The 115,343-nt window shown below is 63.5% G+C and carries 104 protein-coding genes (2 of these 104 running past the window's edge); 55 read left to right on the top strand and 49 right to left on the bottom strand.

What is annotated here, in order from left to right:
• Positions 1-476 carry the 5' portion of a maleate cis-trans isomerase family protein gene (locus BKG76_RS13480; RefSeq protein WP_070938084.1) on the bottom strand. It extends 274 nt beyond the left edge of the window, so the window shows 476 of its 750 coding nt (coding positions 1-476); it begins with the start codon at positions 474-476; its stop codon lies beyond the left edge, outside the window.
• Positions 476-1,231, bottom strand: a complete 756-nt coding sequence (locus BKG76_RS13475) for a maleate cis-trans isomerase family protein (protein WP_070938083.1) — start codon at positions 1,229-1,231, stop codon at positions 476-478. Before BKG76_RS13475 ends, BKG76_RS13480 begins: the two co-directional genes overlap by 1 nt.
• Positions 1,232-1,417: 186 nt before the next feature.
• Here BKG76_RS13475 and BKG76_RS13470 point away from each other — a divergent pair, with 186 nt between their 5' ends.
• On the top strand, positions 1,418-2,362 hold the full coding sequence (locus BKG76_RS13470) for a D-2-hydroxyacid dehydrogenase (RefSeq protein WP_070938082.1): 945 nt from the start codon (positions 1,418-1,420) through the stop codon (positions 2,360-2,362).
• Positions 2,355-3,746 (top strand): amidase, encoded by a 1,392-nt coding sequence (locus BKG76_RS13465; RefSeq protein ID WP_070938081.1) that lies wholly within the window; start codon positions 2,355-2,357, stop codon positions 3,744-3,746. Before BKG76_RS13470 ends, BKG76_RS13465 begins: the two co-directional genes overlap by 8 nt.
• On the opposite strand, the gene BKG76_RS13460 is transcribed toward BKG76_RS13465, so the two are convergent.
• Positions 3,743-4,237 (bottom strand): DUF3830 family protein, encoded by a 495-nt coding sequence (locus BKG76_RS13460; RefSeq protein WP_070938080.1) that lies wholly within the window; start codon positions 4,235-4,237, stop codon positions 3,743-3,745. The two genes, BKG76_RS13465 and BKG76_RS13460, sit on opposite strands and share 4 nt — an antisense overlap.
• Positions 4,237-5,514, bottom strand: coding sequence for an aspartate aminotransferase family protein (locus BKG76_RS13455; protein ID WP_070938079.1), 1,278 nt, complete (start codon positions 5,512-5,514; stop codon positions 4,237-4,239). Before BKG76_RS13455 ends, BKG76_RS13460 begins: the two co-directional genes overlap by 1 nt.
• Positions 5,515-5,624: 110 nt before the next feature.
• Here BKG76_RS13455 and BKG76_RS13450 point away from each other — a divergent pair, with 110 nt between their 5' ends.
• The 6 genes from BKG76_RS13450 to BKG76_RS13425 all read left to right on the top strand — a co-directional run bounded on the left by BKG76_RS13450 (position 5,625) and on the right by BKG76_RS13425 (position 11,997).
• Positions 5,625-7,040 (top strand): NAD-dependent succinate-semialdehyde dehydrogenase, encoded by a 1,416-nt coding sequence (locus BKG76_RS13450; protein WP_070939206.1) that lies wholly within the window; start codon positions 5,625-5,627, stop codon positions 7,038-7,040.
• Positions 7,037-8,089, top strand: a complete 1,053-nt coding sequence (locus BKG76_RS13445; RefSeq protein WP_070938078.1) for an isocitrate/isopropylmalate dehydrogenase family protein — start codon at positions 7,037-7,039, stop codon at positions 8,087-8,089. The genes BKG76_RS13450 and BKG76_RS13445 overlap by 4 nt, the downstream gene beginning before the upstream one ends.
• 110 nt (positions 8,090-8,199) lie before the next feature.
• On the top strand, positions 8,200-8,472 hold the full coding sequence (locus BKG76_RS13440) for a hypothetical protein (protein ID WP_070938077.1): 273 nt from the start codon (positions 8,200-8,202) through the stop codon (positions 8,470-8,472).
• The gene (locus BKG76_RS13435) at positions 8,469-9,278 is read left to right on the top strand and encodes a hypothetical protein (protein ID WP_070938076.1); all 810 of its coding nucleotides are present in this window, start codon (positions 8,469-8,471) and stop codon (positions 9,276-9,278) included. The genes BKG76_RS13440 and BKG76_RS13435 overlap by 4 nt, the downstream gene beginning before the upstream one ends.
• Before the next feature lie 45 nt (positions 9,279-9,323).
• Positions 9,324-11,249: a fumarate reductase/succinate dehydrogenase flavoprotein subunit gene (locus BKG76_RS13430; protein ID WP_070938075.1), complete on the top strand. Its 1,926-nt coding sequence runs from the start codon at positions 9,324-9,326 to the stop codon at positions 11,247-11,249.
• Between the two features lies 1 nt (position 11,250).
• A complete protein-coding gene (locus tag BKG76_RS13425) occupies positions 11,251-11,997 on the top strand; it encodes a succinate dehydrogenase/fumarate reductase iron-sulfur subunit (RefSeq protein WP_070938074.1) in 747 nt (248 codons plus the stop codon).
• On the opposite strand, the gene BKG76_RS13420 is transcribed toward BKG76_RS13425, so the two are convergent.
• Both BKG76_RS13420 and BKG76_RS13415 read right to left on the bottom strand, forming a co-directional pair.
• Complete coding sequence (locus BKG76_RS13420) at positions 11,994-12,761, bottom strand: hypothetical protein (RefSeq protein WP_131815817.1); 768 nt, start codon at positions 12,759-12,761, stop codon at positions 11,994-11,996. The genes BKG76_RS13425 and BKG76_RS13420 overlap by 4 nt on opposite strands.
• A gap of 287 nt (positions 12,762-13,048) precedes the next feature.
• Positions 13,049-14,176 carry a hypothetical protein gene (locus tag BKG76_RS13415; RefSeq protein ID WP_131815816.1) on the bottom strand — a complete coding sequence of 376 codons (1,128 nt, stop codon included), beginning with the start codon at positions 14,174-14,176 and terminating at the stop codon, positions 13,049-13,051.
• Between the two features lie 138 nt (positions 14,177-14,314).
• Between BKG76_RS13415 and BKG76_RS13410 the strand changes: the two genes are divergently transcribed.
• From BKG76_RS13410 to BKG76_RS13395, 5 genes are all read left to right on the top strand, one after another.
• Positions 14,315-14,923 (top strand): SRPBCC family protein, encoded by a 609-nt coding sequence (locus BKG76_RS13410; RefSeq protein WP_070938071.1) that lies wholly within the window; start codon positions 14,315-14,317, stop codon positions 14,921-14,923.
• Positions 14,924-14,997: 74 nt separating this feature from the next.
• Complete coding sequence (locus BKG76_RS24870; RefSeq protein ID WP_109420726.1) at positions 14,998-15,153, top strand: hypothetical protein; 156 nt, start codon at positions 14,998-15,000, stop codon at positions 15,151-15,153.
• Between the two features lie 81 nt (positions 15,154-15,234).
• A complete protein-coding gene (locus BKG76_RS13405; RefSeq protein ID WP_070938070.1) occupies positions 15,235-15,567 on the top strand; it encodes an ArsR/SmtB family transcription factor in 333 nt (110 codons plus the stop codon).
• Entirely contained in the window at positions 15,564-16,070 is a 507-nt protein-coding gene (locus tag BKG76_RS13400) for an SRPBCC family protein (protein ID WP_070938069.1), read from the top strand. Before BKG76_RS13405 ends, BKG76_RS13400 begins: the two co-directional genes overlap by 4 nt.
• 11 nt (positions 16,071-16,081) lie before the next feature.
• Entirely contained in the window at positions 16,082-16,684 is a 603-nt protein-coding gene (locus BKG76_RS13395) for a flavodoxin family protein (RefSeq protein WP_109420725.1), read from the top strand.
• Here the strand turns inward: BKG76_RS13395 and BKG76_RS13390 are convergent.
• Complete coding sequence (locus BKG76_RS13390) at positions 16,681-17,148, bottom strand: winged helix-turn-helix transcriptional regulator (RefSeq protein ID WP_070939204.1); 468 nt, start codon at positions 17,146-17,148, stop codon at positions 16,681-16,683. The two genes, BKG76_RS13395 and BKG76_RS13390, sit on opposite strands and share 4 nt — an antisense overlap.
• Positions 17,149-17,237: 89 nt before the next feature.
• Here BKG76_RS13390 and BKG76_RS13385 point away from each other — a divergent pair, with 89 nt between their 5' ends.
• Together BKG76_RS13385 and BKG76_RS13380 are read left to right on the top strand one after the other, a co-directional pair.
• Entirely contained in the window at positions 17,238-17,933 is a 696-nt protein-coding gene (locus BKG76_RS13385) for an SDR family oxidoreductase (RefSeq protein WP_070938068.1), read from the top strand.
• 33 nt (positions 17,934-17,966) lie between these two features.
• Positions 17,967-18,401 (top strand): tautomerase family protein, encoded by a 435-nt coding sequence (locus BKG76_RS13380; RefSeq protein WP_070938067.1) that lies wholly within the window; start codon positions 17,967-17,969, stop codon positions 18,399-18,401.
• Here the strand turns inward: BKG76_RS13380 and BKG76_RS13375 are convergent.
• On the bottom strand, positions 18,398-18,886 hold the full coding sequence (locus BKG76_RS13375) for a flavin reductase family protein (protein ID WP_070938066.1): 489 nt from the start codon (positions 18,884-18,886) through the stop codon (positions 18,398-18,400). The two genes, BKG76_RS13380 and BKG76_RS13375, sit on opposite strands and share 4 nt — an antisense overlap.
• A 28-nt stretch (positions 18,887-18,914) precedes the next feature.
• On the opposite strand from BKG76_RS13375, the gene BKG76_RS13370 reads away from it, so the two are divergent.
• A complete protein-coding gene (locus tag BKG76_RS13370) occupies positions 18,915-19,712 on the top strand; it encodes a crotonase/enoyl-CoA hydratase family protein (protein ID WP_070938065.1) in 798 nt (265 codons plus the stop codon).
• 76 nt (positions 19,713-19,788) lie between these two features.
• Here BKG76_RS13370 and BKG76_RS13365 read toward each other — a convergent pair whose 3' ends face one another.
• A complete protein-coding gene (locus tag BKG76_RS13365; protein ID WP_070938064.1) occupies positions 19,789-20,100 on the bottom strand; it encodes a hypothetical protein in 312 nt (103 codons plus the stop codon).
• Positions 20,101-20,187: 87 nt separating this feature from the next.
• Positions 20,188-21,153, bottom strand: coding sequence for an isopenicillin N synthase family dioxygenase (locus BKG76_RS13360; protein WP_083338113.1), 966 nt, complete (start codon positions 21,151-21,153; stop codon positions 20,188-20,190).
• Positions 21,154-21,261: 108 nt separating this feature from the next.
• Between BKG76_RS13360 and BKG76_RS13355 the strand changes: the two genes are divergently transcribed.
• On the top strand, positions 21,262-23,040 hold the full coding sequence (locus BKG76_RS13355; protein WP_070938062.1) for a serine/threonine protein kinase: 1,779 nt from the start codon (positions 21,262-21,264) through the stop codon (positions 23,038-23,040).
• Here the strand turns inward: BKG76_RS13355 and BKG76_RS13350 are convergent.
• A complete protein-coding gene (locus BKG76_RS13350) occupies positions 23,037-23,609 on the bottom strand; it encodes a DinB family protein (RefSeq protein ID WP_070938061.1) in 573 nt (190 codons plus the stop codon). The genes BKG76_RS13355 and BKG76_RS13350 overlap by 4 nt on opposite strands.
• A gap of 250 nt (positions 23,610-23,859) precedes the next feature.
• Between BKG76_RS13350 and BKG76_RS13345 the strand changes: the two genes are divergently transcribed.
• Positions 23,860-25,695: an acyl-CoA dehydrogenase gene (locus BKG76_RS13345; RefSeq protein WP_070938060.1), complete on the top strand. Its 1,836-nt coding sequence runs from the start codon at positions 23,860-23,862 to the stop codon at positions 25,693-25,695.
• A 96-nt stretch (positions 25,696-25,791) separates the two neighbouring features.
• Positions 25,792-26,745, top strand: a complete 954-nt coding sequence (locus tag BKG76_RS13340; protein ID WP_070938059.1) for an alpha/beta fold hydrolase — start codon at positions 25,792-25,794, stop codon at positions 26,743-26,745.
• On the opposite strand, the gene BKG76_RS13335 is transcribed toward BKG76_RS13340, so the two are convergent.
• Positions 26,670-27,200 carry an AAA family ATPase gene (locus BKG76_RS13335; protein ID WP_109420724.1) on the bottom strand — a complete coding sequence of 177 codons (531 nt, stop codon included), beginning with the start codon at positions 27,198-27,200 and terminating at the stop codon, positions 26,670-26,672. The two genes, BKG76_RS13340 and BKG76_RS13335, sit on opposite strands and share 76 nt — an antisense overlap.
• 67 nt (positions 27,201-27,267) lie before the next feature.
• Between BKG76_RS13335 and BKG76_RS13330 the strand changes: the two genes are divergently transcribed.
• Positions 27,268-28,761: a molybdopterin-dependent oxidoreductase gene (locus BKG76_RS13330; protein ID WP_070939203.1), complete on the top strand. Its 1,494-nt coding sequence runs from the start codon at positions 27,268-27,270 to the stop codon at positions 28,759-28,761.
• Here the strand turns inward: BKG76_RS13330 and BKG76_RS13325 are convergent, their stop codons facing one another.
• Both BKG76_RS13325 and BKG76_RS13320 read right to left on the bottom strand, forming a co-directional pair.
• Positions 28,762-29,892, bottom strand: a complete 1,131-nt coding sequence (locus BKG76_RS13325; RefSeq protein ID WP_070938058.1) for an NDMA-dependent alcohol dehydrogenase — start codon at positions 29,890-29,892, stop codon at positions 28,762-28,764.
• On the bottom strand, positions 29,889-30,917 hold the full coding sequence (locus BKG76_RS13320; RefSeq protein ID WP_236737571.1) for an oxygenase MpaB family protein: 1,029 nt from the start codon (positions 30,915-30,917) through the stop codon (positions 29,889-29,891). Before BKG76_RS13320 ends, BKG76_RS13325 begins: the two co-directional genes overlap by 4 nt.
• Before the next feature lie 78 nt (positions 30,918-30,995).
• On the opposite strand from BKG76_RS13320, the gene BKG76_RS13315 reads away from it, so the two are divergent.
• A complete protein-coding gene (locus tag BKG76_RS13315) occupies positions 30,996-31,640 on the top strand; it encodes a TetR/AcrR family transcriptional regulator (RefSeq protein WP_083338032.1) in 645 nt (214 codons plus the stop codon).
• Positions 31,641-31,843: 203 nt separating this feature from the next.
• On the opposite strand, the gene BKG76_RS13310 is transcribed toward BKG76_RS13315, so the two are convergent.
• Positions 31,844-33,175 carry an acetyl-CoA C-acetyltransferase gene (locus BKG76_RS13310; RefSeq protein ID WP_070938056.1) on the bottom strand — a complete coding sequence of 444 codons (1,332 nt, stop codon included), beginning with the start codon at positions 33,173-33,175 and terminating at the stop codon, positions 31,844-31,846.
• 122 nt (positions 33,176-33,297) lie between these two features.
• Here BKG76_RS13310 and BKG76_RS13305 point away from each other — a divergent pair, with 122 nt between their 5' ends.
• The 5 genes from BKG76_RS13305 (at position 33,298) to BKG76_RS13285 (ending at position 39,306) form a co-directional block, all read left to right on the top strand.
• The gene (locus BKG76_RS13305) at positions 33,298-34,656 is read left to right on the top strand and encodes a 3-oxoacyl-ACP reductase (protein ID WP_070938055.1); all 1,359 of its coding nucleotides are present in this window, start codon (positions 33,298-33,300) and stop codon (positions 34,654-34,656) included.
• A gap of 1 nt (position 34,657) precedes the next feature.
• Positions 34,658-35,500 carry a MaoC/PaaZ C-terminal domain-containing protein gene (locus BKG76_RS13300; protein WP_070938054.1) on the top strand — a complete coding sequence of 281 codons (843 nt, stop codon included), beginning with the start codon at positions 34,658-34,660 and terminating at the stop codon, positions 35,498-35,500.
• 250 nt (positions 35,501-35,750) lie between these two features.
• Complete coding sequence (locus tag BKG76_RS13295; RefSeq protein ID WP_070938053.1) at positions 35,751-36,317, top strand: TIGR03086 family metal-binding protein; 567 nt, start codon at positions 35,751-35,753, stop codon at positions 36,315-36,317.
• A gap of 97 nt (positions 36,318-36,414) precedes the next feature.
• Positions 36,415-37,533, top strand: a complete 1,119-nt coding sequence (locus tag BKG76_RS13290) for a sulfate ABC transporter substrate-binding protein (protein ID WP_070938052.1) — start codon at positions 36,415-36,417, stop codon at positions 37,531-37,533.
• The gene (locus BKG76_RS13285; RefSeq protein WP_070938051.1) at positions 37,534-39,306 is read left to right on the top strand and encodes a SulP family inorganic anion transporter; all 1,773 of its coding nucleotides are present in this window, start codon (positions 37,534-37,536) and stop codon (positions 39,304-39,306) included.
• A 4-nt stretch (positions 39,307-39,310) separates the two neighbouring features.
• Here the strand turns inward: BKG76_RS13285 and BKG76_RS13280 are convergent, their stop codons facing one another.
• Positions 39,311-39,928 carry a TetR/AcrR family transcriptional regulator gene (locus BKG76_RS13280; protein ID WP_070938050.1) on the bottom strand — a complete coding sequence of 206 codons (618 nt, stop codon included), beginning with the start codon at positions 39,926-39,928 and terminating at the stop codon, positions 39,311-39,313.
• Between the two features lie 185 nt (positions 39,929-40,113).
• On the opposite strand from BKG76_RS13280, the gene BKG76_RS13275 reads away from it, so the two are divergent.
• Positions 40,114-41,001 carry a TerC family protein gene (locus BKG76_RS13275; RefSeq protein ID WP_070939201.1) on the top strand — a complete coding sequence of 296 codons (888 nt, stop codon included), beginning with the start codon at positions 40,114-40,116 and terminating at the stop codon, positions 40,999-41,001.
• Here BKG76_RS13275 and BKG76_RS13270 read toward each other — a convergent pair.
• Both BKG76_RS13270 and BKG76_RS13265 read right to left on the bottom strand, forming a co-directional pair.
• Positions 40,998-42,293: a cytochrome P450 gene (locus BKG76_RS13270; protein ID WP_070938049.1), complete on the bottom strand. Its 1,296-nt coding sequence runs from the start codon at positions 42,291-42,293 to the stop codon at positions 40,998-41,000. The two genes, BKG76_RS13275 and BKG76_RS13270, sit on opposite strands and share 4 nt — an antisense overlap.
• Complete coding sequence (locus BKG76_RS13265; protein WP_070938048.1) at positions 42,290-43,180, bottom strand: metal-dependent hydrolase; 891 nt, start codon at positions 43,178-43,180, stop codon at positions 42,290-42,292. The genes BKG76_RS13270 and BKG76_RS13265 overlap by 4 nt, the downstream gene beginning before the upstream one ends.
• Positions 43,181-43,260: 80 nt before the next feature.
• Between BKG76_RS13265 and BKG76_RS13260 the strand changes: the two genes are divergently transcribed.
• Positions 43,261-44,001, top strand: a complete 741-nt coding sequence (locus BKG76_RS13260; protein ID WP_070938047.1) for a MerR family transcriptional regulator — start codon at positions 43,261-43,263, stop codon at positions 43,999-44,001.
• A 2-nt stretch (positions 44,002-44,003) separates the two neighbouring features.
• On the opposite strand, the gene BKG76_RS13255 is transcribed toward BKG76_RS13260, so the two are convergent.
• The 3 genes from BKG76_RS13255 to BKG76_RS13245 all read right to left on the bottom strand — a co-directional run bounded on the left by BKG76_RS13255 (position 44,004) and on the right by BKG76_RS13245 (position 46,685).
• The gene (locus BKG76_RS13255; protein ID WP_070938046.1) at positions 44,004-44,366 is read right to left on the bottom strand and encodes a YciI family protein; all 363 of its coding nucleotides are present in this window, start codon (positions 44,364-44,366) and stop codon (positions 44,004-44,006) included.
• Position 44,367: 1 nt separating this feature from the next.
• Positions 44,368-44,724, bottom strand: coding sequence for a YciI family protein (locus tag BKG76_RS13250; protein ID WP_070938045.1), 357 nt, complete (start codon positions 44,722-44,724; stop codon positions 44,368-44,370).
• A gap of 125 nt (positions 44,725-44,849) precedes the next feature.
• Positions 44,850-46,685 (bottom strand): fatty acyl-AMP ligase, encoded by a 1,836-nt coding sequence (locus tag BKG76_RS13245; protein WP_070938044.1) that lies wholly within the window; start codon positions 46,683-46,685, stop codon positions 44,850-44,852.
• 302 nt (positions 46,686-46,987) lie between these two features.
• On the opposite strand from BKG76_RS13245, the gene BKG76_RS13240 reads away from it, so the two are divergent.
• Together BKG76_RS13240 and BKG76_RS13235 are read left to right on the top strand one after the other, a co-directional pair.
• On the top strand, positions 46,988-48,328 hold the full coding sequence (locus BKG76_RS13240; protein WP_070938043.1) for a cytochrome P450: 1,341 nt from the start codon (positions 46,988-46,990) through the stop codon (positions 48,326-48,328).
• A gap of 59 nt (positions 48,329-48,387) precedes the next feature.
• On the top strand, positions 48,388-49,674 hold the full coding sequence (locus BKG76_RS13235) for a cytochrome P450 (protein ID WP_070939200.1): 1,287 nt from the start codon (positions 48,388-48,390) through the stop codon (positions 49,672-49,674).
• Here the strand turns inward: BKG76_RS13235 and BKG76_RS13230 are convergent.
• On the bottom strand, positions 49,671-50,801 hold the full coding sequence (locus BKG76_RS13230; protein WP_070938042.1) for a glycoside hydrolase family 3 N-terminal domain-containing protein: 1,131 nt from the start codon (positions 50,799-50,801) through the stop codon (positions 49,671-49,673). The genes BKG76_RS13235 and BKG76_RS13230 overlap by 4 nt on opposite strands.
• Before the next feature lie 18 nt (positions 50,802-50,819).
• Entirely contained in the window at positions 50,820-52,046 is a 1,227-nt protein-coding gene (locus tag BKG76_RS13225; RefSeq protein WP_070938041.1) for an RNA polymerase sigma factor, read from the bottom strand.
• Positions 52,047-52,133: 87 nt separating this feature from the next.
• On the opposite strand from BKG76_RS13225, the gene BKG76_RS13220 reads away from it, so the two are divergent.
• Positions 52,134-52,466: a TfoX/Sxy family protein gene (locus BKG76_RS13220; protein WP_070938040.1), complete on the top strand. Its 333-nt coding sequence runs from the start codon at positions 52,134-52,136 to the stop codon at positions 52,464-52,466.
• A gap of 80 nt (positions 52,467-52,546) precedes the next feature.
• Here the strand turns inward: BKG76_RS13220 and BKG76_RS13215 are convergent, their stop codons facing one another.
• Together BKG76_RS13215 and BKG76_RS13210 are read right to left on the bottom strand one after the other, a co-directional pair.
• Complete coding sequence (locus BKG76_RS13215) at positions 52,547-54,223, bottom strand: sulfatase-like hydrolase/transferase (RefSeq protein WP_070938039.1); 1,677 nt, start codon at positions 54,221-54,223, stop codon at positions 52,547-52,549.
• 64 nt (positions 54,224-54,287) lie between these two features.
• Positions 54,288-55,343, bottom strand: coding sequence for an NADase-type glycan-binding domain-containing protein (locus BKG76_RS13210; RefSeq protein WP_070938038.1), 1,056 nt, complete (start codon positions 55,341-55,343; stop codon positions 54,288-54,290).
• A 242-nt stretch (positions 55,344-55,585) separates the two neighbouring features.
• Here BKG76_RS13210 and BKG76_RS13205 point away from each other — a divergent pair, with 242 nt between their 5' ends.
• Both BKG76_RS13205 and BKG76_RS13200 read left to right on the top strand, forming a co-directional pair.
• Complete coding sequence (locus BKG76_RS13205) at positions 55,586-55,759, top strand: DUF2613 domain-containing protein (protein WP_005063958.1); 174 nt, start codon at positions 55,586-55,588, stop codon at positions 55,757-55,759.
• A gap of 43 nt (positions 55,760-55,802) precedes the next feature.
• Positions 55,803-60,035 (top strand): alpha-(1->3)-arabinofuranosyltransferase domain-containing protein, encoded by a 4,233-nt coding sequence (locus BKG76_RS13200; RefSeq protein ID WP_070938037.1) that lies wholly within the window; start codon positions 55,803-55,805, stop codon positions 60,033-60,035.
• On the opposite strand, the gene BKG76_RS24455 is transcribed toward BKG76_RS13200, so the two are convergent.
• Positions 59,918-61,039 carry an acyltransferase family protein gene (locus tag BKG76_RS24455; RefSeq protein WP_232783659.1) on the bottom strand — a complete coding sequence of 374 codons (1,122 nt, stop codon included), beginning with the start codon at positions 61,037-61,039 and terminating at the stop codon, positions 59,918-59,920. The two genes, BKG76_RS13200 and BKG76_RS24455, sit on opposite strands and share 118 nt — an antisense overlap.
• Before the next feature lie 267 nt (positions 61,040-61,306).
• Between BKG76_RS24455 and BKG76_RS13195 the strand changes: the two genes are divergently transcribed.
• Entirely contained in the window at positions 61,307-62,488 is a 1,182-nt protein-coding gene (locus BKG76_RS13195) for a DUF3068 domain-containing protein (protein ID WP_070938036.1), read from the top strand.
• A gap of 52 nt (positions 62,489-62,540) precedes the next feature.
• On the top strand, positions 62,541-64,226 hold the full coding sequence (locus BKG76_RS13190; RefSeq protein WP_070939199.1) for a hypothetical protein: 1,686 nt from the start codon (positions 62,541-62,543) through the stop codon (positions 64,224-64,226).
• Here the strand turns inward: BKG76_RS13190 and BKG76_RS13185 are convergent.
• The 4 genes from BKG76_RS13185 to BKG76_RS13170 form a co-directional block, all read right to left on the bottom strand.
• Positions 64,154-65,128, bottom strand: a complete 975-nt coding sequence (locus tag BKG76_RS13185; protein WP_070938035.1) for a hypothetical protein — start codon at positions 65,126-65,128, stop codon at positions 64,154-64,156. The two genes, BKG76_RS13190 and BKG76_RS13185, sit on opposite strands and share 73 nt — an antisense overlap.
• A 67-nt stretch (positions 65,129-65,195) precedes the next feature.
• On the bottom strand, positions 65,196-66,680 hold the full coding sequence (locus BKG76_RS13180) for a flavin-containing monooxygenase (protein WP_070938034.1): 1,485 nt from the start codon (positions 66,678-66,680) through the stop codon (positions 65,196-65,198).
• Complete coding sequence (locus BKG76_RS13175) at positions 66,677-67,600, bottom strand: ferritin-like domain-containing protein (protein ID WP_070938033.1); 924 nt, start codon at positions 67,598-67,600, stop codon at positions 66,677-66,679. The genes BKG76_RS13180 and BKG76_RS13175 overlap by 4 nt, the downstream gene beginning before the upstream one ends.
• 16 nt (positions 67,601-67,616) lie before the next feature.
• On the bottom strand, positions 67,617-68,456 hold the full coding sequence (locus tag BKG76_RS13170; RefSeq protein ID WP_070939198.1) for an SDR family NAD(P)-dependent oxidoreductase: 840 nt from the start codon (positions 68,454-68,456) through the stop codon (positions 67,617-67,619).
• 98 nt (positions 68,457-68,554) lie between these two features.
• Between BKG76_RS13170 and BKG76_RS13165 the strand changes: the two genes are divergently transcribed.
• Entirely contained in the window at positions 68,555-69,187 is a 633-nt protein-coding gene (locus BKG76_RS13165) for a TetR/AcrR family transcriptional regulator (RefSeq protein WP_070938032.1), read from the top strand.
• A gap of 4 nt (positions 69,188-69,191) precedes the next feature.
• On the opposite strand, the gene BKG76_RS13160 is transcribed toward BKG76_RS13165, so the two are convergent.
• Positions 69,192-70,421: a glycosyltransferase family 4 protein gene (locus BKG76_RS13160; RefSeq protein WP_109420722.1), complete on the bottom strand. Its 1,230-nt coding sequence runs from the start codon at positions 70,419-70,421 to the stop codon at positions 69,192-69,194.
• Positions 70,422-70,501: 80 nt separating this feature from the next.
• Between BKG76_RS13160 and BKG76_RS13155 the strand changes: the two genes are divergently transcribed.
• The 6 genes from BKG76_RS13155 (at position 70,502) to mmsB (ending at position 77,492) form a co-directional block, all read left to right on the top strand.
• A complete protein-coding gene (locus tag BKG76_RS13155) occupies positions 70,502-71,281 on the top strand; it encodes a class I SAM-dependent methyltransferase (protein WP_070938030.1) in 780 nt (259 codons plus the stop codon).
• 95 nt (positions 71,282-71,376) lie between these two features.
• On the top strand, positions 71,377-72,525 hold the full coding sequence (locus tag BKG76_RS13150) for a phosphotransferase family protein (RefSeq protein WP_070938029.1): 1,149 nt from the start codon (positions 71,377-71,379) through the stop codon (positions 72,523-72,525).
• Positions 72,522-73,658, top strand: a complete 1,137-nt coding sequence (locus BKG76_RS13145; RefSeq protein ID WP_070938028.1) for a hypothetical protein — start codon at positions 72,522-72,524, stop codon at positions 73,656-73,658. The genes BKG76_RS13150 and BKG76_RS13145 overlap by 4 nt, the downstream gene beginning before the upstream one ends.
• The gene (locus tag BKG76_RS13140) at positions 73,655-75,112 is read left to right on the top strand and encodes an aldehyde dehydrogenase (RefSeq protein ID WP_070938027.1); all 1,458 of its coding nucleotides are present in this window, start codon (positions 73,655-73,657) and stop codon (positions 75,110-75,112) included. The genes BKG76_RS13145 and BKG76_RS13140 overlap by 4 nt, the downstream gene beginning before the upstream one ends.
• Positions 75,113-75,188: 76 nt before the next feature.
• Positions 75,189-76,565 carry an MFS transporter gene (locus BKG76_RS13135; RefSeq protein ID WP_070938026.1) on the top strand — a complete coding sequence of 459 codons (1,377 nt, stop codon included), beginning with the start codon at positions 75,189-75,191 and terminating at the stop codon, positions 76,563-76,565.
• Positions 76,566-76,580: 15 nt separating this feature from the next.
• On the top strand, positions 76,581-77,492 hold the full coding sequence (gene mmsB / locus BKG76_RS13130; RefSeq protein ID WP_070938025.1) for a 3-hydroxyisobutyrate dehydrogenase: 912 nt from the start codon (positions 76,581-76,583) through the stop codon (positions 77,490-77,492).
• Here mmsB and BKG76_RS13125 read toward each other — a convergent pair.
• Positions 77,480-78,448, bottom strand: coding sequence for a cytochrome c oxidase assembly protein (locus tag BKG76_RS13125; protein WP_070938024.1), 969 nt, complete (start codon positions 78,446-78,448; stop codon positions 77,480-77,482). The genes mmsB and BKG76_RS13125 overlap by 13 nt on opposite strands.
• A 153-nt stretch (positions 78,449-78,601) precedes the next feature.
• On the opposite strand from BKG76_RS13125, the gene BKG76_RS13120 reads away from it, so the two are divergent.
• Positions 78,602-78,826: a hypothetical protein gene (locus tag BKG76_RS13120; RefSeq protein WP_070938023.1), complete on the top strand. Its 225-nt coding sequence runs from the start codon at positions 78,602-78,604 to the stop codon at positions 78,824-78,826.
• A 52-nt stretch (positions 78,827-78,878) separates the two neighbouring features.
• Here BKG76_RS13120 and BKG76_RS13115 read toward each other — a convergent pair whose 3' ends face one another.
• Positions 78,879-79,712, bottom strand: a complete 834-nt coding sequence (locus BKG76_RS13115; protein WP_070938022.1) for an LLM class F420-dependent oxidoreductase — start codon at positions 79,710-79,712, stop codon at positions 78,879-78,881.
• Positions 79,713-79,792: 80 nt separating this feature from the next.
• Here BKG76_RS13115 and BKG76_RS24450 point away from each other — a divergent pair, with 80 nt between their 5' ends.
• Positions 79,793-80,155, top strand: coding sequence for a hypothetical protein (locus tag BKG76_RS24450; RefSeq protein ID WP_083338031.1), 363 nt, complete (start codon positions 79,793-79,795; stop codon positions 80,153-80,155).
• 29 nt (positions 80,156-80,184) lie between these two features.
• Here BKG76_RS24450 and BKG76_RS13110 read toward each other — a convergent pair whose 3' ends face one another.
• Positions 80,185-80,838, bottom strand: coding sequence for a response regulator transcription factor (locus BKG76_RS13110; protein ID WP_070938021.1), 654 nt, complete (start codon positions 80,836-80,838; stop codon positions 80,185-80,187).
• A gap of 157 nt (positions 80,839-80,995) precedes the next feature.
• On the opposite strand from BKG76_RS13110, the gene BKG76_RS13105 reads away from it, so the two are divergent.
• Complete coding sequence (locus tag BKG76_RS13105) at positions 80,996-82,489, top strand: ATP-binding protein (protein ID WP_070938020.1); 1,494 nt, start codon at positions 80,996-80,998, stop codon at positions 82,487-82,489.
• Positions 82,490-82,511: 22 nt separating this feature from the next.
• Here BKG76_RS13105 and BKG76_RS13100 read toward each other — a convergent pair whose 3' ends face one another.
• On the bottom strand, positions 82,512-82,904 hold the full coding sequence (locus BKG76_RS13100; protein WP_407937659.1) for a WhiB family transcriptional regulator: 393 nt from the start codon (positions 82,902-82,904) through the stop codon (positions 82,512-82,514).
• A 461-nt stretch (positions 82,905-83,365) separates the two neighbouring features.
• On the opposite strand from BKG76_RS13100, the gene BKG76_RS13095 reads away from it, so the two are divergent.
• Positions 83,366-84,754 (top strand): MFS transporter, encoded by a 1,389-nt coding sequence (locus tag BKG76_RS13095; RefSeq protein ID WP_070938019.1) that lies wholly within the window; start codon positions 83,366-83,368, stop codon positions 84,752-84,754.
• Here BKG76_RS13095 and BKG76_RS13090 read toward each other — a convergent pair.
• Positions 84,751-85,128, bottom strand: coding sequence for a hypothetical protein (locus tag BKG76_RS13090; protein ID WP_070939196.1), 378 nt, complete (start codon positions 85,126-85,128; stop codon positions 84,751-84,753). The genes BKG76_RS13095 and BKG76_RS13090 overlap by 4 nt on opposite strands.
• 708 nt (positions 85,129-85,836) lie before the next feature.
• Between BKG76_RS13090 and BKG76_RS13080 the strand changes: the two genes are divergently transcribed.
• From BKG76_RS13080 to BKG76_RS13055, 6 genes are read left to right on the top strand one after another with little or no spacing between them, the layout of a single operon-like run.
• The gene (locus BKG76_RS13080; RefSeq protein WP_236737570.1) at positions 85,837-86,772 is read left to right on the top strand and encodes a polyprenyl synthetase family protein; all 936 of its coding nucleotides are present in this window, start codon (positions 85,837-85,839) and stop codon (positions 86,770-86,772) included.
• Positions 86,769-88,028 carry a hypothetical protein gene (locus tag BKG76_RS13075; RefSeq protein WP_070938017.1) on the top strand — a complete coding sequence of 420 codons (1,260 nt, stop codon included), beginning with the start codon at positions 86,769-86,771 and terminating at the stop codon, positions 88,026-88,028. Before BKG76_RS13080 ends, BKG76_RS13075 begins: the two co-directional genes overlap by 4 nt.
• Positions 88,029-88,038: 10 nt before the next feature.
• The gene (locus BKG76_RS13070; protein ID WP_070938016.1) at positions 88,039-89,052 is read left to right on the top strand and encodes a fatty acid desaturase; all 1,014 of its coding nucleotides are present in this window, start codon (positions 88,039-88,041) and stop codon (positions 89,050-89,052) included.
• A complete protein-coding gene (locus tag BKG76_RS13065) occupies positions 89,043-89,837 on the top strand; it encodes a methyltransferase family protein (RefSeq protein WP_070938015.1) in 795 nt (264 codons plus the stop codon). The genes BKG76_RS13070 and BKG76_RS13065 overlap by 10 nt, the downstream gene beginning before the upstream one ends.
• Positions 89,834-91,384, top strand: a complete 1,551-nt coding sequence (locus BKG76_RS13060; RefSeq protein ID WP_070938014.1) for a flavin-containing monooxygenase — start codon at positions 89,834-89,836, stop codon at positions 91,382-91,384. The genes BKG76_RS13065 and BKG76_RS13060 overlap by 4 nt, the downstream gene beginning before the upstream one ends.
• Positions 91,385-91,421: 37 nt before the next feature.
• The gene (locus tag BKG76_RS13055; RefSeq protein WP_070938013.1) at positions 91,422-92,921 is read left to right on the top strand and encodes a flavin-containing monooxygenase; all 1,500 of its coding nucleotides are present in this window, start codon (positions 91,422-91,424) and stop codon (positions 92,919-92,921) included.
• Positions 92,922-92,927: 6 nt separating this feature from the next.
• Here the strand turns inward: BKG76_RS13055 and BKG76_RS13050 are convergent, their stop codons facing one another.
• The 6 genes from BKG76_RS13050 to BKG76_RS13025 form a co-directional block, all read right to left on the bottom strand.
• Positions 92,928-94,421 carry a carotenoid oxygenase family protein gene (locus BKG76_RS13050; protein ID WP_070939194.1) on the bottom strand — a complete coding sequence of 498 codons (1,494 nt, stop codon included), beginning with the start codon at positions 94,419-94,421 and terminating at the stop codon, positions 92,928-92,930.
• 16 nt (positions 94,422-94,437) lie between these two features.
• Positions 94,438-97,293, bottom strand: coding sequence for an MMPL/RND family transporter (locus tag BKG76_RS13045; RefSeq protein WP_070939193.1), 2,856 nt, complete (start codon positions 97,291-97,293; stop codon positions 94,438-94,440).
• A gap of 204 nt (positions 97,294-97,497) precedes the next feature.
• A complete protein-coding gene (locus BKG76_RS13040; RefSeq protein ID WP_070939192.1) occupies positions 97,498-99,318 on the bottom strand; it encodes a phosphoenolpyruvate carboxykinase (GTP) in 1,821 nt (606 codons plus the stop codon).
• A 238-nt stretch (positions 99,319-99,556) separates the two neighbouring features.
• A complete protein-coding gene (locus BKG76_RS13035; protein ID WP_070938012.1) occupies positions 99,557-99,907 on the bottom strand; it encodes a DUF6802 family protein in 351 nt (116 codons plus the stop codon).
• Positions 99,904-101,349 (bottom strand): hypothetical protein, encoded by a 1,446-nt coding sequence (locus BKG76_RS13030; RefSeq protein WP_070939191.1) that lies wholly within the window; start codon positions 101,347-101,349, stop codon positions 99,904-99,906. The genes BKG76_RS13035 and BKG76_RS13030 overlap by 4 nt, the downstream gene beginning before the upstream one ends.
• Positions 101,346-102,422 carry an ERA-like protein 1 gene (locus BKG76_RS13025; RefSeq protein ID WP_070938011.1) on the bottom strand — a complete coding sequence of 359 codons (1,077 nt, stop codon included), beginning with the start codon at positions 102,420-102,422 and terminating at the stop codon, positions 101,346-101,348. The genes BKG76_RS13030 and BKG76_RS13025 overlap by 4 nt, the downstream gene beginning before the upstream one ends.
• A gap of 151 nt (positions 102,423-102,573) precedes the next feature.
• Between BKG76_RS13025 and trmB the strand changes: the two genes are divergently transcribed.
• The 3 genes from trmB (at position 102,574) to BKG76_RS13010 (ending at position 107,091) form a co-directional block, all read left to right on the top strand.
• Entirely contained in the window at positions 102,574-103,359 is a 786-nt protein-coding gene (gene trmB, locus BKG76_RS24445) for a tRNA (guanosine(46)-N7)-methyltransferase TrmB (protein WP_109420849.1), read from the top strand.
• 110 nt (positions 103,360-103,469) lie between these two features.
• Entirely contained in the window at positions 103,470-104,048 is a 579-nt protein-coding gene (locus BKG76_RS13015; protein ID WP_165758458.1) for an NYN domain-containing protein, read from the top strand.
• A gap of 37 nt (positions 104,049-104,085) precedes the next feature.
• Positions 104,086-107,091 (top strand): MMPL family transporter, encoded by a 3,006-nt coding sequence (locus BKG76_RS13010; RefSeq protein WP_070938009.1) that lies wholly within the window; start codon positions 104,086-104,088, stop codon positions 107,089-107,091.
• A gap of 23 nt (positions 107,092-107,114) precedes the next feature.
• Here BKG76_RS13010 and BKG76_RS13005 read toward each other — a convergent pair whose 3' ends face one another.
• The 7 genes from BKG76_RS13005 to BKG76_RS12975 form a co-directional block, all read right to left on the bottom strand.
• Positions 107,115-108,941 (bottom strand): DUF2339 domain-containing protein, encoded by a 1,827-nt coding sequence (locus BKG76_RS13005; RefSeq protein ID WP_070938008.1) that lies wholly within the window; start codon positions 108,939-108,941, stop codon positions 107,115-107,117.
• 86 nt (positions 108,942-109,027) lie between these two features.
• Positions 109,028-109,687 (bottom strand): TetR/AcrR family transcriptional regulator, encoded by a 660-nt coding sequence (locus BKG76_RS13000; protein ID WP_070938007.1) that lies wholly within the window; start codon positions 109,685-109,687, stop codon positions 109,028-109,030.
• 25 nt (positions 109,688-109,712) lie between these two features.
• A complete protein-coding gene (locus tag BKG76_RS12995; protein ID WP_070938006.1) occupies positions 109,713-110,963 on the bottom strand; it encodes an MlaD family protein in 1,251 nt (416 codons plus the stop codon).
• Entirely contained in the window at positions 110,960-112,165 is a 1,206-nt protein-coding gene (locus tag BKG76_RS12990; RefSeq protein WP_070938005.1) for an MlaD family protein, read from the bottom strand. Before BKG76_RS12990 ends, BKG76_RS12995 begins: the two co-directional genes overlap by 4 nt.
• Positions 112,165-113,289 carry an MlaD family protein gene (locus BKG76_RS12985; protein WP_070938004.1) on the bottom strand — a complete coding sequence of 375 codons (1,125 nt, stop codon included), beginning with the start codon at positions 113,287-113,289 and terminating at the stop codon, positions 112,165-112,167. The genes BKG76_RS12990 and BKG76_RS12985 overlap by 1 nt, the downstream gene beginning before the upstream one ends.
• Positions 113,289-114,335, bottom strand: a complete 1,047-nt coding sequence (locus BKG76_RS12980) for an MlaD family protein (RefSeq protein ID WP_070938003.1) — start codon at positions 114,333-114,335, stop codon at positions 113,289-113,291. The genes BKG76_RS12985 and BKG76_RS12980 overlap by 1 nt, the downstream gene beginning before the upstream one ends.
• A protein-coding gene (locus tag BKG76_RS12975; protein WP_070938002.1) for an MlaD family protein crosses the window boundary here: on the bottom strand, positions 114,328-115,343 show its 3' portion. 52 nt of this gene lie beyond the right edge of the window; only the last 1,016 of its 1,068 coding nucleotides appear in the window; the start codon falls outside the window, past its right edge; it ends in the stop codon at positions 114,328-114,330. Before BKG76_RS12975 ends, BKG76_RS12980 begins: the two co-directional genes overlap by 8 nt.

The following is a 115,343-nucleotide window of genomic DNA, read 5'->3' as shown; positions in this document are numbered from 1 at the left end:
ATGCCCGCCTCGCCCATCGACACCACCTCGATATCGTGCGCGGCCAGAAATGCGACGAACAACTCGGCGATATCGCGTGGATAGCTCGCAGCCACGGCTACCTTCGAAACACCCAGGGCGGCTGCGGCATTGACAAAAGCGAAGGACGTGCTGGAGGCCGGAGTGCCGCTGCGCTCCGACAGACCCGCGACCTGCTCGGCCGCGCCCCGCGGGCCGTAGACAAAGCTGCCCGAGGTGCAGGCCCATACGACGGCGCCCGGCTCGTGAGGGCGTAGCAACCGAGCCCCCTCGGCGAGCTTCTCGGGGCTACCCAGGTCGAGCAACTCGGGAACCGCGTGCAGATCGGTGCCATAGATGTGCACAACAGGGAAGTTCATATCGAGCTGCCGCGCCACCAGCGGGTAATCCGACTCGGCCGCGTGATCCGGGTAGATGAACCCCACCGTCGGTGTCAGTGGCCGTCCCTCGGACAACATCAGGTACCTCCTCCGAATACGTCGCGGAGCCATCGTCCGGGCCCCATCATGGGAAGACTCATCCGGTCCAGACAGGCCCAGATGGTCAGTTGGTTGGCGGTCAATACCGGCTTGCCCAGCAGCCGTTCCAGCGGATCGATCACGTCGTAGGTGCGCAGATTGGTACAGCTGACGAAGATCGCCTCGGCATCGGCGGTGTCAGCGGCCAGAATCCGTTCGGCAACGGTGCGATAGTTGACCTTCCAGATGCCCCCGCCCAAACCCAAATGGTCGGTGCGCACCACCGTTACTCCCAACTCCCCCAGGAACTTTGCCAGCAGTTCGGTCAGCTCAGCGTCATACGGGGTGATGACGCTGATCCTATTGATGTTCAGCGCGGTCACCGCTTCGGCCAACGCCCCCGAGGTGGTGACGGCGGACTTGGCGCCCGCTGCCATGATGGCCTGGACCAGTTCACGCTCGTGCTCGACACCACGGATGAAACTTCCCGAGGTGCACAGGTAGGCAACAACTTCGGGCTCCACATGCAATACATCGCGAGTGGCCGCTTGCAGGTGGGAGGTGTTCGACACCAGCTCGGCCATGGCCCGGCTCACCGGTACCGGCTCGTACGGCGTCCGTGCCAGGTGCAGTGACACCTCTGCCGGCACCCATCGCCACAGCTCACGTTCCAGCGCGAGATCGAAGGGGGCGATGATGCCGATACCACGCTGGTCAGCCGACTCCGCGAAGTCGGGAAGAGACGAGAAATCCACCGGCAGGACCTAACACTCGCAGCATCGCTCTACGCCTGAGCCAGACCTGGTCATTTCCGACGCTCTTCGCGCAAGCAGCTCATCGCAACTCAGATTGTTGACAATCATACGATATCTTCATACCGTGTCAACGTGAGCGCCCGACGGATTGTCGCGGATGAGCAGCTTGCGCGAAGACAGATAGCCATGGATGACCAGCCTGCGCATAAACCAGTAACAGCCGTGCAGCACGCCCCGAATTCGGTTCCGGATCGTCTCGCACCCGTGGCCGAGGCCGCTGAGCTACGGCTGGTGGAATCCGACCACTTGGCGACGGCGCTCCCCGGCGCCGAGATTCTGTTCGTGTACGACTTCCGTTCGACCGCACTACGCGAAACATGGTCCGCCGCCGACTCACTGCGCTGGGTGCACATCGCCTCGACAGGCGTCGATCCGGTGTTGTTCGATGAGCTCGTCGAAAGCGACGTGGTGCTCACCAATTCACGTGGCCTCTTCGAGCGCCCCATCGCCGAGTACGTGTTGGCACAAATTCTGGCCTTCGCCAAGGATATTCGCCGTTCCACCCGGGCGCAGGCCGCACTGAGCTGGCGCCACTTCGGATCGGAGTCCATCGACGGTGTACCGGTGGCAGTGCTCGGCACCGGACCGATCGGCCAGGCGATCGCCACACTCCTGACCGCCGTGGGAATGCAGGTCACGCTGCTCGGTCGCGCCGAATCCGCCGACTTGCCTTCACATGTGGGCGATGTCGAATACCTGGTGCTGGCCGCACCCCTCACCGCCCAAACACATGCCGTCGTCAACGCCCGCGTCCTCTCGGCGATGCGACCGACCGCCCGGCTGATCAACGTGGGCCGCGGTGAGCTGGTGGGTACCTGGGATCTGGTATCCGCACTGAACCGGGGCACCATCGCCGGAGCCGCACTGGATGTCACCGATCCCGAACCACTGCCGGTGGGACATCCGTTGTGGCGCACGCCGAACACCCACATCACCCCGCACAACAGTGGTGATGTCCACGGTTGGTCCGATCGCCTGCAGGACCAATTCGTCACCAACTTCGAGCGCTATCTCCGGGGCGAAAAACTTCTGAATATCGTCAACAAGAACAGGATGCACGGCAATGCATAAACCGACCGACCCCACCGAGATGACGGCCCTGGAGCTGGTGGCCGCGTACACCTCGGGAGAGCTGTCTCCGGTGGAGGCCACGGCGGCGGTGTTGTCCAAAATTGCCCAAACCGACAGCACCATCAATGCGTACTGCCTTGTCGACGAGGAAGCTGCCCTGGCGGCGGCCACCGAATCCGAGGAACGGTGGCGGGGCCACTACACCCGCGGCCTACTCGACGGTGTGCCGATCTCCATCAAGGACGTCTTTCTCACGCGGCGCTGGCCCACCCTGCGCGGCTCTGGGCTGATCGATCCCGCCGGACCGTGGGATGTGGACAGCCCTGCGGTAGAACGCATCCGGGCCGACGGCATGGTCATGGTCGGCAAGACCACCACTCCCGAGTTCGCCTGGAAGGGCGTCACCGACAGCCATCAGCGCGGGATCACCCACAATCCGGCAGATCCACGCCGCACTGCCGGCGGCTCTTCGGGCGGCAGCGCGGCGGCGGTGGCCGCCGGCATGGCACCGATGTCCATCGGCACCGACGGCGGAGGCAGCGTCCGGATACCCGCCAGCTTCTGCGGTGTGGTGGGCTTCAAGCCCACCCACGGTCGCATCCCGATGTACCCGATCAGCCCGTTCGGTCCGCTCGCTCACGGTGGGCCAATTACCCGAACGGTGGAAGACGCTGCGCTGCTTATGGACATCATCAGCCTGCCCGACCATCGCGACCCCACCTCACTGTCGCCGACCCTCACCACCTACCGCTCACAGGTGTATCGCGACATGACCGGTCTGGATATCGCCTACTCGCCCACACTCGGTTACGTCGATGTCGACCCCGAGGTGGCCGACCTGGTCGAGAACGCGGTGAACGCACTCAACGAAGCGGGCCTGCCGGTGACGCGCGCAGACCCGGGCTTCAGCGACCCGATCGACGAATTCGAAACCCTATGGGCTGCAGGCGCGGCGGCCAGTCTGAATAACTATGGCACCCTTGACGACGTGCGTGCGGATATCGACCCCGGGCTGGCTCAGATGTGGGACACCGGAACCGGCGCCTCGGCCACCGAGTACCTGGCAGCGCGTAACACGTGTGTCCAATTGGGTGTCACCATGGGCGCATTCCATGAGATGCACAATGTGCTGATCACCCCGACGGTGCCGATTCCCGCGTTCCCGCTGGGTGCCGACGTCCCGCCGAACTCCGGAATGCGCTGGTGGGCGCAGTGGACACCATTCACCTACCCGTTCAACATGACTCAGCAACCCGCCTTGTCGATTCCGGTGGGCAAAACCTCGCAGGGGCTACCGGTCGGCATGCAGATCGTGGGCCCGCGGCACAGCGACGACCTGGTGCTGGCGGTGGGCCATTTCGCCGAGCGGGTGCTCGCGGGCTAGGCCCGCGCAAAGGCCAGCTGCTCGCCCTGAACTCCGGTCAGCCACAGATCCTGGCAGGCTGCGGCGATATCGCCCAGCCCCTCTTCGATGGTCGCGAAGACGTTTCCGGGTACCCAGCCGGCATCACCGTTGATCAGCAGGTTGTTCCGGCCGTAGAAGATCGCCAGATCCGTGGCGCCCTGTGCCGAATGTGCTTCCGATCCAGGCTCGTACCCGTAGGCGGGGTTACCGATTTCCCACGGCTCGAAACCGAAGAAGCACACGTCACCGGGTATCGGCGTGATGGTCGGGTTTTCCCGTCCGGGTGCCGGGAGTAGTGGCGGCAGCAGGGTGTACACCTCGTTGCGCGCATACTTGGCGTGATAGGCCTGCCCCACGGCCGGGAGCGAATTCCACACCGTTTCACAGGTTCTCGGGGCCTCGGCGTCCAGCAGTCGGGCACGGCAGGTGACACCCCGCTTGGTCAGCGTGATGGAGATGTAGCGATCCATCACAGCCCCGCCACCACGGTGTTCCAGATGCCGAGTGCATCGGATATCTGGTCGGCCGTGACCACCAGCGGCGGAATCATCCGCACCACATTCATATGCGGACCGCACATGAGCAACAGCAGGCCATCTTCAGCAGCCGCTGCTTGCGCCCGCGCCGCCAGCTGTGGCGCAGGCCGGCCATCCCGGCTGAACTCCACACCGACCATCAATCCGAGTCCACGCACATCGCCATCAATTCCCCTGTCGGCGGCAATCTTTCGTGCGCCGTCGAGAAGTTCCTGACCGCGCGCCCGCGCATTCTCGACAAGCCGCTCCTCATCGATCACATCGAGGGTCGCCAGCGCAGCCGCACACGCCACCGCATTGGCTCCGTAGGTACCGCCCTGCGAACCGGGCCAGGCACGCCCCATCAACTGGGCGGAGGCCGCGATGCCCGAGATGGGGAATCCGCTCGCGATCCCCTTGGCCATCACCAGAATGTCTGGGGTGACACCGAAATGCTGATGGCCGAAATACGCTCCAGTACGTCCGAATCCGGTTTGTACCTCGTCGAGCACCACGAGGATGCCGTGCTCGCGTGCGCGCTCGGCAACGCCGGTGAGGAACTCGGTGTTGGCAGGGATGTACCCGCCCTCGCCGAGTACCGGCTCGATGACCATCGCCGCCACCTGATTGGGTGCCGTCGCTGTCGCGAAGAGGTAGTCCAGCTCTTGCAATGCGAATCGAGTGGCCTCAGCCTCGCTCCAGCCGTACCGGTACGCCGTCGGGAATGGGGCGCTGTAAACACCCGCCATCAGCGGGCCGATACCCGAGGAGAATCGCGGGCCCGACGTGGTCATGGTGGCGGCGGCCAATGTGCGTCCGTGAAATCCGCCCTGGAATACCACGATATTGGGGCGGCCAGTGGCTTGGCGTGCCAGCCGCACGGCGGCCTCGATGGCCTCACTGCCGGAGTTGGCGAAGAACAGTGAATCCAGGTTCGGAGGCAGCACCTCGCCGAGGCGCCGCACCAGATTCTGCAGCGGGCGGTGCATCACGGTGGTGTATTGCCCGTGGATGAGCGTGGCCACCTGCCGCTGCGCGGCCTCGACCACCCGCGGATGGCAGTGACCGGTGCTCACCACGCCGATTCCCGCGGTGAAATCCAGATATTCGCGGTCTCTTTCGTCGTACAGATAGCAACCCTGACCTCGCGCTGCCACCACCGGGGTGGCCTGCTTGAGAATGGGCGATAGCGCGGTTGCGGATGAGCCGCTTGCGCGAAGACCAACAGTCACGGCATCCCTCCATCGATACACTCGGAACTATTGTCGATTGTTGACAATCTCCCTAGCATGGTGGCATGCATCCCGGCACAGTGTCTACCCCCCTGTCGGCCAGCTCTTCGGTGGTCGCCAATGCCCTTACCCACCAGGACGGCCACGGCCCCACGTTCCCCGTCGTGGATCCCGCTACCGAGGAAGTGCTGGCCGACGTCGCCGATATGAATGGCTCCGCAGCACTCACCGCGCTGGACAATGCCGTTGCCGCCCAACAAACCTGGGCCGCCACCACACCACAGCAGCGTTCCGATGTGTTGATGCGCGCCTACACCCTGATGATCCAGCGCACCGAAGACCTGGCCCTGCTCATGACCCTGGAAATGGGCAAGCCACTGACCGAATCGCGCGGCGAAGTCGCCTACGCGGCAGAGTTTTTCCGCTGGTTCGCCGGCGAAGCCGTACGCCTGGACGGCGGCGTGATGCTGGCACCCGACGGCCAGTCACGGTTGATCGTGACGCACCGCCCGGTAGGACCAAGCCTGCTGATCACCCCGTGGAATTTCCCACTGGCCATGGGGACCCGCAAGATCGGCCCCGCATTGGCCGCGGGCTGCACGTGCCTGGTCAAACCGGCCGAGCAGACACCGCTATCGATGCTCGCCCTCCTGGGGATCCTGCGTGAGGCCGGCGTACCCGAGGGGGTGGTCTCGGTCATCACCACCGCCGACCCCGGCGCGACCATGGCGCCGCTGCTCGCCGATCCGCGGGTCCGCAAGCTCTCGTTCACCGGATCCACCGAGGTGGGCCGCTATCTACTCGCGCAGTGTGCCGCAACCGTCAAACGCACCTCGATGGAGCTGGGCGGAAACGCGCCCTTCATCGTCTTTGACGACGCCGACCCGGACGAGGCCGCCGCCGGCGCGCTGATCGCGAAGATGCGCAATATCGGGCAGGCCTGTACCGCCGCCAACCGCATCTACGTGCAGCGTGGCATCGCCGGGCCGTTCACCGAAGCGCTCACCGCGAAGATGTCGGCGTTGCGCATGGGTCGCGGTACCGAGCAGGGCGTGGACGTGGGCCCGCTCATCGACCCCGATGCCGTGTCCAAGGCCGATCGGCTGGTCACTGACGCCCGCAAGCGTGGTGCCACAGTGAGATTGGGTGGCGAGGCGCCCGGTGGCACCGGGTACTTCTATCCGCCGTCGGTATTGATCGATGTGCCCGATGACAGCGACATGATGCGTACGGAGATCTTCGCCCCCGTCGCCGCGATAGCGAGCTTCGAGACCGAGGAAGAAGTGATCGCACGCGCCAATGATTCCGAATTTGGTTTAGTGGCATACCTTTACACCAATGACACCCGCCGCGGATGGCGTGTGTCCGAGGCACTGGAGACCGGTATGGTTGGCCTGAACCGACCCGTCGTGTCCACTCCTGCCGCACCATTCGGGGGTGTGAAACAGTCCGGAATAGGACGCGAAGGGGGATTCGCGGGAATCGAGGAGTTCATGGAGACCAAGTACATCGGCGCGGCCGTATGAGCGGCCGGATGCGAGTAGCCACCATCCCGGGCGACGGCATCGGCGTCGATGTCACCCGGGAAGCGGTCAAGGTGATGGATGCCGCCACCGGCGGCAGAATCGAATGGACCGAATTCGACTACTCCTGTGAGCGATACGCCAAGACCGGAGCGATGATGCCGGCCGACGCTCCGGCGACGTTGGCCTCGTTCGACGCGATTCTGCTTGGCGCCGTGGGATACCCGGGCGTCCCCGATGACGTGTCGTTGTGGGGCCTGCTGATCCCACTGCGGCGCGCGTTCAACCAATACGTGAACCTGCGGCCAGTACGTCTATTGCCCGGAATCGCCTCGCCCCTGGCCGGAGTTTCCGCGGACGCCCTCTCGATGGTCATCGTCCGCGAGAACTCCGAGGGGGAATACTCCACCATCGGTGGCGTACACAATCGCGGCAATCAACACGAATTCGCATTGCAGGAGTCGGTTTTCACCCGTATCGGATGCGAGCGAATCATCCGGTACGCATTCGAACTGGCCGCCTCGGCGGGGTTCCGCGTCTGCTCGGCGACCAAGTCGAACGGCATCATTCATTCAATGCCTTACTGGGACAGCATCTTCAATCAGATAGCAGCCGAGTACCCGCAGATACCGTCCATGTCGATGCACGTCGATGCCCTCGCCGCGCGCATGGTGAGCGACCCCGGAAGCCTGGATGTCATCGTCGCTTCCAACCTCTTTGGCGACATCTTGTCCGATCTGGCGGCAGCGGTCACCGGAGGACTCGGGCTCGCGGCATCCGGAAACATCAATCCGGAACGCACAGCCATCTCCATGTTCGAATCGGTGCACGGCTCGGCCCCCGATATTGCCGGGCAGGGCATCGCGAATCCCGTCGCGCAGATACTCGCCGGCGCAATGCTCCTGGACCATCTCAACGAGTCCGGCACCGCCAACAAGATCCGCCGGGCCGTCGACCAGGTACTGGCAGAAGGTCGCGTACGTACGCCGGATCTCGGCGGTACCGCCACCACCGAACAGCTCGGCACAGCAATCGCGGAATCCGCCCGGTGATCTTGAATTAACCAAAGACATCAGTGACTTGTGTCACTTCCCGTTCGGATGTCCTGGCAAGATGGGTGTCGTAGCCTGTGATCCACGACACCTTCAGCCCAAGGAGTCCGATGTCGACGAAGACGGAGCTCACCGAGCTCAACCAAGCACTTGGCAGCCTGCGCCGCTGTGTCCATTCCCTGGAGTCTCGGTACGGCGACCTGCCGGCCGTACGCCGCATCGTCAATGACGTAGAGCGGCTGGATATCGACGCCGCGGACCTGGACCTCTCGCCGCACGAACACCGCCATGCCAGCAACGAGAAGATTCAGATCCCCGATACCGAGTACGACCGGGAGTTCTGGGGCGATATCGACGACGAAGGAGTTGGTGGCTACAGATGAGTCAAGCCACCGGGGTCTTCTCGCCTTCGCGTGCCCACATTCCGGAGCGCACCTTGCGCACCGACAAATGGTGGCTCGCACCATTACTCACCAACCTCGGCCTGGCGACCTTCGTCATCTACGCCACCGTGCGGGCCTTCTGGGGCAGCGCGTACTGGGTGCCGCAGTACCACTACCTGACGCCGTTCTATTCGCCATGCGTCAGCACCGCCTGCGCGCCCGGGGCCAGCCATTTCGGCCATTGGGTGGGTGAGCTGCCGTGGTTCATCCCCATGGCGTTCATCTCGCTGCCGTTCCTGCTGGCCTTCCGGCTGACCTGCTATTACTACCGCAAGGCGTACTACCGGTCGGTCTGGCAGTCCCCGACAGCGTGCGCGGTCGCCGAACCTCACGCGAAGTACTCCGGTGAGACCAAGTTGCCGCTCATCATGCAGAACATCCACCGGTACTTCTTCTACGCCGCCGCGCTCATCTCCCTCGTCAACACCTACGACGCCATCGTCGCCTTTCATTCCGAGAAGACCGGCGGCTTCGGATTCGGCTTGGGCAACGTGATTCTGGTGACCAACGTCGTCCTGCTGTGGGTGTACACGGTGTCCTGCCACTCTTGCCGGCATGTCACTGGCGGCCGGCTCAAGCACTTCTCCAAACACCCTGTCCGATATTGGGTCTGGACACAGGTCAGCAAGCTCAACACCAGGCACATGTTGTTCGCCTGGATCACGCTGGGCACGCTGATCCTCACCGACCTGTACATCATGCTGGTGTCCAGCGGAACCATCTCGGACCTGAGATTCATTGGTTAGCAGCAAAATTCACATCCATACTCGTAAACAACCTGGGGTTAATTAATGGCTGAACTCGAACGGCACCAATACGACGTGGTCGTGATCGGTGCCGGTGGCGCCGGCCTGCGCGCCGTCATCGAGGCACGCGAACAGGGCTTCAAGGTCGCGGTGATCTGCAAGTCCTTGTTCGGCAAGGCGCACACCGTGATGGCCGAGGGCGGTTGCGCGGCATCGATGGGGAACGCCAACGACAAGGACAGCTGGCAGGTGCATTTCGGCGACACCATGCGCGGCGGCAAGTTCCTGAACAACTGGCGGATGGCAGAGCTGCACGCCAAGGAAGCACCGGATCGGGTCTGGGAGCTGGAAACCTACGGCGCGTTGTTCGACCGGACCAAGGACGGGCGCATCAGCCAGCGCAACTTCGGCGGCCACACCTATCCGCGACTGGCGCACGTCGGCGACCGCACCGGCCTGGAGATCATCCGCACCATGCAGCAGAAGATCGTCTCGCTGCAGCAGGAGGATTTCGCCGAGACCGGTGACTACGAGGCGCGTATCAAGATATTCGCCGAATGCACCATCACCGACCTCCTCTTGGACAGCACCGAAGGCGTCTCCAGAATCGCCGGCGCGTTCGGGTACTGGCGCGAGAGCGGCCGATTCATCCTGTTCGAAGCTCCCGCAGTGGTTTTGGCGACGGGCGGAATCGGCAAGTCATTCAAGGTCTCGTCGAACTCCTGGGAGTACACCGGCGATGGCCACGCGTTGGCGCTGCGCGCCGGCGGAACACTGATCAACATGGAGTTCATCCAGTTTCACCCGACCGGCATGGTCTGGCCGCCCTCGGTCAAGGGCATCCTGGTCACCGAGGGTGTGCGCGGCGATGGCGGCGTGCTGAAGAACTCCGAGGGCAAGCGCTTCATGTTCGACTACATCCCTTCGGTGTTCAAGGGGCAATACGCCGAAACCGAAGAAGAAGCCGATCAGTGGCTCAAGGACAACGACTCGGCACGGCGCACTCCTGACCTGCTGCCCCGCGACGAGGTCGCCCGGGCGATCAATGCCGAGGTCAAGGCCGGCCGCGGCACCCCGCACGGCGGCGTGTACCTGGACATCGCCTCGCGTATTCCCACCGAGGAGATCAAGAAGCGGCTGCCGTCGATGTATCACCAGTTCAAGGAGCTGGCCGAGGTCGACATCACCAAAGACGACATGGAAGTCGGACCGACCTGTCACTACGTGATGGGCGGTATCGAGGTCGATCCCGACAGCGGGGCCGCCACGGTGCCGGGCCTCTTCGCGGCCGGTGAATGTTCCGGCGGCATGCATGGCTCAAACCGGTTGGGCGGCAACTCCCTTTCCGACCTGCTGGTGTTCGGTCGGCGCGCCGGCCTCGGGGCCGCCGAGTACGTCAAGGGCATCACGTCTCGCCCACACATCACCGAGGCCGACGTCGACAGGGCCGCCACCCTGGCATTGGCACCCTTCGGCGATCCGGCAGCCCCAGGTGCGGAGAACCCGTACACCCTGCACACCGACTTGCAGCAGGCGATGAACGACCTGGTCGGCATCATCCGCAAGGAGGAGGAAGTCGAGCAGGCCCTGGTCAAGCTGAACGAACTCAAAGAACGCTTCAAACACGTTGCGGTGGAGGGTCATCGGCAGTTCAACCCGGGCTGGCACCTGGCGATCGATATGCGCAACATGCTGCTGGTGAGCGAATGCGTGGCCAAGGCGGCGCTGCTGCGCACCGAGAGCCGCGGCGGGCACACCCGCGACGACCACCCGAACATGGACGCCACCTGGCGCAAGACGCTGCTGGTGTGCAGCACCACCGGCGGCGATCCGGCCGTTCCCGACGTGCTCGTCACCCCCGAGCCGCAAACTCCCTTGCGCCCAGATCTTTTGGAGCTGTTCGAGATCGGGGAGCTGGAGAAGTACTTCACACCGGAAGAACTGGCAGAACATTCGGGAAGGAAATCCTGACGTGAGCTACGACGCACAACTCCGGGTCTGGCGAGGCGACGATGACGGCGGTGAGCTCGTCGACTACACCGTTCCGGTGAGCGAAGGCGAGGTGGTGCTCGACATCATCCATCGCATCCAGGCCACTCAGGCCTCGGACCTGGCGGTGCGCTGGAACTGCAAGGCCGGCAAGTGCGGCTCCTGCTCGGCCGAGATCAACGGCCGCCCCCGGCTGATGTGCATGACCCGGATGTCGACGTTCGACGAGTCCGAGACCGTCACGGTGACCCCCCTACGAGCCTTCCCGGTGATCCGCGACCTGGTCACCGATGTCTCGTTCAACTACCAAAAGGCCAGGGAAGTCCAGTCATTCACGCCGCCCAAAGGGCTGAAGCCCGGCGAATACCGGATGCAGCAGGAGGATGTGGAGCGGTCGCAGGAGTTCCGCAAGTGCATCGAATGCTTCCTGTGCCAAAACACCTGTCACGCGGTGCGTGACCACGAGGAGAACAAAAAAGCCTTCGCCGGGCCGCGTTATCTGATGCGCGTGGCCGAGCTCGAAATGCACCCGCTCGATGTCGCCGACCGCCGTGAGGCGGCGCAGGAGGAACTCGGCCTTGGCTATTGCAACATCACCAAGTGCTGCACCGAAGTGTGCCCGGAGGGCATCCACATCACCGACAACGCACTGATCCCCATGAAGGAACGCGTCGCCGACCGCAAGTACGATCCGATCGTGTGGTTGGGCAACAAGCTGTTCCGACGCTAGGGTCGCGACACCGGAGCGGCCGTTGAATCCACTCCGTCGGCGATGCGCACGGTGCCGTCCGGGGTATCGACCTGCAGGTGATTCTGGCCCTCAAGTCGGTACTTTCCTGCGGGAACCACACTTGCATTCCAGCCCGGTGCCAACTCAAGACGACTCTCGGCCGGATTCTGGCTCAGTTCCCAACCGCCGTCCGTCTTGCTCCACACCTTGGGCGTTGGGTCGATGGACTGACCACCGCAATCACTGTTTTCGTACTCGGCAAGCAAACGTCCGTCGGCGGCCCAGCCCAGCCAATCAGATTTCGAGCCAATTACAGCCGACTCAGGACGGGACGCCTCGACCGTCTTGCGAGCGATGTCGACCACCACAATCATCGCACGCGCGCAAGTCGGCACGGCGAACTCGTCCACCAGGTATGCAATGGTCTTTCCGTCCGGGCTAATGGTGAATTTTCGGGGTGAAAGCCCCTGCAACATGCCGATATCGGTGAAGGCGCCATCGCGGCTCATCACGTACAAGTTCTCCGGCACCCGGCCTGCGGTCCGCGGATGGTCCAACCGCGTAAATGCGATCGTCTCGCTGTTCGCCGCGACCATCGTCGGAACCCCGGGAACCCACCAGCCCATGGCAGATCCGTCCACCGCAGGAATCGGCATATGGATCATTTGAATGAGCGCCGGTACAGGATTCTCGTCTTCGAGGTTCATACCCATCAGCCGGTCCGGGCCGTTGAGCCACACAATGTGGCTCCCCCAGGCAGGCATCAACGGAGCATCCTGATACGCGTGCGCCAGCTTTCGCGCGCTACCCGTCTGCGTATCAACAATGAGAATCTTGTCGGCCCACGGAACGTACGCAAATCGTCCGTCCGATGTGAAAGCTGTTTTGCCGGAGACATACCCCGGCACTGAACCCAATGTGTCGGTTCCGCGAACGACGAAAAATCCCTGATTGTTCGTGTACGCAAACGTGGGCCGCGTGGTGTCTCGTGTCCGCTCCGGCGTACACGAAGTCAGTAAGGCGGCGATAATCGCCAGCGCGGCTAGTCGTTTCACGCCGCCTCCGGCAGAAGGACGATCGCACCTACATTGTTGGCCACCCTCGTGTACGCCCCACCCCGCTCGATGCACAGGATCCCTCGATCGTCGCGGCTTTCATTGGGGACGATGACAATCGCCTTGTCGCTCGACACGGTGAGCTTCTGTACGAGCTGTCGCTCATCGGCGATTTTCCATCGCCCGTCTTTGAGCTCCCACACGATGGGAGCCGATAGCAGGACACCATGGCGGAGTGACGTCTGATATCGCATACGCAACGTGTCGTTGTCCTGCCACAGCGCAGATGAAAGCTCGGTCGAGGTGACCTCGTCATTCTCGGCGAGACGCGGCGCATAGGTGTTGTGGGCGCCGGTGCGTAAGTCGATCAGACCCAGCACGGACCGGTCCCAGTTGTACCCGTTGCGATCGACGGCTTGGTAGACCAGGGACCTGCCATCCGGGCTGAAGTTAACCGGCCCGCCACCACGGTTGGCGCGTTCTCGCCCCAGTCTTTGCACCGATCCGTCCAATTCAATCAGGTACAGGTACACATGCCACCAGTAGGGACCCAGTGTCTCCGTACGCTGCAGCACCACCCGCCCATTCCGTGCTGCAGCCAGGGTAGGCGGCGTGACATTGTTGGACGCAAACCCGTCTTCTGGCTGCGGTGGCGGCAGGTTAATGACCTGCCGTAGTGCCGGTTTGGGCTCTTCCGTTGACAAATCGATGGACACCAGTCGGTCCGCCCCCTCCCACCACAGAACGCTGCTCCCGCCGCCAGGCAACACCAGGGAGGTGCCGTAGGGACACAAAACTGTCTTGGTTGTGAAGTCCTGCGTATCGATGACGGCGAGTTGACCATCGCCGGCGGTGGCGAAAAGGTATCGGCCATCGTCCGTGAACTGTGGTGCACCCGCCACCCGCACTCGATCACCATAAGTCGGTTGTGGAGCGCGATCGTTAATGCGAGCAACCACCTCCGCGCCCTTGACGAGTCCTAACTCACCCAGCGCGCGATACCCGAAGACAAGTTCATTCATGGACGGCTCACCGTGCGCGTTCGGACCCGATTCCCCCCAGGCCAGAAGCGTGATGGCCGTCGCCATGGCCAAAACAACTCCGGCCGCGGCCCGAAAGCCCATTAACGCTCCTCCCCGTACGGTCCCTGCCGCCTGGCGCGTGAAGCCCCAGGAACCTATTTACCGCGATTATGCCCGCGTACTCATCCCACAAGAATGAACTCGCCCCGTGACTACATGCTCTTTCGTTAGGTTGTGGCGATGGAAACCTGGCTGATCATCGTCATCGTGGTCGCGTGCCTGGCGGCCGCAGGTGCCGTCGCGGGCTTGATCCTGTTGGCGATTCTGGCCGCAGGCGGAATCTCGGCAGCCCGATTCAACCTCACCCCAGTCGCCGCCGATCAACTCCGCGAATATCTGCACTCCGAGGCATCTTTTGCGATTACCGTGCAGCGCGACTTCTCCTATCCGCCCGATCAGGTCTTCAAGGCCCTTCTCGACGAACGGTTCCTGAGCTGGACCCTCTTCACCAAGGGCGTGGACTACGCCGGCACCGCATTGCGCGACGTGGGAACCAAGCGCGCGTTGGTCAACACCTTCTGCGTACTGGCCGAACAGATCGTCGTCAACGAGCCCGGCCGTGTTCTGGGTGTCACCACCACCGCGTGTTCCGTTCCGTTGGTTCTCGATTCGGCCGCGGAGGTCTTTGAGGTGGCAGACAACGGCACCGGCGGCACTCGGCTGACCTGGCACCTCGGCGGCACACCCAAGTGGGTGGGCTGGCTACCGCTGCGTGTCGTCGCGCCCATCCTCCGACCCTTCGTGAAATGGCAGCTCGGCAAGCTCCGCTCGATCATCGGCCACCGCTGAGCTCCAAGTAGTCGGCCGGGACTTTGTGGCACCTCGCCAATGCCCATTGCTCGCGACGCGGGCAGCATCGGGATATGGGTGACACCGTGAGCGTCGCGGATCTTCGTACCGCGATCAAGGAACTCTCGCTACGTGCCGATCTCGCCGAGCGCGAAGGTCGGCCCGATGATGCCAGCGAGCTCCGTGATCGCGTCCGCGGCTACCAAGAAGAACTCGCCAAGCGTCCCTAGGCTGCCCCGCCCCGGGACGTCGTTGCCTCAGACGCCTTATATTCTATTGCGTCTATATAGATGGAATGCAATACTCGATGCATGGACGTCTTCGAAGCGGTCGCCGAGCCAAGCCGACGGATCCTGCTCGATGCGCTGGCGGGCGGCGAATGGACCGCCGGAGATCTCGTCGCAACACTGCCCGGCCTGACACAACCCACCGTCTCGCGCCATCTTCGGGTGCTGCGCGACGTAGGACTGGTCGACGTCAGGCCGGATGCGCAACGCCGGATTTATGCGTTACGCGCGCACGGTCTGGCCGAGATCGACCAATGGATCGATCCGTACCGGCACTTCTGGAATGACCACCTGGACGCGCTGGAACGACACCTGGCCCGCACCCAGACCCGTCACGACATCAAGGACGCCGAATGAACGACCGCCTCGGTCGGCTCACCGTGCACGGTGACCGAGCCACCCTCACCTTCGCACGCCACCTGCCGTATCCCGTGGAGACGGTGTGGTCGGCCATCACCGACCCCGAACAACGCCGCGCGTGGATCGGTCGGACCACCCTGGAGTCCCGCGCAGGTGGGCAATTCGAGATGGTCCCGTCCGGCCCTCCACTGCCGCCGGAAGCAAAACGCGTGACCGGCCGCATCCTGGTCTGGGAGCCGCCACATGTTCTCGAGCACGAGTGGAAGCAGTCGATTGTCGACGACAGCGTGGTGCGGTATGAACTGAGTGCCGACGGCGCCGGAACCCTGCTTCGGTTCACCCACCGCGGCCTGAGCGTGCCGCACGCCAATGGTTTCCGACCCGGTACCCACGCCATTCTCGACCGGCTCATCGCCTACCTTGCCGACCAGCCGATGCCGGAGTGGGGGCAGCGCTACCGGGAAGTCGCTGACCTCATCGCCGCCACGAGCACGGACTGAGGGCAATCATCATGCCCCTCAATGGATTCAGCCCCCGCGTCATCATCGTGTACCACTCCGGTTTCGGACACACGGCGACGTTGGCCCAGTCCGTGGCCGACGGGGCACGCGAGGGCGGCGCGGAGGTGACGCTGATTTCGGCCGCCGACATGACGGACGCCGATTGGGATGCCGTAGACAGCGCGGATGCCCTGGTCTTCGGTAGCGCGGTCTACATGGGCAATGTGGCGGCGGGCTTCCAGTCCTTCGCCGAGAAGACCGGAGCCCGTTGCATGGCCGGCACCTGGCGCGACAAGGTGGCCGCCGGATTCGTGAATTCCGGTGCGAAGTCGGGAGACAAGTTGCACGCGTTGAACTCACTGGCCATCTTCGCCGCTCAGCACCACATGCATTGGGTGAGCCTGGGCCTCACTGCCGGATGGATGAGCGCCGACGGCAGCGAGTACGACCTGAACCGGCTCGGCTTCTGGCTGGGCGCCGGCGCGCAGACCGATGTGGACGCCGACCCCGAGGACACTCACCCGGCCGATCTACGGACCTGCCGCCACCTCGGCCGGCGCGTGGCCACGGTGACGCGACAGCTGGTCGCGGGACGGCTTGCGACGACAATCTAACGACGTGCGCGACGAATCTCGATTCCGTCAGCGGATACCGCCTGGCCGGGCCGCGACGTCACTTCCACCTCGATTTCCCGCCCAGTCTTCTTGTCGATCAACGTCAGTGGCTTGTGCCCGTCCTGCAGATACTCGTCCCCCCATTTGAGCAGCGACAGCAGCACCGGGAGTAGGTCCTTGCCCATCTGGGTCAGCACATACCCGTCGCGCTCCCGCTGACCGGGTTCCCGGTAGGGCACCTTCTCAACGACGCCTGCCGCCTCCAGCTGTTTGAGTGCGCGCGATACCGCCGGCGCGGACACCCCGATGCGCTCGGAGAACTCGTCGAATCGAGTTGAGCCGTAGAAGCATTCGCGGACGATCAGGAAGGCCGTCTTGGTGCCCAGCAGATCCAGGGCCTTCCCGATCGAACACTCTTCGGTCTTCCACCGAGAGCGGTCCTGCAGTAGCCGCTCGAAGTCCATGCTCACCAGGCCATTGTAACTAACGCTTGCGTTATTCAGCTAGCCCGGCTAGCGTTCTGACTAATGCAATCGTTAGTTAGGAGATGGGAATGATCGAAAACAAGGTCGTACTGGTCACCGGTGGTCGCCGTGGACTGGGAGCTGCCATCGTCGATGAGGTGCTGAGCCGCGGCGCGCACAAGGTGTACAGCACCGCCCGCGAATCATTCGAGGACCCGCGCGAGCAGGTGGTCACCAAACAACTCGAAGTCACCTCCGAGGACTCGGTGGCGGCGCTGGCCCGCGAGCTCACAGATGTGGAGATCGTGGTCAACAACGCCGGTGTGCTGCATCCCGATTCGCTGCTCACCGGGGATTTCGACCGCATCGACGCGACATTCCAGACCAACGTGTTCGGCCCACTACGAGTCGTCAGGGCATTCGCGCCCATCCTGAAGACCCACGGCGGCGGCGCGATCGTCAACATCCACTCGGTGCTCTCGTGGCTCGGCGGAGCCGGCGCCTACGGGGCATCGAAGGCAGCCATCTGGTCGGTCACCAACACCCTGCGCCTGGAGCTCGAAGAGCAGAACACCCAGGTACTCGGCGTCCACGCCGGTTTCATCGACACCGACATGGTGTCGGCATTGCCTGTCGCCAAGACGCCGCCCGCGGTGATCGCGGCACGCATCATCGACGCGCTGGAGAAGGGCGACAACGAGGTACTCACCGATGACCTCACCGTCCAGATCAAGTCCCAGCTGGCCGGCCCCGTCGAGAACCTCGCCTACCGCCCCGGCCACTGACGCCCCCCAATACACCGAACCAAGGAGCCCGACATGCCGCTGTGGACGATCTATCACACGCCAAATGTCTTTTCCGACAAGGAGAAATCCGAACTCGCCAAGAGCATCACCGAGGTATACGTCGCCGTGGGGCTTCCCCGGTTCTACGTGGTCACGGTGTTCAAGGAGATTGAACCGGTCGACTTGTATGTGGGTGGTGAACAGGCCGACACCGCCGTGCGGGTCGTGGTCGATCACATTGCCCGCACCCAGCCCGACAAGGCCGCACGCGAGCGCGTCACCCGGCGCCTGGGCAACGTGCTCAGGCCGTATCTGGACAGGCCGGGGCTGCACTGGGAGTTCCACGTCGACGAGACCAGCGAGGATCTCTGGATGATCAATGGGCAGGTACCGCCGCCGATGCACTCGGACGCCGAACGTGAATGGGCGCAGACCAATCGGTCCAGCCCGTACACCGCCGCGGTCTAACCCAGCAGCTTGCGGAACTTACTGCGGTGGAACACGATCGGCGCGACCGATGAATGCACCGTCAGCCCGTGAATGTTCAAGATGACGATCGCGTGATCACCGGCGGGCACCTCGGACTCGATGGACGTCTCAATCCAGGCCGTGGTGCCGCCGATGAACACGGCACCGGTCTCCGTGGTCGAGGTATCCAGCCCGGCGAAGCGGTCACCGGTCTTGGCCGCCAGTGTCCGAGCGGCATCGTCGTGCGATTCCCCCAGCACGCTGATGCCCAGGCGGGGAGCACCCCGCAGATTGGGCCATGTGGTCGAGGAATTCTGTACGCAAAACGCCACCAGTGGTGGATCCAAAGACACCGGAACAAACGTGCTGGCCGCCAATCCGGTTCGCGTCCCACCGATCTCGGCGGCAATCGCCACCACACCGGTCGGAAAGTGCCCGAACGCTTCCCGCAGCGTCGCCGCGTCCAAGCTGGTGTCGCTCGTCATAACTGGATGCCACCTCTAGTCTTACTTCATGACGTCACATGTGACCCTACGCGTCGACGGACAGGTAGCTCGCGTCACCTTGTCTCGGCCCGAGAAGCTCAACGGACTCACCATCGACATGCTGGGCGGGCTGACCGCCGCCGCCCGCCATATTGCCTCGGACAACTCGATCCGGGTGGTGGTGCTGTCCGGTGAGGGGGACACATTTTCCACCGGGCTGGATTTCGCGGCCGCCGGGAAAGATCCCGCACGCGTTGTCGCGAACTTCATTCCGCTCCCCTGGCTGGGTACCAACGGTTTCCAAGAGGCGTGCTGGGCGTGGCGCCGGCTCCGTGTTCCGGTGATCGCCGTCATTCAGGGTCGTTGCTACGGCGGCGGGCTGCAGCTGGCGCTGGCCGCCGACTTCCGGTTCACCACGCCCGACGCCGAGTTCTCCATTCTGGAAGCCAAATGGGGCCTGATCCCCGATATGTCCGGAAGCGTCACGCTGAGTCAATTGATCGGAATCGACACCGCCAAGCGCCTCACCATGACCGGTGAGATGTTCGACGGCTTCTACGCGAAGGAAATCGGGCTTGTCACCCAGGTGAGCGCCGACCCCGAAGCCGACGCGGCCGAACTCATCGATCAGATCCTGTCGCGCTCCCCCGATTCGGTGGCGGCCACCAAGACCCTCTTCGACAAGGCATGGTCGATGGTGCCGCGGCGCGCCTTCGGACTGGAACGTCGCCTTCAGCTGCGACTCATGCGCGGAGCCAACTTCGCCATCGCGCGTAAGGCCGGAATCGAGAAGACCGAACCGCAGTTCCAGGCCCGCAGCATCTAACGCGTGAGCGGCGGGTGCAGACCCGCGCTAAGGCATTGCCTGCGGGTCCCGCCCTCAAGTGATCTTGTTTCGCTCGTCAGGCCGCAGGCACGCAGTCCCGAAGCTCGGGCGCCATGCCGTACGGGCCCCACATCTGCCGTTCCGCGTCTTGGCGCGCTTCACCCTCGTTACTTCCGCGACCAATGACCGTGCCTGCCCATTGCTTCATGCCGAAGCCCATTCCGGGCATGCTCCCCGGGCCAAATCCAGGCGGGCCGAAGTTGTTATCGGCATACACCTGGCATTGGACCGCAACGGGGCCCTCTCCGGGTGCTGCCGACGCTATGGGCGCAGCGAACACCGAAATCGCCAAACCGAACCCCGCCGCCATCGAACAAAATGTCCGCATGGTTCTCCTCCTCAGTATGTGGCATTAGTTTGCCACAGCCTGAGTATTACGCGCACCACCGGTTCGCGGCGCAGATTTGCATGATCGCTAACTGCCGAGGTGACCATGCGCGGCTGCCACATCGGGATGGGCCCGCAATCGGCTCTTCCAGGCGTTCTCGCCGTAAGTCGAGTGAATCGGATCGCCCGGATCGGCACTCACGCCCCTCGCCCGGTCCCGCAGTTCCAGCGGCAGCTCCAGCGCCGGGATGTGCGCGTCCAACCTCGGATTGAAGAAGTACGCGACCGAGATGCGCGGCGTACCCGTCAGCATCACCCGATGACGAGTGGCACGCAGATACCCGCCGCTGGCCCACTCCAGCAGCTCACCGATGTTCACGATGAACGCTCCTGCGCGCCCAGGTGCCTCCAGCCACGTCCCGTCCACCTCGACCTGCAGGCCCCCGACATCCGGCTCGGCCAGCAGCAAGGTCAGCACACCGGAGTCGCGATGCGCACCCACTCCCTGCTCGGTGGTGCCAATGGCCGGATACCGGATGACCTTGATCAGGGTCGCCGGTTCGGCGCCAAATGCCTCGTCGAAGACTCCCCCCGCCGAACCGAGGGCAATAGCCCACTCCCTCAGAAGTTTTCGCCCCACATTCGCCAGGGCCGCATCCCAGCTTTCCAGTGCCGCCCTCAATTCCGGGACCGCCTCCGGCCACTGATTGGGCCCCTGCAACCACATGTAGTCGCGGCCCTGTGCTGTCGTGCTGACGGTGCGTTCCGGCCCGACGTCGATCTGCTCGCGCCAGTCGGTAAGTCCACCGGTCAGCTCGCCGCCCAACCGGGTGAACCCACGAAAATGCGGGCTTCGCACCATCGCGATGGCGTCCTTGTCAGCCTCCGGAAGGGCAAAGAGCTTGCGGGCCGCCGACAGCACCCCATCAATCAGCAGCGGCGAAACACCGTGCCCGGTGAGGTAGAAAAACCCGACTTCGTGGGTGACCTCGCGCAAGGCCGCGCGTAGCTGTATCGGATCGCTGGACAGGTCGACGACGGGAAGCTCACCCACACCACCATGGTCCCTCGCATGCCTTGCGGGGGCCACGGTCTTGACCGCCATGAGGAAATATCCCAAGTACGATGGCCAAACCGTCGGGCGAGAGGGACGCACAGGGGAATGACGTCATCGGAGAGACCCCCACCGGATCCGGGTAGCCAGCAAGCCGGAGACCTGCCATCGGGGACCGTCGTATCCGGATATCAGATCGAGCATGTTCTCGGCCGTGGCGGCATGGGAACCGTGTACCTGGCCGTGAATCCCAACCTGCAGCGCTCCGAGGCTCTGAAGATCCTCAGCGCCCAAGCCTCGCGTGACCCCGCGTTCCGGGCACGGTTCATGCGGGAGGCCTCGCTCGCCGCGTCCCTGGATCACCCGAACATCGTCACGGTGCACAACCGCGGCGAGACACCGGGCGGCGATCTATGGATCGCGATGCAATACGTGCAGGGCAGCGACGCGCACTCCGAGTCCGTCAACGGCCATATGTCCTTGACTCGCGCCGTTCACATCATCAGCGAGGTCGCCAAGGCGCTCGACTATCTACACGCCCGCGGCCTGGTGCACCGCGATGTGAAGCCTGCCAACATTCTGTTGTCTGTGGGCGATCGACGAATCATGCTGGGCGACTTCGGTGTTACCCGGGCACTTGACGACAGCAACTCCGTCACCTCGGCAGGCAACGTGACGGCCACCATCGCGTATGCCGCACCGGAGGTCCTGTCCGGTGCGGCCGTCGATGGCCGTGCCGACGTGTATGCCTTGGGCTGCACGCTCTTTCGCATGGTGGCCGGCCAACCGCCCTTCGGATCCGGCAATTCATTGCCGGCAATCATCAACGCACACCTTTCGGCACCTCCGCCCAGGATCTCCCAATTCGCTTCGGTACCCGAGTCAATGGACGCGGTGATCGCCAAGGCGATGGCCAAGAATCCCGCGGACCGGTATCAAAGCGCCGGAGAGTTCGCGGTGGCCGCGCAGCAGATCCTTGCCGACCCGGCCCAGCATCGGCAGACGGTCACTCAACCCGTGCCGACCGTGACACCGCAGTCCGCTCCGGCCCCGCATCTTGTGCAATCCACCGCGCCCCCCGTCATCACCGACACGGGGCGAACCATGATCGAACACAAGCGAATTGCGGCCATCGTAGGCGCCGTCGTGCTCGTGATCGCGTCGACCGTCGTCGGGGTCGTGATCTGGCCACGGCATCACGACGGAACCAACCCCCGCACCACATCCGTCCCCGGCGCCGCCAACGTGAAGCCCGGCGAATCGCTGGCCGGGCAACCCAACACGATTCTCGATAGCTTGCTGCCCGGGCAATTCGACTATCCCGAAGGGTGGGAGAAGAATCCGTCGCCCACCTTCAAATCGGGCGAGTTCAATCCCGCCGTTCCGCCCGGCTCTGCCACCAACCTCGGCGGAACGCCGGCGGGCTGCAACACCATTGACCCCATCTGGGCATTGCGATCCAAGGGCCGCGAGACGTCGACGCTGTACCTACGCGATCGCAAGAAGCCCGAACGCGAGATCCTGATTCGCGTCGTCCCGGCAGCGGACGCGCTGTCCACCGACGGTGCTTCCGATGCACTCAAGAGGTGCGATGCGATTGCGTACATCATCCCCGGTGGGAGCACCACATGGCGATGCTCGTTCGAATTCGACGAACCGAATCCCGTCCAGAATGACCAAAAGGAGCTCACCACAACGGAATCGTGCTTCATGTTTCCGTCGGGGGCGAACGGCGTCCGACAGCACGTGTCGTTCAATATCGTGCGCGGGCTACTCGTGTACATCCTGGCCAGCGGCGCCTCCAACCGGAACGACGCGGCCGGATCCCTCAGCGCCACCGCGCTGAGCTTCGCGACCACCATGAAGATCCTGCGCTACGGCCGCTAGCTCTTCGGGGACCACGGCGTGAGCCAGTCGGTGGGCTCCCAGCCCTCAGCGGCGGCAAGCAGCTCGTACATCGTTGCGCCGTCGATGGATTCGCGAATGATGTCGGCATGACCGGCGTGGCGGGCCATTTCCTCGATGAGGTGCAACGCCACCCAACGCACGTTCCACGCATCGATGTCCTTGGGGAACCAGGGCGCCGACCGCGGGACGGGCACCGGGGTGTCCAGTCCCTTCTCCTTGAGGGCGGCAAGTGTCACAGCACTCTGCGCGGCGAGAGCCGCCAACGCTCCGGCCAGCGTCTCGTCCGCGCGCAGGGTGAATTCGTCGTCGGCCCACTGCCGGTCGGGCCCAGGGTCAGGTGCCGCGGCAATCTTTTCCATCCAGCCGGCCTGCATGTTGGTGACATGTTTAATGAGCCCACCGATCGACAGGGTGCCCGCCGTCGGGGTCAGGCGAGCCTGTTCGTCGGTCAGCCCGAAGGCCGCGATCCGAAAAGCATCCTGCTGTTGAGCTATGTACTCGACCAGGCCCTCCAGCTCGGTCGGAACGGGTGGGGGCATAGCAGGCATGGGACGTTCCTCTCATGGGCTGTGAGCTGGCACCCATAACCCAACACCAGGCCACCGACATCACTCTGTCAAAACGTCCAAAAACCCAACCTGACCTGCGATATCGAATTGTGATTACAACCACAAAGTCTGGACTTTTGTCATACGCTACTCAGCGGTATAGTTCAGTTGTTACCGGTGGGTAACTTAATCAGAAGTAAGAACCCAACCGAATATCAGAACAGCCCCACGAGAAAAGGCAATGACGCACATGGGCCACTACAAGTCGAACGTCCGCGACCTGGAGTTCAACCTCTTCGAGCTCTTCAACATCCAGCAAATATTCGGCGGCGAAGAATTCCCCGAGCTGGACGAAGACACCGCTCGCACCTTCCTTGCTGAGATGCGCACCCTCGCCGAAGGGCCGCTGGCCGATTCGTTCGCCGAGGGCGACCGCAACCCACCGGTCTTCGACCCGGAGACCCACTCGGTGGCGATTCCCGAGGCCTTCAAGAAGTCCGTCAAGGCAATCACCGACGCCGGCTGGGACCGCCTCGGCCTGATCGAGGAACTCGGCGGCAGCCCGGTTCCGCGCTCGCTGATGTGGGCTGTCCAGGAGATGATCCTCGGCGCCAACCCCGCAGTCTGGATGTACAGCGGCGGTGCCGGTTTCGCGCAGATCTTCTACAACGTGGCCACCGACGAGCAGAAGAAGTGGGCCGAGTTCGTCGCCGAGCGCGGCTGGGGCGCCACCATGGTGCTCACCGAGCCTGACGCCGGTTCGGACGTGGGTGCCGGTCGCACCAAGGCCGTCAAGCAGGAGGACGGTTCCTGGCACATCGACGGTGTGAAGCGCTTCATCACCTCGGCCGACTCCGATGACATGTTCGAGAACATCATGCATCTGGTGCTGGCCCGCCCCGAGGGTGCCGGCCCCGGCACCAAGGGCCTGTCGCTGTTCTTCGTGCCCAAGTTCATCCCCAACTTCGAGACCGGCGAGCCGGGCGAGCGCAACGGCGTCTTCGTCACCAACGTCGAGCACAAGATGGGCCTGAAGGTTTCGGCCACCTGTGAACTGAGCCTGGGCCAGCACGGCGTTCCCGCCAAGGGCTGGCTCGTCGGTGAGGTGCACAACGGCATCGCGCAGATGTTCGACGTCATCGAGCAGGCCCGCATGATGGTGGGCACCAAGGCCATCGCGACTCTGTCGACCGGCTACCTGAACGCGCTTGAGTACGCCAAGACCCGCGTGCAGGGCGCCGACATGACGCAGCTGACCGACAAGACCGCTCCCCGCGTCACCATCACGCACCACCCGGACGTGCGTCGCTCGCTGATGACCCAGAAGGCTTACGCCGAGGGCCTGCGCGCGCTGTACCTCTACGCCACCACCTTCCAGGACGCCGTGGCCGCCAAGGCCATCAACGGTGTGGAGGCCGAGGAAGCGGTGCGGCTCAACGATCTGCTGCTGCCGATCATCAAGGGTGTGGGCTCCGAGCGTGCCTACGAGAAGCTCACCGAAAGCCTGCAGACCTTCGGTGGTTCCGGCTTCCTGCAGGACTACCCGATCGAGCAGTACATCCGTGACGCCAAGATCGACTCGCTCTACGAGGGCACCACAGCGATCCAGGCCCAGGACTTCTTCTTCCGCAAGATCGTCAAGGACCAGGGCAAGTCGCTGGCCTTCATCTCCGGCCAGATCGAGGAGTTCGTCAAGAGCGAGACCGGCAACGGCCGCCTGAAGGCCGAGCGTGCACTGCTCGCAACCGCTTTGGAGGACGTGCAGGGCATGGCGGCGACCATGACCGCCAACCTGATGGCCGCCCAGCAGGAGATCACTCAGGTCTACAAGGTGGGCACGGCCTCCGTACGCTTCCTGATGAGCGTCGGCGACCTGCTGATCGGCTGGCTACTGCAGCGTCAGGCCGCCGTGGCCATCGAGGCTCTGGACGGCGGTGCCACCGGCGCCGAGAAGTCCTTCTACGAGGGCAAGATCGCGGTTGCCTCGTTCTTCGCGAAGAACATGCTGCCGCAGCTCACCTCGACCCGGGCCATCCTGGACAACGTCGATAACGACATCATGGAGCTCGACGAAGCCGCTTTCTGATTCGCTGGTCACGAAGCCCCCGTTCTCCCCTGGGAGACGGGGGCTTCGTGCATTCCGGGGTACCTCCGTACTCAGACGACACATAGGGTTGCCGGTATGTCCCGCTACTACCGCGACCAGCAAGCCTGGAAAGACCTCCAAATGTTCCTGCCCGAGCGGCTGCGCCTCGACGAGTCGACGGCACCGCAGGAGGAGTTCTGGGACTGGCACGGTAACCACGTGCACCTTGATCGGTACCCCAATCCCGCGGCGTCGGTGAAGGTGGTATTGCTCCACGGAGTCGGCACCAACGGACGCCAGATGTCACTCATCCTGGGTGCTCCGTTGGCGCGCAGGGGTTTCGAGACCATCGCGATCGACAATTTGGGCTATGGCCTCACCGATGTGGCACCCGGCACGGTGCCGGGGTACGGCGACTGGGTGGACCTGGTGGTCGACTACCTCGAATACGAGCGGCGCCGCGATGTGCGCCCCATCGTGCTGTACGGGCTCAGCGCCGGCGGCATGCTTGCCTACCACGTTGCCGCCAAGGCACCGCGCGACACGGTGCGCGGGATCATCGGGATGACGTTCCTGGATCAGCGGGTGCGCGAGGTCGCCGACGGTACCGCGCATGACCTGCTGACCGCGCGGGTCGGTGTGCCGTTCCTTCGCCTCGCCGCCAAGACGCCGGCGCGGCGGGTCCGCTACCCCATGTGGCTGGCCGCGAAGATGAGCACACTGGCGAACAGTCGCGCGGCGATGAAGGTCTTCATGAAGGACCGCACCTCCGCCGCCAACTGGGTCAGCGTGAAGTTCCTGGCCGAGTACATGAGCTACGCACCCGCCGTCGAGCCCGCCGATTTCGATGTGTGTCCGATCATCCTCACCCAGCCCGACGAGGATCAGTGGACGCCCTATGAATTCAGCAAGCCGGTACTCGACCCCATCAGCAAGGTGCCGGTGACAGTGGTGCCGCTGGAGCGGGCGGGACACTATCCGCTGGAAGATCCGGGGCTGCAGCAGTTGGAGGATGCCGCCGTCGGATTCATCCGCGCCGTGGCCGGCTGACGCGCAGGCGCAAGGCACCCCACCAGCGCCTCGACACGATCCGCCAGCTCGGACACGGGCAGGCGCCCATCCAATTCCAGCGTGGCGCTCTCGCGTAGCAGCGGTTCGATCTCCCGCGTGTTCTGCGCTATCTCATTCCGCTCGGCCTCCGTGCGGCCGTACGGGTTGTCAGTACGAGAGCCCACGCGCGCGATTGCCACCCCCAGCGGCACGCTGAGCAGCACCACGTCGCCGAACCTGTCGTAGAAGTCCACCTGGTTGTCGACAGCGCCGGACACGACGACATCGGAATGCTCGTCCAGCAGTGCCGCCATCCGGGGCGCATCCCAGCTGCCGTCCGACAGCGTCCAGCCGTCGTAGTCGGTGTCGACGGTGCGAAGGCCGCGGCGGGCCAGCTCCTGTAACAGCATGGACTTCCCCGCCCCCGACATGCCGGTCACCAGCACCCGTGCCATATCTGAACCATATGCGGTGGCGGCTCGTTGACAGCAGGAGAAGAGTGAAACCCAACGGGAGGTGACGATGGAGCACGCAGCACGACGGATCATCGCGGGACTGATCGCTGCGGGAGCAGCACTCGCCGCCGGACAACTGGCTGCCGCCGCCATCGCACCGGATTCCGCGCCCTTCTACGCGGTCGGGAACACCGTTGTCGACCACACCCCTGCCGCCGTACGCGAATGGGTCATCGGCGTCTTCGGCACCTCAGACAAGGCCGTCTTGTTCACGTGCTTGTCTGCGATGATCGCCCTGCTTGCCACAACGGCGGGTCTGGTCGAGGGCAAGCGGCGATACGGCTCAATGCTCATCGGGATGCTCGGCGTGTTCGGAGCCTTTGCCGCGGCAACTCGCCCGACGGGAGAGTTCACCTGGATCTGGCCCTCGGTGATAGCAGCCGCGGCGGGCGTCCTGGTACTGCGCGCACTGGTCAACCCCGCTGGGGATCAGGATGCACCGGGCCGGCGCACATTCTTCGGGGCAGCAGCGCTTTTCGCGACCGGATCGGCGGGTGTCTATTGGCTCGGCAGTCGCTGGAGCAAGGGCACCGTGGTCGCCGAGGAACGTCGAGAAGCCACGGTTCCCGCACCCGTCGCACCCGCCCCTCCCGTGCCCGACGGCATCAACGTCAAGGGAGCGGTTCCCTACATCACGAGCAATGCGGACTTCTACCGAATCGACACGGCGCTGCGGGTGCCCCAGGTGACCACCGCCGAATGGCAGCTCAACATTCACGGCATGGTCGATCGTCCACGCACGCTGACATGGGCCGACCTGAACGCCATGGCGGCCACCGAACGCGCCGTCACCCTGACTTGTGTCTCCAACGAGATCGGCGGAGACCTCATCGGCAATGCGATGTGGACCGGCTTCCCCATCAAGCCGATTCTGGAATCCGTTGGCGTTCACGCCGACGCCGACATGTTGTTGTCCAAGAGTGCCGATGGTTGGACGGCCGGAACCCCGCTCGAAGTACTCACCGACGGCCGCGACGCCATACTCGCCATCGCGATGAACGGCACCCCGCTACCCGTCGAGCACGGCTACCCCGTCCGCCAAGTGGTCCCCGGGCTGTACGGCTATGTGTCCGCGACCAAGTGGGTTGTCGACTGGGAGATCACACGATTCGACAAGGCAGATGCGTACTGGACCGTCCGCGGCTGGTCGGCTCGCGGCCCCATCAAGACGGGCTGCCGCATCGACACACCCCAGACCGGTCGACGCCTGGACACCGGTACGCAGATCGTGGCGGGGACAGCATGGGCGCAGCATCGCGGCATCACGAAGGTGGAGGTGCGAGTCGACGACGGTCCGTGGCAGCCCGCCCGCCTGGCTCCGGAATACTCCGTGGACACCTGGCGTCAATGGTGGTTCGGCTGGCAGGCAACACCGGGTGAGCACATCATCACCGCACGGGCCACCGACGGCACCGGGTCGGTGCAGACCGATCAGATCGCCTCGCCGGTGCCCGACGGAGCGACCGGATATCCGAAACGGCTGGTGACCGTGGGGTCCTGACTAGACGAACTCCACGATGCTTCGAATATTCTTGCCCTGCTTCATGTCTCGGTAGCCCTGCGCGACGTCGTCGAGAGCATAGGTGCGGGTCACCATCTCGTCGGTTTTGAGCAGGCCACTGGCGAATAGACCCACCATGGTGGGTACCGCCTCGAACGGGCTCCAGTTGCCGTAGATGACACCCTTGATGGTCTTCTGCATCAGCGTCACCATGCTCAGATCCAGTGACACCTCTTCGGGCCGGAACGCACCCATGCTCGTCATGGCCACCGTGCCACCCTTACGGATGGACGCGACAGCGTCGGTGAGATTGCCCGGCTCCATCCGCCCGACCGTGATCATGGTGGAGTCCGCGCCCTGGCCGTTGGTGTAGGAGCGGGCACACTCCGCCGCCTCATCCATCGTCGCGAAAGTCTCTGTGGCACCGAATATCTTCGCCGCGTCACGTTTGAACGCCACCGGGTCGACCACCACGATGTTGGCCGCCCCGGCATGCGCAGCGCCTTGGACCGCGGCAGCCCCGACCCCGCCCAGTCCCATCACTATCACCGTCTGACCAGGTTTGACTCCGGCGGCATTGACCGCGGTACCCCAACCCGTTCCCATCGCACACCCCAACAGGCACAACCGATTCAACGGCAATTCCTTGGGCACCTTGTATGCCGACTGCACCGATACGGTGGTGTACTCGCTGAATGCCGAGAGCCCGAGCTGCTGCCCGCAAGGCTGTCCATCGAGCCGCATCCGATAGCTGGTCGGATCGTCGAATCTGGATCCGGTGAGCGCGTATGCCCCAGCGTCGCAGAGCTGTTGCATCCCGCGTGAGCACCACAGACAGCGCCCACAGGCAGGCAGGAAGGTCAGCACCACATGGTCGCCGACGGCGAATTGAGTTGTGCCCGCGCCGACTTTCTCCACGACACCCGCACCTTCGTGGCCACCGCACATCGGCAGCATCTCCACCGGAAAGTCGCCTGTGGTGATGTGGTCATCGGAGTGGCATAGCCCCACGGCCACCATCCGGACCATGATCTCGCCGGGGCGCGGGTCCTCCACTTCGACCACACAGGGCTCGTATTCCCCTGGCGCACTGCGCAGAACCGCAGCGCGGGAACGCCGATAGCTCGTCATACACCCGCCCGCTGGGCTCGCCGGACGGCAGACGGTTCGCCTTTGTCGTGCGCGGCGAAATTGGTCAGCTCACGTCCACACATCCTGTTGATCACCCGCTGGTGTTCGCGGGCATGGTAGGCAAGCGGGGAGTAGGTGACACGCTCGGGCAGGATTCGATAGGCCACGCGGTATGCCGCGAAGAACCTGTTCAGCAGGCGCTCGTCCCGTGGTGACCAGGAGACACCGAGTATGTCGCGTACCCGCTGATCCATGGCTCCGAACGTCAAGACGAAGAAGATGCGGGAAACCGGTGCCAGTACAGGCCTTAACGCCGCCACCATCAGATCCGACGGAAACCAACGCGGGAGCCGACGAACCAGCGGCGAATCCGCGATTTCACTCAAGGGGCCGACAAGCTTCCCCAGATTCTCGGCGACAGCAGGATGGTTGATGAGAACCTGCCCCACCAAACGGTCGTAGTACTCCCAGAATTCGGCACGCGTCGTGGGATATCCACGCTCGGGCACCTGAGTAATGCGGGCCAGTAGCCGATTGTCCTGAAAAAGCCGCTCGTCTTCCTCGTCGGTCAAGTCCCGCCCCAGGAATCGGGGCGTCACCCGGCGGGCCGCCACATATGCCGTGGCGATCACCCAGGCATACGCCTCGGGGTCGAGCGCGCTGATGTGCCGGCCCTGCCTGCCCCCGGTCTCGCCCTGCATCTGCAGTGGCCGATGCATTCTGCGCAACCAGTAACCCTGCTCGATCGCGGCCTTGCCCCCGAAGATCCACTGCTGCACCGCGTCGAAGGACCGAATCGCGCGCCCCGCAGGATCCCGATCTGCCACCGAGTACCGATCGGTCACGTCGCCGATGACCGGATGCATGCCCTGCATGATGAAGGCGGCGCCCACCGCGGGTAGATACAACCATTGACCCCCCAGCGTGGCGGTGAGGCCGAGCGGGTCGAACAGCTCGGGCACCGGCTGTGCCCAATCGCTCGCTGTCGAATCATGCGATACCGGGGAGTGGGCCACTGCGGTCACAACGAAACCTCCTTGTGTCGTTGACCCGAAAGCTAACCTGAACTCCAGGTCGCATATAAGTCTCATTTGGGAGATCTCATGGCTCTGGACAACCCCAGCTCAGAGCTTCGCAAGGCGCCACAGCAGCATCGCTCTCGGGAACTAGTCGCAAAAATTGTGGAGGCGACGGGGAAGCTACTGGCGGCTGAGGGGCCCGAGGCGATCACTACGAATCGCATCGCCGACATCACCGGGATCAGCAAGGGATCGATCTACCAGTACTTCCGCACAAAAGACGACATCATCATGGCCGCGATCCGGGATGCTGCCGAGCGACAGCTTCCGACGGTCCGTTCCGCGCTGGCGGCCAATGCCCTGGCCCCGCCACGACAGATGATCGACTCCGCGATCGATATGTTGATCGCGTTCACCACCGAGAACGCCGCGGTTCTTCGCTACCTCTCCAAGAATCCGGAGTTCGCCCGCGAGGTCGAGGCCAGCTCAAACATGCCGGTGCTGATGCAGACGATGATGACCCTGCATGTTCAGCAGTATCGCAAGGACTACCACGCCGATCTCGAGTCGGAGACCATCGCCTGGCTCTTCATCAACTCGGCGATCACCACCACGTTGTTCTTCTTCGAGTCCGGCACTCCTGTAGACCTCGAACAGCTTCGGCGGGGGCTCAAACGGACGGCGTCGGGCCTACTGGTCGAGGCGTCGCCGTACCCAGCAGGCCCCTAAAAATTAGGTAGCCTCGCGCCGCCGTCGGGTCGGGGGGTCGGACGGTGGCACGAGGCTACCCATGTATCGACACCCACTCCGGGAGTGTTACACCCTGCCCAGAAAATCTTGAAACTTTTTTTCACGATGCCTTAGGAACGCCAAAACCCCCGGTCACAGGCTGACGCCGAGGACCGGGGGTCTGGACTAGCGGTCTAGAACACTCAGGCTTCCAGGATGGCGGTCACACCCTGACCACCCGCGGCGCACACCGAGATGAGGCCGCGGTAGGTACCGGTCCCGCCGTTCTGAGCTTTCTTCTCGGCGAGCTGCTTGGCCAGCTGCGCCACGATGCGGCCACCGGTGGCCGCGAACGGGTGCCCGGCCGCCAGCGAGGAGCCGTTGACGTTGAGCTTGCTCCGATCGATGGCGCCCAGCGGCTTGTCCAGGCCGAGGCGCTCCTTGCAGTAGTCCGCCGACTCCCAGGCCTGCAGCGTTGCGAGCACGACCGAGGCGAAGGCCTCGTGGATCTCGTAGAAATCAAAGTCCTGCAGGGTAAGACCGTTGCGGGCCAGCAGACGCGGCACCGCGTAGGTCGGGGCCATCAGCAGACCGTCGGGACCGTTGATGTAGTCCACAGCCGCGGTCTCACCGTCGACGAAGTAGGCCAGCACCGGCAGACCGCGCTCGGCGGCCCACTCCTCGCTGGACAGCAGCGCCACCGAGGCACCATCGGTCAGCGGGGTGGAGTTACCCGCGGTCATGGTGGCGTCGCCGTGCTTCACGCCGAACACCGGCTTCAGCGTCGCCAGCTTCTCCACACTCGAATTCGGGCGCAGGTTGTCGTCGCGGTACAGCCCCAGAAACGGGCTGATCAGATCGTCAAAGAAGCCACGGTCGTAGGCAGCGGCCATCTTCTGGTGGCTGGCGGCGGCCAGGGCATCCTGGTCGGTGCGCTTGACGCCCATCTGTTTGGCGGTGATGGCGGCGTGCTCACCCATCGACAGTCCGGTGCGCGGCTCGCCGTTCTGCGGGATATCGACCCCGAGGGCGGCCGGCAGCTTGCCGAGCAGCTTGAGTCGGGTGACGTTGTCCTTGGCACGACGGATCGCCAGCAGAGTGTGGCGAAGGTCATCACCGAAGTTGATGGGCGCATCGGAGGTGGTGTCCACACCACCGGCCAGCACCGACTCGTAACGGCCCAGCGCGATGCCGTCGGCACCCACGATGGCCGCCTGCAGACCCGTGCCGCAGGCCTGCTGCAGATCGAAGGCCTGGGTGTACGGCGACAGCGGGCTGCCCAGCACCGATTCACGGGTGAGATTGAAATCACGGCTCAGCTTGAGGACGGCGCCCGCGATGACGGCGCCCAGACGCTCGCCCTTGAGGTTGAAGCGATCGGATGCCCCAGTGATAGCGGCGGTCAACATGTCCTGGTTGGAGGCGTTTGCGTACGCGCCGTCCGAACGTGCGAAGGGTATGCGGTTACCACCGAGAACCGCGACGCGGCGGCGACCTTGCGAAGCGTCTGACTTGCGAGCCGAGCTAGTTGCCACTTGTCTCTCCACTGTTGAGGGGGCAGGATTACCGAGCATTCTTACTCTGGAGTAAGTTCTTTGTCGAATTCACCCTAGACCAATCACGGACAACCACTCGCTCAACCATTAAGGAATGGCACATGTCCCCCAAGCTCACTGACGACCTCTACGCGCTGCTGGTCAACTCCGGGCCCGGCAACCTGCTCGCCGGCCGCCTGGGTATCCCGCAGCCCGAGAAGCTGCGCCGCTACAAGAAGGGTCAGCCCGCGCTGGCCGGCCCCGTGCTGATCGGCGGCGAGGGCCGCCTCGCCGAGCCGCTGCGCGCCGCCTTGGCCGACGACTACGAGCTGGTCTCCAACAACCTCGGCGGTCGCTGGGCCGACAAGTTCGGTGCCCTGGTCTTCGACGCCACCGGGATCACCACCCCGGTAGAGCTCAAGCAATTGCACGAGTTCTTCACGCCGCTGCTGCGCAATGTCGGCAAGTCGGGTCGCCTGCTGGTCATCGGTACCACTCCGGACAAGGCCGCCACCACCGATGAGCGCATCGCCCAGCGTGCCCTGGAGGGCTTCACCCGCTCGCTGGCCAAGGAGTTCGGCAACGGCGCCACTGTGCAGCTGGTGTACGTGCACCCCGATGCCAAGACCGCCGCCACCGGCCTGGAGTCGACCGTCCGTTTCGTCCTGTCGGCCAAGTCCACCTACGTGGACGGACAGGTGTTCTACGTGGGCGCAGACGACTCCACCCCGCCCGCCGATTGGGACAAGCCGCTGGCCGGCAAGGTCGCCATCGTGACCGGCGCCGCCCGCGGTATCGGTGAGACCATCGCCGAGGTGTTCGCCCGTGACGGCGCCGCCGTTGTCGCGATCGACATGCCTTCGGACGACCTGACCGCTGTCGCCCAGAAGGTCGGCGGAACGTCGTTGGCGTTGGACGTCACCGCAGCCGATGCCATCGACCAGATCACCGCGCATCTCAAGGAGCACCACGGCGGCAAGGCCGACATCCTGGTCAACAACGCCGGCATCACCCGCGACAAGCTGCTGGCCAACATGGACGATGCACGCTGGGACTCCGTCATCGCCGTGAACCTGCTTGCCCCGCAACGCTTGACCGAGGGGCTCATCGAGAACGGCACCATCGGCGACGGTGGACGCATCATCGGTCTGGCCTCCATCGCCGGCATCGCCGGTAACCGCGGCCAGACCAACTACGGCGCCACCAAGGCCGGCATGATCGGCATCACCCAGGCGCTGGCCCCGTCACTGGCCGAAAAGGGCATCACCATCAACGCCGTCGCGCCGGGCTTCATCGAGACCAAGATGACCGCCGCCATCCCGCTGGCCAACCGCGAGGTGGGTCGCCGCATCAACTCGCTGAACCAGGGTGGCGAGCCGGTGGATGTCGCCGAGACCATCGCCTACTTCGCCAGCCCCGCTTCGAATGCGGTGACCGGCAACGTGGTTCGGGTCTGCGGCCAGTCTTGGCTGGGGGCCTGACATGGCTCAGCCGTCCGGGCTTCAGAACATGGTGATGGCGGCAGTGGGTGCACTGCCGTTCATCCCACGTCCCGCCACCCTGCCCACCCGCGTGGTGCGCACCCAGGGCGTGAAGATCGACCCCGCGAATGTGGCCGCCTACGCGCAGGTGACCGGTCTGACCTTCTCCGACAAGGTGCCGGTGACCTATCCGTTCACCCTGCAGTTCCCGTCGGTGATGTCGCTGGTGGCGAGCCTGGACTTCCCGTTCCCGGCAATCGGCACGGTGCACCTCGAGAACCACATCACCCAGCACCGCGCCATCACCGCGACCGACGTCGTCGACATCGAGGTGCGGGCCGAGAACCTGCGCGAGCATCGCAAGGGTCTGCTGGTCGATGTCCAGACCGACATCACCATCGGGACCGACACGGTATGGCAGCAGACCATGACGTTCCTGCGCCAGCAGCGCACCAGCCTCTCGGGCGGGCCGAAGCCCGAGCCGCCGAAGGCCGTCAAGCTGCCGCCGCCGAACTCGACGCTGCGGATCAGTGGTGGCCAGATTCGCCGCTACGCGTCGGTCGGCGGGGACCACAACCCGATCCACACCTCGTCGATCGGCGCCAAGGTGCTGGGCTTCCCCAAGGCGATAGCTCACGGAATGTTCACCGCTGCAGCAGTTCTCGGTAACATCCAGGGTGAGATTCCCGACGCCGTGCGCTATGACGTGAAGTTCGGCAAGCCGGTCCTGCTGCCCGCCGCGGTGGGCGTGTGGATCGACAAGGATGGAAACGGCTGGGACATCGCCGTCCGCAATCCGCGCAACGGTGATCCCCATGTGACCGGGAGCATCACCCCGCTCTGATCAAACACCTTCCGAGGGCCCGCGACCGCATTCCGGTCGCGGGCCTTCTGCGTTCCGGCGCGGAAGTACACGCACGGTGTGCCCACCTCTATGCGACAACCGGGACACCCCAGTGCGGTTGTCGCATAGAGGTGGGCCGGAGGGCTATATCCCTCGAGAACGCGTCCCACTCCGATGCGATGAGTTGTCGGATCCGGGGCGGTCTCTTCGTCGTAGAGGTAGAGATCCCCTCTGGACATAGGAGCCCATCATGACCACAGCACTCGGCCCCCTCGAGACCGTCGCCAACGCCCGCGCGGCCCTACACGAGGTCGTCAGCCGACTCACCGAAGCAGACAACGACAAGCAGACACCCAACGCCAAGTTCACCGTCGCCCAGCTCACCGAGCATCTGCAGAACTCCATCACGCTGCTCGGCAGCGGAGCCGGTGTCGACATCGCCGTCACCACCGAGGGTTCCGCGGCCGACCGACTTCTGCCCCAGTCGCAGGCAGCAGTCGACGCCTGGCAGCGGCGCGGCATCGAGGGGACGGTGACCCTGCCGATCGGCGAGTACCCCGCCGAAGTCGCCGTTCGCATCCTGAGCTCGGAGTTCCTGGTCCACGCCTGGGATTACGCCGCCGCCACCGGTCAGGAGTTCGATCCGATGGACGAGCTCACCGACAGCGTTCTGGAATCGGCGCGCATGATCATCCAGCCGGAGCGCCGCGATGGGGACTTCTTCGCCGAAGAGGTACCGGTATCCGACGACTCCTCGAACCTGGTGAAGCTCATCGCCTTCACCGGCCGCAACCCCGAATGGTTACCGGCAAGCTAACCCGAGTAATACTCACGCTGATCACGACGGCTGTACTTCGGCGAACCGATCGTTACGATCGCTCGTCACTTCCTGCAGCAAATTCAAGGAGTACGTCGTGCCGGCAGACGAGGATCATCCAGAAGCGCCACCCGTCGACTGGCGGTCGCTGCTGCGGCGGCTCCCCCTGTTGAATATCCTCGGCGTGGTCGCCGTCCTTGTGGCGGCGACCCTGGTGGTGGTCAAGAATCTGCCCGACCACCGCACCGATCAGCTGCTCAACGTCTCGTACGATCCGACGCGCGAGCTCTACAACGTTCTCGACGGCACCTTCACCAAGCGGTACAAGGACAAGACCGGCAACACGATCGAGATCAAGCGCACCAACGGTGGCTCGGCCCGGCAGGCCCGCAGCGTGCTGGACGGCAGTCAGCGCGCGGATGTGGTGTCGCTGGCGTCCGTCAGCGACGTGGACACGCTGAGCCTGCGCGGGCTGATCGCGCCGAACTGGCGGCAGCGGCTGCCCAATAACTCCGTCCCGTACACCTCGACCATCGTCTTCGTCGTCCGCAACGGCAATCCGCGCGGTATCCATGACTGGCCGGATCTCGTCAAGGAAAACGTCTCCGTCATCACGCCGAATCCCCGCACCTCCGGCAATGGACAGCTCTCCGTGCTGGCGGCCTGGGGATCGGTCGTGACACGAGGCGGGACGGAGACGGACGCGCGTGCCTATCTCGCCGCGCTGTTCCGGAACGTCGCGGCCCTCGACAGCGGCGCGCGCGGAGCCACCAACACGTTCTCGGTGCAGCGGCTGGGCGATGTGCACCTGACGTGGGAGAACGAGGCGATCAACGAGGTCGACGCCAACAAGAACGAACTCGAGATCGTCTATCCGCCGGTGAGTATCCGCGCCGAACCCGCAGTCGCCTGGGTAGATGCCAATCTGGGCGATGCCAAACGGGCCGCAATAGCCAAGGCCTATCTGGAGTATCTCTTCACCGACGAGGCACAGGAGGTCGCCGCTCAGCGCGGCTATCGTCCGTTCAAGCCCGAAATCCTTGCCCGCCACAGTAATACGCTGCCCGCGATCACCCTGTTCCCCATCACCGCGATCGCGTCCAGCTGGGATGACGCACGTCAGAAATTCTTCTCCGACAACGGAATCTACGAGACGATCCCGCGCAACACCGATCGCGGCACCACGACCTTCGCCTCCGACAGACAGGGGCGTTAGATGCCTTCGACACTGGGACTATTCGAGAACTACGACGCGCTCAAGGCCCGGCGTGACATCGTCGCCGGTCTCACCGTGGCGGCGATTTCACTCCCGCAGGCCATGGCCTACGCACTGATCGCCGGGGTCGACCCCAAGTACGGCGTCTACTCCGCGATCGTGGTCACCACCATCGCTTCGATATTCGGCTCCTCGTCGCACCTCATCAACGGACCGACCAGCGCAATCTCGCTACTGGTGTTCAGCTCGCTGGCCTTCTTGGATCCGGAGAACCGCACCGGACTGTTCGAGGCGCTGTTCCTCTTGGGAGTCCTGGTGGGCACGATCCAGATTCTCATCGCCGTCTTCAAGCTCGGCGATCTCACCCGGTACATCTCCGAGTCCGTCGTCATCGGATTCATGGCAAGTGCCGCCCTGTTGCTCGCCATCGGCCAGTTGGCCAACGCAATCGGCGTGCGAGACAAGGGAGATGGGCACATGCAGGTGCTGCAGCGCGCCTGGCTCACCCTGTTCCACGGCGATGCGGTGAACTACCGGGCGCTGGTCTTGAGCGTCTCGGCGGTGGTGTTGGCCGTGCTGCTGCGCCGGCTGGTCCAGCGCTTCGGACTGCCGCAGATCGACATGCTGCTGGTCCTGATCGTCACCGCCGTCATCGCCTACGCCTACGGCTGGACGGTCCCCGACGGGACTGGGCACACCGATGTGAAGATCTCCGGCAAGATTCCGGCCAGTCTCCCGGAATTCCATATCCCCGAGGTACAGGTGAGCACCCTCGGCGAGCTGTCGCATGGCGCGCTGGCCATCGCGTTCATCGGCCTGATCGAGGCGTTGTCCATCGCCAAGGCCATCGCGCACCACACCGGGCAGCAGATCGACTACAACCGGCAGATCCTCGCCGAAGGTCTGGCCAACTTGACCGGCGGCTTCTTCCAGAGCTTGCCCGGCTCGGGCTCGCTGTCACGTTCCGCGATCAACTACCAATCGGGTGCTGCCACAAGGTTTTCCGGAATCATCAGTGCGGCAACAGTAACCATCGCACTGCTGCTCTTCGCTCCCCTGCTCCGCTATATCCCACAGGCCGCCCTCGCGGGCCTGCTGCTGGTCACCGCCGTGCGGTTGGTGGACTTCCGGCGGCTCGCCTACGCGGTGAAGGCGTCACGATACGACGCCGGCCTGGTCATCATCACGGCTCTGGTTGGTGTGGCCGTGAACCTGGACACCGCGGTACTGGTCGGCGTGGTGCTCTCGATCCTGTTGTTCGTGCCCCGCGCGGCAAAGCTCAAGGCGGCCGAACTCGTGGTGACAGACGAGGGTGTCATCCGCGAGCGGACCCCACAGGACGGCACCGCCGGTGCGGGGTCACCCGTCATCTACGACCTGGAGGGTGAGCTGTTCTTCGGTGCGGCACCAGAACTCGATCGCTATCTGGAGGCGCTACACGCCCGGATCCGCGACGAAAATCTCAAGGTGGTCATCCTGAGACTGAAACGGGTGCGCCACCCCGACGTCGTCTGCATCGAGCGTCTCGAACACTTCATCAGGGACCAACAAGGGCTCGGGGTGACCGTCCTACTGGCCGGGGTTCGCCCGGATTCGCTTGCGCTGCTCAAGAATGTCGGATTCACCCAATGGCTGCCGGCCGAGCAGGTCTTCCCCGAGGAGGACAAGGAGTTCTCAGCGACGCTGCGGGCCGTCAGGTACGCGCAAACGCGGTTGGAGGAGAGACCCTCGGACGCGACGACGCACCAGGAGAAGCTCTACTACCTGGTGTGACGGCTTAGGCGCGCTTGGCCACGGGTTCATCGCGTGGACGACCGCGCAGACCGCGCCAACCCAGGTTGAGCAGCGTGTCCTTGGCGCTTTCGACCTTGATATCGCCGGTGGCCACTCGCGATGCGACGGCCTCACCGCCGCCGACAAGCGCCACGGCCATGGCGTCGTAATCGGTGTCGGGATCGATCTCCGGGGAAGCGGCCTTGATCAGCCTGGCCACCAATTCGATGATCCTGTCCCGGCCCTCACGCACCTGCTTGGCGAAAAGCTGCGTGCTGGTGGCCTGTCCGTAGATCACGATCCACGAAGCCCGGTGGGTATCGACGTAGTCGAGAAACGATACAACCGTGGTGCTCAACACATCTCGAGGCGATTGGGTCAGATCGATATCGCCACGCACCGCTTCCACGAACCGGCCGAGTTCACGACGCAAGCAGGCTACGAAGAGATCTTCCTTGGAGCCGTAATACAGGTAGAGCATCGGCTTGGAAATCTTGGCCGCCGCGGCGATGGCATCCATCGAAGTATCCCGGAAACCGTTGAGCGCGAACTCTTGCACCGCGGCATCCAGCATCTGCTGCTCCCGAACAGCACGGGGCAGCCGCTTGGTACCACCGGCCATTGCTGCCTCCGAGCTTCGGACGTGAACGCGAACTTACTCCAGAGTAAGCTACTGGGTAGTTCGACTATTACATACGTCCCACTGGAGCGGGCTGACTCTGCCCAAATGGAGTGTTTTTCTCTCCGCATCTAGGGTAGCGCGCAAACGTCATCCTCCGGATACCCCCACCCCGTACTATGCGCCGCGTGGACTTCACCCTCGCACTAACCCCAGACCTGGTGGCCGTCTTCCTCACCCTGTTTGTGCTGGAGGTGGTGCTGGGTATCGACAATGTCATCTTCATCTCGATCCTCGCCAGCAAGTTGCCCGCCGGCGAGCAGGCGCGGGCGCGCAATCTAGGACTCACGCTGGCAATGGTCATGCGCGTCGGCCTGGTCTTCCTGGCGGGCTGGATCATCACCCTCAAAGAAGACGTTCTCGAACTGTTCGGCCACGGCTTCTCGATCAAGGACTTCATCCTGATCGCCGGTGGGCTGTTCCTGGTCTACAAGGCCGTCCACGAGATACACCTCAAGCTCGAAGGTGCCACAGACGAGAGCGAATCATCCACCGGAGGAACCACATTTAAGTCCGTATTGGTGCAAATCCTGCTGTTGGACCTGGTGTTCTCACTCGACTCGGTGATCACGGCGGTCGGCATGACAAGCAACATGATCATCATCGTCACCGTCGTGGTGCTCTCCTTCGCGATCATGCTGTTCGCCTCCCGGTTCGTCTTCGCCTTCGTCAATCGGCATCCGACGGTCAAGATGCTCGCGCTGTCCTTCCTGCTACTCATCGGGGTGTTCCTCATCGCCGACGGATTCGGCATCAAGATCGACAAAGCCATGATCTACGGCCCCATGGCGTTCGCGATTCTCGTCGAGGCGCTCAACCTGCTGGCCGCAGCACGAAAAGCCAAGCAACACAATATGACCCGTCAGCCCGTTGCCCTGAGGCCCAGTTATCCAGGTGTCAACGAGTCCGTAGCGATCGCGGCGGCCACATCCGCCAGCCCCAACGCGGGTTCTGTCGGGCTGTCCCGAAAGCCAGTCGACGGCGCCGGGGGCGATGAGCGCGCGGGTCTGGGCTAGCGGGGCACCGCACGCACGCGCAGCTCCGCCAAACCACGCAACGAACTGTTGGTGGTCCATCGCGGCTCGTCGGTGATCTCGATGCGTTCCACCCGACTGACGAGCTCACGCAACACGGCCTGTCCCTCCATGCGGGCCAGCCCCGCGCCCAAACACAGGTGCACACCCGAGCCGAACGCCACATGCTGACTGATGGGCCGGGCGGCGAGAAAGCGATCAGGGTCCTCGAACTCGCGCGGGTCGCGGTTGGCCGCACCCCACAATAGGGCGACGCGCGACCCCGCCGGAATCACCGCGTCACCTACGCAATAGTCCTGTGCCGCAGTTCGATAGAAGTTCTGAATCGGCGAGGAGTAGCGCAGCTGCTCCTCCACCGCTCCGGCAAGAAGCTGCGGGTCGGACCTGACGAGCTCGAACTGGTCCGGGTTCTCCGACATGGTTAGAAACATGGTGCTCAACAAATTCGTGGTGGTCTCGTTGCCCGCCAACAGGAGCAGTAGCGCGAAGTAGAACAGCTCGTCGTGGCTGATCTGACCCTCGCCTGCATCGGCAACCAGCTTGCCCAACATGGCGTCTGACCCCAGCAGATTGCCCTTGCCGAGCTGGGTCATGAAGTAGTCGTGCAGATGCCGAACTCCGTTGAGAGTCCCCGGAACCTGACCAACACCCCTGAGGGAGAACTGCACATCGGCGACGCGGACCGACTCGTTGGACCAGTGGCGGAAAAACGCCTCGTCTTCGGGTGGTATGCCCAGAATGTGCGCGATCATCCGCATCGGCAAGGGAACCGCAAGATGTTCAACGACATCTCGACCAGGATTGTTGAGCAGGTCGGTCACCAGCTCGGCGGCCAGCTGGTCCACGGTGGGCGCCCAGCCCTCCAGGGCTCCGCGAGTAAATCCGGGCAGCGCCTTGCGGCGCAGTTCGGTATGTCGTGGCCGGTCCATATTCAACAGGACGGGCACATCAAACCGGGCCCGCACCACTCCATCTCGATTCGACAGCAGCGCGTCGTTGCGGGCGGCCGCCCGCACATCCTCGTAACGGCACAGGATGAAGATGTTGCGCTTGCGGTTGTAGTGCACGCGGCCGCCGGCCAGCAGTGCCCGATAGCCGACGTGAGGATTGGCCGCGGTGTGCGGATCCATGGGATCGAAGGTGGTCTCCTGCACGCCGGGGAACACGCGGCGGCGCACCTTGGCACGCAGTTCATTCGACGCATTCGTCACGAGGGACCGCACCACCGGGCTTGTGGTGGTGCGCACCAGTCGCATGTCGTGTTTGAGCGTCATTTCAGGTGATCCACAAGCTCCCCATTGGTACCGAAGAGCCTTTCTTGCCATTCGACCAGGAGGGCGTTGGTGTCGATGTCATCGGGATGAAATCCCCTGCGCATGAATGGCTTCATCTCCCGATAGAAGCCGCGCAGCAGGGGACCCCGGACCACACCAACGGTTTCGCGCAGCACACGCCATGGCTGCTTTCGGCCGACAGGATCGGTGGTCAGGATCGAAACCCAGGAAGAGAGCACGCCGACCGGTATCACGATATTGGCCAGCACCCGCATCATGTTGATACGTAACGTTTCTGACCCACCAATGGTGCGGTAGACATCGAAGGCAACCGACTTGTGCTCCAACTCCTCGATGGCGTGCCAGTTGAGCAGATTCTTGATTTCGGGATCGGTCATCATGTGCTGCAGTTCCGGACGACTCAGCACGTTCTCGGCCAGCACCGCGGTGAAGTGCTCGGCGCCGACAGTGAACGCCAACAGCAGGTGCCGGAACCTGCGGCACCTGTCCGGGTCGGGGTATTGCTCGTCGAGAAACTTCTCCATCCGTTCGGTGCTGTTCAGGATGTACTCGAACCACGCCGTCGGATAGCCCATTTCAGCGAGTTGCTTGTTGAGATCGCGGTGATGCAGCCCATGTGTCATTTCCTGGCCGATAAACCCGGCTACCCGCTTCTTCAGATCGGGATCAGTGATCTTGTCGCGATACCGTCGCACCGAGCGGACGAAGATGTCCTCCCCTGGCGGAAATACTGCCGACAGGAACGCCACCGTATGACTGAACGCGATGTCGTTGTTCGCGAAATACCTTTGTGCAGAATCTGGCTCATCGAACCGGAATGCGATCCGTCGGGTCTTCGGGTAACTCGCCTGGGCAGCGACGGTCATGGGGATCCTCTCCATTGACGTTCCAGATATAAACGTAACGGAAACTTCCGTAACGGACAATGGGGTAATCTTTAGACCTGATGGACCTGACTATCGACCAGCTGGCACAGCGGGTGGCCATGACGGCGCGCAACATCCGTGAGTGGCAGACGCTCGGACTGGTACCCCCTCCCGAGAAGCGGGGCCGCGTCGGCATCTACTCCGACGAGCACGTCGCGATCATCAACCACGTCAAAAACCTGAAATCCCAGGGCTTTCCGCTGGATGTCATCCGCCGGGTCATCGATTCCGGCAGCGGCTCCGAAGACAGCGTCCGCAAGATGGTCACCGAGGCCCTCAGCCCCTTCGCCACCGGAGAGCCGGTGGTGATGCCGCGCGCCGAGCTGCTCACCCGCCTCGGCGCGGGAGCCGATGCGATCCTCACCGAGGCGGGATTGGTATCCGATATCGACAGAAAGACCGTGTCGGTTCGGGACTCCGAGACCCTCGACGCGGTCGACCTACTCGTCACCGCGGGTATGTCGTTGGCCCGCATATCCGAGACGCTGCACGAGGTGAACCGGCTCCAGCATCAGATCGCCCAACTACTTCTCGGCACCTACCTGACCGACGTGTGGCAGCCCTTTACCGAGTCCGGCTATACCTCCGGGGATTGGGACACGATCGCCGAAAATGCCGCGCAGGCAAAACAAGTGGCCGTCACGCTCGCCTCTCGACTCTTGGCGCGGGCCCTCGATGACGCCGTCGACCCGATCCTGCTGCAACAGGCCAACGAGGCCGAAGCGGTGCTGGAGCGTGACCGCCCGGCCTCGTCTGCCTGATCTCAGTCGACCTCGCCGCAGCCGCGGTCCAGGCCACGCACCTCGATGGGGCACCACACCGCACGGGATACCTCGGCCGCCCACTGCTGGGCCTCGGCCAGCGTCGGCACATCGATGATGCTGAATCCACCAAGCTGCTCCTTGGTTTCGGTGTACGGCCCGTCGGTGGTGGTGTGGCCGGATGCGCCGGCGACGACCATCGTGGCGGTGTCGGCAGGCTGCAGACCGGCCGCGAACAGCCACACCCCCGCTTCCTGCATGCGACGGGTGAGCGCCTGTACATCGGCGCCAATGGTTTCCAGCGCCGACTCGTCGGGCTGGACCGCACCGGGCGCGTAGACGATCGACAACATGTAGCGGCTCATGTCAGGCCTCCTGGTCCTGGAAGGGACGCACCTCGACAGGCTCCTCGCAGGCCGCCGATCCTTCGGCAGCCCACTTCAGGGCCGCGTCGAGGTCCGGGGCATTGATGATCCAAAAGCCGCCGAGATGTTCCTTGGTCTCCAGGTACGGGCCGTCGGTAGCGGTGACCTTGCCGCCCACGCTGCGGACCACCGTCGCATCCGACGGTTCGGTCAGCCCATTGGCGAAGACCCAGACGCCGGCCTCCTTCATCTTCTCGTTGACCGCGCCGGTCTGGGCGTACAGCCGTTCCATGTCCGCGTCACTCACGTTGACGGCGTTGTTGGCGTAGCTGTGAACCGAGAGCAGGTACTGCTTCATGGTCGTCCTTTCCTATCCGTATCTGGCGATCGGGCGCCCTATCGGCTTCCCTTCAACCTCACCACGAATAGACCTCCCCGGAATCGACACCTCATCGAGAAATTTTCACAAGATCGCAGAAGATCTCACGATTGGTCGGTGAGGTACTGCTGACGACAGGCTCGGCGCGCGATTTTTCCGCTGCTGGTGCGCGGGATGGCACCGGCCTGAACCAGCCGGACGTCGGCGACCGGCAGGGTGTGCCGACGGGAGACGGCGGCCCGGATCGCATCGACGATGGGGCCGGGTTCCGCCCGTCCGGCTCCTGCGGCCCGTTCGGCGACGATGACCAACCTCTCGCCGGCACCATCGCCCGCATCCACACCCGCGGGCAGATCGTTGGCCGGCACAGAGAAGGCCGCCACGAACCCGCGCCGCACCACCGGCGAGGCATCTTCGACGGTGGCCTCGATGTCGTGGGGGTAATGGTTGCGGCCGTCCACGATCACCAGATCTTTGACCCGGCCGGTGATGTACAGCTCGCCGTCGACATACACACCGAGGTCGCCCGTGCGGAACCAGATGGCGCCCGGTTCGGTGCCGGTCGCGTGACTGCCCTCGTTCAGGCGTGCCTGCAGCTTGTTATGGAAGGAGAGGTCGGTCTCCTCGGGCCGGCCCCAGTAGCCGCGACCAATGTTGTTGCCGTGCAACCAGATCTCGCCGATCTGGCCGTCAAACAGCTCCGTCTCCGTGCTGGGGTCGACGATGACCGCCCACTGGCTGCGCGCGATCTGTCCACAGGACACCTGCGGCATCGCGTTCTCGTGCGCGGCATCCACCCGGGTGGCGTACCCAGCGCCCAGCTGCTCACGATCCACGTAGATGACGGAGGGTTCCGCATCGGGGGCGATGGAGGAGACGAAGAGCGTGGCCTCGGCCATCCCATAGGACGGCTTGATCGCGTTCTGCGGCAGCCCATATGGAACGAAGGCTTCATTGAACTTACGAATCGACGCGATGCTGACCGGCTCGGAACCATTGATGAGCCCGGCCACATTGCTCAGATCCAGGGTTTCGCCATCCTTCGGTAAGCCCCGCTCGGCGGCAAGCTCGAAGGCGAAATTCGGGGCTGCACCGAAGGTGCGGCCCGCGTGGGACGCGGCGGCCAGTTCTTTGATCCAGCGGCCGGGTCTGCGCACGAAAGACATCGGCGACATCAGCGTCATGCGGCCACCGCATAGCGGGAACATCAGCATCAGCAGGCCCATGTCGTGATACAGCGGCAGCCAACTTGCGCCCCGCACATCCACATCCAGGCCAACCGAGATCACCATCTGCAGCACGTTGGTCATCACCGCACGATGGGTGATCTCCACACCGGCGGGCACCCGAGTCGAGCCCGACGTGTACTGCAGGTAGGCGATGTCATCGGTATCCGGAGTCACCCGTTCATAGGTCGCACCCACCGAGTCCGGCACGCCATCGACAGCCAAAATCCGGGGCCGACGTTCACGCGGCAGCCTGCGGATGAAGCTGCCGACGGACTCCGCGGCCGCCTGGTTGGTCAGCACGACCGTCGGGTGAGCATCGGTAAGGACAGCGTCGAGCCGTTCGGCGTGCCCGGGAAGTTCCGGGGCGAACAGGGGCACCGCGATGTTCCCGGCCTCGATGGCGGCGAAGAAACCGATGACGTAGTCCAAGCTCTGCGGGGCCAGGATCGCGACCCGATCACCGGGTTTGGTCACCTGTTGAAGCCTCGCCGCCACCGCGCGAGAACGCGCGCGGAGCTGCGGCCAGGTCAGGTCAGCGGGCACACCATTGGGGTCGCTGCTGAAATCCAGGTAGCGGTAGGCAAAAGTGTCGTGCGGTCCGTCGACAGCGCATTCCAGATAATGGTTGACGGTGTAGCCGTCCGGCAGCGAGATCGCACCGGTCTCATCGAGGTACTCCTCGACGCGCAACCCTGACACAACTGAGTTCATCGCAGCCTCCGCGTAGCCGTAACTACGACAGCCGGTGAACGAGCAGCAATGAACAAGCCATCACGCTTTGCTACGGTCCCGACCGAACGTAGATGGTACGTGACGTACCAGTTGCAAACGGTACTCGATGTCCCACTAAGACGCCGTGTCTAAAAAGGCCCGAGAGCACATTGTTCACTGTGCGTTTTGACACCCCGGCATGGTGATGTGACGGGTATGACCGCTGCGGCCGTTTTCGGCATTCCCTTCCGGCCGGGGCGCTATTAGACTCGTGCCAAATAGCATTCAGCGTTGGAGGCACTATGCGAACCAGGGATCAGCTCAAGTACTGGTCGCGGTGGGCCACCATGCATGGCATCAGCCGCGCAGCGCTACTGACTCAGGTACGCAAGATGCCCCTGGCGGCCTTGCTCCTCGGTCCCGACCGCGCCGAGAAGCACTACCAATACATCGAAGAGATCCGTGCACAAGGACCGATCGCTCCCACCCGTGCGACCGGCCTGGTGTTCACCGGGCTGGACATGACGCGCGAGATCCTGCGGGACAGCCGCTTCATCACGGCGTCACCGAACAACCTTCCCTCCCCTGTGCTCCCGCCCGGCCTCTCGCGGTGGATCTACGCACGAACCGAACCCGGCCTGCCCAACCCGGTGGAGCCGCCCGCGATGCTGGCCGTGGATCCACCAGAGCACACCCGGTTCCGCAAGCTGGTGTCCAGGGCCTTCACCCCGCGCGCCGTGGGCAAGTTGGAGGATCGAATCCGCGAGGTCACCGTTGAACTGCTCGACAACTTGGAGAAGGGCGAGCGCGCCGATCTGCTCGAGGATTACGCCTCTCAACTTCCCGTGGCCATCATCGCCGAGATGCTCGGCGTACCGCGTGCCGACGCCCCCTTCTTGCTGGCCTGGGGCAATCACGGCGCCACTCTGCTCGATATCGGAATGCCTTGGGCCGCATACCGAGAAGCTACTCGAGCACTGACCGAGATCGACTACTACTTCGACGCCCACCTGATCCGGCTGCGCAAGGAACTCGCACAGGACCCCACCATCGACGGCATCCTGGCCAGCATCGTGCGCGACGGCGGCCTGAACGACCGAGAACTCAAGGCCACCATGGCGCTGCTCCTGGGCGCAGGATTTGAGACGACGGTCAACTTGATCGGGAACGGCATCGTGGCCTTGCTTCGCCACCCCGAGCAGCTCTCCCATCTGCGGGAGAACCCGGAGGGCTGGCCCAACGCCGTCGAGGAGATCCTGCGGTACGACTCGCCGGTGCAGCTCACCGCGCGGGTGGCCACCGAGGCCGTCGAATTCCCCGGGCACACCCTCCAGGCCGGCGCGATGGCGGTACTTCTTCTCGGCGGAGCCAACCGCGACCCGTCAGTTTTTGACGAGCCCAATGCCTTCGATGTACGCCGCGCCAACGCGCGTGAACACGTGGCCTTCGGCAGCGGTGTCCATGTCTGCCTCGGAGCAAGCCTGGCCCGAATGGAAGGCGTGGTGGCGCTGCAGTCGCTCTTCGAGCGCTTCCCCGACCTCGCCCTGGCTGCCGATCCCACCCCCGGTGAGCACGTCAATCTGCACGGCTTCGGAAGTCTGCCGGTGAACCTCGGCCGCGCTCGGGTGCGGGCCAGCAGCTAATCTCGATGGTGCTCGGTGTCCGTTTGGCATCGGGTGAGCCGACACGGGGATCGGACGGAATGCACGACCGGATCAAACAGCGCACCCATTGGGCTGTGACGCATGGGATAGCCCGCGCGTACCTGAAAGTGCTTGCACGCCGGGGCGAACCCGTCGCGCAGCTGGGCATCGACACCGCCCACGCCGCCGACATCTACCGCTTTATCGACAAAATCCGGGCCCGCGGGCGGATGTCGAAATTCGGAGACGGTTGGTTTACCGCGGACGCTCAGATCGTTCGAACCATCTTCCGCGACAATCGGTTCGTCACCTTCAAACCCGAGCATCGGTCCGGCTCCCCAATCATCAAGCGTCTGGCCGCCTGGAGCGATCCGCAGCTGCTCAATCCCGCCGAGCCACCCTCGATTCTGATCACCGATCCCCCGGATCACGGGCGGCTGCGGCGCCTCGTCGCCGCGCCGTTCACCCCACGCGCGATCGAAAGCCTCCGCGGCCGCATCAAAGAGGTGACCGACGGTCACCTGGATGCGCTACAGCAGCGCCAGAATCCGGATCTGATCGCCGACTTCACTGCGAAGATCCCCATCGCCGTGATCGGCGAGATGATCGCCGTTCCGCCGCAGGACTACTCGCGGCTCTACACCGCGATGAACCGCGCGATCCAGCTGATCGCGACCACTGCACCGTCTTGGCGCGAGTATCAGGACGGCACCGAGGCCCTACGCGAGATCGATGCGTATCTCGAGAAGCATGTGGCGTACCTCCGACGTGAGGGCACTGAAAGTGAGCTGGCCACAGCACTTCTCGATAGTGACCTGAGCCACTTCGAACTCAAGATGTTCTTCGCGGTATTCCTGGGCGCGGGATTCGTCACCACCACCCATCTGATGGGTAAGGCGATCGTCACACTGCTGCGGCACCCCGACCAGCTGGCGGCACTGCACGCCGATCCAGAGTTGTGGCCCAACGCCGTCGAGGAGCTCATGCGCTACGACACCTCGAATCAGTGGTCGGCCCGCGTCGCCACCGAAACGGTCGAGATCGAGGGGCACACCATCGAGGCAGGTCAGTCGGCGCTGCTACTGCTCGGTGGGGCCAATCGCGACCCGGCGGCGTTCGAGAACCCCGACGTCTTCGACATCACCCGGCCCAACGCACGCGAAAACATCACGCTGGGCACGGGAATTCACGTCTGCCTGGGCCAGGTATTGGCGCGTGTCGAGCTGCACACGGCGTTGCAGTCCCTTTTCGAACGCTTTCCCCGGCTATCGCTTGCCGGCGAGCCGGAGTACTACGCCGGGATGGGCATCCACGGCCTGCGCCGCCTGCCCGTCACGCTGGGCTAGCCGCAGGCCGGCACGCCCTTGAACGCCAGCACCCGGCGCACCGAGGCATTGATGGCGTCACCGTTCAGTTCACCTGCGTTGTAGGCCGATTCGAGGCGATCCAGCACCGCACCAACCTTCTCGGTGCTCACCCACAGCGCCCAGTCGACCCCCGCCGTGAGCGCCTTGAGCACCGCCTCTTCGATCGGGAAGCGGTCGGTGATCGCGGCCATCGAGGACAGGTCGTCGGTGAAGATGACGCCGTCGAAGGCCGGCGCGCCGTATCCGGTTCCCTTGCGCAGCAGGTCGACTGCGGCCGGACTCAGGCTTGCGGGGTCGTCGCCGGTGAGTCCGGGCACCTGCATGTGGCCGATCATCACGGCAGCACCGCTGGTGACCAGCGAGCGATACGGCACCAGATCGTTGTCCTTCAGCTGCTCCAGCGGCGGGGTCACCACACCGTTGGTATGCGAATCACCCGAGGCGTGACCATGTCCGGGGAAGTGTTTGACCACGGCGCCCACACCGCCCGCCTGGTATCCGCGCACAGCCGCCTCGGCGTAGTCGGCGACCTTCTGCGGGTCACCGCTGAAGGAACGGTCACCGATGGCGCCATCGGGATCACCATCGGTGACATCCGCGTCCGGCGCGAAGTCGATGGTGATTCCCAGGTCCTTCATCTTCTGGGCGCGTTCCTGGCTGAGCGCCTGCACCTGCTCGGTCGTCTGGGTTGCCGCCAGCTCCCGGGCGGAGGGAGACGGACCGATGAGGTCCTTGAGACGCGACACCCGGCCGCCCTCCTCGTCGACACTCACCGCGGCCGGGATCGGGCCCGCGGTGACGACGTCATGCAGGGAGCCGTCGGTCAGCATCTCCTTCTTGGTCCAGCTTCCGACGAAGATGCCGCCGACGTGATGATCACGCACCAGCGCGCGGGCATCGTCGGCATCCTTGACGCCCACCATGAGCAACTGTGCCAACCTGTCGCGTGTACTCAGGCAGGCCAGATCACCGGCGGGTGCCGCCGTGACCGGCGCCTTCGGTGTCGCAGAGGACTCGGCGGTGTTCTTCGACGGCTCCGATGTGTTGCCACCACAGGCGGTAAGCGCCGCGACGACGAGACCGGTCAGTACGGTGCCTGCACGCATTCTCATGAGGCCATGGTGTCATGCGCGGGGTTCGAGCCGGGCCAGCCGGTCGCCGAGGTAGTTGCGAAATACTTCGTTGTCCGTGAGTTCCAAGGCTTTTCGATATGCGTCGGCCGCCTCGACGTCCCGATGAAGTCGTGTGAGCAGATCGGCCCGTGCCGCGTGCAACGGATAGTAGCCGTCAAGATCGGCCCGCAGGGGCTCGATGGCATCCAGCCCGGCCTGTGCACCGTCGCGTTCGGCCACGGCTACCGCGCGGTTGAGGGCGACGACGGTCATGGGGCTGTGCTGCATCAGCTGGTCGTACAGGGTCACGATCTGCCCCCAGTCGGTGAGCGCCGCCGAGGGTGCATCGTCATGAACGGCGTTGATGGCCGCCTGGATCTGATACGGCCCCGGGGCGTTGCGGCGCAGGCAGCGGCGCACCAACTCATGTCCCTCGGTGATCATCGGCCTGTTCCACCGGGTACGGTCCTGATCGGCGAGCAATACCAGCGCTCCGCTGTCATCGGTGCGGGCGGGACGGCGTGCTTCGGTCAGCAGGACCAGCGCCAGCAGGCCCCACGCCTCGGGCTCATCGGGCATCAGCTCCACCAGCACCCGTGAGAGCCTGATCGCTTCCCCAGAGAGATCCGTGCGCGTGAGCTCCGTGCCCGACGAGGCCGCGTACCCCTCGTTGTAGATCAGATAGAGCGCGGCCAGCACCGACGAGAGCCGGTCCGGCAGATCGTGGTCCGCGGGCACTCGATACGGAATACCCGCCGAGGCGATCTTCTTCTTGGCGCGCGTGATGCGCGCGGCCATGGTCGATTCGGACACCAGATACGCGCTGGCGATCTCCGGTGTGGTGAGCCCGCCGAGCAGCCGCAGGGTCAGCGCGACCTGCGCCTCCGGTGACAGCGCGGGGTGGCAGCACGTGAAGATGAGCCGCAGACGATCATCGTGCACCGGACCCACCTCCCGCGGCTCCGGCGGCGGCTCCTCGAAAGCAATTGCCTCCCGCGATAATTCGTCGCGCCGCTGGTCGCGACGCAACTTGTCGATGCCACGGTTGCGTGCGGTTGTGGTGATCCAGGCACCAGGATTTGGCGGGATGCCATCCTGTGGCCACTTGACGATGGCCACCTCGAACGCCTCCTGCACGGCGTCTTCGGCGATGTCGATGCTGCCGAAGTAGCGGATCAACGTCGCCACGGTGTAGCCGTACTCTTCGCGAAAGATGCGGCCGATCTCCTGTTGCGCCACGGGTCAATGGTGCCTCTCTGAGGTCGTGTGTCCTGGAAGAACCACGAACGAGCAGTGCGGAAATCGACAGCGCGCCACAATTGACCCATGGCCTACGACGAAGACCTGGTTGAGCGCATCCGTGAGGTGATCGCCACCACCAAGGGCGTCACCGAGAAGCGGATGTTCGGTGGGCTGGCGTTTTTGGTCAACGGTCACATGACGGTCGCCGCGAAACGCGGTGACGGGCTGCTGGCCCGTTGCGATCCTCAGGACACCGAAGCGTTGGTCGCCAAGGCACATGTGAGCCGGATGGTGATGGGTGGGCGCGAGATGGATGGCTGGCTGAGCGTCGATGCCGAGGGCGTGCGCACCAAGCGGCAGCTGGAACCGTGGGTGAAACGCGCGCTGGCCTACGCCGGCTCGCTGCCACCCAAGTAGCCCGCGCCGAGTGTGAAGTTACTGCGGGTAAACGCCGGAATTTCCTCAACAACTTCACGCTCGACGAAAAGGCTTGAGGTTCAACCCCCGCGCAGCACCATCAGCTTCTGCATATCGGCCAGCCCCTGCTCCTGGGCCTGGCCCAGGAAGGTGGGGAGCGGCGCCTGTATCTCGGGCAGCACCTCGTGGTCGATGAGGGCCTGCAGCTCAGCTTGCTTGGCGCCGTCACCGGCCTGGTTCTCGGACTCCTGCTGGCCGGAAGGTGTTGAATAGTCGTAGAACTCGCGATCCGATGGTCGCGAGGTGTCGATCTGCATGCCGCCGGGCTTCCAGTACGAATAGTTGGCCAGCTTGGCCTCGGCGGTACGCACCGCGACGATATGACTCGGCGCGGAGGTCGGGATCTCGGTGGGCGCGTTCTCGCCCATCACCGCACGGATACGGGGATCCTTGAGCAGGGTCGCCATCTCCTCCACCGACATGTCATCGGTGACGTGGGCGATCCACTTACGCCCTGCTGCATTGTTTTTCGCGATATCGGCAATATCGGCGCGCGCCGCCAGATACGAGAAACGCGGATCCGAACGCCATCCGTTGCCGCCGGATCCGATGGTGAGCAGCAGGGGCGCCAGGTCAACGCTGGAGGTGAGCTGGGTCCGTGTCTCCCCCGGTTTCGGGGTGAGCACACCATGCGGGTCGCGGATGTACAGCGGAACCCGGATGGCTTCCTCGTAAGCCGTCGCTCCCTTGCCGCGCAACCCATGTGAGCCCGCGTACTCCCCGTGATCGGAGGTGAAGATGACGACGGTGTTGCCGTCGATCTCCGGGCGTGACGCCAGCTTGTCGAGCACCCGGCCGATCTGCGCATCCACCTGTTGTTGCAGCCACAAGTACATGTCCAGGCAGCGGGCCCATTGGCGGGCCATGTCCGGGCCTGAATAGGTGACCGCACCCGTCATGATCGGCGACATGAAGTTGGCGTAATCGATTTGCAACTGCGGTTTGCGATGCTGCCGCAGCTCATCGGGAGTCTGGAAGTTGACGGGCACCCCATCAAACCAGTGCGGGACATCCTCCGGCAGAGGATTTTTCGGCCACCAGCAGATGTCGTGTGGATTCACCAGTGAGACGGTGGTGCACCACGGCCCCTTCCCCGCCTCCGCGTCGAACCATCCCGCGAACTGGTCGACGATCCCCGGGTCCTTCTGCAGTCCCTGGTTCGGCATGCCGTTCGGCGAGGGGAACGTTCCACCCGAGAAACCGTGAGCATCAAGACCTTCAGAGTTGTTGTCGCTCCAGTCACCCAGATGCCATTTACCCCACCACCACGTCCGATATCCCTGCTGACGCAGCATGGTGCCCCAAGTGGGGAACTGCGGGGCCAGGCTCGATTCGCTCGGCCCCTCCCCGGTGTACAGACATCCGGTCTGGTGCGAGTACAGCCCGGTCGTCATGGCGCCCCGCGACGGGGTGCACATGTTCGACGCGGTGTAGTGGGACCCGAAAGTGACGCTGTCCCTTTGCAATCGACTGAGGTTCGGCAAGAGGTTGGTGAGTTTCTGGATGTCGGGGAACCACTGCGGGGCCCTCATCTGATCCACCACGATCACCAAGATGTTCGGCTTGTTCCCATCGGATGCCGACGAATCGCCGTGCCCCGGTCTGCGGAGGAGTTCATACCCCCCGAACCCGACGGCGGCGGCACCGGCCGCGATCGCCCCGGTAGTAAGCACGGTCCTGCGGTTGAGCTCAGCCATGGATCCAACGTAACCGCAATTCGGCGGCAATGAACTCTGACGAGCTCAGCTGGTTTTGTGCCCGTTACGGTCGCGCCGGAGCAGGCACGGCAGGGGCCGGCGACGCCCCGGGCGATGGCGCCAGCGGCGCCTGTCCTGGTGTCGGCATCGGAGGCGGGGCGCCCACCGGAGGTGCTGGCGGCGTGGCGGGTGCCGGTGCCGGTCCCTCGGAGGCCGTGGGCTGCGTGCCCATGATCTCGATCTCGCTCACGGACACCAGTCCATTGAAGGCGTCCTGACGCTGCCCGCTCTTGTTCACGATCGATACGCCGGGTTCGGTGGCCTCGATGACCATGGTCACCGAATCGGTCACCACATTCACCTTGATACTTGCCAGCGCGCGGCTGACCGGCACCTGCTGCTTGACCGAGCTCCCGTCGCTGAATTCCCAACGCACCCTGGTGATCTTGCGGTTCTGAGCGAAGCGGTCCGAGCCGTCGATATCGGTCTTGGCGTATCCCGGAATCAGACCGACCGAGGTGACGAGCATCGGGTGATCGAACTTGGCCGTGATCGACTGCCCGTCCTGTTCCTTCCACTGGCAACGCCACGCGGTCAGTGGATCGTTGTCGAAGGCCTTCGCGGGGTCGTAGACGTACTTCGCCCCGTTGCTATCGGTGCCGTCCTCGGCCTGAACGCAATTGGTAGACACGTCCACCGGCTTGATCGGGCTCGAGGCCACCGGCGGCGGCGCGGTCGTGGTCGCGACGGCGCTGCTGCTGGGGGTCTTCGCGTCATTCGGCGGGAGCATCCCATGTGTCTGCGGAGTGGTTCCGTCGCCGTGCACCGCCATGTACCCGACGTATCCGAGCCCGACGATCACGAGCACACCTGCCAGCATCGCGAAGGCCATGACCACCCCGCGGTGCGACCGCGCGTTGGGATCCCGCCACGGATCAGAGAACTGCACCTGGGCGGCCAAGCTGGGCGGGCACGCGGGCAGCTGCGCCAGGGCCTCACGCAGATCGGGCCGCGCCTGCCACAGTCGCAATAGCTGATCCTGCGGTAGCGCCGGATTGTGCGCGGCGGCGAACTCCGCGTCATAGTCCGGCGCCGGTCCGTAGTTGTATGGACCGGTCATGGGCGGCCATTATTCCGCACGGACGCGCACGAGTAGCCACACCCGGCCGCTCGCCATACCGGTCTATTCACGGTTCAACATATTCCTCGCTCATCCGAACTGGCCCGCTGCCCACCCCCTACCTCGCCCGCGGGGTCCAGCTGATGGTCGCACTATCGCGACGGCTTGTCCGCCGGAGAATCGTTGCTGATCGAGAACGTGCTAGTTTGGCCGCTGTATCTGCATGACCTAGAGGAGCTCCGATGACCAGATTTGTGGTGCCGGCCGCCGCGAGCGTGCTGATCGGGCTGCTGCTGGGCGCCGCCGCGGTCTTCGGCCTGACGCTTTCGGTCGAGCAGGACAAGAAGCCGGTCGTCACCGGCATCGATCCGTCGACGGCAATCCTCAACCGGCCCGATTACGGCAACCGGAGCTGACATCTCGCGGCTCCCGACCGCGCCGCGCCGCCTTTCCTGACCCGTGACGCACCGCCTCGACTCTTCACCGCTGCGCCGGCGGTGGCTCGCGGTTGCCTCGGCACTTGCTCTGCTGCTGACCTTCTCTCAATCACCCGGGCAGATTTCTCCGGATACCAAGCTGGATCTGGCGATCAATCCGCTGCGCTTCGCCGCGCGTGCGCTCAACCTCTGGAGCAGTGACCTGCCATTCGGGCAGGCGCAGAATCAGGCGTACGGATACCTCTTTCCCCACGGTGCCTTCTTCTCGCTGGGCCATATTGTCGGGGTGCCCGCCTGGGTGACCCAGCGTCTGTGGTGGGCGTTGCTCGTGGTGGCCGGGTTCTGGGGCGTCATCCGTGTTGCCGAGGCGCTGGGTATCGGTACCCGCGGCTCCCGGATCTTCGCGGCGATCGCGTTCGCGCTGTCTCCCCGGGTGCTGACGACTCTTGGCGCCATCTCCTCGGAGACGCTGCCGATGATGCTGGCCCCGTGGGTGCTGTTGCCGATCATTCTGACGTTCCAGGGCCGCATGTCGCCGCGCCGGGCGGCGGCGTTGTCGGCGGTGGCGGTTGCCTTGATGGGTGCGGTCAACGCCGTGGCCACCGCCCTCGCGTGCGGGGTTGCCGTCATCTGGTGGCTGGCTCACCGACCCAACCGGACGTGGTGGCGCTTCACTGCGTGGTGGATTCCCTGCCTGGCGCTGGCCACCAGTTGGTGGATTGCGGCCCTGCTCATCTTCGGCAAGATCAGCCCAAAGTTCCTCGACTTCATCGAATCCTCCGGCGTCACCACCCAATGGACCTCGCTGACCGAGGTGTTGCGCGGAACCGACAGTTGGACACCGTTCGTGGCCCCGACCGCGACGGCGGGTTCCTCGCTGGTCACCCAGTCGGCCATGGTCATCGCCACCACCATGATCGCCGCCGCAGGCATGGCGGGGCTGGCCATGCGGGGCATGCCGGCGCGCGGGCGACTTGTCGCCATACTTCTGGTCGGCTTGGTGCTTCTGACGGCCGGGTACACCGGCGCACTCGGATCGCCCGTGGGCCAACAGATTCAGTTCTTCCTGGACGACGGCGGCACCCCGTTGCGCAATGTGCACAAGCTGGAGCCGTTGATCCGTCTGCCGTTGATTCTCGGCTTGGCGCACGCGTTGTCACGAATCCCACTGCCCGCCAGCATGCCCGTGCGGGAATGGCTTTCGGCATTGGCACGACCAGAACGCAATCGGGCCGTCGCCTTCTCGATCGCACTGTTCGTGGCGCTCGCCGCCAGCACATCGCTCGCGTGGACGGGCCGGCTGGTACCCCGCGGCGGCTTCGATGCGATCCCCCAATACTGGAGCGATACGGCGCACTGGCTGGCCGATCACGACGACGGCGGGCGGGCGCTCGTGGTGCCGGGCGCTCCGTTCGCCATCCAAACCTGGGGTCTGACCCGCGACGAGCCGCTGCAAGCATTGGGACAAACCCCTTGGGGAGTACGTGATTCCATCCCCTTGACGCCCCCGGAAACCATCCGGGCCATCGATTCCGTGCAGCAACTGTTCGCCGCGGGCCGTCCCTCGGACGGACTGGCCGACACCTTGGCACAGCAGGGCATCTCGTACCTGGTGGTGCGCAATGATCTGGATCCCGACACCTCGCGTTCGGCACGACCGATCCTGGTGCACCACACCATCGATGCGTCTCCGGGGCTGACCAAGGTGGCACAGTTCGGCGACCCTGTCGGGGCCGGAACGCTGGAGGGCTTTGTCGCGGACAGTGACCTGCGGCCTCAGTATGCCGCCGTCGAGATCTACGCGGTGGGTCCGCAAAAGCACAACGGCGACCCGTATTTCGCGGATATCGACAGCATGCCCAGGGTGGCGGGCGGCCCCGAGGCCCTGCTGCGGCTGGGCGAACGGCGCCGCCAGCTGAACGAACAGCCGCTGGGCCCGTCTCTGTTGGCCACCGACGCCGCTCAAGCCGGTCTGCGCCCCGGACCCGCGATGGTCACGGACACACCGCTGGCTCGCGAGACCGACTACGGGCGGGTAGACGATCATTCTTCGGCCATCCGCGCGCCCGGCGACAAACGTCGCACCTTCAATAGAGTCCCCGACTACCCGGCCACCGGTGTTCCTCTCGTCAACGGAAGTTGGACGGGCGGAACCATCACCGCTTCCAGCTCCGCATCGGATTCCACCGCCCTGCCCAATGTGGCACCGGGCACCAGCACGGCCGCCGCGATCGACCGCGACAGCGGGACAAGCTGGGTCAGCAGCTCCCTGGAAGCTGCTCTTGGGCAATGGATTCGAGTCGACCTGGATCGGCCGATCACCAATGCGATTCTCACCGTCACGCCGAGCGCGACCGCCCTGGGCGCGCAGGTGCGGCGGCTGGAGGTCGAGACCGACAACGGTACGACGTCGGTGCGATTCGACGAGCCGGGCAAACCCCTGGACATCGCGCTACGGCCCGGGGAAACCAACTGGGTCAAGGTAACCGCAACCGGAACCGACGACGGCACCTCCGGCGTCCAGTTCGGAGTGACCGAATTGTCGCTGACTCAATACGATGCCGCCGGATTCGCCCACTCCGTCGATCTGCGCCACAGCGCGACGATCCCCGCGCCCCCGGCCGGTGACAACCCGCTCGGCTGGGATTTGGGTTCCCCCCTGGAGGGCCGATCCGGTTGCGCCCCTTCCCCACAACGCTTGCGGTGTGCCGCGACACTGTCCCTGGCACCCGAAGAACCCGGCACATTCATCCGAACATTGACAGTCCCCCAACCCATTTCGCTGACGCCGAAGTTGTGGGTACGGGCACGTCCGGGCCCGCAGCTGCGTGATTTGATCCAACAACCGGGCACCACCGTCGCGACCGGAAACTCCGACGTGATCGATCCCCGCGGCTCGTCGTACGCGGCCACCGACGGCGATCCGGGCACGGTCTGGACGGCGCCGCAGGATTCGGTGCAACGCCAACATCTGCCATCCCTCGTCATCAAACTCCCCAAGCCCACCGCCGTCGGCGGAATTCGGTTGCGCCCCAGCCGTACCGAGGTGCCGGCGCACCCCAAGCAGGTGGCGATCAATCTCGGTGACGGTCCGCAAGTGCGGTCCATCGACACCAGGGCTGATGTCACCGAGCTGACCCTGCACCCGTTCGTCACCGACACCATCACGCTCACGGTGACCGACTGGACCGACATCATCGACCGCACCGCATTGGGATTCGATCAACTCAAGCCGCCCGGCCTCGCCGAGGTCGTCGCACTGGACGCGGACCGCCGGCCCATCGCCCCGGCCGACGATGCGGCGAACAGCAAGCGCACGATCACCATCGGATGCGATCGCGGACCGATACTCGCTCTGGCCGGACGCTTTGTGCCCATGTCCATCACGGCCACGGTGCGTGACCTGTTGGACGGCAAAGTCATTCAGGCGACACCCTGCGACACCAATCCGATTGCCACCGGTTCCGGGGCGCAGGACGTGACCGTCAACCCGAGCCAGCAGTTCATCGTTGACGGGGTACAGCTCACCGCACCCGGTACAACACCGGCCGCCGCGACCGCCACGATCGCCGCCAAGGGCACCTGGGGACCGGATCGGCGCGAGGTCACCGCCGAGCCTGCACGCCGCGATCGGATACTTGTGGTGCCTGAAAGCATCAACCCCGGATGGGTGGCACGCGATGCGCAGGGACACACGCTTGCCCCGGTACGCGTCAACGGATGGCAGCAGGGCTGGGTGCTTCCGGCCGGCGACGACGGAAAGATCACGCTGACATTCGGCCTCAACACCTGGTACCGGGCGGGACTCTTCGGCGGGCTGGCACTGCTTCCGGTCCTCGCACTCTTGGCCCTGCTGCCGGCGCGACGGAAAACCACGCTGCCTCGCGTGGTTCCCTGGCACTCGGGACCGGCCACGGGTGTCGCAGTCTTGGCGGCTCTCACCGCGATCAGTGGCATCGCCGGGGCCGTAGTGGGCGTGACAGCCCTGGTGTTCAAGGTGTGGACCCGTTGGCCGCTGCGCGCACTCACCGTCGCAGGCTCGTACATCGCGGGCGGCTCACTACTACTGGCCGGCGCGGCTCTCTCACGGCATCCGTGGCGATCGGTGGGCGGCTACACCGGTCACTCGTGGTGGATTCAGCTGCTGGCGCTGATCTCGGTGGCCACCGTGGCCCTGGCCGCGGTCCGGCTCCCATCACGACGCTTCTGGAAGCGGCGCAGTGCCTCCCGTGACGGGGATTCGACCAGCGCATAACTCACCGCGGCCATCGCGAAGCCGAAGATCAGCGTGAGAATCAGCACCGACGGGAAATGCCCACTGAACGGAAATCGTCCGATGACGGTGAAGACCATGTTCAGCGCGGCCAGGTGCCAGATGAACAGTCCATAGGACCAACGCCCCAATGTCACCATGAGCGGGCTGCCCAACACCCGATGCGGAGTACCCGGGGCGTCCAAGGTCAGCGGCATGAGCAGCGCCCAGGCCAGCGTCGCTCCCATCGCGATCTTGACCGCGTACTGGTGCGGGGGTGCCTGGATCAGCCCCTCCGGCCCCGCCAGCGGCGATGCCGCCACGGCGAACGCGATGAGGGCCACGACGGCCAGTACGACCCGGCGGCGGGCCAGACGCAGCGTCCAGGCGGGCGGGGCCGCACTCCATTCGGCCAGCAGCATCCCCGCGACGAACCATGAGAAGAAGGCGGGAGGCCACGTCAGCGGATTGATACCGGCGGGACTGTGAAACGGGATGAACGACCACCCCAAGCTGACCACCCCGGCCGCCAGCAGCAGCGGGGCCCGCCACCGAACCGGCGACCGCCGCATGATGAGCGCGATGACGGGCAGCGCGATGTAGAACGCGACCTCCACCGCCAGGCTCCACATCTGCGTCAGACCCGCCGTCAAAGTTAGCGGGATGTACAGCTGAGTGAGCGTCAGGTTGGCCAGCCAGACGATCCAACGGGCTCCTGCCGCATCCGGTAACAGCAACAGCACCACGAAGACGGCGGCCAGGTAGGCCGGGACGATGCGCACGAACCGCGACGCGAAGTAGCGCCCGGTACTCACCGGAGGCGGTCCCTGCGCCGCTGGCTGGGCGGCCAGCGCATGCGGTCGCCACAGCAGAAATCCCGATAGCGCGAAGAACACGGCCACCGCCAGGTCGAAGCGGCCCAGGATACGGCCGTCGACCCCACCGTTATGGCCGGTCTGGAACGCGGTGTGGGTGACGACGACCCCCATCGCGGCACAAGCGCGCATACCCTCCAGTGCGGGTACAAAGCCCCGCGCATGGACGGCAGAGACTGCCGGAGCCGAGGGCCGCGCTGTGGTCACCCCGCCGAGGGTACGGTTCTGAGCCGATCCGAGGACATTCGACCAGAACCAAGACCTGCGGACCGTACGATCGCCGAATGACCACCTAACGGCCGCGGCTGTTAGGGTCAGACAGATTTGCCCTGGGCATGCTGTGTCATCCGGCTGCCGCCGGAACCAGGGCTACCGCACGTTAAGGAGGGTTCGTCCACAGTGAACCGCGGGGTCATGATGCGTATCGCAGCGTGCGGGCTGCTGGGGCTCGGTTCGGCGCTCATTATCGCTGCACTGTTGCTCAGCACGTACACCAGCAACCGGCTTGCGAAGATTCCGCTCGACTGGGACGCCACATTGGTGAGCGAGGGCAAGGGCCGCGCACTGGACCCGGTGTCGCTGTCCGGCCAGAAGTTCATTGCCGACCCGGACAAGCCGGTCATGCTGCAGGAGCAGATCACCACCGTCAGCCCCGCCGACGCCACCAAGGTCGGCCTGCAGGCGGGTATCACCATTCGGCGGACCGACAAGCAGGGCGATGCCGGGTTGGTCCTCGCCACCGTCGACACCGTCACCGTCGACCGGCACTCCGCCGAGGCGATCTCCAGCGATGACAACCCGGGCGGCAGTGTGCAGAAGCCGCGGGCCATCGAAGACGAGACACCGCCGACCACGATTGCGCTCAAGCACGAAGGGTTGAGCTACCGGTTCCCCTTCGACACCGAGAAGAAGACCTACCAGTACTTCGATGTGGTGGCACAGCGCGCCTTCGATGCCAACTACACCGGCGAAGAGGACGTCAACGGGCTCACCGCCTACCACTTCACCCAGAACGTCGGCTACGACGCCAACGGCAAGCTGGTGGAACCCGTCGCGTACCCCTCCCTGTACGACAAGGACGAAGACTCCAAGGTGACGGCCCGCGCCCAGCAGTGGGGCGTAGAAGCCGAGCACGAGGACGAAGAGATCACCATGACCCGCTACTACGCGGCGCAGCGCGAGTTCTGGGTCGACCCGGTCAGCGGCATCATCGTCAAGAGCAAAGAGCATGCGCTGCACTACTACTCGCGTGACGCGCTCAAGCCCGAGGTCCCGATGGTGGACTACACCGTTCAGTCCAATGACGAGACCGTCGAGAAGCAGGTGAAGGCGGCCCGCGATACCCGCGACAGCCTCTCCATCTGGTCGAACATCCTGCCGATCACCTTCGCGGCCCTCGGTGTGGTGGCGCTGGTCGGTGGCGGCCTGCTGGGTTCGTTCAGCCTGCGGGCCGAGTCCGCACTGATCGATCCCGGCCTGGACACCGTCGATCATGGCTTCTTCGGTCGCCGCGGGCCGGAGAAACCGCCCGCCAGCGAGGCCGACACCGATAAGTTCCCGTCGCCTCGAAACCACCTCTAGCCAGGACGTCTTGCGCCGCACAGGCCTTATCACCCCGCTTTACGCACTGGTCTTGACGGCGGCTGTCACCGCACCGCTGGCCGCCCCCGGCTACCTGCTGATCCGTGACGCCGTCTCCACACCGCGGTCATACCTGACCGATGCGGCACTCGGGGTCGGCGAAGCGGCTCCGCGCGCCGTCCCGCAGGACTTCTTCATCGCCGTCATGACAGTGCTTGTCGACGGCGGAATCCTCGTCAAGATCCTTCTTGCGCTGAGCTTATGGCTCGCGGGGTGGGGCGTGGGACGTCTTACCGCCCACCTGGTTCCGGCTGCCGGAATTCCTGGACAGCTGGTGGCAGCCACCATCGCGATCTGGAATCCCTATGTGGCCGAACGCCTTTTGCAGGGGCACTGGAGTCTCCTGGTCGGCTACGGCTGCCTGCCCTGGATCGCGTTGACGGTTATCCGCCTGCGTACGGCGACGGGAATCGGCGCCTGGTGCCCGCTCGCGTTCTGGATCGCCGTGGCTGGATTGACCCCGACCGGAACGGTGCTGGCACTGATCGTCGGGCTTGCCGTGGCCACGGATCGACGGTCACGACTTGGCGTGCTGTCGATCTCGGTACTGGCCGCGATGCCATGGCTCGTGGCGTCGGGGTTGGGAACGGTCGTGCCTGCCGGAGACGAGGCGGGAGTCCACGCCTTCGCCGCTCGGGCCGAACCAGGGCTGGGCACGCTCGGCAGCCTGGCCTCATTGGGCGGCATATGGAATGCCTCGGCGGTGCCCGCCTCGCGTACCACGCTGTTCGCGCTGGTGTTCTCGGCGGCGCTGCTCATCGTGGTGGCGGTGGGCGTAGTGATGCTGTGGCGCACCCGTACCGCACTCGGACTGCTCGGCATTGCCGTTGCGGCGGTGATCATTCCGGCACTGCTGGCGACGGGCCCGGGGTTGACGCTGACCACCTGGTTCATCACCGAGGTGCCGGGGCTCGGCATCCTGCGCGACGGCCAGAAATGGTTGGCATTGGCAATGCCCGGGTACGCGGTGGCCGGCGCCGCGGCCGTTACCGCGGCGCGCGAACGTTCCTCGCAGTACCTGGCGGCCGGGTTGGCCTGCGCGGCATTGGTATTCACGCTGCCCGACCTGGCATGGGGTGTCGGCGGCCGAGTTGTGCCGGTGACCTATCCGGCCGGATGGACCGCCGTGGCAGCCCACATCAATGCCGAGCCGCACCCGGTGGCGGTGTTACCTCCGGAGACCATGCGGCAGTATCCCTGGGGACCATCGTCCATACCGGTGCTGGATCCCTTCCCGCGCTGGATCCGCGCCGACACGGTGAGCAGCGGTGACCTGCGCGTCGACGGACAGGATGTGCGTGGGGACGGCACCCGTGGGCGCCGCGTCGAGGAGCTGTTACGTAACGGTGCCATGCCGGACGAGCTCGCGGCGCAAGGCATCGGATGGGTCGTCGTACAGGCGAATACCCCCGGCCAACAAGAGATTTCGTCGTCATCGCTGGCACGACTCGAGTCGGTCTACCGCGACGGCGATATTGCGCTCTACCGGGTACCCGGCCCATGGACTCCCATCGGGGCGTCCTCGAGCCGTCGCGCCACTGTCATCGCGGCACATCTGATGTGGATGGCCCTCCTCGCGGCGGGTGTGGTAGCAGCGGGCCGTCGCTACCACACGCGACACGCGGGGTCAGGGGGCACCCAGGATGCCAGAATCGCCGCGCCGGATTCGGACAACTGAGCCACATCTAGCGCAACCAAAAGCGGTTCGGCCACAGCCCAACCGCCCGGCACGAGGTGATCAGTCCACACGTTCCGAACCGGCGGCATCCGCAGAACGGCCACTGGCTTCCCACCGGGTCGGCACGCTCCCAGCGTCCGAGTCGCGGCGACGAAAGCCCGTCGATCCGGCGCATAGAATTCGAGAGGGCCACCCTCCAGCCGATCTTGTCTCCCCTCGTACGCGGAAATGGCCCCAGCGCCGGTGAGGGACCAACACGACAGTCGGAGCTCGTCCGCCTCATCTTCCGGCGCCTCCAGAGTGCGAAGCGGAGTGCTCGGCGGGTTCCACACGGCCGCGAGTTCCCAGAAGAGCTCCGGGCATCGCGGCTTGTCGAGCGGCGTGATCAACCCCGCATCCCGAAGAGCCCCAACAACAAGGGAAACAGAACTGGCGGCACGACCGATGTGCTGCGCGATGTTCCGCACCCCGAATCGGTGGCACGGATCCAGTAACAACATCGTCGCCACCTCGACCCCAAACTGACCCGTAAACGGATCCTGACGGCGTGTAGCTCGTCTGTCTCGTCCGGGTATCCGAACATCTGCGTTCACAAAGATGCCCGGGCCGCTCAGGTACAACCGGCCGCGGAGGTCTAACCATCCCCAGCCCGCCTTGCCGAGCTCGCGGCGCGCACCCTCGGTGATGCGATTGCCCACCACCACCGAGAGTCCCGCGCCCGTACCCGCGCGAAGGTCGCGAATCTGGGATACGTCCCGCTCGGTGAGCAGCGAGACCCTCCGTGTCCGGACAGGCAGCCCCGCGTCCGTCAACATCAGGCACAGCGCACCGTCTACCGGCACGGCTTTAAGACCAACCTCCGCCAGCGCGCCCATCAACAGCTCGACTGCGTCGTCCCCCACGGGACATATGGTTTCGAGTGTTCGATGTTCGATCAATACCGAACATCGAACATGTGGATGGATATGGCTACGCGGAGGTTGACACCGAGGCCGCGGCAGCCGCACCGGACATGAAGCTGTAGTCGTCCAGCTCCACCGTCCGCAATTGCCGCGCGAACTGAGTGGCGAATCCCGGAAACATCGTGGTGTTCTTGCCGTCTGCGGTCAGGTACCAGCTCTGGCAGCCCGAATTCCACGTCGTCTTGCCCAACCGCTGCTGAATATCGTCGTTGAACCGGTCCTGCCGGTCCTGGCGTACGTCCAAGGTCAACAAGTCCTTGTCCCGCACGATGCCGATTGCCTGCACGATGTAGTCGATCTGTGCCTCCATATAGACCAGCGCGGAATTGTGCCCAGGTCCCGAATTGGGGCCGAATGTGAAGAACAGATTCGGGTAGCCCGAGACATTCACGCTCTTGTATGCGTACGCGCCATCGGACCATTCGTCGGCGAGCTTCCTGCTGTCGCGCCCCGCGATCGGGAAGGGGGTGCCTGCCTTGCACACATCGAATCCGGTGGCGAAGACGATGCAGTCCACATCGTGTTCGATACCGTCGGCGGTACGAATTCCGTTGGGAGACAACGTAGCGATGGGCCACGTGATCAGCTTGCAGTTGTCCTTCTCAAGGGCGGCGTAGTAGTCGCTGGTCATCAGCATTCGCTTGCACCCCGCACGGAAATCTGGGGTCAACTGGCGACGGGTCCAGGGATCACTGATCTGCCGGCGCAGGTTCGCCTTGGCAATCCATTGGATGAGCGAGGTCACCGGGGTGTCCCAGACCATTCCCACCGCGGCGGCCTCGTGCGTCCAGTACCAGGCCTGCCGGGCCAGGCTCTGAACCGCCGGGTTGCTGCCGAAGATCCTTTGTGCCCACGCGGGATGCTGGAAGTCCAAGCGCGGCAACACCCAACCGGGCGTGCGCTGAAAGACCTTGACCCGGGCAGCGGTCTTGACCAACTCCGGAATAATCTGCACGGCACTGGCTCCGGTGCCGATCACCGCGACATGCTTACCCTCCATGTCGTAGTCGTGATCCCACCGCGCGCTGTGAATCTTGTGTCCGGTGTAGCTGTCCAGTCCCCGGATATCGGGCCAGCTGGCATTGGCCAGCGGTCCCGCCGCCATGACAGCGCACCGGCCGGCGAAGATCTCGCCGGAGGCGGTGTCCGCCGTCCAGATCCCCGTGCTCTCATCGAATGTCAGCCCCGTGACGTTCACACCGAACTTGATGAAGCGCCGCAGATCGTGTTTGTCCACCATGCGCTGGATGTACCGCAGGATTTCCGGACCACCCGAGTATGCCTTGGACCAGTCCGGATTCTGCTCGAAGGAATACGAGTACAACAGTGATGGGATATCACACGCCGCACCGGGATAGGAGTTGTCGCGCCACGTTCCGCCGACGTCATCGCCCCGCTCGAGAATCGTGAAGTCGTCGATTCCTTGCTCCAGCAGTCGGATAGCGGTGCCCAGACCTGCAAAGCCCGCACCGATGATCAGCACCTCACTCATCGCGACACCGGCTCATAGGTGAGTTCCTGGGACCAGGTCGGCGTCTTACCCAGCACCCGGATCGGGAAGAGATCGATTGCCTTGCCCATGGATTCGGAGACGAACTGGAACGGCTGAGTCTGATTGATGGCGATTCGTGCGTGGTACTTGATGAGGTGATATGCGGGCAGCCGACGCGTGTTCTCGCTGCGCTCGCCGACGTTCTCGTACCTCTTGATCGCGTTGTACAGCTTCTCTTCCGAGAGACCCATCGCAGAGATATTGGTGACCATCCGGGTGAGCAGGGGCGAGTAGACCAGCAGCCCCAGCATCACCGACGGTTTGATGAAAGTACCCACGGTTTCGACGATGAGCTGACGCATGGAACTGGCCCCGAGCATGTCCAAGACCTGGAAACCGACTGCGAGGTGGCGGGATTCGTCGCTATTGATATGGCGGAACACCTCATGGCACACCGGGTCGTCGACCTCGTCGAGCAGGAACTTGACCAGCGCGCCGTCCAGGGCCGTCTCCAAAGACGGGATCACCGTGCCCAGGGAGGCCAGCGACAAACTGTCGCTATAGCGATCGAGCCATTCGATAACCAACCGAATGTTCTTGTTGGGCACCGGCATTTCGCCCTCTTCGATCATCCCCCAGCGGCGCATCAACGCCAATTCGGCGTTGGCATGCCGTTGTTCCTCGGCGTGGAAGTACGTGTAGATCTGCTTCAGATCCTCATCGGGCGCCTTCGTCGCCAGCGCGGCAAACCCTCGCGCGCCCACGTTCTCGATCCACACCAGATCGGACATGAATTCCTTGAGCGCCGGGCGCTGTTCATCGGTGACCTGTTCTGCACCCGGTGCGTCCCAGTCGATATCGGCCAGTGCCCACTGCTTGTCCTTGATGGTCGCGAGGATGCTGTCGAGTGCGATTGCCATCGTGTTTCCTTCCTGGTCAGTTTCCGCGCTGGCGGGAGAATCGTTCCGCGATGCCCAGCGCCTTGGTGTAGGTATCGGGGGCAAGGCGCTTGGCCTGCCACATGAATCGGGCATCGAATTGCGGGAGCACATAGAGCTGGCCCCGGTCGTGCGCGTCGAGGCAGCCGCGTGCCACCGAATCCGCGGAAACACCGGTCCATTTCATGGCGGTGGCCGCCAGCCTGGCGGCCGACTCCTCGATGATTCCGCTGTCGACGATGTTGGTCTTGACGAAGGTGGGGCACAGCACCGTGACGGCCACCCCGGTGCCGCTGAGTTCGGCGGCAAGAGTCTCGGAGAGCGCCAACACCCCCGCCTTGCTGACGTTGTAGGCACCCATGCGCGGCGCGGCCGCGAAGCTCGCCGCCGAGGCCACGTTGATGATGCCGCCGCGGCCCAGCGCCCGCAGGCGAGGTGCGAACACGTGGGACCCGTGGATAACGCCCCACAGGTTCACCCCGAGTGTCTTCTGCCAATCCCCGAGCGGGGCGGCGCCGACAACCTGACCGCCCGCACCGATGCCCGCGTTATTGATCACCAGGTCGGCCGGTTTTCCGAACCACTCCTCGGCGATATCGGCGAGCGCTTCCACCTCGTCGAACACCGACACATCGCAGGCCGCCTCGATCGCGCGATCCCCGATCAGCGCGGCCGTCTCCTTCGCGCCGGGCAGATCCACATCGGCACACACCACCCGTCCCCCGCGACGAGCCAGTTCCAGGGCGAATGCCCGGCCGATACCGCTGGCCGCACCGGTCACCACCGCATCGGCCTTGCGAGTGCGGCGTTCGCCACGTCCGAACCCCAAAAGGCTCACCACCGCGCCACCGCAGCACACTTTGGTGGCACCCGCCATAACTGACTGCACATGCCACCACTTTGACCTACCGTGCGCGGGACTGTCAACATGGGGCGATGGCGGCATCACCGGGTCTATGGGGCGGGCGTACCGCGGCTGAGCGTCGCGCCGAACGCCGCGAGCGGCTGGTCACGGCCGCACAGGAGATCTGGATCGAGCAGGGGTGGGCCGCGGTCACCATGCGGGGCGTCTGCGCACGGACCTCACTGAACGACCGGTACTTCTACGAAGACTTCGGCGACCGCGAGGATCTGCTGGCCGCGGTCTGGGACGGCGTCCGCGAGGAACTGATCGCACAGATCTCCGCCATTGTCGGAGAGGACCCGAACCGCCCTCCGCTGGACACTCTCCGCAAGACCATTGCCCTTGTGGTTCAACGTGTTTCCGCAGATCCCGGCTGGGCAGACATCATATTTGTTCGGCATGTCGGCAGCGCGGTGCTCGAGCAGCGGCGGACAGATCTCTTACATCAAGCCACCGCGGTCCTGATCGCCGCGGCCGAACCCTACCTGGTACCGAACGTCGACCGAACCGGGTTCCGAATGGACACCCTGGTAGGCATCGGCGGGTTCAGTGAACTGGTCAACGCCTGGCGCTCTGGGCTTCTCGACGTGGGCGCCGACGAGCTGATCGAACACAGCACCCGGATCGGGGCCACGCTCGCCTCCCGATACCTCACCGCCGGTTGAGCGATCAGGCGGGAATCTCGACCTGCGGAGCCACGACCGGTTCGGCGCCGATTATCCCCGAAACCGGGACCCCGGCTACCGCCGCCTTGAGTACGGTCGTCACCCCGGCAGCGCTGCGCTGCCACGAAAGATCGGCGCAACGAGCCCGTCCCGCTTCACCCATGCGGTAGCGAAGCTTGTTGTCCGCCAACAGAGTCGCGGCATGGCGGACGAATTCATCCTGATCGCGGGCCAGCAGGCCGGTGATGCCATCGGTGACCGAGTCCATGAGTCCACCGGACGACCGGTAGCCAACGGTAGGCACACCATGTTGCGCGGCCTCGGTGACGGCCAGGCCCCAGCCCTCCTTGCGAGACGGCATCAAGTGCACCCACGCGCGCTGCAGCACGCGGTGCTTGGTTTCCTCGTCAAGGTATCCATGGAAGGTCACCGCATCGGAAATCCCAAGCCGGGCAGCATGGTCCACCAGCGGGTCCATCCACCAACCATCTCCGATGATGTCAAGGTGCACGTCGACCACATGGTCGCGCAGGAGTGCCAGAGTGGTCAGCGCGTGCTCGATCTGCTTGTGCGGCACCAGACGTGACAGGACCACCGCGCGCGGCGTCTCGCTTCGCACGTCCATCGCATCGCCGGAGATATAGGCGTCAATCTGGTCGACACCATTGCGCACCACCGCGATCCGTCCGGGATCAACGCCGAGGGCAACCAGATCCGAGGCAGACGGCTGCGAGACCGTCAGGTACTGGTTACGCCGGTGCATCCGCGGAGACAACCGCGATTCCAGCCACCAGCCCAGCCGGCCGATGAGCGGTCCCGCTACCGGCCACTGTTCCCGATGGCAGTGGTGCACCAGCACCACCACGGGTGCGGGGGCAACGGTGCCGGCGAAGAAGGGGATGCCGTTCTGGGTGTCGATGACAACATCGGGACGCACATCACGCAGCGCACCCAGTCCCAGACGACCGGCCAGCAGCGACAGCAGCGCACGCGGATACACCGTGAAGCGCCCGCCGGCCCGTGAGATCTGCACTCCGTCCACCACCTCACGGCGGGGAGCGCCCGGGTGGGCGGCGCATCGCAGGGTCACCTTGACCCCGGATGCTGCCAGCTCGGCGCCGATACGCTGCAGGTATGCCTCGCTGCCACCGCCCTGCGGATGGCCGGTATCGCGCCAGCACAGCATGAGGACCTCCCGCGGGAGGTCCGGCTGATCTGACAGTTCGCTAAGCACCGCTAAGCACCCTAGGCCGTTAGGGTGGGCCTCCAGAAATTTCCGTCATCATTAGACGAAATCGAGCAGGACGAGAACCCGTGCCGAACATTACAGATCTGTTTGCCCAGCGAGCTACCCTTCGGCGTTCAGTGAGCCTATTGGCATCTTTTCGATATGAGCAGAGTGCGCCAGAGCGGTTCTATGGGACGGTCGCGCATGACACTGTTCACCTGGTCACAGACTTGTGGCAACAGGCAACGGGCGCTGGATTGCAGGACCGCACGGTGCTGGATGTCGGCGGCGGCCCAGGTTATTTCGCGTCAGCCTTCGCCAGTGCGGGGGCGCGATATATCGGCGTCGAACCCGACCCCCGGGAAATGCATTCGGCTCCCGCTGGAACCTCCGGCATCCACGATCCCCGCACGGCATATCTGCGCGCATCCGGAATGGCCCTGCCGTTCGCCGACGACGCCGTGGACATCTGCCTGTCGTCGAATGTCGCCGAGCATGTGCCGGAGCCGTGGCGCCTCGGCGAGGAGATGCTGCGGGTCACCCGTCCGGGCGGGCTCGCGATCTTGTCCTACACCGTCTGGCTGGGCCCGTTCGGCGGCCACGAAATGGGCCTGACGCACTACTTCGGGGGTGCCCGCGCGGCCCGCTGGTACACCCGCAAGCATGGCCATCCACCCAAGAACAACTACGGGTCGTCACTTTTCCCGGTATCGGTGCGCGACGGGCTTGCCTGGGCCCACGGAACCGGCACGCTGGTTGCCGCATTTCCCCGCTACCACCCTAAATGGGCATGGTGGATCACCAGAGTTCCCGCTGCGCGGGAGGTTCTGGTGAGCAATTTGGTGCTGGTCCTGCGCCCCCACTGAATACAGAATTGCAACAGGTTCCACTTCCCCTGACTGCCCGGTAGTGTTGCGTGCGTCACGCAACGAGGCGGACATGAAACGGAAGTCACGACACCTTGACTGAGCAGACAGCGACGCATGAGGACGTTGCACGTCCCGCGGAATCTCAACGGGACCCCGAAACTTTGCGTGGCGCGCTCGCCGACTGGATATCCGCCCAGCTGCCGGCCGACGCCGCCTTCAGCGTGGACCATGCCGAGCTGCCGAGTGCCAACGGCATGTCCAGCGAGACGATCCTGGCCGATGCGCAGTGGACCGAGAACGGCCAGCGTGCGGCCCACCGCCTGGTCATCAGGACCGCACCGCAGCCCGATTCGAGTCCGGTGTTCCCGACCTATGACATGCGCCGCCAGTTCGACGTCATGGACGCCCTCGGACAGCACTCCTCCGCCGTGGTCCCGCCGGTCCGCTGGTACTGCGACGACACCAAGGTGCTCGGCGGCGAGTTCTTTGTGATGGATCGGGTGGATGGTGAGGTGCCGCCCGACCGCATGCCCTACACCTTCGGATCCTGGGTGACCGAGGCCGCCGAGGCCGACCGCCACAAGATGCAGCGACTCACCGTGGATCAACTCGCCCGCATTCATGCCGCGCCGACGGAGAACTTCGCATTCCTCGACGATGCGCGTGAAGGCGAGACCGGTCTGGACGCCCACGTGCGCCGCACCCACGAGTTCTACGAGTGGGTGCGCGGTGACGGGCCCACGATCCCGCTGATCGATCGCGGTTTTGAGTGGTTGCGCGAGAATTGGCCCGAAGAGTCCCTACGGGCCAAGGATGTTGTCAGCTGGGGTGATTCGCGTCCCGGCAATGTCATCTATCGCAACTTCGAACCCGTCGCACTGCTGGACTGGGAAATGGCGAGCATCGGGCCGCGTGAACTGGACTTGGGCTGGATCATTTTCCTGCACAGGTTTTTCCAGGATTTGGCCGAAGTAGCGACGCTGCCGGGTCTACCGGATTTCTGCAAGCGCGCGGACATCGCCGCGGAGTACGCCGCCCTCACCGGTCACCACGCCGCAGACCTGGATTTCTACACCGCGTACGCGGCACTGCAGCACGCCGTCATCATGGTGCGGATCCAGATGCGCGCCATGGCCTTCGGACAGGCACAGATGCCGAACGACCCCGATGATCTGATTCTGCACCGGCTCACACTGGAGAAGATGCTGAACGGAACCTATTGGGCGGGGGTACCGGCATGAGCCTGTCACCTTTCGACGACTACCCGATCCATCAGATCGCCGATGTGGTCCGTCACGTCGGCACCTCGGACCGAAACTTCTATGACCGTTATTACTTTGGCTGCCATGGCGGCCGCGCCGACCTGCCGTATCTGATCACCGGATTAGGCGTCTATCCGAATCTGGGTGTCACCGATGCATTCGCATCTGTCCGCAACGGCGACGACATCCTGGTATTCCGGGCCTCTCGCGCACTGGGCGACGATCGCGCCGATCTGAACGTCGGGCCGTACCGCGTCGAGGTCGTCGAAGGCCTCAAGAAGATACGGGTGATCCTGGAACCCGGTTGGAAGGATGCCGCCTACGACATCAGCTTTGATCTGACCTACACCGGTGAGATACCGGCATCCCTGGAGCCGGGCCACTATCAGCGCCAGATGGGCCGCGTCATGTTCGATACCGCGAGGTTCGCTCAAACCGGCACCTGGACAGGTCAATTGACTGTTGACGGCACCACTCACGAACTGGACGGCGTCAACTGGTCGGGTAATCGGGACCGCTCCTGGGGCATCCGTCCCGTGGGCGAGGGCGAACCCGCCGGACGGCGGGCCACCCTGGCCGGCGGGTTCTTCTGGCTCTACAACGTGATCTCGTTCCCCGAGTATTCGATCGTGTTCATCAACCAGGAGGACGAGCACGGAAACAAGGTGGTCAGTGGCGCACGTCGGGTGTGGCGTGATCCGTCCAAGGGGATCGACGAGCTCGGCCCCATCACACACGACATCACCCTCGTTCCGGGTACCCGCGAGGCAAGCTCCGCGGTAATCACGTTGGGCGACATCACCATCAAGGCCGATATCGTGCTGCCGCACTATTTCGGCTTCGGCACCGGGTACGGCCTGGACCCCGACTGGCGCCACGGCATGTGGCAGGGCGATCTCGTCGTACAGGGCAAGCGGTACAAGACCGCCGAGCTGGACGCGACACTCAAGCTGCTGTGCCCTGTAGACAATCTCGCAACCTTCACGGCGATCGAGAACGGTGTCGAAACCCACGGCAGTGGACTGTTCGAGTTCGGCCCCATCGGCCCCCACAAACCCTCCGGCTTCACCGGGTTCGTTGATACACATCAGGAAAGAGACAGCGATTCATGACGAATTACGACAAGCTCTTCATCGGCGGCGTCTGGACCGAACCGGCCACCGACCAGGTGATCGAGGTCATCTCCCCCGCGACCGGCCAGAAGGTGGGTCAGTGTCCGCTGGCCTCCCCCGCTGACGTCGAGGCCGCGGTGAGCGCGGCCCGCCGTGCCTTCGACGACGGTCCGTGGCCCAAGCTCACCCCCCACGAACGGCAGGCGGTGCTGCAGAAGGCCGTCGCCGGCCTAGAAGCCCGCAAGGACGAGATCTGCAAGGCCATCGCCGACGAGACCGGCGCTCCCCCGATGGTTATCGAGACGCTGCAGTGGATGGGCGGCTTCGGCGCCATCCAGTACTACGCCAATGCCGCCGACGCGGTGAAGTGGAAGGAACTGCGCAACGGCGCCTACGGCCAGACGGTGGTGACCCGCGAGCCCGCCGGTGTGGTCGCCGCCATCGCCGCCTGGAATGTGCCACTGTTCCTGGCACTCAACAAGATCGGCCCCGCGTTCCTCGCGGGCTGCACCGTGGTGCTCAAGCCCGCCGCCGAGACTCCGCTGTCGAGCTTCATTCTGGCCGAGGTGTTCGCAGAGGCGGGCGTGCCCGAGGGCGTGCTGTCGGTGGTGCCCGGCGGCGCCGAGACCGGTCGCGCGCTGACCAACAACCCCGGTGTCGACGTGTTCAGCTTCACCGGCAGCACCGCCGTCGGTAAAGAGATCGCCGGGATAGCGGCGAAGAACCTCAAAAAGGTCACCCTGGAGCTGGGCGGCAAGTCCGCGGCCATCGTGCTGGAGGACGCGGATTTGGCTGCGGCGCTGCCCATGCTGGTGTTCTCGGGGCTGATGAACGCCGGGCAGGGCTGCGTCAACCAGACCCGGGTACTGGCGCCGCGGTCACGGTACGACGAGGTGGTGGACGGCATCGTCGGCATGGTCTCGCTGATGGGCGTCGGGCTGCCCGACGATCCGGCCACCCAGGTCGGCCCGCTGATCACCGAAAAGCAGCGCGCCCGCGTCGAGGGCTACATCGCCAAGGGCATCGAGGAGGGCGCGCGCCTTGCCTACGGCGGCAAGCGTCCGGAGGGTCTGGACGGCGGATACTTCGTGCAGCCAACGATTTTCGCCGATGTCGATAACTCGATGACCATCGCGCAGGAGGAGATCTTCGGCCCGGTGCTGTCGATCATCGCCTACGACTCCGTGGACGAGGCCATCAAGATCGCCAACGACTCCAACTACGGACTGGCCGGCAGCGTGTGGACCACCAATGTGCCGAAGGGCCTGGAGGTGGCCGCGCAGATTCGCACCGGCACCTACGGCATCAACTGGTATGCGTTCGATCCCAGCTGCCCGTTCGGCGGCTACAAGCAATCGGGTATCGGTCGCGAAAACGGGCCGGAGGGCATCGAAGAGTACTGCGAACTCAAGAGCGTGCTGCTCCCCATGGGCTACAGCCTCGAATCCATTTGATCGTCGAGTGCGAGCCTCACCCGGAATTCTTGCCTGAAAACCGCGTGAAGCTCGCACTCGACGTTAGGGTTCGGCTGTGTCCATCACCGCCGTGGCTGCCACTCCGACGGGTCTGCGCAAGGTGGTCGCGGCATCCATGGCGGGCACCGTCGTCGAGTGGTACGAGTTCTTTCTCTACGCCACCGCCGCCACCCTCGTCTTCAACAAGGTCTTCTTCCCGGCGGTGCAGGCCGGCGGAAATGACCTCGACAACATCATCAAGGCATTCCTCACCTATGCGGTTGGGTTCGTCGCCCGCCCCATCGGTGGAATCGTGTTCGGGCACTTCGGCGATCGTTACGGGCGCAAGCACCTGTTGCAGATCGCGATCGTGCTGGTCGGCGTCGCCACCTTCCTCATGGGATGTCTGCCGACGTACGCGCAGGTCGGCTACGCCGCTCCGATTCTGCTGGTGATCCTGCGGTTTCTCCAGGGATTCGCGGTGGGCGGTGAATGGGGCGGCGCTGTGCTGTTGGTGGCCGAGCACTCGCCCGACGCGCAACGCGGATTCTGGGCGAGCTGGCCGCAGGCAGCGGTGCCGCTGGGCAACCTGCTCGCCACCATGGTGCTGCTCACCTTGTCCTCGACCCTCTCCGATTCCGCCTTCCTGGCGTGGGGCTGGCGGGTCGGCTTCTGGTTGTCGGCCGTCATCGTCGCGATCGGGTACTACATCCGCACCCGGATATCCGATGCGCCGATCTTCACCGAGGCCCGCAAGGAGATCGAGGACAACCGCGCGCTACCGAATTCTCTTCGCGCAAGCGGCTCATCGACCTCATACGGCGTTGTCGAGGTGTTCCGCCGGTATCCGCGCGGAGTGTTCACCGCCATGGGCCTGCGGGTAGCCGAGAACATCCTCTACTACATGGTCGTCACCTTCTCCATCACCTATCTCAAGACCCAGTTGCATATGGATACCAAGCGAATCCTGCTGCTGCTCTTGATCGCTCACGCGGTTCAGGCGATCGCACTGCCGATTGTCGGCCGATGCACCGACATCGTGGGACGGCGTGCGCCGTACGCGCTCGGGGCCACGCTGTCCGCGGGCTGGGGCTTCATCGCGTTCCCGATGTTCAACACCCGCGACGAGTGGGTGATCCTGTCCGCGATCGTCATCGGACTACTGGTGCACTCGCTGATGTTCGCCGGGCAGCCGGCCATCATGGCCGAGATGTTCCCTACCCGAATGCGGTATTCCGGAGTGTCGGTCGGCTACCAGGTGACCTCGATTTTCGCCGGATCGCTGGCTCCGGTCATCGGTACCGCGCTGCTGAGCAGGTACCACAGCTGGGTGCCGGTGGCGATCTATCTCGCGGCGGTCGCCCCCATCACGCTGATCGCCGTGTGGACGCTGCCGGAAACCAAAGGCAGCTCGCTGCATGAGCTGGATGCTGCCGACAGAGCGCGCGCCTAACGCTAGGTTGGTCTGATGGCGACCTACGGCTGGATCGGTTTGGGAAACATGGGCGGCCCGATGGCCGCAAATCTGGTGGCGGCCGGGCATACGGTGCGCGGTTTCGATCTCTCGGGTGACGCACTGACCGCGGCGGAAGCCAACGGTGTGACCGCGGTGGAGGAAATCGCCGAGGTGCTGGCCGGCGCCGAGGTCGTCTTCACCATGTTGCCCAAGGGTGAGCATGTCCGCTCGGTGTTCGAGGGCCCCTATGGGATCTGGGAAAACGCTTCGCCATCAACACTTCTGGTGGACAGCTCCACCGTCGACATCGAAACCTCTCGCTACTGTCACGCCGAGTCGGCACGCCGGGGTTTCCGCTTCGTCGACGCCCCGGTGTCCGGCGGCATCAGCGGCGCGCAGGCCGGCACGCTGTGCTTCATGCTCGGTGGTGACCTGGAAAGCGCGGGAACGGCAACCGATTACATCAAACCGATGGCCGGACGCGTGATCCACGCGGGCGATGGCGGGGCGGGTGTCGCGGCGAAGATCTGCAACAACATGATGCTGTTCATCGACATGATGGCCAATTCCGAAGGCTCCCAGCTGGCCGAACGACTCGGCCTGGACCCCAAGGTGTTCTGGGAGATCTGCTCGGTTTCCTCGGCGCGGTCCTGGGCGCAGCAGACGTGGTACCCGGTGCCGGACATCATCGAATCCGCCGCCGCCAATCGCAATTTCGATGCCACCTTCACCGTCGACCTGGCGCACAAGGACGCTCGCCTGGCGCTGGCCGCTGGAGAAGCCACAGGCGTCAAGCTGCCCGCCGCGACCATGGTCACCGAGCAGTTCCAGCAGCTCATCGACGAGGGTCTGGGCGGCAAGGACTGCTCGCTGATCGTCAAGTACGCCACACCCGATGGGTCAGCGCGCGGCTACACGCCCTGATCCGGCCCCTCTCCCCGCAGTTGCCGCAAAAACCGGTTGTACGAGGCCAATTCGTCTTCCTGCCGAGCATCGTCGGCCTCGCGCTCCTCGGTTTCGACCTGTTCCTCGCGCCGCCATCGGATCGCGAAGATCAAGGTGGTCGCGAGCGCGATCGGCTCACCGTAGGACCAAGCCAGTGCGCCCGCCACCGCCTGATCCTTCACCGGGTCCACGGCCCAGGCCGCGGGCGGGTTGGCGAAGATGCCGATCAACGGCCTGGGCGCCATCATGAGGATGACGCCGATAAACACGTGTAGCGGCATCTCCACGAAGATGTCGAACATCCGGCCAAGGTTGGTCTGCCGGATCGGTAACGGGTCGGTGGACAAAATCGGGATCACGAACAGCAGGCCCGAGAGCAGGAAGAACACTTCTAATGCGGTGTGCCCCAACCATGTCGCGGCAATGGTGTCGAACAGCTGCGATAGGTACAGACCGTAGTAGCTGAACAGGAACAACGGGATCGTGACGGCCGGGTGCAGCAGGAACGCGCCGGCGCGGCTGCGCAGGCCGGCCAGCGCGGCAGCCAATACCCAACGGCCCGGGCCCCGGTGCGGGGTCGACCGCAGGAGCAACCGCCCCGGTGAACCCAGCACCAGCAGCGGTGGAACCAGGATCGACAGGGTCAGCTGCTGGAACATGAATGCGCTGAACAAACGAAACCCGTAGCGCTCGATCGACAGCCCCATGACCGCACCCAGGATCAGACATCCGGACAGGAAGCACGCCGTCGACCACCACGGCCAAGTGCGGCCCATCCGGCGCAGCCGGATGACACTCAACACGTACCAACCGGCGAGCAGGACGGCTACGACCGGCAGCACCGGAATGGTCGGCGGGTTCCACCCCCATAGCGACCAGACGGACGGTGGCTCGGCCGGGATGCTGGTTAACCCCCGAAGTATGTCCTCGTTCATTAATTGCATTATGCGCATATTTGAATGAGACGGCCATTCGGGTGCCAACCCCCACGTTCACCTGCAATTTGGATCGCCGCTAGCCAAAGGGCTTTGGTTCACAGCTTCAGCTACTAGCGTGCGCCACGGGCGGGGCAAACCAGAGGAGGAACTGTGGCCGTATCAGTAAATCTGGAGAAGGCGCTCGACAAGGCCTACGAGAACAAGGATCTCAAGGACGTTCTGGACGCGCCGCCGTCGGCCCTGGCCGGCCTGACCGAAAAGCACGACGCGGCCCTGAAGGAAGCCCTGCACATCTCGACCATCCGCGAGCTGGGCACCAACAAGTACATCGCGGTTGCCGCCGCGCTGGCGGCGCTGGAGTCCAAGACGGGCTAAAGCGTTGGCCGAGAGGGCATCTACCGATCCTGTGTAGATGCCCTCTGGGCCGTCAACCGCGCAGTGCCTCGGCCAACGGCTCCAGCACGGCTGGGTCATACGGCGGCGGCAGATAGATGATGGCCAGATCAAGGCCCTCGGCACCCAAGGCTGCGGCTTCGTCGACAACCTTTGCGTAGTCGCGATCCTCACCAAGGCGAATATGGGCGGAGAGCGTGATCTCCTGGGGATCGCGCCCGATGTCCGCGCAGTGTGCGGCCAGCACATCACGCTTGCGGGCGAATTCCTCGGGCGGTCCGCCGACGAAGTTCCAGTGCTGGGCGTACTTGGCGGTGATTCGCAGCGTCCGCTTCTCACCGCTGCCGCCGATGCAGATCGGCGGGTGTGGCTTCTGCGGACCCTTGGGCTCGTTGCGGGCGTCCTTGAGCTGGTAAAACTTTCCGTCGAAGCTCGTCGTCTCCTGGCTCAACAGTCCGGTGAGCACCTCACAGGCCTCTTCGAATCGATCGAAGCGCTCCTTGATACTGCCCAGCTCGATGCCGTAGGCGCCGGACTCCTCCTCGTTCCAGCCGGCACCGATGCCCAGTTCCAGCCTGCCGCCGGACACGATGTCCAGTGCCGAAGCCATATTGGCCAGCACCGCCGGATGCCGGTAGTGGATGCCGGTCACGAGCACCCCGACACGTAGCCGCCGGGTGGCCTGTGCGAGCGCTGTCAGGGTTACCCAGCCTTCGAGGCAGGGCCCGGTGGAATCCGAAAAGATCGGATAGAAGTGGTCGAAGGTCCAGCCGGATTCGAAGACCTCGATATCGTCGGCCACCTTCCAGATGGCCAGCATGTCTTCCCAAGTGGTGTTCTGCGGGGATGTCTTGAATGCAAAGCGCATTGCATCACCCTATGCGTCGCGCACCTGGAGCGTCGACCAGGAATGTTCGGTCCCGCCATGGGGATCGCCCCCCGATCGCAATGGCGGCCAGCATGGATGACAACTCCAAGACCCAAAGATCAACCTTGAAGGTGATGAATGCTGTGCCGACCGAGGTATGGAGAGAAAGGGCGAACATGCAAAGGCGCTACATCGTTTCCGGACTACTGATCAGCGGGGTGGCGTGCGCACTCGCCACCGCATCGCCGGCATTCGCGAACGGCGGCGGACAGAGCTGCATCACCGTGCCCAACGCCAACACAGTCTGTTCGTCACCCGGGAATGTCCAAATAACCAGTGCCACACCTATATATGACGGTCCGCCGCCATCGATATACCCGCCGTACTATCCCTTCGGAGTCGGCGGATACCTGGGCACGCACGGACACAGTAGTAGCGAATAGCATTGTGCTGTAACGCTATTGATGCCCAATCATCGATGGGTGAGGAACGCCAGCACCGCGAGTACCCGGCGGTGATATTGGTCCGCGTGCCCCAGATCCAATCTGCGCATGACGCTGTGGACATGCTTCTCCACGGTGCTCTCGGTGATCCACAACTTTCCCGCGATACCGGAATTCGACAATCCCTGGGCCATCAGCTCGAGCACCTCGAGCTCGCGGTGAGAGAGGGCTGATAGCGGGTCATCTTTGCGCCGCGCGGACAACAGCTCACGCACCAACTCAGGATCGACGATCGAACCGCCACCGGCGATGCGAGTGCAGGCATCCGCGAACTCGGCGACATCCCCCACCCTGCTCTTCAACAGATAGCCCACCCCGTCACCCGAGGTAATCAACTCGGCCGCGTACTCGACCTCGACGTGCGCCGACAACACCAGCACACCAATGCCGGGGTATTCACCCCTGATCTTTTGAGCCGCCTCCAGGCCCTCGGTGGTGTGGGTCGGTGGCATCCGGATATCGACGACAACGAGATCGGGACTCTCGGCTCGAACCAACTCCAAGAGCGCTGCGGCGTCACCCGCGCGACCCACCACCTCGAAGCCGGCCTTTTCCAGCACGCTCGCTACGCCCTCGCGCAGCAACGTGTCGTCATCGGCCACCAGAACCCGTATCGCGGACATCTCGCCAGGTTACCGCCGCCACGCGGGCCCGGAATCGTCCTCACCGCCGATACTATGGATTTGTGAACGGGCCGCACGGCGGTTCGCAGGCAGTGAGTAGACGTAGATACATATGCAGCAAGCACCACAGGCATCGTTGCCGCGGGCGGGTCAACTGATGCCGAGTAGATGGCAGCCGGACGAGGCTTCTCATACCGGCTGGTTGCGCTACATTTCCGGATGGCGCACACAGTTATTCGGATCCACACCACCCTCGGCCTACGCCGGTATTGCGACATGCGTGGTGTTACTGGTCGCCGAGTCGATACTCACGATCTTCCTACGCACGATCGCCCCCGCCGAACATCTCGCCGCGATCTACCTGATGGGCATCCTCGTCATCTCGGTGATCTGGCGGCTCCGGCTGGCACTGGCGATGTCCATCGCCAGTGCCGTCGTCTTCGACTGCATTCGCAACTGGCCCATGGCCCACCCGCTGTCCACGGAAAGCCACAATATCGTCACGCATCTGAGCTTCCTTGCCGTGACGCTGACGGCGAGCGCGCTTTCTGCGCTCGCCCGCGCCGGCACCATCGAGGCCGACCGCCGCCGGCGCGAGGCCGCCGCCATCGCGCAACAGCAGGCCGCACTCCGGCATACCGCCACGTTGGTCGCGAGCAATGTCGCGCCCACCGAGCTCTATACGAAGGTGGTCCAGGAAGCCGCACTCTGTTTCAGTTCACCCACCGCGGTGCTGGTTCAACTGATGCCGGGCGACGAAGGAATCGTGGTGGCCAGCCACGGCAGGACAGGACCCCGAACACCACTACCGGGCAAGCGTTTTCCCCTACTCGATGCCAATAACGTCGCACGGGAACTGCGCTTGACCCCCGCCGTCTCCGCCCCCATACTCGTCGACGCCAAACCGTGGGGAACGCTCATCGTCGGTACCGACGCATCGACGGTATCCGACACCGATATCCGCGCCGGGGTGCGCGACTTCGCCGATCTGGTGGCGACCTCCGTCGCCAACGCCGCCACCCGACAAGAGCTCGCCGCCTCCCGCGCCCGCATCGTATCCGCCGCCGACACCGCACGCCGCAGGCTCGAACGCGATCTCCATGACGGAGCCCAACAGCGGCTGGCGTACCTACGGCTCAAACTCGGCATGATCAGATCGGCTGTACCACCGGAGGATGCCGAACTCACGCGCGAACTCAACGACCTCGACGCCGACCTCACCGCGGTCACCCGCGAGCTCCAAGAGTTCTCACGCGGCTTGCACCCCGCCATCTTGTCGAAGGGCCTGGCCCCCGCCTTGCGCACGCTGGCCCGGCGCTCGCTCATCCCCGTACGGACCGAGCTGGAACTCGACCAGAAGTACCGCGAATCCATCGAGATCGCCGCCTACTACGTAGTTGCCGAAGCTCTCGCCAACACCGCAAAACACTCCCAGGCCAGCGAGATTCTCATCCACGCCCACGAGACCGCTGAGCAGATTCAGATAACCATCAGCGACGACGGCGTCGGGGGGGCCAAACCCCGCAAGGGCACCGGGCTCATCGGACTCACCGACCGGGTCGCAGCCCTCGGAGGTCGTCTGGATATCCACAGCGCCGCGGGCCGTGGCACGTCAATGACCGTGACCATTCCACTGCTTCAGTCCGAATAGAACTGCACAGCACCAGTTCTCGTCACGCACCCGCGGCTAGCGCTTCGTCAATCCCGAGCAGAACACGGCGCTCGGCACGCTCCATCGGCGTCAAGGCACCCCACACCCCGTGGCGCTCACCCGCACTCACGGCGTAGGTGCCACATTGCCGCAGCACCGGGCAGGACTGACAGACCCGCTTCGCTCGCGTCTCGCGGACCAGCCGCGAACGCCCTCTATCACCGTCCGGCACAAAGAACATCTCCGTCGGCAGACCGCGGCAGCGAGCCTGGCTCCACCATTCGCCCACGTCGCCAAGCGCGCCGGCACCTGCCGTTGCGATCTCGCGTCCCGCGACCGGTACAAATTCTCTACCCATCATCACGTCGCCCTCCGTCACATTCCATCGGTTCCTCGCCGAACCGATGGGGACGATATCCACGCGACGGTTAACGGCAACCCCGCCTGTGGTTAACGGAGAACAAATCCAATTACATTGTCCAACAACATAATAAAAGATTGCGGTTACCCTCAAATCTTTCCTGCGGAATTCCGCCATCGGCGAATGGAGGCCAGCCTCCATGGTCAAATCACACAGCACCGACAGCTATCCGACTGCTCTTAACGGTCCCCTCGGTGGGGGTTTACCGCCAACGGCGATGGGCACCAACCCCGACGACAAGGCCGCCGCGCTCCGCGACCCTTGTACGAGAACAACTCACCGTAGAGCTCTGGCTGCGCCGGCGAATTGCCCGGCACCCCAAGACATCATCGCGCGATCCCGTGCGCAGGACAGATAGGCGATACGACGTGCATCCTGACCCGCGCACCATGCCTGCACCACCTCGTAGCGGGTGGGACCGTTGGCTGGCACTCGCCGTTGCCTGCCTCGTCGAAATGCTCCTGGTGATCAACAGCAGCATCATTGCCGCAGCGCTTCCCGCCACCCAGGCCGATCTGCGGTTCGGCAACAGCGATCGGCAGTGGCTGATCACGGCATATGTACTGGCCCTGGGTGGACTACTGCTGCTGGGCGGCCGAGTCGCCGATATGCTGGGGTTGCGCCGCGCGCTGGTCATCGGGTTGGTCGGCTTCGCCACCGCATCGTTCATCGGTGGCTCCGCCACCAATTTTGGCGAGCTGGTCACATCACGCGTCGCTCAGGGAGTATTCGGCGCCCTGCTCGCTCCGGCCGCGATGTCTTTGGTGGTCAACAGCTTCCGCGAATCCGAGGAAGAACGGCACGCATTCGGCATCTTCGGCGCCGTGATCGGCGCCGCCAGCACCGCCGGATTACTGGTGGGCGGGGTCCTCACTCAGCTGCTCACCTGGCGATGGGTCATGTACGTCAGCGTGCTCATGACGATCCTCGCCCTGATCGGCACCCTGGCATTCGTCAGGAAGTACCCAGCGGGACACCGCCGCCAACTCGATGTGTTCGGCTCGCTGACGGTCACCCTGGGGCTTTTCGCCATCGTGTTCGGCTTCTCCCGTGTCGAGATTCGAGGATGGACCGCAGGCACTACCCTCATGTCCTTCTGCGCCGGGCTGACACTGATCGGCGTGTTCATCCGGCATCAGCACCGCAGCAAGAATCCGCTGCTGCCCTTGCGGGTCATCTATGACCGCACTCGCGGCGCGGCGTTTCTCGCCATGTTCTTCGCCAGCGCAGGGCTTTTCGGTGTGGTGTTGTCACTGCTCTACTACCTGCAGCGGTGTCTACACCTGGCGCCATTGTGGGCAGGGGTGGCCTTCCTGCCCTTCTCCGCGATGGTTGTCGTTGCCTCGACCCTCGGCAATACCTTCATATTGCCCCGCCTCAACGGCCGCATCGTACTCATTGTCGGTGGCGTCACGGCCGCGTTCGGTCTGCTGATTCTGAGCCACATCGGCTCGCACGCAGACTATTACACAGCGATACTGCCCGGGCTCATCATCGGCGGACTCGGCAAGGGGCTCATATTCGGAGCGTCCACCCATGGTGCTGCCACCGGTATCCATCCCGATGAATCTGGAATTGCCTCCGCCACAGTCAATGTCATGCATCACGTGGGCGGTTCCATGGGCGCCGCGCTGCTCAGCAGTGTCGTGGCATCAACGGCCGCGTTCTTTCTTGCCCGTCACGCATCAAGCGATCAAGCGGCTGCCGCCGGCTACTCGGCGGCGTTCTGGGTGTCGGCCGCCAGCTGCCTGGCGGCCGCCGCGATCGCGCTCATTGTCAGCCCGGGGCGGCCCAGCGCCACGGAGCGGGAGCCATCCGAAAGCTATTGTGCAACACGTCACTAGGACGCGGTGCTGCCACAGATCACGCCCGGGTTCTCGCATTCGGCGCCGGTCTGGTCGGGCATCTGAACCCATTCGGACCGCCCGCCTTCGTCTTGGCTGCCCTGCCGCTGCAGATTGTCGGGGTACCAGATTCCGGTATCGCAGACGACCCCCCGGTCCATGCATTGCGCACCCGTGGCTCCGCGGTGTTCCACCCAGCCTCCGGAATCATCCCGGGGCTGTTGCGCCTCGGACGGCGCATTACCCCCACCCAGCAGCTGCCCGACGTGGTCACCCGGGCCTGGCGACGGTGCAACCGGAGAGGCGTTCGCGGCGGCGGGCGGCAACAGCGCCATCGCCGCGCCCACAGCTCCGAGAATGACTGCTCGGCGGATTGATCGTGTTCGCAACACCTTTGACTGCCTCTCGTCACACCAAGGGCTCCGCTCGGAGCCGGGCGCTTAGCGCTATCCACATGGTGCGGCTTGCTCGAGGCAGAAGCATCGGTGCGAACATCCAAGTGGCCATGGCGGAAAACCGCCATGGCCACTTGGATGAGAAGTTTTGTCTTAGGAGTTGAGGCGCTGCTTCAGGGCTTCGAACTCGTCCTTGACGCCGGTCGGCAGCTTGTCGCCGATGAACTCGAACCACTCTTCGATGAGCGGAAGCTCCGCCTGCCACTCCGGGTCGACGGCTCGCCCCGCTCAGCAGACACGAAGCCCGCACGCCAAGTGCGGGGTTTGTGACCGCCATCCCCCCCGCAAGTAGATGTTGCCTGATTCACATGACAGCTATAGTCTGGCTCATGTAGGGCGGTTGCCCTCGGGGGAAGTTGTGAACTATATAGGCGGGGGAAGTTGTGAAGTATTTGTGCTCAACCGAATCGTGCCGTCCACACCTCGGCGTATCACGCGGCAAGTGGTACCGATCGGACTTGAGCAGTGACTAAACCGCCGATCACACCACAGTGCGAAGCAGGAAACGCCCAGGCCCACAATCGAAGGGCACAGCGTAAGCAAGCTGACGACACTCACAACTTTGGTGATGACCACTCGCAACGCACCACGTCTGAGCCGAATCACATCACCAGTCAGTTGCCGCTAGTGAACGACCGGCTGCACGAAATCCTCATTACTAGCAACAACTTTGACGCCATCTACCGCCACATACTCGCCGCCCCGGGCAAACGGGTTCGAGCCGGAATCGTACTCGCCTGCACCCAACTGCTGTCCGCGGACAACGCTGTGCCATTGCACGACGCCATCGATTTAGCCTGCGCCATAGAGATGCTCCATGAGTCGTCTCTCATGCATGACGATATCTGCGACGGTTCGCTATTGAGGCGCGGCTCCTCGTCGGTACCGGCCGAATTCGGCGTCCGCACCGCCGCGCGAGCCGGATTCCATTTGGCGGGCAGCGCACTACTCGTAATGGCGCGCGTGCTGGCCGACAACCCTGCAGTGTTTGCGCAACTGGGTCAGGCGCCCGGCGTCACCTACCTTAACCAGCTCTCGGATCTCTCTTTTGGCCAACTCGTCGAGACCCTGCCGCCCGCAGTCGACCACACTGCTCTCCGTCGACATTACGAACTCGTAGCAGGCGCCAAGACCGGGACCATGTTTCGGTTGGCATGTACGTACGGCGGCACAGCGGGAGCGGTCGACCACGATCGGCTGCGGGACATGATGCGATACGCCGACGAGCTGGCTCTTGCCTTCCAAATCATGGATGACGTGCGCGATATCGAAGGTGCTCCCACGTTGGGTAAGGAAGCTTGCGGTGACATTGATCGTCGTGTCCCGACATGGCCGGTGATCGAGTGGCTGTCCATTCGGCCCGGCTCACGCGAGATCTGGCTCTCCGGGCTAACTGCCAGCACCAATTTGCAAGCCGAGTTGGTGCGCTCTGGTGCTACTCGAGCGGCTCGCGCGGTTGCCGTGGCTGCCACCGACGCGGCCCGGCAGACACTGGAGGTGTTCCCGCCTTCTTCGTCTCGTCAGTACTTGTGTGAACTGCTGACACAGACGGTCTCCCGATGATGGGAGGGCGGCTCGGCGGCCTCATCCATGGATTGCGAAAACTGCGCCAACCGCCGGATTTTGAATCGCTGCAGGCGGCAAAATCACCAAATGAATTAGCGCAGGTAGCTTTGATCCCTGCTGCTCGAAATCTCGGTATCGCGATAGGTTTCTTGCCTACAAGTCTAAGAGTTGAGGCGACCGCCGCCCTGCTTGCTTGCAGAGTCTTGGACGCCTACGAAGATCTCACCCACCGCCCAACGGCGAGCTGTGCCGTGCAGACCGCGGTGGATTACCTCAATGGTGTCGCCGCTAGTCCGCCCCCAGCACCCGATGTGGCCACCGTCCGTGACAGCGAAGCTGTCGACTTGTTACTGGCCAGGCGTATCCGCGATATCCGAACACTGTTATCGACGCTGCCCGCCGATGCGCAAGAACGAGTCAGCCACCTGCTGGCGGATATCGGCACGGTCATGACTCGGAACCTGGATTCACCTCTGCCGCGAACAGCCTACGGGGCGGGTGTACTAGGACGGATAGCGCGCTACGCATGCTCGCTGGTGGCCGACGATACCTCAACTGAGAATGACCTGAGTGAGCTAGCCGAATGTATCGGTATCGCAGCCCAACTGGCCAACGACTTGCGTGATCATGAACTGGCACTATACGGCGCTGGCGATCGCGAGGAGCTAACCCGAGCCGTGATGCTTAGGCTGCTAACGCCGGCGCTCGGGAGCTTTGTGTTATTAGCACGGCTTGGTACGTCGACGCAAAGTCTCGGCGCCAGGGCCGCGACGGCCTACATGACGATTACGACGACTGGATTCCTATGTACTGCTGTCGGCGCGCCCATTCCGTATCGCCAGCAAAGGCAGCTCGGCGCAGCCATCTTGGCCGCCTGCTCATCCAGTCGATGGACCGCCATGTTGGTGCGCGTGCGGCGTTCCGCTGACCAGGCAATCCACCAGATGCTTGATACGTCATCCAACGTAAGTCTGGAAACCGGCCCAGCCGTGGATGTACTAAACCTGAATGAACCCTACGCGGCGGCGCCAACCTCACTAGATCGGCTGACTGTGGGCACCACTTTTGCTCTCGTGGGAGCCCTACCTGAAGACCCACTGACCGGGGGCCTGCCTGATTCTCAGGTGCGTCGAATGATGCTGGCCGACCATCTCGCCTTCGGAGCCCTGGACCGGCTACCCCCACGCGACACCGACGCGATGCACGCCCTCGCCACAGCATTCCAACTTGCCGCTCTAGACACAAAGAATTAAGGAGGCAACCTTGAGCACCGCCACGCCCAGTGCCGACAGCGGCGCATCTGCGTCAAGCGAAAAGGAACCTTTCAGTCGACGAGTGTTGAGGCTAGAGCACCCAGCGAATGTGGGGCCTCTTACCCATATTGCGATGTGGCTCGTGGTGTTGGCTCTAGGTCTCTTTGTACCGGCCGCGACCAACTGGTGTATCGCCGCGACATTGATAGTTGTGCTCTCGCTACTGAACCTGTCGCTCACGATCGGTGTGATGCACATGCATACTCACAGGCCGCTGTTTGTGTCTCGAATACCGAACCGCGTGGTCGACTTTTTGTGTTGCCTACCCGGCAATCTAACCGCGGCAGAAATGCGCGAAGTGCACGTCCTCAGCCACCACCGCTTCAACGATGGACCCGGTGACGTTACCTCTACCAGAGGACGTGAAACCGGACTATCCGCCGTGTGGTACTGGATAAGATACGGCAGCATTGTAAAATACCACACCGTACGAATACTGTTCGCGTCCAACCCTTCAGACAGCCGACGTAAGCGACGCCACCAGTTCGTTCTCGATATGGTGCTGAACGTAATAGTAGTTGGTATCACGTGGTACCTGGTTGACTTCGACCGATTCATACTCTTCTACTGGGTGCCGTTGCTCATCACCCAGGTGAACGGGGGCTATTTCGCTTGGCTCAGCCATGCCCCCGCGAAAGGCTTCTCCGACGACGCGAGCACGTCCCTGAACAATGCCGGGAACATCCTTAACTTTTTCATCTTCAATCAGGGCTACCACAGTGTGCACCACCGCTACCCAGGCATCCATTGGAGCCAGATCCCTGACAAGCTCGACTACATGCGTCAAGTCAACCCCGGAGTCATCGTCCCGTATTGGATGGTGGCTCAGTCAGGTTGGCGCCTTCTAGTACCCGGCGGATTCCTCAATGAACGCTATGGCAATAAATGGAAAACCAGGCTGGAAACACGCCTGGCGACGGGCACTGTCCGCTCGCGATACCTGCCGTGGTTCGCATGGATCTGATCACAACAGGCCAGGTTAGAGACGTCCTATCAAGCCGCGCTCGGCTATTGCCGTTCCTATTCTCGTTTGCTGTCTACGGACTCGCCGGAATCACAGTGCCACTGATGCTGTTGTTCTTCGGCGGGTGGTGGTTACCAAAGACAGTGGACAGAAGTGCATCCTTGTCGACAGGATCTGCGGTCATTATTGACGTTGCGTTGTTAACACTGTTCGGCCTACAACATACGATTATGGCTCGGCTTTCGTTTAAAGCGTTCATCACCCGGTGGGTACCGGACGCCCTCGAGCGCACAATCTACGTCCTCATGGTGTGTTTAGTGATGTGGTTGATCTTTCTGTGCTGGCAACCAGTTCCACACCACGTCTGGTCAGCCGAGGGGGTTGCCGGAGTAATTCTTGACATCGGATTCTGGCTAGGCTTCGCTCTAGTTTATGCAGCGACCTTGCTATTAAACCACTTCTACTTACTCGGCATTACTCAGTCCTATCGGCATTACGTAACTCAGGTCCCAGATATTACTGTCGATCAACTACAGACACACGGGATTTATCGGCTAGTGCGCCATCCGCTGATGACTGGACTGTTAATCACTTTCTGGTGCACGAGCACGATGACAATGGGACATTTGCTGTGGGCATTCGGCATAACTGTGTACATCCTGCTGGGCACCTTCTTTGAAGAGCGTGATCTCGTCGCACGATTCGGCTCCTCCTATCGTGCATACGCCACTAAAGTTCCCGCTCTCATTCCGTCACCATTCAAGCTGTTTAAGCGACGCGTATGATTCAGGTCGGCTCGGCTGATAGGCCGGTGGATCTTGAAACCACCATTGCGATTATCGGTAGTGGGTTCTCCGGACTGGGTATGGCGATCCAGTTACGCAAGCGGGGCGATGAAGATTTCTTGATCTTCGAGAAGGCCAGCGATATCGGTGGTACGTGGCGCGACAACACCTATCCCGGCTGCGGCAGTGACGTGCCAACGTCTATATATTCGTACTCTTTCGAACAGAATCCGTACTGGTCAAAAATGTGGTCATCACAGCCAGAAATCCAGGCCTATTTGCAAGGGCTCACCGATAAGTACGATCTACGTCGCAAAGTAATATTCAACACCCAGATCGTCAGTGCGCATTGGGATGAAACAATTTCACGCTGGATCCTGCGTTCAGCGAACGGGCACAGGATCACCGCCCAGTTCATGGTCATCGGCACTGGCTTGTTGCATCAACCGCATATCCCGGCGTTCGACGGTATCGAGTCGTTCGAAGGGGCAATGTTTCATTCGGCGCGCTGGGATCACAGCGTGGATTTGGCAGGCAAAAAGGTAGCGGTCATCGGCACCGGCGCCAGCGCCATCCAAATTGTTCCCGCCATAGCCGAGCAAGTGGGACAGCTACAGTTATATCAGCGCACCCCACCCTGGGTGCTAGGGCGCAGTGACCCCACGATACCTAAGTTGGTTCAACAGCTTTTCGCAACGGCGCCTTTGACCCGCAACTTCTTCCGCGGTATCAGCTATTTGGTCGCCGAGTTGCTTGGCTTGGGATTGTATGGACCTGGCAAGCTCCATAAGGTTTTGGAGTGGGCCGCAAAGGCCAACATCCGTAAAAACATTCAAGATCCCGAGTTGGTAGCCAAACTCACCCCCAATTATCGGATCGGCTGTAACCATCTTCTTATCTCGCCCTTCTACTATCCGGCACTGGCCCGCTCCAACACTGAACTAGTTACTAACAGTATCGCCGAGGTGCGACCACAGAGCATCGTGACCGATGATGGCATCGAACGCAACGTAGATGTCATCATCTACGCCACCGGATTCCATACCACTACTACAGATCGGTTCGATATACACGATATCCGCGGCACCCGTGGTGAGTCACTTATACAAAGGTGGAACGCCCAGGGCCTTCAAGGCTATAAGGGAATCGCCGTGAACGGGATGCCCAATGCATTCTTCTTGTTGGGCCCTAACAGCGGGGTACTCAATACAGTAGTGTTGATAATAGAGCAGCAGATCACACACGTGCTGCGCGCTATCGATCTCACACGGCAGTACGCTGCTACCTCGATTCAGGTCCGCCAGCATTCCCAGGAAAGATTCAACGCCGGTATTCAACGCCGGTCGGATAAGAGAATATGGGCCAAAGGAGGATGTAACAATTGGTTCCTAGATTCCAAAGGCGTCAACCGCGCCCTATGGCCAGGTTCCGCCTGGAGTTACCACTGGATGATGCGGCAGTTCGACGAGTTAGAGTTCGAGTTCGACAACACCGTTCGCCCAGTCAATTCGGACGAACTCGATCCCTTCAAAATCCTAAAGAAATAGACGGGTACTGTTGTTTCAAGCTGTTTAAGCGACGCGTATGATTCAGGTCGGCTCGGCTGATAGGCCGGTGGATCTTGAAACCACCATTGCGATTATCGGTAGTGGGTTCTCCGGACTGGGTATGGCGATCCAGTTGCGCAAGCGGGGCGATGAAGATTTCTTGATCTTCGAGAAGGCCAGCGATATCGGTGGTACGTGGCGCGACAACACCTATCCCGGCTGCGGCAGTGACGTGCCAACGTCTATATATTCGTACTCTTTCGAACAGAATCCGTACTGGTCAAAAATGTGGTCATCACAGCCAGAAATCCAGGCCTATTTGCAAGGGCTCACCGATAAGTACGATCTACGTCGCAAAGTAATATTCAACACCCAGATCGTCAGTGCGCATTGGGATGAAACAATTTCACGCTGGATCCTGCGTTCAGCGAACGGGCACAGGATCACCGCCCAGTTCATGGTCATCGGCACTGGCTTGTTGCATCAACCGCATATCCCGGCGTTCGACGGTATCGAGTCGTTCGAAGGGGCAATGTTTCATTCGGCGCGCTGGGATCACAGCGTGGATTTGGCAGGCAAAAAGGTAGCGGTCATCGGCACCGGCGCCAGCGCCATCCAAATTGTTCCCGCCATAGCCGAGCAAGTGGGACAGCTACAGTTATATCAGCGCACCCCACCCTGGGTACTAGGGCGGAAGAACTGGGCGATGCCCAAGCTAGTTCAGCAAATTTTCGCACAAATGCCATTGATCCGCGGGCTATTCCGCTTCTGCGTCTATTTGGTGGCCGAGTTGCTTTGCTTGGGATTGTATGGACCTGGCAAGCTCCATAAGGTTTTGGAGTGGGCCGCAAAGGCCAACATCCGTAAAAATATTCAAGATCCCGAGTTGGTAGCCAAACTCACCCCCAATTATCGGATCGGCTGTAAGCGACTGCTGTTTTCGCCCTCCTACTATCCGGCACTGGCCCGCTCCAACACTGAACTAGTTACTAACAGTATCGCCGAGGTGCGACCACAGAGCATCGTGACCGATGATGGCATCGAACGCAACGTTGATGTCATCATCTACGCCACCGGATTCCAGATCGGTAACAGATTCGAAGGTCTGGAGATTTTCGGCATTGGTGACGAGTCACTCACGCAAAGGTGGGAAATTTACGGCGATCAAGCTCACTTGGGAGTCACGGTTACTGGAATGCCGAACATGTTTCTCATGTTGGGCCCTAACAGTGTGCTGACTCATAACTCGGTAGTGTTCATGATTGAGCAGCAGATCAAATACGTGCTGTACGCTATTGATCAATTGCGGCAGAGCACTGCTGCCGCAATTGAGGTGAGTCGAGATACGCAGAACCAATTCAACGAACACATCCAGCGTCAACTCGCTACGAAGATTTGGTCCAATGGGGGCTGCACAAGTTGGTTTTTAGACTCCAAAGGCACCAACCGAATCCTTTGGCCAGGATTCTCGTGGCAATATTGGCAAGCGATTCGACAATTCGACGATCTCAAGCTCGTCTCTACTGAAAGTCAATAGGCCAAATCACGAACTCTGGGTCGGCATCCAGTTGCCGTGAAATCCATTCGGCACTCGGGCAGGTAGGTGAACGGTACCAACGACGTGCAGCGTCGCAGCATCCAGCAACACAAGGTCGCTACGATCGTCGACTGAGTTATAAACGAAGCCCATGAGTACGCCATCGTCTTCACCGGCGTTCTCGCCGGATGGTACGAAAATGAACTCGCTAGCCTGGCGATGACCACCGAACGACACTTCAATGGTCGATTCCGTAAGCACGTCGTGCCGCAGTAAGGAACCGGGGGTAAAACGCGGATGTGAATTGGCTGGATAACTAACACAGTAGCCGTAACGATATGGCTGGCCGACCAGCCGGTCATCGACTCGAGGAAATTCCTGAGAGCGGTCATCGAGGGGCTGCACTCTGACATTTCCTGAGACCAAATCGATAATCCAGCGGTCAAGGGTGGCGGCGTCAGTCATCGGGTCTGCGCCTGGAACAACGAACATATCAGGGTGGCGGACTATGTCTAAGAATATCTGGTCCCCATCATCGTGAGCGTTCAGGCCATGGTAGATAAAGCATCTCGGCACCTCGAACCACCGAAGATCCGCGGCAGTACCGTCGCGTGGCAAGACGCCTACGCGTGTCGGCCTGTTCTGGTCAGACAAGAAAGGGAAGGGGAGGCTCGGGTTAATATCAATTCGGGCTGATGCCGCCATAACAATGTCAGCTAGGGGATCGGGCACGGCTCGCTTGCTGATTCGATTAAGTTGGCGTGTCAACCACTGCGACCAAGGCCCTCTTGCAACGGCGTCCCAATTGAGTACGACCGGTTGATCGTAAACAACCACATAACGCTCGGTGAGGGAGAAGTCATGCATTAGAGGCATCGCCGTCAGTTTGATATCGACAGTGTGGCGAATACATCCGTAAATATCAGCTACAGTGTAGCGCACGGCATGCCCAAATAGTGGCGAATAGGAGATGGCGTGCAATTCGCCGGTCTTCGGATCTCGCTTTGGAAGTGGAGCGTAGCCGCCGCGCAGCGTACCACCGAAATCGAAGCCACTGACAGTGTCCAAATTCTCGCTCAACTCATACGGCCGCACGCCGCATTCACCCAGAGCTAAAGTGCGGTTGGCATACTGAATTACATTGGTGTAAGCAGCGAAATCGATCCCCCCTTGGCTGGGCCCTCCAGTCCATTTCTCCCCCAATGCCCGAGCCGCGCTAGCCGCACGCACCCATCGGTTGCGGTACCACAGAGCCTGGCCGCCTATGAGGCGCAGTCCGTGCACCATCCCTGTGCCAAAGAACATCTGATAACGGGCGGGATCGGGGACACTTATCGGATTTGGCCCAATCCTCACATAGCGACCGTCCAAAAAATTGGGAATAATGCCCGTGACTGGTAGCTCAGTGGCGTCGATCTCTCGCTGCACTGGTGCGTAGTTGCCACTCAACGCCCAGTGCCCGGGTGTCCAACTCGCCCCTCGAGGGATGTCCTTCGGCATCTGAATCACGCGCCCCTCATTCGGTCTTCTGCCGTGCAAATTTTGTCGCAAGCGAACCTAGAAGGGACAACGGTGGCGACCACCAAAACCACCGACCCAATAAACCAGCGATACTGGGCACCACAAACGTGCGAACAATAAGCGTGTCGATAATAAGACCCGCCCCAATGGTTGTCCCGATCTGCTCAATAGTAAGTACGTTGCTAGATAGCATGGCAAGCATCGTAATTCCAAAGACAATTCCGGCGCTTGTTACCACTCCACCAGTGCCCCCGAATGTACGGATCATTGCAGTGCGGAGTCCCACTTTACCTTCAGTACAGGTGGTGAATGCCTCTTCACGCATACGCATGGTCAGCAATAAATTGTAGTCGGCACCCACCGCGACTAACGCGATAAGCGCAATAGACGGCACAGACCAATGAAATTCCTGCCCAAGCAGATCATGCCAAATAAGCGTGCTGACACCCAATGCTGAGACGTACGAAACGACCACCGTGCCGATCACTACCGTCGCCGCAACCGGGCTGCGGAGCATCACCAATACGATTAGGAAGACCGCCGCAAGCGCAACCGCCGCCAGCAGCACGAAGTCGCTGTGGACGTACCCCCGTAGTTGAGCGGTCGCGCTACCAAAACCAGCGATATTCACCGTGTTTACTGCAAGCGTGCCTTCTTTCGTCGCCGCCTTCACCGCTGCAACGATCTGCGTCGATCTCAGGGCACCATCGGCACCGAAGACCTGCCCTTCTCCGTAAACCAGAAGGCGCGTCGCGTGACCGTCGGGAGCGAAATACACGTCTGCCGCTCGCTGGAATTGAGGATCGGACCATGCTTGCTCCGGTAGATAATAGCCTCCCGCACTACTATTCTCGAAGTTAAGTCGCAGTCCTTGAAGGTATTCGGTAAGACCTGAGGACATGGTCCGAGTGTCTCCGACGATAGCTGTGAGTTCCCCGATCATTGAGTCGAGCTGTATTACTGCGGTGCGCATAGTTACAAGCGAGCGTGCCGCGTGCGCAAGCGTCTTGACCATATCCGCGGTGGCAGGACCCAATGCCCGCGCGCCCTGTGCGAGGGTATCTGTTGCCGCTACAGCAGAATCTATCGGCTCAACTACGTCTAGTACCAGCGAGCAGAACATATCTTTCGAGCAGGTCGGATTACCATTGATGAAGACTCGCAATGGGTCAACATAACGGGATATATGCCCCAGGGTGTCCTTCAGCTGCCCCATTCCGGAACTCATCGAGTCGAGACCGGAGCCGAGACTGCTAAGCCCATTCACAGAACTTGACAATCCCGCTTGCAGCTGTGATACAGCCGCTGAGAATTCGGCTAGCGTTGGCGTCAACCTATCGAACACCAAAAGGCGTTGGCGGAGCTTCGACACACCAGCATCAAGCTCGTCCCCGATCCTGCCGGCTTGATTGGTGATCGTAGCTTGCTCCGGGATCACACCTGCTGGACGGGAAGCGGATTGCACCATCGTAATACCAGGGATTTCCATGAGCTTGCTAGCTATTCTCTCGATGGCAATTATCCCGGCCGGATTGCGCAACTCATGGCCAGCCTCAATAGACACAATCTCCGGCATTAGCCGATTCGGCGGGAAGTGTCGGTCCATAGCTTGGTATCCGCGGTTCGCCGGCGTGGAATCGGGTTGTACCGCAAGCTCGTTGAACCCCAGCCGTAATCCAATAGCTGGCAACGCACAGACTAGCAACACAAGACCCGAGGCCACCAATACGGGGCCTGGCCACCGTGCCACCAATGTACCGACCAGTCGCCAGCGGCGGCTGGCTTGCGACCTCATGTTGCGTGGCTGAAGAAATCCGTGACGACCGGCCAAACCGATTAGCGCTGGCGACAGCGTAAGCGAGGCGAGCATTCCAGTGAGAATGCCTATGGCACAGGGTATTCCGGCGCTGCGTAGCAATCCGATGTCTGCAAGAGTTAGACAAGACAGAGCTGCAGCAATTGTGAGTGCGGACGCTACGATCACCGGCGCTACGCTGTGATTGGCGGCAAGGAGTGCCTGCTTATGTGGGTTACCGGCACGGCGTGCCTCGTGATAGCGCCCTATCAGGAAGATTCCGTAGTCGGTGGCTGCCCCAAGCACCATCGCAGCCAACAGAGCTACGGAGAAAATGGACACCTCGATAAGATTGCGGTCACCGAGAAAAGAGACTATCGATCGGGCAACCCCTAATGTGATTCCCACTGACAGCAGTGGAACAGCGGCAGTGATGACCGACCGGTAAACCAGCAGCAGTAGAAACGCAATAAGAACGACTGTTACTGCGGTAATTAAGAGCATCTGTTTGTCGATCACAGTAAATTCGTCATACAAACTCGCACCCGGACCAGTGACATAAGCGCCTAACCCCGATGGGATAGGCGTGCTTGCGATGGCTTGCCGCACCGAATCCAGCGCGGCGTTTGCTCGCGCGGAGCCAGGATCGCCTGCTAGCCCCAACGTTGTGTATACGGCCTTGCCGTCAGCACTCAAAGCTCCCTGCGCAGTCAACGGATCCGACCACAAATCGCTTATCGACTCGAGATGTGCTGGGTCAGCACGCAACTTGGCTAACAGCTGATCATGAAACATCCGCTCGGATGGGCCGAGCGGATGTTCGCTCTCCAGAACAAGGTTGTTAAGGTTGCCGCCGCTCCCGCCACCAAACAGCACACCCATGTGCGCCCCCGCGGCATTAACCGGCGAATTCGGTGGAAAGAACCCCCGCGCATGAGCATGCGCCGTACTTTCGACCTGCGGTACAAAAAGGTTACCTAGCGCAGCGGCTAGCAACCAAACCCCGATGACAAGCACGGCATGACGGCTGCAGAATCGGCCAATTACGTCCCCCACGTAGGCTGACACTACTGGTGAACAGATGGGTCCTCATCCGTTTCCAGGGATAAAGATTCGTCGGGTACCCCGGCTGGAACTGAACGACGCAATCCTGTGAGCATTACACCAGACAAGCGAATCTCGCCGGGAATCGAGCTTCGTCGAGGAGGCTCGTCGTCTGAGAATCGTTCCCCTCCAGAGTCACCTTCGCCGGAAACGCGACTACCCCAGCCGCTGCTTCAGGGCTTCGAACTCATCCTTGACACCGGTAGGCAGCTTGTCGCCGATGAACTCGAACCACTCTTCGATGAGCGGAAGCTCCGCCTGCCACTCATCGTTGTTCACCGCCAGCGCCTCCGCCACGTCACCCGCCTCGACGTCCAGGCCTGTGAGGTCCAGATCATCGACACCGGGCACTGTGCCGATCGGGGTGGACACCCCGTTGGCGCGGTGCTCAATCCGGTCGACGATCCACTTGAGGACGCGGCTGTTCTCACCGAATCCGGGCCACAGGAACCGGCCGTCGTCACCACGGCGGAACCAGTTGACGAAGAAGACCTTCGGGAGCTTGGATTCATCGGCCTGCTTGCCGACGTTGATCCAGTGGTTCAGGTAGTCGCCCACGTGGTAGCCCATGAAGGGCAGCATCGCCATCGGGTCGCGGCGCACGGTGCCAACCTTGCCTTCGGCGGCCGCGGTCTGCTCCGAACCCAATGTGCCGCCGATGAACACGCCGTGCTGCCAGTCCCGGGCCTCGGTCACCAACGGCACCGTCGTCTTGCGACGGCCACCGAACAGGATTGCCGAGATCGGCACACCCTGCGGGTCGTCCCATTCGGGAGCCAGGATGGGGCACTGCGACATCGGGGTGCAGTAGCGCGAATTCGGGTGTGCCGCTTTGGTCTCGGTCTCCCGCAGGATCCAGTCCTGACCCTTCCAGTCGATCAGGTGCTCCGGCTCGCCCTCCAGGCCTTCCCACCACACGTCGTTGTCATCGGTGCGCGCGACGTTGGTGAAGACGGTGTTGCCGGCCTCGATGGTCTTCATGGCGTTGGGGTTCGAGCTCCAGTTGGTGCCCGGTGCCACGCCGAAGAAGCCGAACTCCGGGTTCACGGCGTACAGACGGCCGTCCTCGCCAAAGCGCATCCAGGCGATGTCATCGCCCAAGGTCTCTGCCCGCCAACCGGGAATGGTCGGCTGGATCATGGCGAGGTTCGTCTTACCGCAGGCTGACGGGAATGCCGCAGCCACGTAGTACGCCTTGTTCTCCGGCGAGATGAGCTTGAGGATCAGCATGTGCTCGGCGAGCCAGCCCTCGTCGTGGGCCATCGCCGAGGCGATGCGCAGCGAGTAGCACTTCTTGCCCAGCAGCGCGTTGCCGCCGTAACCCGAACCGTAGGACCAGATTTCACGGCTCTCGGGGAAGTGGGTGATGTACTTGGTGTCGTTGCACGGCCACGGCACATCGTCCTGGCCGGGCTCCAGGGGTGCGCCGATGGAGTGCAGGGCCTTGACGAAGAATCCGTCGTCACCCAGCTTCTCCAGTGCGGCGGCACCCATGCGGGTCATCACCCGCATGGAGGCGACCACGTACTCCGAGTCGGTGATCTCCACGCCAAGCTTGGGGTCGTCAGCACCGAGCGGGCCCATGCAGAACGGCACCACCCACATGGTGCGCCCGCGCATGCTGCCGCGGTACAGCTCAGTCATGGTCGCGCGCATCTCGGCGGGGTCCACCCAGTTGTTGGTGGGACCGGCGTCCTCTTCGCGCTCCGAGCAGATGTAGGTCCGCGATTCCACGCGCGCGACATCCGACGGGTCCGACAGGGCCAGGAACGAGTTGGGGTGCCTTTCGGAGTTCAGACGCTGGAAGGTGCCCGCGTCCACCAGCTGCTGAGAAACTCGCGCGAACTCCTCATCCGAACCGTCAGCAAACACGACTCGATCGGGTTGTGTCAGCTCAGCGACCCCACGAACCCACGCAAGCAATCCCGCGTGTTTCGTCGGAGCGTTGTCAAGACCGGGAATGGTCGCTGCTGTCATCGAGAGCATCTCCTCTGTGGGGTACACAGGGCCACACGGGCACTGGTCGGCACCTAGATATATGAGGTTAGCGCTGGTGTCGTTCAGCGTGAAACGGGGTCATGGACAGTCCGTCATAGCCCTAGTAGCAGCGGTCCAGACCCCAGCTGTCCGACTCCGAGCGGTATTGCCTTGACAACGAAAAGATCGCCTGCGAGATTCCCGGCCTCTTGGGGTCCTCGACACGCACGGTGTCGTATTACTTACCGCCGACGCGGCCGTGTTCGATGAGCTCCCAGTGCGAACCCGATCCCCGCACCCAGGTTTCGTATGTGCCGTCCGCACCGAACGTGGTCACCTTGTCGGCGATGCCGTCCTCGTGGCTGCTGGAGACGATCTCAAGTCCCCCGTCGGGCTCATGCATGACGACGGTGTCACCGATGCCGTCGTGGTCGGTATCGATGAGATTCGTGCCCAGGTCCACCAGCCCGCCGTCGGTGGGCAGATACATGTGGTGATCGAGATGCATGTCGGGGCTCAGGGCATGCCCAGGCTCTGGCAGACCCTCCCCGGGCCCCCCAGGGATTCCCTGGTCAAAACCGTCGATCATGAGGTCATATTCTCGTCGCTCCCGGCGAGAACGTCCAGCCGTTCGGCGACTTTGGTTAGCGCCTTGTGCACCGACGGCAGGTCACGGTTGCGCAGGGCCGTTGCCCGTGCGGTGTTCATAGCGGCCTCGCGCAGCTCGGAGTCAATTTGCCCCACCCGGGCGGCCAGTTTGTCGTTCTCACGTTCGTCGATTTCCACCAGGTCGGCGTTGAGTCTGGTCTCCACCTCGAGCACGCGAGCGGCCACCCACTGCTCCAGGTATGCGCGCAGCTCGCCCATGGTGTCGCCCAACCAGCGGTCCAGCACGGTCCGGTCGTGCAGGAGCCCCCGCACCGCCACCAACCACACCGCGATCACGGCACCGGCCAGCAGGCCCACCGCCAAACCCACCGGCGCCAGTCCCGGACGTGCGTACGCCACCAGACGCGACACCGTCAACGCCGCGCCCAAACCGAAGAACACCCCGAACAGCGCCATCATCCGGGTCTCCAGACGCCGTGATCGCACCGGAGGATCACCCGCTTCCGGTGGCACCGGACGATTTGAGCTGGGGCGCGGCGCAACCCAGCGCTCGGTCACCTCGGCGGAAATCTCGGCAAGGTGTTCCTCGGTGCCCTGCTCCACTTCGGCGACCACCTCGGCCATGCGGCTTCGTACCCGGTCGCCGAAACCGGAGACGTCGCGTCGCTTCAGTTCGGCGATGTCCTCACGAAGTTCACCGCCCACCGAGCCGACCCGTTTGCGCGAGAAGTACAGCAGCGTCATCCGGGCCTGAGCGATGCGATTGCGCAGCGCCAGCGTCCGTTCGGACTTGCCCGAGCGTGTGCGCCGCACCGCCGCCTGCCGTTGATTGCGCAGTTCGTCCGCGCGCGCCCCCTCCCCGGCCTCCGGCGGCACGTTCAGCATTCCCTGCAAACGAGTTGCCCAGGCGCGCAACCGGTTCCGCTCACCCAGGGCGGGCTCTTCGCGGATCTTACGCACGGCGCGCGCCAGCTCATCGAGTCCCGGCGCCGCACCGCGCGTCGACACACCCAGCCACCTGATCCCGCTGAATCGGGAATCGTGCTGGGCCAGGATCTCGCGGTTTCGTTCCATGACGTCGCGCCAGGACTGGTGCACGTCGATCTTGGAAACCACCGCGATGAGCGCATCGGTGTTGGCGGCGGCCAACTGGATCAGCCCGCAGTCCGATGGGGTCAACGGTGCCGTCCCGCTGCACACGAAAACCACCGCCACCGGTGCCTGCCCGTGCCGCAGATCCTCGGGTTCGACGATGCGCACCCCCGACATGCGTGACTTCAGCTCGGCGGCCAAGGTGCTCGCGCCGGCCAACCAACTGCCGGTCACCATCACGGCATCGTGTAGCTCCACGCCCAGTGGACCGAGCGCGGGATCGACCGCCAGCACCAGCTCATCGACACGTTTGTCTGCCGAAGTGTTCACGCCCGCCCTCCGGCCCGGCGCCACAGGCGCAGCGACCCGCGCGCGATGTCGGTTCCCATCGCGGCATAGGTGGCGTTCACCGGTCCGGCGGCGAACCGCTGCCAGCGCTCGGCACGGTAGCGGTGATCTTCTGGGTGGTCACTGAGCTCCACAGCGATGCCCGCAGCCGTGGCGGCATCCACCGCGCACTGCATCGCGGCCACCACCACGTCGTCACTGTTCACGAAGGAATCGATCTGCATCGGCAGCACACCCGTCACCCCGATCTTGCGGAGATCGGACAGTACCGTGCGCATCCGGCGGTACCAGCCCTGCGCGATGGCCATGCGAATGGCGTTGACCACCGCGTCGATGCCGGACAGATCGCGCAGCAGCGAGCTGAGCCCCGGGGCCGCCAGGGTAGGAACCTGCCGTAGCGCCCCGATGGCGCATCCCATCGGGTACAGGTCCAGTTCATGCAGGATGCGCCGCCGCATCGCGACCGGCACTTCATGCGTGCACGTGACGAAGGCGTCGACGGAGCTGGTGTCGGCCGGGTTCTCGACCATCAGCTTGAGCGCCTCGACCATGCCGTCATCGAGACTGACCAACGGGACATGCGCGGACAACGGCAAGGTCGGAACCCGGGTCTCGGCGCGATACTGGGCGCAACGCGATACGGCTGCGCTCCAGGGCCCGCGTGCGGCGCCCGGATCGGTCAGATCCGCTTTGTTGAGAATCAGCACCTTGGGCGCGGTGGAGGCCTCCAAGACCACACGATCCTCGGGCTTGAGCGCCTCCGCGAAAACCACGATGTCCACGTCGGCCACGAGGGGGTCTGCCGCGTCGTCTTGGGGGATCGGCACCTCGATGAGCGCGTGCCCCGGCCCGTCTTCGGCCGGCAGGGTGCGGCCCAGCGCACCGATGACACTGGTGACCCCCACCCCGGCGCGGCCCCGGACGGTGACCCGCAGCGGATCCCCGGACCGCACCACGACATCGTGAATGCGCTGGCCACCGTGCACCTGACGAATCTCGGGACGCGTCGCGAACCGGTCGAGTGTCGCCCGGAAGACCTCAAACCCCCGCGTCATTGTTGCTTTTCCAGATCCAATCTCATCGTTCGTACGGAAATGCTCACATTGTCACCTGATCTGGTAGACGGTTCCACCCTGGTAGGCAACTGTTGAGTATCAATACGCGCTGGGATTATGGGATCTGCCACCTATGGGTGACCATGGGGATATGCGTTATGACGGCCACGAACGGGGCTGTGCGGTAGCTGGATCAGCCACCGACGAGCTTCCGGGAGCTGTCAGCGCCGATTCCGGCGATCAGAACCGCCATCCACGTCGGGTTTCCAGCTTTAGGTCGCGCGGCTCGTCGCTGACCGAAGGCCAGCAGAAGGCCTGGGACAAGTCGTGGCCCACGTACGGTCGCGTCGCCCGGGAAGCCGACGGCTCCTGCCCGCCGCTGGACCCCACCCCGTGGTTCGGGCGTACCGCCCCGCTTATTCTCGAAATTGGTTGTGGCACAGGGACATCTACCGCCGCAATGGCACTCGAAGAACCCGATTTCGACGTACTGGCGGTCGAGGTCTACCGCAAGGGCCTGGCCCAGCTGCTGTCGGCGATCGACCGCGAGGGCATCGAGAACATACGGCTGATCCGCGGCGATGCGTTGGATGTACTGGAGCACCTGCTGCCGTCGGGATCGCTGACCGCGGCCCGGGTGTTCTTCCCGGACCCGTGGCCCAAGTCCCGTCACCACAAGCGCCGGCTGCTGCAGGCGGCCACCGTCGCCCTGATTTCTGACCGGCTCCGCCCGGGCGGCACCCTGCACGTGGCCACCGATCATGCGAACTACGCCGAGCACATCGCCCAGGTCGGGGACTCGGAACCAACGTTGCGCCGCCTCGATCTTCACGATCCCCGCATTCCGGTCTCGGTGCGCCGCCCCACGACCAAATTCGAGGGGAAAGCGCACACCGTCGGCAGCGCCATCAATGACTTCGTCTGGGAGCGATTGTGAGCCTGGACGTGGAAGACACGGAAGACACCGTGCACACCTCCGCCGTCGCCGACGCGACGCGCCGCCGGGTGCTGCGGGTGCTGCTGGTGTGGGACGCCCCAAACCTCGACATGGGGCTGGGCGCCATCATCGGCGGCCGGCCCTCCGCGGAGAACCGGCCCCGGTTCGACGCGCTCGGCCGTTGGCTGCTGGAGCGCACCGCCGCCTACTCGGCAGATCATCCCGATTGCCTCGTTGAACCCGAGGCCACCGTCTTTACCAATATCGCGCCGGGGAGTGCCGAAGTGGTGCGCCCGTGGGTCGAGGCGCTGCGCAATGTTGGGTTTGCGGTATTCGCCAAACCCAAGATCGACGAAGACAGCGACGTCGACGCCGACATGCTTGCTCATATCGAGCTGCGGTCCGCCGAAGGCCTGGCTGGGGTGCTCGTGGCCTCGGCAGATGGTCAGGCTTTCCGCGAACCGCTGGAAATAATCGCCGGTGACGGGGTGCCCGTCAGTGTGCTGGGATTTCGCGAACATGCGAGTTGGGCGCTAACCTCGGATATTCTGGAGTTCGTCGATCTCGAGGACATACCCGGAGTTTTCCCCCGAGCCTTGCCGCGGGTGGGTCTAGATTCGCTCCCCGACGAAGGCGCCTGGTTGCAGCCATTCCGACCGTTGTCGGCGTTGCTTACGTCCAGGACATGAAACCTCAGCGCGTGAGAGACGCTAGTTAGGAGATTCTGTGTTCGCCTGGTGGGGCCGAATGGTGTACCGGTATCGGTTCATCGTCATTGGCGTTTTCGTGGTCCTCTGCCTGGGCTCCGGCCTCTTCGGTTTGGACCTCGGAAAGCGCGTCACGCAGGGTGGCTTCTACAACGACAACAGCGACTCGGTGCGGGCCTCTTTGATGGCCGACGACGCTCTCGGCCGTGACAGAACTTCGCACATCGTGGCGATCATCCAGGCTCCGGACGGTAAGACCGTCGACGATCCGGCGTTCCAGACGAACGTGGTCGACCACTTCAACCAGGTGGCTAAGGACAACGCCGACCAGGTGTTCGGCTGGGCTGGGTGGTTGCGCGCCCCTACTTCGACCGATCCGACCGTCAGCCGGATGGTGACACCCGACCACAAGTACACCTTTGTGTCGATCAGCCTCAAGGGTGACGACGACGACTCAATCCTCAACAACTACAAGGCGCTCGCGAACCCGGATAAGGACCAAACCCCCGAGAACAACAAGTTCCTGCTTGACGGCGTCAACATCAAGCTCGCCGGTCTAGAACCGGTCGCCGCCGAGCTGACAGGCACCGTCGGTAAGGACACACAGCACATGGAGCTAGTGTCGCTGCCGATCATGGCCGTGGTGCTGTTCTTTGTCTTCGGCGGTGTGATCGCCGCCGGTCTGCCGTTGATGATCGGCGGGCTGACGATTGCGGCTGCTACCGGCGTCATGCGGTTGCTCACATTGTTCATGCCGGTGAACTTCTTCTGCCAGCCGGTGGTCAGCCTCATCGGACTGGGCATCGCCATTGACTACTCGCTGTTTATCGTCAGCCGTTTCCGCGAGGAACTCGCCGAGGGGTACGACACCGAGACAGCCGTGCGCCGCACCGTCATCACCTCGGGGCGCACCGTGATGTTCTCTGCCACGCTCATCGTGGGCGCGCTGGTGGGCATGCTGATCGTGCCGCAACCATTCCTCAAGTCCCTCACCTACGCAGGTATCTCCACCGTGATGATCTCCGGGATTCTGGCTATCACGGTGCTACCCGCCTGCCTGGGTGTCCTAGGCCGCCACGTGGACGCGTTAAGCTGGAAGCGCTTCAGCCGCACCAGGTCGCGCGAGGAGATCGAAAACGGTTTCTGGGGCCGCATAGTCGTCTTCGTCATGAAACGACCGCTCGCCTTCGCGGCGCCGATCGTCATCATCATGCTGCTGCTGATTATTCCGCTGAAGAACCTGACCCTCGGCGGATTCAGCGAACAATACCTGCCTCCCAACAACTCCGTGCGTATGGCCCAGCAGGAATTCGACCAACTGTTCCCCGGATTCCGCACCCAGCCAGTCACTATCGTGACCAAGGATGCCACCGACGCCCAGCTAGCCCAGATCCGCGTAGACGCCATGAAGATCCCCGGGTTTATCAACCCCAATGGCGATCCGACCCAGATGTGGCAGCAGCGCCAACCCATTGGCACTTCCGGAGACAAGAGTGTCAAGGTCATCCAAAACGCTCTCATCAACCCCGATACGGCTCCTGAAAAGATCAAGGCGCTCAGGGAGATTCCCGCACCCAAGGGCACCACGGTCTTGATCGGTGGCGTCGATGCGTTGACGCAGGATTCCGTTGATGTGGTATTCGAGAAGCTGCCCTTTGTAGTTCTCAGTCTGGTGGCCCTGACAACAATCCTGATGTTCCTAGCCTTCGGTTCGGTGGTACTACCCATCAAGGCCGCGGTGATGAGTGCCCTGGGCCTGGGATCCACGATGGGCATCCTGACCTGGATATTCGTCGACGGACACTTCTCCACGTGGCTCAATTTCACGCCGACACCACTGACCGCTCCAGTGATCGTGCTCATTCTCGTGATCATCTATGGACTGTCTATGGACTACGAAACTTTCCTGATGTCCCGCATGATCGAGGCTCGGGCACAAGGGCTTTCGACAGCAGAGGCAGTGCGGGTGGGTACCGCGTACACCGGCCGGATCATCACCGCCGCCGCGTTGATTCTCATCGTCGTGGCCGCCGGCTTCGTTGCATCAGACCTGGTGATGATGAAATACCTTGCCTTCGGCCTAATTTCGGCGTTGGTTCTAGATGCCACGATCGTCCGCATGCTGCTCATCCCGGCGGTCATGAAGCTGCTCGGGGACGACTGCTGGTGGGCTCCGGCGTGGATGAAGCGGATCCAGGTCAAGCTCGGCCTGGGCGAGGTCACCCTGCCCGACGAGCGCAAGCGTCCGACCGGCCGCGAACAGGCCATCGCCGCGGCCTCGTCTCCGGTCGGCTCCAACGCCCGCACCACCAAGCTGCCGATCGCCTCCGAACGCACCCGGCTGCCCTCCACACCCACGCCGCGTCAGCACGATCCGTCTGCTCCGGTACGGCCCACTCCGCCCCCCGCCGCTCCCCCGACCACACCAGTCAACCTGGCGGGCACCGACAGTGGAGACGCACCCGCCACGACGCGTATGACGTTGCCCGGCAAGAACGTTGCTCCCACCGATGCGCCCACCACCGCTGTACCGGGCGGCAACCCGGCCGGCCCGGATGCACCGACCACCCGCAGCAGCGTCGCCGGCACGCACCGCCCGGACCGCCGCAACGCCGACCGCGAGATCGAATCCTGGCTCGGCGAGCTGCGCGGGCCCAAGCAGCCCGGCTCCGCCCCGTCCGTCGAGGCGGGCGACGCGACCACCGCGATCCCGGTGTCCAAGCCTGCGTCCAAGCCCCAGCCGGCGCAGCCGAACCGCGCCAACGGCACACCGGCTGAAGACGCGACGACGGCCATGCCCATCGCCACGCCGGATGCCCAGCGACAGGGCCCACCGCGGGCTCAGCGTCCCCAAACCGAACAACAGCCCGCTACGCCGTCTGCCGATGCGACAGAGGCGCTGCCGGCACCCGGGCAGACTCGCACACCGCAACAGCAGCAGGAGGCCGACGAGGCCACTCGCCGCAGCCGTGGTGGCAGCGTCAGTGCCCAGGACCTGCTACGCCGCGAGGGGCGCCGCATTTAGCGACGCCCCTGCGGGGTTCTTGCCTACTTGACGGGCACTTCGACCGACGTCGGTTCGCCCCGGGTTGCGTACTCACGCGCGTAGAGCGTGCCGCCGCCCAGCAGTAGCAGTCCGGTGACGATGAACGCGCCGATCCGGGCGATACCGTCGAGGGTCGCGAGGTCGAACAGGAAAAGCTTGGCCACCGCCATCGCGGCGAGCACGAATCCTGCTCGGGTAAACCAGCTCTGGTCCCGGTAGCGGCGCAGACCGGCGAGCAGCAGGGTCACCGAGACAACCATCCAGGACACCGTCGCCAGGCCGTGACCCAGCAGGAACCCGTCATCGTTGCCCAGTAGCGCGGTCCCCGAGAGCACGATCGCCGCCGTGCCGGAGTACAACATCGACGCTCCGGCCAGCACACCGTACGTCGGAGCAGACTGTGGGCTCACCCAGCCGACCCGGTGCATGGCCGCCAACACCAAACCAACCGTGACCGCCATGAGCACGCTGGCGACGATCAACAGCGGACCCGCCTGCCGTACCGCGGTGGACGAGTCGGTGAGCAGCGCCGGCGGTACGTACGCCAGGTAGACCGCGCCGCCCAGCGCGCTGAACACCTGTCCCAGTACCAGCGAGACACGATCCCGCACTTGGTATCCGATGGCGCAGAAGGACAGCGCAATCGCCAGCAGTACCACCGCCAGCAAGCCGCCCCGAGCTCCATCGACCGATGCCTGCAGCAGCGCCAGCCCCGCCACCGCGGCCATGATGATGCGCGCGTGCGCCGGAAGTCCACCGACCAACAGCAACACCGCACCCATCACCGCGGCGACACCAACAGGCACCAACACGCCCAGCGGCCACGCTGAAAATGACAGAGCGCCATAGAGAACCGGCGCAGAGGCGACCGCGATCATCACCGATGCGGTGAGGTCATCGTGCTCACCGGTGAGCAACCACAGCGAGCCCACCAGGGTGACCAGCAGCGCCAGTACCGCCATCACGAGCAGGGCGCGCGATGCTCCGTGGCTTCCATAAACCGCCGCCAGCAGCGTCAGCGTCACACTTACCGTCCGGAAAGCGTGCAGGACAGGCCAATTCCGCCCAATCTGGGCGGGCAGGCTCGCGATCAACAGCACCAGCGCGAAGGCCGCGAGTTCCACAGTGAATCCCTCGGTCAGGAACGGGGCCAGCATCGCGATCGCGGCGACCACGCCCGCGGCGAAGGGCTGAGAGTTCCACTGCCGGGCCAGTACCAGGCCGGCGCCCGCAATGGCCAGCCCGAGGATCAGGCCCGCTGCCACCGGAATCTTGTCGTAGATCACCGTGAGCGCCAACACGTCGAAGAACGCCGCCGCAAATCCTGTTGCCGCCGTGGCAATACCGCCCGTTCGGCCACCGGGCCGCGAGTACACCCGAATTCCCAGGCCCACGAGCACACCGGCGAGAACGGCACCGGAGGCCATGCGCGGTATCGGACCGAAATACCCGCTCTTGGCGGCCAGCACCAGCAGCATGACCACACCGGCCAGTGTCACCACCGCGCCCGCGAAGGCCATCGCCTTACTCGCGAAGCCTTCGCGCATCCACATGGGTTCCCGCGGAGACGGTATTGCCTGAGTCGGGCCCGTCGTCACCGGCACCCGTACGGGCGGCCTAGGGGCTGCCGCAGGCACGGGTACGACGGGCTGAGTGGCCCCCTGGGTGCGCCGGTAGTCATCCCAATACTGCTGTGCCTTCGCATATTCGGCTTGGGTCAATTCGACCATCCGGTCGCGCAACGCGTCGAGCTCGGTGCGCAACGCACGTTCGCGCCCGTCGAGTTCGTCCAGTGTCGCGGTCATCTGCTGCAACTGTGGATCTGTCATGCCTCTTAGCGTGCTGGCCGCACGATACGAGGTGAAGACGTAGACCTACCGCCGCGCGTAGGGGTTTCTCACGGCACTGAGTAGCTCTACTCATCACCGCTGTCCGCGCGGGGCGGGACCTCTGCCAGTGCATATCCGAGATACGCGGCGCGCAGCGTTCGGGACGCGAACACTTCTTGTTCGCCCCACGGCAGGTGCGGCCTCGTCACCAGCAGCGAGGCGACACCGTGCGTGGTAGCCCACAGCTGCAGGGCCGATCCCAGGGTATTACCCCGGGGAAATTGCTCTTCGTCTACGAGTTCCTGAACCACACCGCGCAGATGCAGAAACGCTGAGCTGCTGAGTATCTCGTCGGATTCGGCACCGAGACGCGGAGGGCTTGCGGTCGCGAACCGATACAACAGCGGATGCTCCGCGGCATACCGCACGTACGCCAGGCCCAGCGCCTGCAGCCGCTCCAATGCGGTGGAGATGTTGAGGGTCGCGCGCTGTAGTACTTCTCCAAGCTGTTCGAAGTACCGTGCGGACAAGGCATCCGCCAATTCGTCGGTGCTCGAAAAGTGCCGGTACAGCGAGGGCGCCGTGATTCCCAGGGCACGCGTCAATTCGCGCGCCGACGGGGCACGTGCCTCCCCCGACCTGAGGATGAGATCCATTGCTGTGTCGATGATCTGCTGGCGCAGCTGCCAGCCCTGCCCCCTGGGCAGGCGCTTTCGCGCTGCGGTCGCGTCGTTTTCGTCACCCATGTGTCGCTCCCACCGCGTGTCTCGATCACCGCGGGGGTTCGATGGGCAGCGTCGGGCCGCCCGGGGGAGTCGGGATGGTGAACCTGCCCTTGGGGGTGGGATCGGTGGTCTTTCCGAGGTCTGCTCCCGCGGGCGGACCAGCCGTATCGTCTCCCGCAGGCCGCGGTGCATTCTTGGCGCCGCGAATCAGGACTGCCGGATCATCGTCGGCGCAGTAGGTATGCACGGGCGGCTCGGGGAAATCGGCCGAAGACGGCGGGACCCGCGGGGTGCCGTAGTCGCACGCATACCGTGGATAGAGGTCGGCGGTAACCCAGATGCCGTTGTCGCGCATGGTGTCCGCGATCGCGCCGAACGTAGATCCGCGGTAGTTGGGGAAGAACGCATTGATGGCAGGTGTACGCACGTAGAGCATCTGTGATGTCGAGGCCAAGCTCGCGAGCAGCTGCACCATGGTGTCGGAGTTGTCATTGAAGAGGTTGTCGACGGCGCTCAGGGTTTTCGGCGTTTGATCGATCAGGGTGCGGTACCCGTTCTGCATCTTCTCCACACCGCGCAGCGTCCGTCCCAGGCTGTCCGCAGTTGCCTTGATCCCCACACTCTTGTCGGCGGCCAGGGTCAGCACCACGCGGCTGGTCTTGAGCAGGCTGGTGGTCTCCGGTAGCACCGAGTCCAGGGTGCTCAGCAGGAACGTGCCACCGTCGATGATCTCGGTGAGCTTGCGCGGCCCCTCCTTGCTCAGGCTCAGTTCCTTCTTGATGAGCTCAAGCTTCTTCGGGTCCACCTGCGCCAGCAGACCGTCCGCATCGGCCAACAGCTTGGCCAGCGTGACCGGCACCTGCACGCCCTCGGCAATCACACTGCCGTCCTGGAGATACGGGCCTTGCTGGCCCGGCTTGCCTTCGAAGTTGATGTACTGCTCGCCGGCGGCGGAAAGGCCGGTGACGCGCACCTTGGCCGCGGCGGGGATCTTGTACTTCGACAGAATCTCGGCCGTCGCCTCAACCCCCTGCGGGGTGATCTGCAGTGACCGCACGGTGCCGATCTTGACGCCACGCAGCGCGACATCCTGACGCGGCAGCAGACCACCCGATTCACTCAGTTTCACCGTGACTCGGTACGTCGACGCGAAGGGGTTGGCGCGCAACGCCCCGACGCACAGATACGTCACTGCCAGCACCAAGGTCAATACCAGGGCCACCGTCGACAGCGCCGACTTGCGGCGGTGACCGGCGCGCACCACACCGACTACAGCATTCGCGACGGCGTTGATCATCGCCCTGTTCCTGGGGTAGGCGCCGCGGGCGGGACCGTTTCGATGACTCCCGGTTCGGTGGGACTCGGGCGCACCGGAATGTCTTGGCCGAACGCGCCCTTGCCGACGACTCGTTCCTGCAGGCGCCACAACGTGTACTTGACCGAGCCTGCCAGCTGTGCCCAGTTGTAGCGCTTGGGTCCATGTGTTCCGATATCGGCGTAGGAGCCCACGTCGGGTATCGAGCCGAGTACCAGCTGGTCGATAGCCGCATTCAGTGAAAGCGAGTTTCCCGCAGTCGCTTTGATGGCCGAGGGAAAAATGCGGTTGAACGCCGCCAGGCTGGTATCGGGGTCAAGTGCCACGTCATTCCAGGCCCTGGCGACCGTGTTCGCATCGGCGATGATGCTACGGCCGCTGGTATCGGTGCCGGCGATCGACGGGAACTTCTGCAGCTGGCGCGTGGTGTCACCCATCATCAGCAGTAGTTCGGACAGTTGTGCGGTGTTGTCCGCCAGCGTCTCCGTCGCCGGCCCGGCCGCCCTCACGATGTCGGTGACCACCTGATTCTTGGCATCTAGCTGGTCTGCCAATTGCGATGTCTGCGTGAGGGCCTCGGAGATCTGCGCCGAGCGCGAGTTCAGCGTTGTCAGTAGCTGATTGGAGTCGTTGATCAGATCTCCGAAGGCTCGGCCCTGATCACCGGTGGCCTTACCGAAGCCATTGACAACGTTGGTCAGGTTCCGCACCGCACCGCCATTGGAGGCCAATGCGGCAGAGCTGAGCACCGACTCCACGGTCGCAGCGGCGGTCGTGGAGTCCAGACCGATGGTGTCCCCGTCTTTGAGCAGCGGACCGTCGGTAGATGCCCCCGCAGGGGGCCGGATCGACACAAAGACATCGCCGAGCGGTGTGGCCGAACGTAATTCAGCGCTACTTCCCTTGGGCAGTCGGACACCATCGAGAATCCGGAGCGTGGTGACGGCAGTGAAGTTGCGCACGTGCATCTCGTCGACCTGCCCCACATCGGCACCGGCCAGTTTGACCTTGGCACTGCCGGGCAGATTCAGGACATTGGAGAACAGTGCGGTGAGGCGGTAACCCCCACTGCCGATACCGGGTGCCGGCAATGGCAGGTCGCCCAGGCCATTGGTGCCACATCCGCTGAGCACGGTGGCAGTCATCAACATTGCCACTGCCATCCGTGCCGTCCGCGCCGCCATCACTTCTGCCCCATCGCCGCGAGTCCATCCAGCACATAGGTCAAACCGAAATCCGGTCCATAATCCTGCAATGTTCCTGTGCTGCAACCTAACTGGCGCAGCCCCATCATGTTGCAGATCTCCTTGTCCATCTGGCTCTCGAACAGCAGCCGGTCCGTCATGAACCGGACACGTAACCGCTTGTTGTCCTGGTCGACGGCGTTGTACATGTTGTCCCACGCCAACGGTTGGACATCGATCCACTCCGAGATCTCACGCCGGTTGTCGACCACCGCCTTGAGTGCGGTGTTCGAATTCAGGATGGTCTGTTTGAGGTGATCGCGATTTGCCTCGACGATGTCACCGGCCTGCTTGACCAGCTCGTTGAACCTGCGGCCGCTCGAGCCGGTGCCCAACGCCTCATCGTCCAGGATCTGACTCAGTTGATGCACGGAGGAGGCGAATTCACGCAGCTTGCCATCGTTGGCCGCTGCCGCGTCGAATAGTGAACTGACGTTCTTGATGATGGCCGTCAACTGCTCGCGGGTTGTCGTTCCCCCCTCTGCGCTCAGACGTAGGGCCTTGGACAGCTCACCCAGCCCGGCCTTGATCTTCTCCCCATTGCCGTCGGCCATGCGGGCGGCGGGGTCGATGATGTCGGCCACCGGTCCCTTCCCCTTGCCATCTCCCTTGAGGGACAACGAGAGCCGGTCCAGCATGCCCAACACGCGGTCGAACTCCACCGGGGTCTTGGTGTGGTCCAACCCGATGGTGTCGCCGTCCTTCAGTGTGGGACCGCCGCGGTACGGAGGTGACAGCTCCACCTGACGGTCGGTCAGGATCGACGTAGACAACGTGACGGCCTGTGCGTCGACGGGCACCTGCACGTTCTTGTCGACGGTGAACTGCACCTCCACATAGCCCGGCATGGGCGTGATCTTGGTGACCTTGCCCACCGGCATACCGAGCACGGCAACCACATTGGATTCGTAAAGACCCGAGGCGCTCTCGAACTGAGCGGTCAAGGTGATGTGATCCGTCGTCGACTTCACCCAGTACGCGCCCGCACCGACAATCGCTGCGGCCAGTACCGCCAATGTGCCGACGATCGCAATCAGCCGAGTTTTTCTGCCGTCCTTGCTCATCACTTGCAGTCCTTGAAGTACGGGATCATTCCGAATTGCTTGGCGCGCCCGCTGATCGCGCACATCCACGAATCGACCAGGAGGCCGTTCGTCAGGTTGATATCGATGGCGTTCCCGGTGCCGCTGGAATTGGCGATACCGCGTATCAAGACCGGCGCAATCGGGTACAGGCTACGCAGCAGGTCGTCGTGCTTACCCAGCATGTCGGAAAGCTCGTGCGCCGTCTTGAGCATCGCCTCGAGCTGCGGCCGGTCCTTGACGACAACCTTGCTCAGCTGTTCCACCAGATTGGTGAATGACTGCAGCATCGCATGAAAGGTGTTGCGGCGCGTCACGATCTCTTCAAGGACGTCCTGCCCTTGATTGATCAGGACTCCGATTCCGGACTGCTGCCGCCGCAGTGTGCTGGTCACCTTCTCGGTGCTCTTGAGCAATGTGCCCAGTTGGTCGCGCCGATCCGCGATCACCGAAGACAGCGATTGGATGTTCTCCATCGCACGCGGAACGACATCGGGCAATCCCTGTAGCTGTGTGCCCAGCACGCTGAGGGACTGCGCGACCTTGTCGAAGTCGACCTGATCGAAGGTGTTGGTTGCCCCTGCCAGCGCAGCCTGCAGATCGTAGGGAACATCGGTATGCGCAAGATCAATTGTTTTGTCCGGCAGCGATCCTGCCCCTCTGGGGCGTAGATCCAAGTAGCGCGATCCCAAGATGGTGGTGACCCTGATGGAGGCCTTGGTGTCCTTGCCGAGACGAATATCGTCGCGGACCTTCAGCCCGGCCTCGACATGGTCCCCCATCAGCTTCATGCTCGTGATGTTCCCGACGGGGATGCCCGCCACGGTGATCGGCTGACCCGGTCGTAGCGAGGCGGCCTGGACGAACTCGGCGGTGTAGCTCATGTAGCCCAGGCCCAGCGCCTTCACCAGCAGCATCGCGCCGATAAGACTGGCGATCACCGCGATCGCGATGAATCCGAGCCAGGTCTTGTTGTAGGTCTCCACCGGCCGGTTTTTGATCTTCTGCCACCTGGATCGCTCAGCCATTGGCCATGTTCCTGCATCGCGGGCTGTACTGGGCCACGTTCCCGGGGGTCGCCGCGTTGACGATGATCGGTATCACGTCATTGAGGCCGGGGAAGAAGCCGGTGATGTTCAGATCGCACATGTAGACGTTGATGAACGCGCCCTCGGAGTAGAAGCGGGACAGGCCCTTCAGCACGATCGGCAGGTTGTCGCCGAGAAACGCGTACTGCGGTTCAATGCCCACCACGTGATTGGTGAATCCCGGCTGCCGGGTGATCATCTCGTCCAGCGACGGAAACACGTCATTGGTGATCTTCGACAGGCGGCGCATGGTCTGGGCCAGCGAGCCCGCCGAGGACACCAGCGCAGGACGCTTGCTATCCAAATCCGACACCATCTGACGCGTCTGGGTGAGCACCTTGTCCAGGCTGTCGTTCTGCCGCGCAAGATTTCCGGTTACGGTGTTCAGGCTGGTGATCGCATTGCCCAGCGCCTCGTCGCGGCCCGCGAATGTCTTTGTCAGCATGGATGTCTGGCTGATCAAAGTGACGATGGACGCGTTGTCCCCCTGCAGCGACTGAATGACGCCCTTGGTCAAGTTGTCGGCCTGCTCGGGCGAGAGTGTGCTGAACAGCGGCTCATAGCCATTGAGCAGGGTGGTGACGTCGAAGGACGGGTCGGTGCGCTCCACCGGGATCGTCGCCCCAGCGGCCAGCACTGTGTTGCCGGCGGGGTCGCCGGACTTCCCCGGCGATAGGCCCAGATAGCGCTGGCCCACGATGTTTTGGTACGTCACCGAGGCGATCGTGTTTCCGTACAGCCTCTGATCATTCTGGACCACGAAACCGACCCGAGCCTGCTCGTTGTCGACCAGCTCGATCTTCTCGACGCGACCGACCCGCACACCGGCCATGCGCACGTCGTCGCCTTCGCGCAACCCGTACACGTCGGTGAAGAGCGCCGAATACGCTGTGGTGCTTCCTGATACTTCGCGAAGCAGTGTGGCGTAGACCAACCAGCCGAGCGTCA

This window comes from Mycobacteroides franklinii, from assembly GCF_001853795.1.
Lineage (GTDB): Bacteria > Actinomycetota > Actinomycetes > Mycobacteriales > Mycobacteriaceae > Mycobacterium > Mycobacterium franklinii.
Note: the sequence above shows the minus strand (reverse complement) of the source record. Positions and strands in the feature narration are given on the sequence as shown.

Coding starts and splice junctions, on each gene's coding strand:
- BKG76_RS13420 (WP_131815817.1), bottom strand. CDS start 12,761: ATGCCTGCCTGGGGGAGCCACATTGTGTGGCTCAACGGCCCGGACCGG.
- BKG76_RS13105 (WP_070938020.1), top strand. CDS start 80,996: ATGCCGAGTAGATGGCAGCCGGACGAGGCTTCTCATACCGGCTGGTTG.
- BKG76_RS13095 (WP_070938019.1), top strand. CDS start 83,366: ATGCTCCTGGTGATCAACAGCAGCATCATTGCCGCAGCGCTTCCCGCC.
- BKG76_RS13445 (WP_070938078.1), top strand. CDS start 7,037: ATGAGCGGCCGGATGCGAGTAGCCACCATCCCGGGCGACGGCATCGGC.
- BKG76_RS13395 (WP_109420725.1), top strand. CDS start 16,082: ATGCCCCTCAATGGATTCAGCCCCCGCGTCATCATCGTGTACCACTCC.
- BKG76_RS13465 (WP_070938081.1), top strand. CDS start 2,355: ATGCATAAACCGACCGACCCCACCGAGATGACGGCCCTGGAGCTGGTG.
- BKG76_RS13410 (WP_070938071.1), top strand. CDS start 14,315: ATGGAAACCTGGCTGATCATCGTCATCGTGGTCGCGTGCCTGGCGGCC.
- BKG76_RS13215 (WP_070938039.1), bottom strand. CDS start 54,223: ATGGCTGAGCTCAACCGCAGGACCGTGCTTACTACCGGGGCGATCGCG.
- BKG76_RS13355 (WP_070938062.1), top strand. CDS start 21,262: ATGACGTCATCGGAGAGACCCCCACCGGATCCGGGTAGCCAGCAAGCC.
- BKG76_RS13340 (WP_070938059.1), top strand. CDS start 25,792: ATGTCCCGCTACTACCGCGACCAGCAAGCCTGGAAAGACCTCCAAATG.
- BKG76_RS13335 (WP_109420724.1), bottom strand. CDS start 27,200: ATGGCACGGGTGCTGGTGACCGGCATGTCGGGGGCGGGGAAGTCCATG.
- BKG76_RS13415 (WP_131815816.1), bottom strand. CDS start 14,176: ATGGGCTTTCGGGCCGCGGCCGGAGTTGTTTTGGCCATGGCGACGGCC.
- BKG76_RS13460 (WP_070938080.1), bottom strand. CDS start 4,237: ATGGATCGCTACATCTCCATCACGCTGACCAAGCGGGGTGTCACCTGC.
- BKG76_RS13385 (WP_070938068.1), top strand. CDS start 17,238: ATGATCGAAAACAAGGTCGTACTGGTCACCGGTGGTCGCCGTGGACTG.
- BKG76_RS12980 (WP_070938003.1), bottom strand. CDS start 114,335: ATGGCTGAGCGATCCAGGTGGCAGAAGATCAAAAACCGGCCGGTGGAG.
- BKG76_RS13330 (WP_070939203.1), top strand. CDS start 27,268: ATGGAGCACGCAGCACGACGGATCATCGCGGGACTGATCGCTGCGGGA.
- BKG76_RS13125 (WP_070938024.1), bottom strand. CDS start 78,448: ATGAACGAGGACATACTTCGGGGGTTAACCAGCATCCCGGCCGAGCCA.
- BKG76_RS13345 (WP_070938060.1), top strand. CDS start 23,860: ATGGGCCACTACAAGTCGAACGTCCGCGACCTGGAGTTCAACCTCTTC.
- BKG76_RS13350 (WP_070938061.1), bottom strand. CDS start 23,609: ATGCCTGCTATGCCCCCACCCGTTCCGACCGAGCTGGAGGGCCTGGTC.
- BKG76_RS13240 (WP_070938043.1), top strand. CDS start 46,988: ATGCGAACCAGGGATCAGCTCAAGTACTGGTCGCGGTGGGCCACCATG.
- BKG76_RS13110 (WP_070938021.1), bottom strand. CDS start 80,838: ATGTCCGCGATACGGGTTCTGGTGGCCGATGACGACACGTTGCTGCGC.
- mmsB (WP_070938025.1), top strand. CDS start 76,581: ATGGCGACCTACGGCTGGATCGGTTTGGGAAACATGGGCGGCCCGATG.
- BKG76_RS13390 (WP_070939204.1), bottom strand. CDS start 17,148: ATGGACTTCGAGCGGCTACTGCAGGACCGCTCTCGGTGGAAGACCGAA.
- BKG76_RS13400 (WP_070938069.1), top strand. CDS start 15,564: ATGAACGACCGCCTCGGTCGGCTCACCGTGCACGGTGACCGAGCCACC.
- BKG76_RS13365 (WP_070938064.1), bottom strand. CDS start 20,100: ATGCGGACATTTTGTTCGATGGCGGCGGGGTTCGGTTTGGCGATTTCG.
- BKG76_RS13115 (WP_070938022.1), bottom strand. CDS start 79,712: ATGCGCTTTGCATTCAAGACATCCCCGCAGAACACCACTTGGGAAGAC.
- BKG76_RS12985 (WP_070938004.1), bottom strand. CDS start 113,289: ATGAGCAAGGACGGCAGAAAAACTCGGCTGATTGCGATCGTCGGCACA.
- BKG76_RS24870 (WP_109420726.1), top strand. CDS start 14,998: ATGGGTGACACCGTGAGCGTCGCGGATCTTCGTACCGCGATCAAGGAA.
- BKG76_RS13065 (WP_070938015.1), top strand. CDS start 89,043: ATGGATCTGATCACAACAGGCCAGGTTAGAGACGTCCTATCAAGCCGC.
- BKG76_RS13205 (WP_005063958.1), top strand. CDS start 55,586: ATGACCAGATTTGTGGTGCCGGCCGCCGCGAGCGTGCTGATCGGGCTG.
- BKG76_RS13285 (WP_070938051.1), top strand. CDS start 37,534: ATGCCTTCGACACTGGGACTATTCGAGAACTACGACGCGCTCAAGGCC.
- BKG76_RS13280 (WP_070938050.1), bottom strand. CDS start 39,928: ATGGCCGGTGGTACCAAGCGGCTGCCCCGTGCTGTTCGGGAGCAGCAG.
- BKG76_RS13220 (WP_070938040.1), top strand. CDS start 52,134: ATGGCCTACGACGAAGACCTGGTTGAGCGCATCCGTGAGGTGATCGCC.
- BKG76_RS13250 (WP_070938045.1), bottom strand. CDS start 44,724: ATGAAGCAGTACCTGCTCTCGGTTCACAGCTACGCCAACAACGCCGTC.
- BKG76_RS24455 (WP_232783659.1), bottom strand. CDS start 61,039: ATGCGCGCTTGTGCCGCGATGGGGGTCGTCGTCACCCACACCGCGTTC.
- BKG76_RS13075 (WP_070938017.1), top strand. CDS start 86,769: ATGATGGGAGGGCGGCTCGGCGGCCTCATCCATGGATTGCGAAAACTG.
- BKG76_RS13315 (WP_083338032.1), top strand. CDS start 30,996: ATGGCTCTGGACAACCCCAGCTCAGAGCTTCGCAAGGCGCCACAGCAG.
- BKG76_RS12995 (WP_070938006.1), bottom strand. CDS start 110,963: ATGATCAACGCCGTCGCGAATGCTGTAGTCGGTGTGGTGCGCGCCGGT.
- BKG76_RS13325 (WP_070938058.1), bottom strand. CDS start 29,892: ATGACGAGCTATCGGCGTTCCCGCGCTGCGGTTCTGCGCAGTGCGCCA.
- BKG76_RS13000 (WP_070938007.1), bottom strand. CDS start 109,687: ATGGGTGACGAAAACGACGCGACCGCAGCGCGAAAGCGCCTGCCCAGG.
- BKG76_RS13025 (WP_070938011.1), bottom strand. CDS start 102,422: ATGACGCGGGGGTTTGAGGTCTTCCGGGCGACACTCGACCGGTTCGCG.
- BKG76_RS13165 (WP_070938032.1), top strand. CDS start 68,555: ATGGCGGCATCACCGGGTCTATGGGGCGGGCGTACCGCGGCTGAGCGT.
- BKG76_RS13440 (WP_070938077.1), top strand. CDS start 8,200: ATGTCGACGAAGACGGAGCTCACCGAGCTCAACCAAGCACTTGGCAGC.
- BKG76_RS24450 (WP_083338031.1), top strand. CDS start 79,793: ATGGCGGCCAGCATGGATGACAACTCCAAGACCCAAAGATCAACCTTG.
- BKG76_RS13405 (WP_070938070.1), top strand. CDS start 15,235: ATGGACGTCTTCGAAGCGGTCGCCGAGCCAAGCCGACGGATCCTGCTC.
- BKG76_RS13140 (WP_070938027.1), top strand. CDS start 73,655: ATGACGAATTACGACAAGCTCTTCATCGGCGGCGTCTGGACCGAACCG.
- BKG76_RS13235 (WP_070939200.1), top strand. CDS start 48,388: ATGCACGACCGGATCAAACAGCGCACCCATTGGGCTGTGACGCATGGG.
- BKG76_RS13005 (WP_070938008.1), bottom strand. CDS start 108,941: ATGACAGATCCACAGTTGCAGCAGATGACCGCGACACTGGACGAACTC.
- BKG76_RS13035 (WP_070938012.1), bottom strand. CDS start 99,907: ATGATCGACGGTTTTGACCAGGGAATCCCTGGGGGGCCCGGGGAGGGT.
- BKG76_RS13270 (WP_070938049.1), bottom strand. CDS start 42,293: ATGACGCTCAAACACGACATGCGACTGGTGCGCACCACCACAAGCCCG.
- BKG76_RS13145 (WP_070938028.1), top strand. CDS start 72,522: ATGAGCCTGTCACCTTTCGACGACTACCCGATCCATCAGATCGCCGAT.
- BKG76_RS13050 (WP_070939194.1), bottom strand. CDS start 94,421: ATGCCGAAGGACATCCCTCGAGGGGCGAGTTGGACACCCGGGCACTGG.
- BKG76_RS13260 (WP_070938047.1), top strand. CDS start 43,261: ATGGACCTGACTATCGACCAGCTGGCACAGCGGGTGGCCATGACGGCG.
- BKG76_RS13305 (WP_070938055.1), top strand. CDS start 33,298: ATGTCCCCCAAGCTCACTGACGACCTCTACGCGCTGCTGGTCAACTCC.
- BKG76_RS13370 (WP_070938065.1), top strand. CDS start 18,915: ATGACGTCACATGTGACCCTACGCGTCGACGGACAGGTAGCTCGCGTC.
- BKG76_RS13430 (WP_070938075.1), top strand. CDS start 9,324: ATGGCTGAACTCGAACGGCACCAATACGACGTGGTCGTGATCGGTGCC.
- BKG76_RS13060 (WP_070938014.1), top strand. CDS start 89,834: ATGATTCAGGTCGGCTCGGCTGATAGGCCGGTGGATCTTGAAACCACC.
- BKG76_RS13055 (WP_070938013.1), top strand. CDS start 91,422: ATGATTCAGGTCGGCTCGGCTGATAGGCCGGTGGATCTTGAAACCACC.
- BKG76_RS13180 (WP_070938034.1), bottom strand. CDS start 66,680: ATGAGTGAGGTGCTGATCATCGGTGCGGGCTTTGCAGGTCTGGGCACC.
- BKG76_RS13380 (WP_070938067.1), top strand. CDS start 17,967: ATGCCGCTGTGGACGATCTATCACACGCCAAATGTCTTTTCCGACAAG.
- BKG76_RS13175 (WP_070938033.1), bottom strand. CDS start 67,600: ATGGCAATCGCACTCGACAGCATCCTCGCGACCATCAAGGACAAGCAG.
- BKG76_RS12990 (WP_070938005.1), bottom strand. CDS start 112,165: ATGGCGGCGCGGACGGCACGGATGGCAGTGGCAATGTTGATGACTGCC.
- BKG76_RS13265 (WP_070938048.1), bottom strand. CDS start 43,180: ATGACCGTCGCTGCCCAGGCGAGTTACCCGAAGACCCGACGGATCGCA.
- BKG76_RS13435 (WP_070938076.1), top strand. CDS start 8,469: ATGAGTCAAGCCACCGGGGTCTTCTCGCCTTCGCGTGCCCACATTCCG.
- BKG76_RS13375 (WP_070938066.1), bottom strand. CDS start 18,886: ATGACGAGCGACACCAGCTTGGACGCGGCGACGCTGCGGGAAGCGTTC.
- BKG76_RS13210 (WP_070938038.1), bottom strand. CDS start 55,343: ATGACCGGTCCATACAACTACGGACCGGCGCCGGACTATGACGCGGAG.
- BKG76_RS13040 (WP_070939192.1), bottom strand. CDS start 99,318: ATGACAGCAGCGACCATTCCCGGTCTTGACAACGCTCCGACGAAACAC.
- BKG76_RS13295 (WP_070938053.1), top strand. CDS start 35,751: ATGACCACAGCACTCGGCCCCCTCGAGACCGTCGCCAACGCCCGCGCG.
- BKG76_RS13300 (WP_070938054.1), top strand. CDS start 34,658: ATGGCTCAGCCGTCCGGGCTTCAGAACATGGTGATGGCGGCAGTGGGT.
- BKG76_RS13470 (WP_070938082.1), top strand. CDS start 1,418: ATGGATGACCAGCCTGCGCATAAACCAGTAACAGCCGTGCAGCACGCC.
- BKG76_RS13255 (WP_070938046.1), bottom strand. CDS start 44,366: ATGAGCCGCTACATGTTGTCGATCGTCTACGCGCCCGGTGCGGTCCAG.
- BKG76_RS13230 (WP_070938042.1), bottom strand. CDS start 50,801: ATGCGTGCAGGCACCGTACTGACCGGTCTCGTCGTCGCGGCGCTTACC.
- trmB (WP_109420849.1), top strand. CDS start 102,574: ATGCGTTATGACGGCCACGAACGGGGCTGTGCGGTAGCTGGATCAGCC.
- BKG76_RS13015 (WP_165758458.1), top strand. CDS start 103,470: ATGGGGCTGGGCGCCATCATCGGCGGCCGGCCCTCCGCGGAGAACCGG.
- BKG76_RS13245 (WP_070938044.1), bottom strand. CDS start 46,685: ATGAACTCAGTTGTGTCAGGGTTGCGCGTCGAGGAGTACCTCGATGAG.